Here is a 113,209-nt window from a genome sequence, read left to right on the forward strand (position 1 = left end):
GCCCCGGGTCGGCCAGCCCGGGCGCCAGGATGGAGACGACCCACGGGGCGCCCGCCATCAGCAGCGCCGCACCGGCCGTCAGCAGGAGACAGAGCCGGGGGAGGGTGGCCGCCACCAGTTCCCGTACGGGGTCGGCGCCCGGCTCCCCCTCGGCCGCCGCGCGCCGGGTGAGGGCGAGGCTGAACGCCGGGACCAGGAGCAGCGCCATCCCGTCCTCGATCAGCAGCGTCGCAGCCATCTCCGGCACGGTCCAGGCGATCAGGAACGCGTCGCTGGCGTCGCTCGCGCCGAAGTACCGGGCGATCGCCTGGTCCCGCACCAGGCCGAGTACGGCCCCGAGCACGGTCAGCACCGCCGTGGCCGCCGCCGCACGGGCGAGGAAGGACCCCAGGCCGGGAGCCTCGCCCGTGCCCTCGCCGCCGCCCGCCGGGTCCGGCGCGACCTGCGGGGCGGCACCCCCGGGGCCGGAGCCCGGGGGCTGCCCGGGGCCGGGGAGCAGGGAAGGGGCGGCCCCGTCGTGGGCGGGGGCCGCCGCCTCCGTTCCCGTACCGGTCTCCCTCACGCGGCGCCCGCCTTCAGCGGCCCGGCCGGGACATCCGCCTTCTCTAGCCCGTCCAGCGCCCACCAGGCGGCGAGGCCGAGGATCACACCGCCCAGCACGGTCGTGGGCCCGCCGATGTCGGAGTACAGGAAGTTGACGCACTGCCAGGTCATCAGGGCGACCGCCACCAGACCGCAGTCCAGCGCCGCGTGGCCGCGCGAGCGGGCGAGCCGCAGCCGCCGTACGGCACCGATCAGGATCGCCGCCCAGCTGCCGACGACGGCGGTCAGACCGATGAGGCCCTGCTCGCCGAGGATGAGCAGATACATGTTGTGCGGCGAGAGCAGGGCCTGCTTGCGGTACTCCTGGCCCGCTCCCGCCGTGTCGCTGCCGGAGGAGAGGCCGATCGAGGCGTGGGCGTCGCGGTGCGCGGGGAAGCCCTTGAGACCGACCCCCGTGAGGGGCTGCTCGCGCCACATACCGCCCGCCGCGCTCCACATGGCATACCGGTCGCTCACCGACCGGTCCGGGGACGAGGCCACCCGGGTCACGCTGGCGGCCCGCTCGGCGATCATCTCCGAACCGACGCCGAACCCGCCGACCAGCACCACCCCGGTGGCACCGAGCACCGCCAGCGAGACCAGCGCCTGCCTGCGGCCGGTCAGGGACAGGGCGACGAGGAGGGCGGCGGCGGTCGCGATCCACACGCCCCGGCTGAAGGAGAGCGCGAGCGGCACGGTCAGCGTGACGGCGACGACGGCGGCGCAGGGGCGCAGCCAGGCGGGTGCGTTGCGCGGGGTCCGCAGCGCGCACGCGGCGGCGGCCAGCAGCCCGTACGCGACGACCGTGGCCATGCCCATGATGTCGCTGGGTCCGAAGGTGCCGACCGCCCGGATCTCCTCGCCCATGTAGGAGGCGCCGGTCCCGGTGACGTACTGCTTGACCCCCACGACGCCCTGGACGAGGGCCAGGAGCACCAGCGCCCCGGCGACGATCCGGAAGCCGAGGACGTCCTTGAGCAGGAGGTACACGGCGGCCGGGACCAGCACGAAGACCTGGAGGTAGCGGACCAGGCCCGGCAGCGCCGCGGCCGGGTCCGCCGCCGTCACCGTCGCCACGGCGAACCCGAGGGCGGGCAGCCCCAGCACCAGGGCGGCGGCCCCGCCGAGCGGGCGCTGCCGCAGGTACAGCAGCCGCCCCGCACAGACCAGGACGGCGATGGCGGAGGCGATGTCGGCGGGCCCGATCGCCGGTCCGCCCTCGCCGCCCAGGCCGTACGGCAGGGCGGTCAGCAGGACGGTCGCGATCAGCGGCACCAGCGGCCAGCGGCCGCGCCACCCGCCGGAGCCGGGGCGTGCGGCGGTACGGGACGGGGCCCCGGGGGAGGGGGAGGTGAGGGTGGCGGCCATGTCAGCTGCCTCCGAGCCGGAAGAAGGAGCCCACGGTCCGCGCCAGGACGCACGCGTCCTGCCACAGGGACCAGGTCTCGATGTAGTGGTTGTCGAACCGGGCCCGCTCCTCGATCGAGGTGTCCCCGCGCAGGCCGTTCACCTGCGCCAGCCCCGTGATGCCGACGGGCATCCGGTGACGGGCCTCGTAGCCGGGATGGGCGCGGCTGAACTGCGCGACGAAGAAGGGCCGTTCGGGGCGGGGGCCGACCAGGCTCATATCGCCGCGCAGCACGTTCCACAGCTGCGGCAGCTCGTCCAGCGAGGTGCGGCGCAGCAGCCGGCCGACCCGGCTCATCCGCCCGTCGGACGCCACGTTCCACCGGGTCGCCGACTCCTGGGCGTCGGCGGGCCGCAGCGTACGGAACTTCAGCAGGACGAACGGACGGCCGTGCCGCCCCACGCGCTCCTGCCGGAAGATGACGCCCGGACCGTCCGAGAGCCGCACCGCCAGCGCGCACACCGCCATCAGCGGGGAGACGAGCACCAGCCCGGCACCGGCCAGAAGAGCGTCCATCACCCGCTTCGCCGCATGGCTCACGGGCCGGTGCGTGCCGTCCTGGAGCGGATGGGCGGCGAACCCCCAGAGATGGTCGGGCCGGGTGGCGGCGGGGCGGGTGGCGACGGCGGTGTCACCGGTGACCAGCCACACCCGGCAGCCCTGCCCGGTGAACAGGGCGAAGAGGGCGGCGCCGTCGGGGGTGGCCTCGGGCGGGGCGGTGAACACCGCGTGCCGCACACCGTTCTGCACGACGGCCCGGCCCACCTCCTGCGGGGTGACCAGGACCGGCAGCCGCACACCACCGTCCGGCAGCGCCGGAGCGTCCTCCTCCGGGGCGGCGGGCGTGGCCACCCGGCCCACCGGGCGCAGCCCGTACTCGGGGTGGTCCTGGAGCGCCGCCGTCACCTGCCGGGCCACCGGACCGTGGCCCACGACCAGCGTCGACACGGGGTGGCGGACCGCCGTCCGGTGCCGGACCCGGTGCACCACCGCACGCCCGGACGCGCACAGCACGGTCTGCGCCGCCGCCGCGTACGCCAGGACCGCCCAGCCGAACGCGTGGGCCGGGGCCCAGGCGTCGACGACCTCCATCGTCACGTACCACTGGAGCAGTGCGAGGCCGAGGAGCGCGGGGACCTCGGAGAGCACCGAGGGGGAGAGGCCGAGCCGGTAGAGCCCCCGGTAGGCGTGGAGCAGCACCTGCGCCACCGCCTGCGCGGCGATCACGGCCCAGGGCTGCCCGGCGGGGGCGCACAGGGCGAAGGTGACGGCCAGCGCGGCCGCATCGGCGCCGAGCAGCCACGTGGCCGGGCCGAGGCGCACGGCGGAGCGTCCACCGCCCAGCTCCCGCGTACGGCCGCCGCTTCTTCGCGGCGGATGGACCGTGGGGGCCTGTACGGCTGTGGCCCGGCCGGCGCCGGGTACCGGTGCACTCTCCATCGTCATCGCTCGGTGCGCTTCCTCATCGTGGGGCCGGACAGGGAGACAAGTTCCTGGTAGAGACCGGCAACCGCCCCCGCGGTCCGTCGGACGTCGAACGCCGCCCGGGCATGGCGCAGGGCCCGGCGGGAGACCGCCTCGCGCAGCGCCGGATCGGTCAGCAGCGCGGTGAGCGCGGCGGCCAGCGCCGCCGGGTCCTCGGGCGGTACGAGGAGGTGGTCCTCGTCGCCCGGCGCCACGCTCTCCCGCGCCCCGCTGACATCGCTCATCACGACGGCCCGGCCGCAGGCCATCGCCTCCAGCGGGGCCAGCGCCATGCCCTCCCAGCGGGACGGCAGGACGACGACGTCCGCCGCGAGAATCCACGGCCGCACATCCCCGCTCGCCCCGGTGAACAGGACACCGGCCGGGGCCGTGCCCTCCAGGCTCGCGCGGTCGGGCCCGTCGCCCACCAGGACCAGCCGCGCGCCCGGCACCCGCATCCGCCGCCAGGCCGCCAGCAGGACGTCCTGGCCCTTCTGCCGGGTCAGCCTGCCGACGCAGACGACGAGGGGGGCCTGCGGACCGGTGCCGGCCGGCAGGGGGAGCGAGGCCCGGGCCGCCGTGCGGCCGGTCCGCCCGCCGGGGCGGAAGCGGTCGAGGTCGATGCCATTGGGGATCACCGACCAGCGGGCGGAGATTCCCGCCTCCTGGCCGGTGCGCCGCTCGGACTCGCTGACGCACAGGATCTGATCGGCCCAGCGCGCCCCGAACCGCTCCCAGCCCAGGGCCAGTTCGGCGGTGCGGCCGCGCACCGCCTCGAACGACCAGGCGTGCGGCTGGAACACCGTGGGCACCTTGCCCCGTACGGCGATCCGGCCTGCGAGCCCGGCCTTGGCGCTGTGCGCGTGCACCACGTGCGGACGGCAGTCGCGGACGATCCGCCGCGCGGCGGCGACCTCCCCGGCCAGCCGGGGCCCGGGGGCCCGGGTGGCGGACCAGTCCCGGACCCGGGCCCCCGCGGCGGCGGCCCCGGAGGCCAGCGCGCTCCCGGGCGGACAGGCCACCACGGGCCGCAGCCCGGCGCCGGCCTGGGCCCGGACGAGGTCGGTGACGACCCGGGCCACTCCGCCGTCCACGGGCTGAACCAAATGAAGGACCGTCAATTGTCTTTCTTCGGCACGACGCATGTGCAGCACGTACGGCTCTCTTCGCTCAATCCGGTGAGTAAAGCCGAAGTGCACTTTGGCAGACATGTGGCGAAATCGTGCGCGTGACTCGCTCATACGACCACGTGAGGATTACCCGCACGATGCCGCTGATCAGGTGGTACGCGTGACCCGTCCGTATCCTGGCAAAGGCAGGGGAATACGGCGCCGAAAGGGCGTCCGGGGAGAAGTCGCGGCCGAATTCGGGGGCGGTGCGGAGGAATTGATCCGCCCAGGTGTCACCCTGTTCGCCGTATATCCCGGACGGCCGGATGCCGCAGTGGATGGCATCACCATCCACTGCGGCACCGGTCCGACGGTCACACAGTTCGCTTTTCGGCGGAGAGGGCCGCCCGGGTGGCCGCGAAGGGGCGACGTCCTCGGACTTGCGGATCGCGGCCCCCGCCGGGCCGCCGAGGGCCGGGAGGTACAGCTCCCGGCCGGGGGCGTGCGGTTCGCCGGGCGCCCCGGCCGGACCGTCGTTCCGGAGGTGGACGACAAGCGCCCCGGCCCGGCGGACGGGGCCGCCCACCCGGTCCAGCCGCCGGGACGCGTCGGGCGCGGGGTGGTCACCCGCGACGAAGGCCGCCCGGAGACCGACGACGACCGGTGCCTGTACGGGGGCGGGCAGAGGGGGCATACCGGCCCCGGTTTCCGTGAGCGTCCGTCATGGCGGCCGTCGGTCCGGGGCACTTCGGCCGATGGCGCCGGGCATTTCGGCCGACGGCCCGGGCGCTTCAGCCGATGGCGTCGGGCATTTCAGCTGGTCGCCCCGGAGCCGCCGTCGGCCCGCGTCACCCGGTGCGGTCGACGAGGAAGGGGATCAGGGTGAGCAGGTCCCCGCGTGCGCCCTCGGCGAGCTCCACCCCGTCCAGGCAGGTGCGGGCCGCCCGCAGATGGTCCCGGGCCTCGGTGACCGCCGCCCGGCGCCCGCTCGCCTCGTCGACCAGCCCGGCCGCCCGGCGCAGCGCCGCCCCGTCGAGCGGCCCCGCCCCGGTGAGGAGCGCCTCCAGCCGCCGGGCCGCCGGGTGGCCGGAGGCCAGGGCGGCGAGGACCGGGAAGGTCTTCTTGAGCCGCCGCAGATCGCTGTGGACCGGCTTTCCCGTGAGCTGCGGATCGCCCCAGATGCCCAGCAGGTCGTCCACCGCCTGGAACGCCACGCCCAGATGCCGCCCCGCCCGGTCCAGCGCCTCGGCCGTGGCCGCCGGAGCCCCGGCCAGCACCGCGCCCAGGGCGGCGGCGCAGCCGAGCAGGGAGCCCGTCTTCTCCGTGGCCATCGCGCGGTACTCGTGCGGCAGGACCGCCCTGGGCCCGGTCCACGGCCGGGACTCGAAGAGCAGGTCCTGCGCCTGACCGTGCACCAGATCGCCCAGCGCCGCCGACAGCCGCCGCACCGCCGCGGCGCCGGTGGGCCCGGGGACCTCGGCCAGCGTCCGCACGGCCAGCGCGAACAGGGCGTCCCCCGCCAGGACGGCGGGCCCGGTGCCGTACGCCTTCCACACGGTCGGACGGCGGCGCCGGGTCTCGTCGCCGTCCATGATGTCGTCGTGGATGAGGGAGAAGGTGTGGACCAGTTCGACGGCGACCGCCCCGGTGACCCCGTCCAGGCCGCTGCCCCCGGCGGCCTCCGCCCCCAGCACGGCGAGCGCCTGGCGGACCCCCTTGCCCTGCGAACCGGGGACCGGTTCGCCGTCGGCCCCGCTCCACCCCAGCGAGAAGGCGGCCGTCTCGGCGTGCCAGGGGTGCAGCCGGCGCACCGACTCCACCAGCGCGGGCCGGACCAGCTCGCGGCACCGGTCCAGTATCTGCGGCGCGGCCGCCTGACGGGTCGTGGACAGCGTCATCGGGCCCGGGCCCCCTCGTGCGCGGTGACCGGTCCGGTGCCGGGGGCGACCGCCGACGGGGCCTCCTCGCGGGTGGCGGAGGGAGCGGGGGCGTCGCGCTCCGCGACCGGTGCCACGCCCAGCTCGGCGTACGCCTTCTCCACCATCTCCCGGGCGTTGAGCAGTCCGATCCGGCTCAGCCTGCCCCGCAGTTCGTCCAGCTCGGCGGCGGTGGCCGCGCGGTCCCGGCCGAGCCGGGCCCGTGACTTGACCAGGCCGAGCGCCGCCAGCGCCTCGCCCCGGGGCTCGGCCATCGCGCGGAACTCCGCCAGCGCCTGTTCGTAGACCGCGCGGGCCTCCTCGTACCGCCCGGCGCGGAAGAGCACGTTCGCCCGCATCTTGTGGTTGTAGGCGAGCGCGCTGGAGAGCTTCATCTCCCGGCAGGTGACCTCGGCCTCGGAGAGCAGGGCGAGTGCGCGTTCCGTCCCGCCGTCCCGGAGGGAAACGATGTCAGCGATGCCGCGCAGGGCCCAGGCCCGGCCCCGCCGGTCGTCCGCGTCGCCCGCGAGCGACGCCGCCTCCTCGAACATGGCCAGGGCCGAGTCGAGCTGCCCGGTGTTGCGGTGGATCTGCGCGATCCCCTCCAGCGCCCACACCGTGTGGCGCGCCTCGCCCCGGGCGCGGGCCTCGGCGAGCAGCTGCTCGTGCAGGGTGGCGACGGTCGCGTAATCGCCCTGGATGCGCCCGGTCTCGGCCAGCCCGGCGAGGGAGTAGCCGCGCGCCACCACGTCCCCGCCCCGCTTGCCCAGCTCGGCGGCGAGCCCCAGCAGCCGGAACGCGAGGCGCAGCGACCCCCGTTGGCGCGCCAGCGTCCCCCCGCTCCACAGCGCCCAGGCCATCGCGCCCGTGGCCCCGGCCGAGCGCGCCGCCCGGTAACTCGCCTTCCACGCCCGGTCGGCCTCCTCGACCTGCCCCAGTCGGCGGTGCGCCTCGGCCACGGCGAGCCCGGTCCGTGCCACCTCCTCCTGGGAGCCGGAGAGTTCGGCCTGTTTCAGGTGCCGGATGCCTTCGGCCAGTACGTCGGTGAGGGAGGCGTTCACCGACATCTTGGTGAGCGCGCCCTGGTACTCGGGCGCCAGTGCCTTGGTCTGCATGGGTGCCTTCCGCGCGATGCCGGACTCGCGCCGAACCAACTATACGCCCAATGTATACATGGAGCGTATAGTTGGCCGGTTCTCCGAGCCCGGTACAGGTGGGGGCGGACGCCGCTCGTTCCCGGGCGGCGAACCGTTCTGTCAGTGATCAAGACGGCGGCAGGGCGCCGGGGGTTGCTCGCACCGCGCAGGACGTTCTCCGGAACGTCCCCCGGGCGTAACCGAAGAGAGGTGCGGGTGTGGCCGGACACCCGCGGTGTCAGCCGACGCGCGGCGGTTCGTGCAGGCCGAAGGGGGAGCCCTGGTCGTCGCGGCAGAACCGGAACCGCCCGAACCGGGCGGCCGACCCGTCGTCCTCGCCGGGGCCGGTGTCGGTCACGCTGCCGCCCAGTTCACGCACCTGCTCCACCGCCGCGTCCAGATCGTCGACCCGGAAGAAGAGGTACGGCCCGGCCCTCGGATCGCCGCCGTGGACGCCCCCCTGCCCGCTGGGCGTCCCGATCGCGTAACCGCCCTCGCCCGAGGGGCCCGGCTGGAAGTTCCACCCGAACAGCGCCCCGTAGAACGTCCGGGCCTTCTCGGGATCGTCCACCCCGAGCTCGAAGAAGGAGATCTCACCGGCCATCGTGGACACCTGCCGTCTCTTCCGGGCGCCTGCCGTCCCTGCGGGAGCCGCGTGCACGTTCCTTCTCACCGTACGGCGACGGAACGGCCCGCGCAGCGCCCGCCCGGGCCCGCCGCCGCACGGAGTCAGCCGGTATCGCAGCCGATGCCGTCACCGTCCCGGTCGAGGCGGTGCGGGTCGTCGGGGCCGACCCGCACCGGGCCCGACAGGTCCGAGCAGTCCACGTCGGGGACACCGGCGGGAGGCCCGTCCGGCAGGTCCGGGCGTGCCGGGGTATCGGGGGCGGGGGAGTCGGGCGGGTCCGGGGGAGGGGCGGAGGTCTTCGGCGGCTCGGGGCAGGCGGTCCACAGACCCGCCCCGGCCTGCCGGGCGGCGTCCTCGGCCTTGGAGATCCTGGGCCAGTGCTTGTCGTTGGGCGGGTGGAGGTCCGCCTCGGCGTGACCGCTGCGGACGAGGGACTCGTTGACGAAGGTGCCCTCCTCGTTCCACACGTACAGCAGGTACCGGTCGTAGCGGTCGGTCAGTTCGGTGTCGCGTTCGGCGCGGACACGGCTGCCCGGTGGCAGGAGCTCGGCCGTGCGGTCGGTGGCGTCATCGGCGAAACAGGCGCCGCGCTCCGGGGCGTCGATCTCCAGGAGACGCACCCGGGCCACGGTGCCCTTCGGCAGGACCCCGCCCTCGCCACGCACCTCGAGGGTGTCACCGTCGATGACGCGGAGCACCACCACACCCGGCGGAGCCGCAGCCGTCGAGGGCGGCTTGGGTTTCGTGGTCGGAGTAGTCGGAGTGGCGTCGGAGGGCTCGGCGGGCGGCTTCGCCGTCGTTGTGGGAGCCGCGGGAGCCGTGGGTGAACCGTCACGCGCTTCGTCGGACGGCCGGGCCGTGGAGGTCTCCGACGGCGCGGCCGTACCGGAGGTGCGCTTCTCGCCCCCCTCCAGCAGCGCCCCGAGGCCGCCCAGGCCCAGAAGGAGGCCGAGGATCAACAGGACCGAGATGATCCACGGATGCTTGAAGCGCTCGGGCTTTTCGGGGCAGCCCGCGCCCGGGCGGGACCGCCAGGGCTGGTTGCGCCAGGCATGCGGGTCAGGCGGTGGGGAGGGGCACACGGAGCCCTCCAGGGGTGTGGAACACGCTGTACCACCAGTACACACCCGCCCCTCCGCGACCGCCTTCCGGCGAGTTTGCCGGGGGAGACTCCCGGAAGCGGGCGAGCTGCCGTGCGAACACCCCCGTACGGCCGAACAGGAAGGGCGGCGAACCCCCGGCCACGCTGGAATGGGCGGGTGACGGCACCCCCGGACGACTGCCTCGCACGCAACGAGTGGATCTGCGGCGCCTACCTCTCCAGCCGCCGGGAGATCCTCTGGGACGCTGCCCTCCAGCACCTCCAGCTGACCGCCCTCGCCGTGCTCATCGGGCTCGCGCTCGCCGTCCCGCTCGCCCTCGCCGCCCGCCGCTGGCGCTGGGCGGCCGGTCCCGTGCTGGGGCTGACGACGATCCTCTACACCATCCCGTCGCTCGCGATGTTCTCGCTGCTGCTGCCGGTGTACGGACTCTCCGCCGCGCTCGTCGTCACGGGGCTCGTCCTCTACTCACTGACCCTGCTCGTCCGTAACATCCTCGCCGGGCTCCGGGCCGTCCCCGAGGAGACCCGGCAGGCCGCGCGCGGTATGGGGTACGGGCCGCTGCGCCTGCTGCTCGCCGTGGAACTCCCGCTCGCCCTGCCCGCCGCCATGGCCGGACTGCGGATCGCCACCGTCTCCGCCGTCTCCCTCGTCACCGTGGGGGCGATCGTCGGCTACGGCGGCCTCGGCAACCTCATCTACTCCGGGATGAACACCTACTTCAAGGCCCAGGTGCTGACCGCGTCCGTGCTCTGCGTCGTCATCGCCGTCGCCGCCGACCTGCTCCTCCTGGGAGCACAGCGGCTGCTGACCCCCTGGACGCGGAGGCAGGCATGAGAACGTTCCCCGGGCGGAGGCAGGCATGAACACGCTCTCCGGCACCTGGTCCTGGCTCACCACCGCCACCCACTGGTCCGGCCCCGACGGGATCGGGAACCGGCTCGGCGAACACCTCTTCCTCACCGTCGTCTGCCTGCTCCTCAGCTGTCTGATCGCCCTGCCCGTCGCCCTGGTCCTCGGCCACCTCGGCAAGGGCGGCGCGCTCGCCGTCAACATCTCCAACATCGGCCGGGCCGTGCCCACGTTCGCCGTCCTCGTCCTGCTGCTGCTCACCCCCATCGGCACGTACGGCCAGTGGTCGACGATCATCGCCCTCGTCCTCTTCGCCGTGCCGCCGCTGCTCACCAACGCCTACGTGGGGATGCGCGAGGTGGACCGGGACGTCGTGCGGGCCGCCCGGGGAATGGGGATGACCGGCCGTCAGATGCTCTGGAACGTGGAACTGCCGCTGGCCCTCCCGCTCGTCCTCACGGGCGTCCGGATCGCCGCCGTCCAACTGGTCGCCACCGCCACCCTCGCCGCCCTGGCCGGTGGCGGGGGACTGGGCCGGATCATCACCGCGGGCTTCAACCTCGCCTCCACCCCGCAGGTGGTGGCCGGGGCGATCCTGGTGGCGGTCTTCGCCCTCCTCGTCGAGAGCCTCTTCGAGGCGGGGCAGCGGCTGGCGCCCAACTGGGGCAGGGAGGCCGCATGATCCTCATGGCCTGTGCCCGCCGCGCTCTTGTCGGCCTCCTGCTGCTCGCCGCCACCGCCTGCGCCACGGGCCCCAGCCTGGAGAACCGGGGCGAGGTCACCGCACCGCCCGGCGACAGCAGGGAACTGACCGTCGGATCGGCCGGATTCACCGAGAGCGACCTGCTGGCCCAGCTGTACGCCCTGCTCCTGGAGCGGGCCGGATATTCGGCCGACATCATCTCCGTCACCAACCGGGAGATCTACGAACCCGCCCTGGAGAGCGGCCAGATCGATGTCGTACCGGAGTACGCGGCCACCTTCGCCGACTGGCTGAACGCCAAGGCCAACGGGCCCGACGCCGAGCCCGTCGGATCGCCCGACCTCGACGCCACCATGAAGGCACTGCGCGCCCTGGCCGCCCCGCGCGGGCTCACCGTGCTCGACCCCGGCCGGGCCGTCGACCAGAACGCCTTCGCGGTCGCCGCCTCCTACGCGGAGGAGCACGGCCTGAAGACCCTCAGCGACCTCGGCCGGGCGAAGCTCCCGGTACGTCTCGCGGCGGGCGACGAATGCGTACAACGGCCTTACTGCGCACCCGGGTTGCGCAAGACGTACGGTATCGACATCGTCGCCGTCGACCCGAAGGGCGTCGGCACCACCCAGGCGAAGCAGGCCGTCCAGAACGGTCAGGACCAGATGGTGCTGACCACCACCACCGACGCCACGCTGGACCAGTTCGGGCTCGTCCTGCTGGCGGACGACAAGCAGCTCCAGAACGCCGACTATGTGGTCCCCGTCGTCAACCGCGCCCGCGCCGGGAGCGACGGCGTGCGCGACGCACTCGGCCGGCTCAACACCGTCCTGACCACCGCCGACCTGGCGTCCATGAACCAGCAGGTCGACAGCTGGCGCAGGCTGCCCGAGGACGTCGCGCGCACCTACCTGGAGTCGAAGAAGCTCATCCCGGAGGACTGAGCACTCAAGGCGTCGGCGGCCGGAGAACGTCCACTGGCGGACCGCCGCGCCGGGCCGAACGGAAAACGCGTTGCCCGCCCGTTCGGAGCCTGCGACGCTCGGGCCATGCCTGAACAACAGACCCTTCCGCCGCAGCGGTCCGCTCGCCGAACGCACCAGGTCACCGCCCTCTTCTCGCACGGCCGCCTGGTCACGGTCCCGCGCAAGCAGGCCCGGCTGGAGCAGCTGCTGACGCACCTGGCCGAGACGCTGTTCGAGCGCGACCGTTCGTACACCGAGCGGGAGGTCAACGAGGCGCTGCTCACCGTCCACGAGGACTGCTCGGCCCTGCGCCGCCACCTGGTCGTCGCCGGGCTGCTGGTCCGCCCCCGGGACGGCAGCAGCTACCGCCGGGGCAGGTGACCTCGTACCCCTGCGGGCCGGGATGAGATCCTTCCCGCATGGGGATACTGCGCAAGGCGTGCAAGCGCTGCAAGAAGCGGGGACGGCTGCGGAGCGGCGTGTGCCGCCGGTGCCGGTTGAAGGAGCACGGGGCCGACGCGGCCGAGAGCGGTACCGATGTCGCGGAGGTCGTGGTGGAGACCGGTGTGCTGAGCGCGGTGAGCCGCGTGTTCGGCGCGATCGCCCGCGCGATTCTCAACTGACAGGCCGTACGAGGGACATGCCGGTGGCGGACGTGCCTCTCACGCGTCCGCCACCGAGTCGAAGTCCACCTCCTCGCGCCCCACGCCCTGCGCGTCCGCGTCCACCGACCGGCGCAGCGCCTCATGGAGCTTCGCGGGCGTCAGGACCCCCAGGAACCGGGCCCCGTCCAGCACCGCCACCCACCCCGCGTCGTGCTGGAGCATCTCGCTGAACGCCTGCTTCAACGGGGCGCCCACCGGCACCCACGCCTCCATCCGGCGGGCCAGCGCGCCCACCGTCCCCCGCTCCCCGGCGCCCCGCAGCGCGTCCGCCGACACCCAGCCGTGCAGCTCGCCCGTGCCGTTCAGCACCACCGCCCACCGGGCCCCCGCCGCCCGCAGCCGGTCCGCCGCCACGGCGGCCCGCTCCTCCAGCCGCGCCACCGGCGGCTCCTCCAGGTCCTCCGGCTCGATCGCGGTCACCGACAGCCGCTTCAACCCCCGGTCCGAGCCGACGAACCGGGCCACGTACGGGGTCGCCGGGGTGCCGAGCACGGCGGCCGGGGTGTCCAGCTGCTCGATGCGCCCGTCCCCGTACACCGCGATCCGGTCCCCCATCCGCACCGCCTCCTCGATGTCGTGCGTGACCATCAGGACCGTCTTGCGCACCCGCTCCTGGAGCGCCAGGAACTCGTTCTGGAGCCGCTCCCGCACCACCGGGTCCACCGCCCCGAACGGCTCGTCCATCAGCAGCACCGGCGGATCGGCGGCCAGCGCCCGCGCCACGCCCACCCGCTGGCGCTGGCCGCCCGACAGCTGCGCCGGATAGCGCGAGCCGTACGTCCCCGGGTCCAGGCCCACCAGGTCCAGCAGCTCCGCCGCCCGCTCCCGGGCCCGCGCCCGCTTCCAGCCGACCAGCGCCGGGACGGTCGCCGTGTTGTCCAGGACCGTGCGGTGCGGGAAGAGGCCGACCTGCTGGATCACATAGCCGATCCGGCGGCGCAGCTTCACCGGGTCGGTCCCGGCGATGTCCTCGCCGCCCACCAGGATGCGGCCCGAGGTCGGCTCGATCAGCCGGTTCACCATCATCATCGTGGTCGTCTTGCCGCAGCCGGACGGCCCGACCAGCGTCATGAGCTCGCCCTCCGCCACCTCGAAGGAGAGCCCGTCGACCGCCGTCGTACCGTCCGGATAGACCTTGCCGACCTGCTCGAACCGGATCATCTCCGCACAGTAGGAGCGCCCCGGGCGCGCCGCACACCGACCGGGACCGTCCGGGGCACCCGCCCCTTCGCCCGAGGACCCGGGGCCATGTGCTGAACTGGCCAGGACCCCCGACCCAGGAGAGCCTTCGTGACCAGCTACCGCCAGCCCGGCGTCGTCCTCACCGACCGGCGTTTCACCGTCCCCCTCGACCACGGCGACCCCGGCGGCGAGCAGATCGAGGTGTACGGGCGCGAGGCCGTGGCCGCCGGGCGAGCCGGTGAGACGCTGCCCTGGCTGGTCTACCTGGAGGGCGGCCCCGGCTTCGGCGCCCGCCGCTTCACGGGGGCGGAGGCATGGCTCGGCCGGGCGCTGCGCGAGTACCGGGTGCTCCTGCTCGACCAGCGCGGCACCGGCCTGTCCACCCCCGCCAACCGGCAGACCCTCCCGCTGCGCGGCGGCCCCCGCGAACAGGCCGACTACCTCGCCCACTTCCGCGCCGACGCCATCGTCCGGGACTGCGAGACCATCCGGCAGCGGCTGACCGGCGGCGCGCCCTGGACGCTGCTCGGCCAGTCCTTCGGCGGCTTCTGCGCGGTCCGCTACCTCTCCTCGGCGCCCGAGGGGCTCGCGGCGGTCCTCATCACCGGCGGGCTGCCCTCGCTGGACGCCCACGCGGACGACGTCTACCGGGCCGCGTACCCCCGTATCGAACGGAAGGTCGCCGCGCACTACGCCCGCTACCCGCAGGACGTCGAACGGGCCCGCGCCATCGCCGCGTACCTGGCCGAGCACCGCCCCGAGAGCGCCGGCCACCGGCTGACCCCCGAACTCTTCCAGTCGCTCGGCATCCTGCTCGGCTCCGGCAGCGGAAGCCACCAGCTGCACTACCTCCTGGAGAACGCCTTCGTCACCACCCCGCACGGCACCGAGCTCTCCGACACCTTCCAGGAGGCCCTGCGCTCCGCCACCTCCTTTGCCGGGCACCCGCTCTACGCCCTGGTCCACGAGGCGATCTACGGGCAGGGCGAGGCCCCCACCGGCTGGGCCGCCGAACGCGTACGCGCCGAGTTCCCGCAGTTCGACGCGGCGAAGACCCTGGCGGGCGACGGGCCGCTGCTGTTCACCGGGGAGACGATCCACCCCTGGCACTTCGACGTCGACCCGGCGCTGCGCCCGCTGCGCGAGACCGCCGAACTGCTGGCCCGGCGCACCGGCTGGCCCGTGCTGTACGACCCCGAGCGGCTCGCCGCCAACGAGGTGCCCGTCGCCGCCGCCGTCTATCACGACGACATGTACGTGAACGTCGAGGACTCACTGCGGACGGCGGCGGCGATCCGGGGGCTGCGCACCTGGGTGACCGACGAGTACGAGCACGACGGCCTGCGCGCGAGCGGACCGCGCGTCCTGGACCGGCTGCTGGCCCTGGTCAGGGACGAAGTCTGACCGTGCCGGGCGTCAGCGCTGGAGCGCCTCCAGCGTGGCGTCCAGGTCGGCGCCGGAGCGCGGGGCCCGGTTGTACGGGAGCTTCGACAGGACCGAGGCCATGCCGCAGGTGTTGGTGACGGCCGAGAAGACCAGGCCCGAACCGACCCCGGCGGCGAGCCAGCGCGCGGCCGGGAAGCGGGTGCCCGCCAGCAGACCGGCCACCACCAGCGAACCGGCCGCGAACCGCACCTGCCGCTCCATGGCCCAGGTGGCGGCGGCGCCCTCGGGCCGGTCCAGGCCGCGGCCGTCGCCCTCCCAGGCGGACGTGCCACCGGTCAGGGTGGCCGCGTCGATGTCGGCTCCCGCGAGGATCTCGCAGGCCCGGGTGGAGCGGACCCCGGAGGCGCACACCACCAGCAGCGAGCCCCGGGCGGACGCCGACTTCAGGGCGGGCAGGGCGTCCGGCAGCTTGTCGAGCGGGATGTTCAGGGCGCCGGGCACATGGCCCGCCGCGTACTCGCCGGGAGCCCGCACGTCGATCACGGTGAACTCCTCCAGACGGGCTGCGGCCTGGGCGGGGGAGAGGGCTGCGGGGCTGGACACGGGCGGGGGTCCTTTCGTCGACCGGGGCTGCGCGCGGGAGGGCAGGGACTCTACACGTGTCTCCAGCACCGCCGGGCGGGTTGGCATTCCCCCCCCCCGCGTACCCCCGGATCTCCCCGGCCACCGGCCCTTCGCGGTGATCGTCGGTAGCCTGCGGGTATGACGCCGCAGCGACTCGAACCCCTGCCCGCCGACTGGAGCCGCGCCCTGGCCGTGGTCGCCCACCCCGACGACCTGGAGTACGGCGCCGCCGCTGCCGTGGCCGCCTGGACCGACGGGGGCCGTGAGGTCGTCTATCTCCTCGCCAGCCGGGGCGAGGCCGGGATCGACACCCTGCCGCCCGAGGAGTGCGCCCCGCTGCGCGAGCGGGAACAGCGGGCGAGCGCGGCGGTCGTCGGAGTCCGTACGGTGGAGTTCCTGGACCACCGCGACGGGGTGATCGAGTACGGCACCGGGCTGCGCCGAGACATCGCCGCCGCCATCCGCCGCCACCGCCCGGAGCTGGTGATCACCCTCAACCACCGCGACACCTGGGGCGGGGTCGCCTGGAACACCCCCGACCACCGGGCCGTCGGCCGCGCCACCCTGGACGCCGTGGCCGACGCGGGCAACCGGTGGATCTTCCCGGAGCTGACCGAACAGGGGCTGAAGCCGTGGAACGGGGTGCGCTGGACCGCCGTGGCGGGCAGCGACCGGCCCACGCACGCCGTGGACGCGACGGCCGGATTCGAGCGGTCCGTGCAGTCGCTCCTCGAACACCGCACCTACATCGAGGCGCTGACCGCGGAGGCGCCCGAGAAGTACTGCCGGTCCTTCCTGGAGGGCATGGTGCGCGCCGAGGCCGAGCGGTTCGGCGGCCGTCCCGCCGTCACCTTCGAGGTCTTCGCCCACTGACACCGCCGGGGCGAACCGGGCGGGATTGACAATCCCGCTTGCCGATTCTGCAATGGCCCCATGAAGGAACACGACCGGGACGACCCCGGACTCGACGCCGTGCTCACCGGGGTCGGCCCCCGGCTGCGCCGTCTGCGCAAGGACCGGGGGGTCACCCTCTCCGCGCTCTCCGCCGCCACCGGGATCTCCGTCTCCACGCTCTCCCGGCTGGAGTCCGGCGGCCGTCGCCCCAGCCTGGAGCTGCTGCTCCCGATCGCCCGCGCCCACGAGGTCCCGCTCGACGACCTCGTGGGCGCCCCGTCCGTGGGCGACCCCCGGGTCAGGGCCAGGCCGATCGTGCGGCACGGCCGGACGATGGTGCCGCTGACTGCCCGCCCCGGCGGACTCCAGGCGTACAAGATGGTGCAGGAGGCGGGCAGCGGCGAGGTGCCGGAGCAGCGCACGCACGAGGGGTACGAGTGGCTGTTCGTGCTCTCCGGCAGGCTGCGGCTGCTCCTGGCCGAGCACGATCTGGTGCTGGAGCCGGGGGAGGCCGCCGAGTTCGACACCCGGCTGCCGCACTGGTTCGGGCCGGCCGAGGACCAGCCGGTGGAGTTCCTCAGTCTCTTCGGCCCGCAGGGTGAGCGGATGCATGTGAGGGCGAAGCCGAAGCGGGGCTGAGAGGCCCGGTGCCGGGCCGCCGGGGTGTTCCCAGATGGGCAAGCGACCGCTTAGTATGCGCCGGAGCGGCGCAGACGCGAGCAGTGGCTGCGCGAGCAGTGGAAATGCCGACAGCGGCAGCGGTTGATGCCGACAAGCGCCGACAGTGTTGTGGAGGCCCCCTCATGCAGGCATGGCGAGTGCACCGGAACGGCGAGCCGGGCGAGGTGATGAGCCTGGAGGAGACGGACCGGCCCACCCCCGGCGACGGGCAGGTGCTCGTCCGGGTCGCCGCGGCGAACGTCAACTTCCCCGACGCCCTGCTCTGCCGGGGCCAGTACCAGGTGCGTCCGCCGCTGCCGTTCACCCCGGGCGTCGAGGTGTGCGGCACCACGGAGGACGGGCGGCGGGTCCTCGCCACCCCCGCCCTGCCGTACGGGGGTTTCGCCGAGTACGTCGTCGCGGACGGGGCCGCCCTGCTGCCCGCCCCCGACGCCCTGGACGACGCGGAAGCCGCCGCGCTCCACATCGGCTACCAGACCGGCTGGTTCGGCCTCCACCGCCGCGCCCGCCTCCAGCCCGGCGAGACCCTCCTCGTCCACGCGGCGGCGGGCGGGGTCGGCAGCGCGGCCGTCCAGCTCGGCAAGGCGGCGGGCGCCACCGTCATCGGGGTCGTCGGCGGACCGGAGAAGGCGGCCGTCGCCCGTGAACTGGGCTGCGACCTGGTCATCGACCGGCGGAGCGAGGACATCGTGGCCGCCGTCAAGGAGGCCACCGGCGGGCGCGGCGCCGATGTCGTCTACGACCCGGTCGGCGGCGACGCGTACGCCAAGTCCGTCAAGTGCGTCGCCTTCGAGGGCCGGGTCCTCGTCGTCGGCTTCGCCAGCGGGAACATCCCCGCCCCCGCGCTCAACCACGCCCTGGTGAAGAACTACTCGATCATCGGGCTGCACTGGGGCCTCTACAACACCCACGACCCGGCCGCCATCCGCGCCTGCCACGACGAGCTGACCAAGCTCGCCGCCCAGGGCATTGTGAAGCCCCTGGTCAGCGAGCGTGTCGGGATGGCCGGGGCCGCCGAGGCCGTCCAGCGTGTCGCCGACGGCACCAGCACCGGCCGGATCGTCGTGCTCCCCGGAGGCGCCCGATGAGCCCGGCCGTCGACGCCGCCGAGGTCCGCCGCCGCACCCGCGAGCTGCTCGCCGCGCACCCGCCCGCCACCACCGGCCGCACCGACTTCCTCAAGGCCCGGTTCGACGCGGGCCTCGCCTGGGTCCACTACCCGCAGGGGCTCGGCGGGCTCGACGCGCCCCGCTCCCTCCAGCAGGCCGTCGACGCCGAACTCGCCGCCGCCGACGCCCCCGACAACGACCCGCGCCGCATCGGTATCGGGCTCGGCATGGCCGCCCCCACCATCCTCGGCTACGGCACCGACGAGCAGAAGCGGCGCTTCCTGCGGCCCCTGTGGGTGGGGGAGGAGGTCTGGTGCCAGCTCTTCAGCGAGCCCGGCGCCGGCTCCGACCTCGCCGCCCTCGCCACCCGGGCCGTCCGCGACGGCGACGACTGGGTGGTCGACGGGCAGAAGGTCTGGACGTCCAGCGCCCATGCGGCCCGCTGGGCGATCCTCATCGCCCGCACCGACCCGGACCTCCCCAAGCACCGGGGCATCAGCTACTTCATCTGCGACATGACCGACCCGGGCGTCGACGTCCGGCCGCTGCGCCAGATCACCGGGGAGGCCGAGTTCAACGAGGTCTTCCTCTCCGGCGTCCGCATCCCCGACAGCCACCGGCTCGGCCCCGTCGGGGAGGGCTGGAAGGTCGCGCAGACTACGCTGATGAACGAGCGCGTCTCGATCGGCGGTTCCCGCATCCCCCGCGAGGGCGGCATGATCGGCCCCGTCTCCCGGACCTGGCGCGAACGCCCCGAGCTGCGCACCCACGGCACCCACCAACGCCTGCTCACCCTCTGGGTGGAGGCCGAGGTCGCCCGGCTCACCGGGGAGCGGCTGCGCCAGCAGCTCGTCGCCGGACAGCCCGGGCCCGAGGGCTCGGGCATGAAGCTCGCGTTCGCCCGCCTCAACCAGGAGATCAGCGGACTGGAGGTCGAACTGCTCGGCGACGAGGGCCTGTTGTACGGCGACTGGACCATGGTCCGCCCGGAGCTGGTCGACTTCACCGGCCGGGACGCCGGTTACCGCTACCTCCGCTCCAAGGGGAACTCCATCGAGGGCGGCACCAGCGAGGTCCTGCTGAACATCGTGGCCGAACGCGTCCTCGGGCTGCCCGCCGAACCCCGTAACGACAAGGACGTCGCCTGGAAGGACCTGAGCCGATGACCGCGCCCGCCCAGCCCCCGGCCACCCCCGACCTGCTCTACTCCCAGGACGAGGAGGACCTGCGCTCCGCCGTGCGCGCCCTTCTCGCCGACCGGGCCGACGCGCCGACGGTGATCGTGGCGGCCGAGTCCGCCACGCCGTACGACCAGGGGCTGTGGGAGGCGCTCGCCACCGGCATCGGCGCCGCCGGACTCCTCGTACCGGAGAAGCTCGGCGGCCAGGGCGCGTCCCACCGGGAGGCCGCCGTGGTCCTGGAGGAGCTGGGCCGCACCGTCGCCCCGGCCCCGTACCTGACCAGCTCCGTCGTGGCCACCGAGACCCTGCTCGCGCTGACCGGGACGGGAGGGATCACCCCGGCCGGAGACAGCGGACCCGCCGCCGCGCTCCTGGCCGAGCTGGCCTCCGGGTCCCGTACGGCCGTGCTCGCCGTGCCCTTCGCGACCCCGCCCGGGGGTGCGCAGGCGGCCCTCGCCGCGCTCGACGGCACCGTACAGGGGATCGCGGACGCCGCCGTGGCCGACGTGCTGCTGGTGCCGACCGCCGAAGGGCTGTACGCGGTCGGGGCCACGGCCCCCGGAGTGGCGGTGGAACCCCTCGTGCCGCTCGATCTGACCCGCCCGCTCGCCGCCCTCACCCTCTCCGGCGCGGCCGGGACCCCGCTCGCCGGGCCGGACGCGAGCGCCACCGCCGTACGGCGCGGGCTGCTGGCCGGGGCCGGACTGCTCGCCTCCGAGCAGCTCGGGATCGCGGAATGGTGCCTGGCCGAGACCGTCCGGTACACCCGCGAACGGCACCAGTTCAACCGGCCCGTGGGCTCGTTCCAGGCGCTCAAGCACCGGATGGCCCAGCTCTGGCTGGAGGTCGTCTCGGCCCGCGCCGCCGCCCGCAACGCCGCCGACGCCCTCGCCACCGGCAGCCCCGACGCCCCGCTCGCGGTCGCGGTGGCCCAGGCGTACTGTTCCGGCGTCGCGGTCCACGCCGCCGAGGAGTGCGTCCAGCTCCACGGCGGGATCGGGATGACCTGGGAACACCCGGCGCACCTCTACCTCAAGCGCGCCAAGGCGGACTCGATCGCGTACGGTACGGCGGGCCGCCACCGCGAGGCCGTCGCGGAGCTGGCGGAGCTGCCCGCGCCGTAGGACGTCCGTGAAGCCAAGGCCCTGGTGCACCCGCCTCGACCGGTGAGACGGGGTGTACCAGGGCCTTTTACGTGCTGTTTAATTGCATGTTGTTCGCAATAACAGTCGATCTTGAACAGGGATGTGCAGAGTATGACGGCCCGATCGATACGGGGGGCGGCCGCCGCCGCGCTGGTGACCGCACTGTCCCTGACCGCCGCAGCCTGCTCCAACCCGGACAGCTCCAAGGGCGGCGGCTCCGGCGCCGGTTCCACCTCGGCCGTCGTGGGCATCGCCTACGAGCCCGACAGCCTGAGCCCCCTGCTCGGCTACGGCAAGGACGGCAACTCCAAGATCTTCGACGGACTGCTCGCCCTGGACGAGGAGCTGAAGCTCCAGCCCGCCCTGGCCTCCGCCCTCCCCGACGTCAGCGCCGACGGCCTGACGTACACGTACCGGCTGCGCCAGGGCGTGAAGTTCAGCGACGGCAAGGCGTTCGGCGCCAAGGACGTCGTCTTCACCTACCGCACCATCCTGGACGAGAAGACCAACAACCCCTCCCGCAACGAGCTGGACGCCGTCAAGGACGTCACGGCCCAGGGCGAGGACACCGTCGTCTTCACGCTCAAGTACCCCTACGCGCCCTTCGCCCAGCGCACCGTCCTGCCCATCGCCCCCGAACACATCGCGGGCAAGCAGGACGTCAACACCGGCGCCTTCACCACCAAGCCCGTCGGCACCGGACCGTACGTTCTCACCAACTGGTCCAAGGGCGAGAAGCTCAGCTTCACCGCCAACCCCCGGTACTGGGGCGGCGAGCCCGAGGTGAAGAAGTTCACCATGGCGGTCATCAAGGACGACGACGTGCGCGCCACCCGGCTGCGCTCCGGCGACCTGGACGGCGCGATCCTGCCGCCCAACCTGGCCAAGGGCTTCGCGAACGACAAGAACAAGAAGACCTACGCGGCCAACAGCTACGACTACCGCACGGTGACGCTCCCCACCAACAACAAGGTCGCCGGGGACACCGCCGTGCGCCGCGCCCTGGATGTGGCCGTCGACCGCCAGACCATGGTCGACGCGATCCTCAACGGCAGCGGCAAGCCCGCCTACGGGCCGGTCCCCACCGACAGCGAGTGGTTCACCAAGGGCACCGAGCGCACCCACGACCTCGCCGCCGCGAAGAAGATCCTGGACGAGGCCGGCTGGACCCCGGGCAAGGACGGCATCCGCACCAAGGACGGGGTGCGCGCCGCGTTCCCGCTCTGGTACGTCACCGGCGACAAGCTGCGCCAGGAGCACGCCCTCGCCTACGCCTCCGACGCCAAGAAGGCGGGCATCGACATCACCGTCGAGGCCGGTACCTGGGAGGTCATCGAGCCCCGGATGAAGCACGACGCCGTGCTCGCGGGCGGCGGCTCCCCGGCCGACCCCGACTTCGACCAGTACACCCTGCTGAAGTCCTCCCTCGCGGGCGACGGCTTCAACAACATGGCCTGGTACGACAACAAGGCCGTCGACGAGGCGATCGAGGCGGGCCGCAGGAGCGGGACGAAGGCCGAGCGCAAGAAGGCGTACGACACCGTCCAGCGCGAGCTGGTGAAGAACCCCGGCTACACCTTCCTCACCCACATCGACCACATCTACGTCGTCGAGGACCGCTTCGGCCCCCTCACCACCCAGATCGAGCCGCACGACCACGGGCTGGCCTCCGGCCCCTGGTGGAACGTCGAGAAGTGGTCCACCAAGGACACCGGGGACGCGAAGAAGTGAAGTCCCGCCTCCCCTGGGGGCCGATGGCACGGATGACGGGACGGCGGGCCCTGTTCGCCGTCCCGGTCCTCCTCACCGTCACCTTCGGCGTCTTCGCCGTCGCCGCCGCGTCCCCCTTCGACCCCGTCAAGGCGTACGCGGGGACCGCCGGTCTCACCGCGTCCCAGGAGAACCTGGACCAGCTCCGGGCCAACCTCGGCGTCGACCAGCCGCTGCCCACCCGCTGGTGGAACTGGCTGACCTCGGCCCTCCAGGGCGACTTCGGCGACTCCACCGTGATGCGCCAGCCGGTCGCCGACGTGATCGCCGAACGCATGGGCTGGTCCGTCCTGCTCGCCGCCTCCGCCTTCGTCATCGCGATCCTGCTCGGCACCGCGCTCGGCGTCCTCGCCGCCCGCAGGCCCGGCGGCTGGCTCGACCGGGGCGTCAGCTCCGCCGCGTACACCCTGGAAGCCGCCCCCGCCTTCTGGCTCGGCCTCCTCGCGATCTGGCTCTTCGCCCTGAAGCTGGACCTCCTCCCGGCCGGCGGGCTCACCGACGCAGGCAGCGAGACCATCACCTTCGGCCAGGTCGCCTCCCACCTGGTGCTGCCCGCGGCGGTCCTCGGGATCTCCCAGCTGCCGTGGTTCTTCCTCTACGTACGCCAAGGGGTCATGGACGCCCTCGCGGAAGACCCCGTGCGCGGGGCGCGCGCCCGCGGGCTGAGCGAGCGCACGGTGCTCCTCGGCCACGGCCTGCGCTCCGGAATGCTCCCCATGCTCACCCTGATCGGCTCCCGCGTCCCCGAGCTCATCACCGGGGCGCTCCTCATCGAGACGGTCTTCAGCTGGCCCGGCATCGCCGCCGCCACCGTGCAGGCCGCCACCTCGGTCGACTTCTCCCTGCTCGCCGCGCTCACGGTGCTCGCCACCGCCGCCGTCCTGCTGGGCAACCTCCTCTCCGACCTGCTCTACGGGCTCGCCGACCCCCGGGTGGCCTTCGATGGCTGACACCGCACTCGCCCCGCTGCCGGGCCGCACCACCCGCCGTGTCCGGGTGGTCACCTCCGTGACCGTCGTCGTCGCCGTGGCGCTCGCCGTGCTCATCGTGCCGCCGCTCGCCCAGCTCGACCAGCAGGCCGTCGACCTCTCCAACAAGCTCCACCCGCCGTCCTGGGCCCACCCCTTCGGCACCGACGACGTCGGCCGCGACCTGCTGCTGCGCTGTGTCTACGGGCTCCGCGTCTCGCTGCTCGTCGGACTGGTCGCGGCCCTCACCGCCACCGTCATCGGCACCGCGATCGGCGCGCTCGCCGGGGCGTTCGGCGGCTGGCCGGACCGGATCGTGATGCGGGTCGTCGACACCCTGTCCTCCATCCCGCACCTGCTGCTCGGCATCTTCATCGTCGCGATGTTCCGGCCCGGTGTCTGGCCGGTCGTCATCTCGGTGGCGCTCACCCACTGGATCTCCACCGCCCGGATCGTCCGCTCCGAAGTGCTCTCGCTGCGCTCGCGCCCCTTCATCGACGCGGCCGTCTCCGGCGGCGCGTCCCGGAGCCGGGTCATCGTGCGCCATCTGCTCCCCGGTGTGCTGCCGCAGGCCGGGCTCGCGGCGGTCCTCATGGTCCCGCACGCCATGTGGCACGAGTCCGCGCTCTCCTTCCTCGGGCTCGGACTCCCCACCCACCAGGCGAGCCTCGGCAACCTCGTCCAGTCCGCGCGCGGTTCGCTGCTCGCGGGGGACTGGTGGCCGACGCTCTTCCCCGGCCTCTTCCTGATCATCCCGACCCTCGCCCTGGCGGGGCTCGCGGGCGCCTGGCGCGACCGGATCAACCCGCGCCGGAAATCGGAGCTGATGCTGTGACCGCCGACCGCGCCGCGAACGCCGCTGTCCTCGATGTCCGCGACCTCTCCGTACGCTTCCGGATGCGCGGCGGCCGGGACATCGCGGCGGTCACCGACGCCCGCTTCTCCGTCGCGCCGGGGGAGTGCCTCGCCCTGGTCGGGGAGAGCGGCTGCGGCAAGTCGGTGCTCGCCTCCGCCCTGCTCGGCCTGCTCCCCGCCAACGCGCAGACCACCGGCAGCGCGCTGCTCGGCGGGGACACGGACCTGCTGACGGCGGGGGAGCGGACGCTGGCCCGTACGGTACGGGGACGGCGCATCGGCCTCGTACCGCAGAGCCCCGCCGCCCACCTCACCCCCGTGCGCACCGTCCGCGCCCAGCTGGAGGAGACCCTCCGCGAGCTGACCGGGGTGCGCGGGTCCGCGGCCGTCCGGGAGGCGGCGGAGAAGGCCGCCGCCCGGGCCTCGTTCCCCGCCGACCACCTGGACCGCCACCCGCACCAGCTCTCCGGCGGCCTCGCCCAGCGCGCCGCCACCGCGCTCGCCCTGATCGGCGACGCCCCGCTGCTGCTCGCGGACGAGCCGACCACCGGACTCGACCGGGACCTGGTGGAGCGGACCGTCGACGAACTGCGCCGCCACACCGACGGCGGCCGGGCGCTGCTGATCATCACCCACGACCTGGCGGCGGCCGAGCGGATCGCCGACCGGGTCGCCGTGATGTACGCGGGCCGGATCGTGGAGATCGCCGACGCGGGCCCCTTCTTCGGCGCCCCCGGGCCCCGCCACCCGTACGCCAGGGGCCTGCTCGACGCCCTGCCCGAACGGGACTTCGCCCCGATCCCCGGGATGCCGCCCGAGCTGGGCGCGCTCCCCGACGGCTGCGCCTTCGCCGCCCGCTGCGCCCGCGCCGACGAGCTCTGCACCGCCGAACGCCCCGCCTTCGACGGCGGACTCGCCTGCCACCACGGGCCGACGGGCCGCACCCACTCCCTCACGAAGGAGGCCGCCGATGCTTGAGCTGAACCGGATCACCGCCGGGTACGACCGCCGCGCCCCGGTCGTCCGCGAGGTCTCCCTGAGCGTCGGCCACGGCGAGGCGGTGGGGCTCCTGGGCCCCAGCGGCTGCGGCAAGTCCACCCTGGCCAGGGTCGCCGCCCTCCTGCACCGCCCGGACGCCGGAACCATGACCCTGGACGGCACGGTCGTACGCGGCTGGCGGCACCGCGCCCCGCGCGAGCAGCGCACCTCCGTGGGCGTCGTCTTCCAGCAGCCCCGGCTCTCCGCCGACCCCCGCCTCAGCCTGCGCGAACTGATCGCCCAGCCGCTCCGGTCCACCGGACGCCGCGCCGAGGTCCCGGCGCGGGTGGCGGAACTGGCCCCGCTGGTCGGCCTCTCCGCCGAGCTGCTGGAGCGCCGCCCGCACGCGGTGAGCGACGGGCAGCTCCAGCGGGCCTGCCTGGCGCGCGCCCTCGTGCTGCGGCCGGGGCTGCTGATCTGCGACGAGATGACCGCGATGCTCGACGCCTCGACGACCGCCGCCCTGGTCGCCGTGGTCGAGCGCTACCGGGCCGAGTCCGGGGCGGCCCTGCTGGCCGTCGGCCACGACCGGGTGCTCCTGGAACGCTGGTGCGACCGGACGGTCCGCTGGGGCGAGCAGAGCGCGGAGCGCGTCCCGGTGGGGTGACGGCGGCCGGGAGGACGGTGGATGACGGGACGGAGTCCATCACGCCAACAGTTGGCAGGTACCTGACCATATTTCGGCGTCCGGCTCCATACTCGTCCGCGTCCGGCCCAACCCGGGCCCCCGGCCCGGACGACTGCCCAGGGAGACTCCATGGCCGCCCCGCCCGCTCCGCCCGCCCCGTCCGTCCCTTCGGCCCCGACCCGCCGCCGGGCCCTCACTGTCACGCTCGCCACCGCCGCCGCGGTGATCGCCGCCCCCGCCGTCGCGTCCGCAGCCTCCCCGACCACCACCTCGTGGGCGCCCCGCCCGCTGCGCCACGCCCACGCGCACAACGACTACCTGCACCCGCGTCCCCTGCACGACGCCCTCGCGCACGGGTTCACCAGCGTCGAGGCGGACATCTTCCTCGTCGACGGCGAACTGCTCGTCGCCCACGAGCCCGCCGGGCTCGACCCGGCCCGCACCCTCGCCGCCCTCTACCTCGACCCGTTACGCGCCCTGGTCCGGGCGGGCCACGGCAGCGTGTACCCGCACCACCGCGTCCCCCTCCAGCTGCTCATCGACATCAAGGCCGACGGCGTCGCCGCCTACCGCGAACTCGACCGGCAGCTCGTCCGCCACCGCTCCCTGCTCACCCGCTACCACCACGGCCGGGTCCGCCCCGGAGCGGTCACCGCCGTCATCTCGGGCGACCGCGCCGCCCGGGCGCCGATGGAGGCCCAGCGCACCCGCCTCGCCTTCTACGACGGCCGCCTCGGCGACCTGGGCACCGCGTGGCCCGCCTCGTTCACCCCGCTGATCAGCGCGAACTGGACCCAGACCTTCGGCTGGCGCGGTGCGGGCCCCTTCCCCCGCGCCGAACGCGACCGGCTGCGCTCCCTCGTCGCCGCCGCCCACCGCGAAGGCCGCCGCATCCGTTTCTGGGCCACCCCCGACCTGCCCGGACCCGAGCGCGAGGCGGTCTGGAACGAGCTGCTGGCCGCCGGGGCCGACCACCTCAACACCGACGACCTGGCCGGGCTCGAACGCTTCCTCCGCGACCGGGCCGCCACGGCCCCGTAACTCCGCACGGCGGGGGAGTACCCGTTCGGCGGACACGCCAGTGCGCCGAACGGCCGCCCCGCTGCGCCACACTGGCGGCCGAATGCCGCAAATCCGGCGCGGCGGAGGAGGTTGGCCATGGCCATTTCGATCTCACTGGTGCTGCTTCTGACGGTCCTGGCGGTGATCTTCCTCCGCAACGGCGGGCTGAAGCTCTCGCACGCGATCGTCTGCGCGCTGCTCGGCTTCCTGCTGGCCAGTACGAGCATGGCGCCGACCATCCATGACGGCATCGGCGCCACCGCCAACCTGGTCAGCAGCCTGAACCCCTGACCCCGCCCGCCGGACGGCCCCGGCCGGAGGGTCCGCGCGGCGCCCGGCGATCGAGCACAATGGGCAGATGTCTTTTCCGCCCCCCGGCCGGCACTCGGGCGCCGCCCACCACGAGTACTGCAACACCGGCCTCTGCTGCCGGTGCCAGATGCGGACCTGGACCACCAAGGCGGGCAACGAACGGCTCTGCGGTCCGTGCGCCGCCTGCTGCCGGGAGTGCGGCCGGGCGCCCGCGCCCCATCTGGACGGGCTCGACGGCGGGCTGTGCGCCGAGTGCCGCGGCCTCTGTGACCGGTGCCACCTCCCCAAGCGGCCCGACGGGTCCTGCGGCTGCGACCGCTGGCGGGAGAACGCCAAGGGCAACCCGCGCGGCTATGTCCTCCAGGCGCTGCCGCACCAGCTCCTCCAGGCGCTCGGCGGCCGGGTCCCGAGCACCGTCCACGACCTGATCCACCAGGAGCTCGCCCGCAAGCGCACCGCCGGACTCCTGCGCGAGCGCATCGAACGCCGCTGGCACCTGCGCTGGTCCCACGCCCTCAACGAGCGGGACGAGGACGGCCGCCGCCGCTGGAGCGCCCAGGACATCGCCGAACAGCTGCTGATGCCCGGCTCCTGCGCCGACCCGGACTGCGAGGACGGCTACCTCACCACCACGGACACCCCCTGCACCCGCTGCCGGCAGCCCCTGCACCGCTTCGTCACCTCGGTCGCCGACCACACCGCGACCCCGGAGCACGCCCGCGCGGCGGCGGCCCGCATCCGGCGGGCGATGGTGGAGAACCGCTCGCACCAGAAGCCCCCGCCGCGCGGGTAGGGCGGGGGTGGTCGTCTTGCGGGCCGTTGCCGTGCGTGGCGCGGTGTTGCGGCGGCATGTCGTCCGTGCGAACCCTGTGGCGTCCGTGCGAACCCTCCCGCTTTCCATGGACACTTCAAGGGGTGCGCCCTAACGTCGGGCGGCGGCGCGACCCCCGTCCGTAATCAAGGAGCCCGATGCCCCCGCCGTACCGCCGTGCGCTCACCCGCGTCCTGGCCCTGACGCTCGCCGTCGCCTCCGTCACCCTTCTGGGGCCCGTGACCCCGGCGGCGGCACAGGAGATCCCCAAGGCTCCCGGCCACCGCCTGGTCCCCGGCTACCAGGGCGCGCCCGCCACCGCGTCTCCGGTGCCCGGGCAGGCGCCCCCGCAACACCCGTACCTCGCGCCCAACGGCCGCAGCGGCATGCACGCGGACGCGGCGGGCAGCGGCACCCACCCCTACCCCGGGCCGCTCGGCCGGAGCCCCGAGGTGGTCAGCGAGAAGATCGCCCCGATCGGCGGCGAGTGCGCCACCGCCACCTTCGACACGGCCGGGCGGCTGCTCACCGTCTGCGGCACCTTCACCGGCTTCCTGCTCAAGCTCCTCGACCCGCGCACGCTCGACACGCTCGCCGAGTACAAGCTGCCGCAGCGCTCCTCCACCGTCGAGGCGATCACCCGCCTCGACTTCTCGAAGATCTTCAAGGACACCTCGGGCGGCGCCTACTTCTACCTGGACGACCAGGACCGCGTCGTCCTCGCCGACTCCCGCCAGCACGTCCTGCGCATCGGCCACCGGCAGAATCCGGACGGCCGGTGGGAGTTCGCCGTCGAGGACGACTGGGACCTCACCGGGCACGTCCCGCACGACTGCGTGAGCTGGACCAACCTCTTCCCCAGCGGCACCTGCGACCCCGTCACCTCCGTCATGCCCGACTGGGAGGGCCGGATCTGGTGGGTCACCCGGCTCGGCCGGGTCGGCACGGTCGACCCGGAGACCTCCGTCATCCGCTCGGTTCGGCTGGCCGGTGAGGAGATCCAGAACTCCTTCTCCGTGGCCCGGGACGGCGTCTCCATCGTCTCCGACCACGCCCTGTACGGCTTCACGGCCGACCCCGACGGCACCCCGCGCATCCAGTGGCGCCAGACCTACGACCGGGGCACCGGCACCAAGCCCGGCTCGGTCAACCAGGGCTCGGGCACCACCCCGGACCTCTTCGGCACCGATGAGCAGTACGTGGCGATCACCGACAACGCGGACGACCGGATGAACGTCCTCGTCTACCGCCGGGGCACCGACGTCCCCGACGGGCGCCGACTGGTCTGCTCGGTCCCGGTCTTCCACTCCGGGCAGTCGACCACCGACAACTCCCTGATCAGCTGGGGCAACAGCCTCGTCGTCGAGAACAACTACGGCTACGAGAACCCCACCTCCCTGCTCCTCGGCCGCAGCGTCGTCGGCGGCGTCACCCGTATCGACGTACGGCCCGACGGCAGCGGCTGCGACACCGTGTGGGAGAGCGCCGTCCGCTCGCCCTCCACCGTGCCCAAGCTCTCCACCGCCAACGGGCTGCTCTACTTCTACGAAAAGGAGCCCAACGTCCTCGGCATCGACGCCTGGTACCTCACCGCCGTCGACTTCCGTACCGGTGAACGCCGCTGGCGCAAGCTGACCGGCACCGGACCCGCGTACGACAACAACTGGGCGCCCATCACCATCGGCCCCGACGGAACGGCGTACGTGGGGGTCTTCAACGGCATCGTGGCGGTACGCGACACCCGCTGAGCCGCCGGGGAGCACGCCGGTGGTGTGCGGAAGTGCGCCACCGGCGCACGTGGCGACCGGGCCGTACGCCCTATGCTCGCGGCCATGGAGCAACGGGAAGTCGTGAAGCGCGTCATCGGCATCCTCACAGAGGCGCGTGAAATGCAGCGCCTGCTGGAGGCGGACCTCGAACGGGAAGATCTGGACGCGGGAGCGGGCGCCGTCACCGCCCTGCTGAACGAGACGATGCCCCACATCGCCATCCCCGACGACTACTCCGTCGAGGAGGTGGTGACCGTGGTCGGGCGTGAGGTCGGCGGTGCGGTCGAGCAGCTCGTGAGCGCGTTCACGCTCGCCTTCACGATGCTGGCGCAGGTGCACGACTCCGGACAGACGGACGTCTCGTCGGCCGATGTCCTCCAGGACCTCGCCCTGCGCGTCGAGGCCGGCGGGCCGGAGGACGAGGGCGAGGGCCCGGTGCTGTAGCCGCCCGCGCACCGGTCCCCGCGTTCCGCGGTACGCGTAGGCATAGTGGAGAGGGAGAAGCGTGAATCTCCTCGCGGTACGGAGGCAGCTGTGGGTAAGAGCACCGACCTGGCCCGCGCGAAGGCGCGGCTGCTGAAAGGCATGAAGAAGGAGTCGGACGGCATCGCCCTCGGTGACGAGCGGATGAAGGCCGAAGGAAGGCAGGAGCAGGACGCGGCCCGCCGGGAGGAGGAGCGGGCCCGCGCCCTGCGGGATTCCTCCGCCGACTGAGGGAGGAGGCGCCCGGACCGTCGTCACGCACGGACCGGGCGCCTCCGGCGTTTCCGCGTAGGCGTTTACGCGTGCGGTCTCCGGCTGTCTCCGGTATTTCCGCGTACGGTCGGTCCGGGCGTCTCCGCGTTTCCCGGGGCTCAGCGGGCCCGTGCCGCTTCCATGACCTCGTCCACGATGTCCCGGTCCAGCGCCGCCCGCACGAGCGCCGCCGCGAACACCGCGTCGTCGTGCCCGCGCCCCGCCTCGGCCGGCCTGCCGGGGGAGGTGGGCAGGCCCAGCCGCTCGGCCCCCCGCACCGCCTTCGTCCCGGTCCAGGGGCCGATCTCCGGCCAGAGGGACTGCACCTCGCGTACGAAGATGTCGGCCCCGGCCGGACCGATGCCCGGGACGCGCCGCAGCCCTTCCATCAGCCGGTCGCGGTCGCCGTCGGCCTCCTCTCGGAGCCGCCGCAGATCGCCCCGCCAGATGTCGAGGACGAGCTCCGCGCCCTCCCCGAGCTGGGTGGCGGTGCGCTCGTCGTAACGCCGGTAGTGGCCCTCGCCCAGCGCGTCCACCCGCTGCTGCCAGGTCGCGTCCGCCATCCGGCGCGGGGTGCGCAGGCCGTGGCCGTACAGGGCCCGGGCCGCCGCCACGGCGACCGGGGCGCGGATACGGGCGGAGAGCAGGAGGCTCAGCACCAGCAGCTGGTAGAGGGGCTGCGGGGTGTTCTTCAGCCGGATGCCCGCCTCCTCGGCGTACGTCCGGCCGCAGTTCTCCACCAGCGCGTCGGCGATCCGGCGCGCCGAGGGGGACCGCCGCCCGCTCATGCCAGACCGAAGACCCGGGCCACGAAGAACCCGGCGACCAGCAGCGCCCCGAGCACGATCAGGCCGATCCAGACGGCCGGGTGCTCCCAGACACCTCCGTCCGGGCGCTCCTCATGGGCGTCGCCGATCGAGCCCTCGGCGGGGGGCGTCTCTCCTGGGGGATTCAGCAGAACAGCCATGAACCCAGGGTCCCCCGGTCCGCGCTCCGGTGCACGCCGTACCGGACCCGCCCCCGTCCGGCCACCCGTACAGGGCCGTACGGAGGCACCCCGGCGGCGGAGCGCTGTCCGGCGCGGAATCGGGGCACCGTCATGGAATGCCTGGAGTTTCCGCGCCCGTCATCAAGGCACCCGTCATCAAACTCGTGCAGCGCACCACCGAACCCGCGGGGGTACAGACGCTGCGCTCGACCGCGGCCGCCGTCATCGCCTACTCCGTGGCCGTCTGGGCCCTGCCCGAACCGGCTCCGCTGACCGCGCCCCTCACCGCGCTCCTGGTCGTACAGGTAACGCTCTACGCCACCCTCACCACCGGCATCCGCCGGGTGAACTCCGTCGTCGTCGGCGTCCTCATCGCCATCGCCTTCAGCTCCCTGGTGGGGCTCAGCTGGTGGAGCCTCGGCCTGACCATCTTCACCTCGCTGCTGATCGGGCGGCTGGTGCGGGTCAACGAGTTCGTGCCCGAGGTGGCGATCAGCGCGATGCTCGTGCTCGGTGTCGCCCAGGTCGCCGACACCGCCTGGGACCGGGTTTGGGAGACGCTCATCGGGGCGGTGGTGGGGCTGCTGTTCAACCTGGTCTTCGCCCCGCCCGTCTGGGTCGGGTCGGCGGGCACCGCCATCGGCTCCCTGGCCACCCGGATGGGCACCATGCTGCGCAGCATGGGCGAGGAGGTGGTGGGGAACAACCCCGTTCCCCGGGCGGCGGCCCGGCTCCACGAGGCCCGCAGACTCGACCACGACATCGTCGAGGTCGACGCCTCCCTCCGCCAGGCGGAGGAAAGTCTCACCCTCAACCCGAGGGTGAGACAGGGGCTGCTCCACCGGGTCGTCCTGCGCACCGGACTCGACACCCTGGAGATCTGCGCGGTCGTCCTGCGCGTCCTCTCCCGCACCCTCACCGACCTGGCGAAGGCCCGTACCGAGGAGACGCTCTTCCCGGCCGATGTGGCGGACCTGCTCCAGGAACTCTTCGGCCAGCTCGCCGACGCCGTCGAGAGCTTCGCCGAACTGGTCACGACCCCGCTCGCCGCCGACGGCGAGGCGGCGGAGGACCGGCTCGCCGACGCGCTCGCCCGCAGCCGCGCGACCCGCGACCGGGTGGCGGACCTGCTCCTGGAGGACGTCCAGGAGCACCCGCGCGAATGGCAGCTGCACGGGGCCCTGCTCGCCGAGATCGACCGGGTGCTGGCCGAGCTCGACATCGACGAGCGCACGAAGCGGCTCGGCGAGGAGCTGGACCGGCGCTCGTCCGAGGCCCACGAGCGCCACCCCCGGCTGCGCGGGATGGTCCGGCGGCTGAGCCGGACCACGACGTGAAACCTTCCCGGCGGGGTACGCGGGATGCGGAAGCCCCCGGTCACTGGTTCGCTGGGGGCAGTGTCCCTTTGGTCCGATGCGGCCCCTACGGCCCGAGGAGTGGTGATGAACGGTTCGGACGAACCCGCCGAGCTGGCGCGGCAGATGCGTGAGAAGGCCCAGCAGCTCGCCGAGGCGGCGGAACGCGCGACCGACCCCGAGGAACGGCAGCGGCTGGAGAAGAAGTCCCGGACGATCCGGGACCGGAGCGAGCAGCAGAGCGGGATGGCCGCCGGAGACGTCTATCCCCAGAAGTAGGTACGCGGTTGCCCGCGCCCGCCCCGGAACGCTTCCGGGGCGGGCGCTCCGCGTCCGGGCTCCTCACGTCCGTGCTTCAGGAGTACGGGACGCGGCGCTCCAGGGGTACGGGGCGCGAGGGCCTCACCCCGCCCACTCCAGTACCCGTTCCACCGGCCAGGTCGTCACCACCCGGTCCGCCGGTACGCCGCACTCCTCGGCCCGCGCGCAGCCGTACCGCTGCCAGTCGAGCTGGCCGGGAGCGTGCGCGTCGGTGTCGATCGCGAAGAGGGCGCCCGCCGCCACGGCCCCGCGCAGCAGCCGACGGGGCGGGTCCAGCCGCTCGGGCCGGCAGTTGATCTCCACCGCCGTCCCCGCCTCGGCACACGCGGCGAAGACCCGGTCCGCGTCGAACCGCGACTCCGGCCTGCCGCGCCCCGACAGCAGACGGCCCGTGCAGTGGCCGAGCACATTCGCCTGCGGATGGCGTACGGCCGCCTCCAGGCGGCGGGTCATCGGGGCCGGGTCCATCCGCAGCTTGGAATGGACCGAGACCACCACCACGTCCAGCCGTTCCAGCAGCTCCGGCTCCTGGTCCAGCGAACCGTCCGGCAGGATGTCGCACTCGATCCCGGTCAGCAGACGGAACGGCGCCCACTCCTCGTTCAGCCGCGCCACCACCGCGAGCTGCTCCCGCAGCCGGTCGGGCGACAGGCCGCCCGCCACCGTCAGCCGGGGCGAATGGTCGGTGAGCACCGCCCACGCGTGCCCCAGCCCGGCCGCCGTCCGGCCCATCTCCTCGATCGGGCTGCCGCCGTCCGACCAGTCGGAGTGCAGATGGCAGTCGCCCCGTATCCGGGACAGGAGTTCCCGGCCCTCCTCGGGCGCCGGTGAGGCCGCGGCCTCCTCCTCCAGCCGCTCCAGATAGCCGGGGACCTCGCCCGCGTACGCCTCCCGGATCACCCCGGCCGTACGGGGACCGATCCCCGAGACCTGTTCCAGGGTCCCCGCGGCCACCCGCCCGGCGACCTCCCCGGGGGCCATCGCGGTCACGATCCCGGCGGCCGTCCGGAACGCCTTCACCCGGTAGGTGGCGGCCTGCGAGCGCTCCAGCAGGAACGCGATCCGCCGCAGAGCGGTGACGGGGTCCATCGGCACCTCCCCAGGGGCGTCGGCCGCCGCACGGGCCACCCGTCCGGGCCGCCTGTCACCAGGATGGCCGCAGCCGCGCCCGGACGGCCACCGCACGGCGTCCCGCCCGGGCCGCACGAGGCCACCGGCGTCCCGCCCGGGCCGCACGAGGCCACCGGCTTCCTGTCGACTCCCCACCGGCTTCCGCCGGACGAGGCACCGGTTTCCCCCGGCCCGCTCGCTGGAGGGCCCGAGGGGAACGGCCGCCACCACCGCCCCCAGCCGCACCGGAACCCCGGCCACGGGCCCGCCGGAGCGGCCCCGGCCGGTCCGCCGACGTGCCTGCCCCCTCGGGCTGGAGCATCCTGACTGTGTGACCCGGCACGATGCGACCCGGCCCACCCCGTCCCCCGGAAGCGGGGCCGCGGCCGGGCGAGACGACGGCGGCGGAGTACCGGACGAGCTGTCCCTCGTACTCGCGCAGGGGGTCGTCAGCGCCGTCGAGTCCGCCGGGGGATACGCGGGCGGCGTCTACCTCCGCTCCGGGACACCCGGACTGCTGCGCCTCGCGGTCCTCGCCGGGCTGCCGGGACCGCTGTTCCGCCCCTGGTGGCGGATGCATGTGAACCGGCCGTTCCCCGTCTCCGAGGCGTACCGCACCGGGCGGCCCGTGCTCCTCGCCGACGCGGAGGAGGCCATGCGGCGGTTCCCTCAGCTCATGGCGGGGCTGCCGTTCCCGTTCGGTTCGCTCTGGGTCCCGGTCACCGGCCCCCGGGGCAGCATGGGCGTGCTGGCCGTCCTGCGCTCCGCCACCCCGGGGGAGCAGGTCGCCCCCGCCGACGGGGAGCGGCTGCACCGCCTCGGCCGCCGCCTCGGCGAAGCGCTCACCGATCTGGAGTCCCGGTCCGTCCCCGTCGTCTGGGAGGGCGAGCCGATCCCCGTCCAGCTCCCCGCCGCCCCCGCGCCCCCGGTGCGGGTCGGCAGCTTCGACTGGGACCTGTACTCCGGTGCCCTCAGCGCCGACGACGACCTCTGCGCGATCTTCGGCACCGCGCCCGAGGAGTTCCCCGGCACCGTCGACGCCCTCGCCGGACGCCTCGTACCGGAGGACGTGTACGGGCTGTGGGCGCTGGCCCGGCAGGCGGTCGAGTCCGCCGACCCGGTCGTCCGCCGGATGCGGCTGCGCGGCCCCGACGGCCGCTACCACCTGCTGGAGCTCTCGGGCCGCTGGACGCACCCGGACGGCGACAGCGCCGAGAGCCGGCTCACCGGGTTCGTGGTCGACTTCGGCGCGGGCCCGGTCGTCGCGGAGGCGGCGGACCGGCTGCCCCGGGGGATCGTCTCCCTGGACCGGATCGGGCGCATCACCTACGCCAACGCGCTCGCGGAGGAGCTGCTGGGCCGCCCGCGCTCGGAGCTGGTCGGCCATGTCGTGTGGGAGGTGCTGCCGTGGTTCGGGCACCCGGCGTACGAGGACCACTACCGGGCGGCCCTGATCTCCGACGAACCCGTCCACTTCCTGGCGCGGCGGGCCTCCTCGCTCTGGCTCTCGGTCTCCCTGTACCCGGGCCACGACGGGCTGAGCGCGGTGTTCCAGGCCACCGAACAGCCTGCGTACGCCCCCGGCTCCGTCACCGCGCCCGGTCTGGGCATCGGCTCCACCGCCGACCGCTCCTCCGCGCTCTACCGCCCGGTGGCCCTCGCCATCGCCCTCACCGAAGCGGTCACGGCCCGTCAGGTCTCCGCCGTGGTCACCGAGGAGCTGCTGCCCGCGTTCGGCGGCCGCCAGCTCGCCATCTACCTGCTGAGCGAGCGTCACCTCCACCTCGCCTGGGAGACCGGGTTCCCCAAGGGTTTCCTCGACCGTTTCGACGGGGTCGGGCTCGACGTCTCCATCCCCGGTGTGGAGACCCTGACCACCGGCCGCCCGATCTTCTTCGAGTCCATGCAGCGCCTGGCCGACGCCTACCCGGGCATCCCGATGGAGACCGATGTCGGCGCGCGTGCCTTCCTGCCGCTGATCGCCTCGGGGCGGCCCGTCGGCTCGTGCATCCTCGGCTTCGACCGGCCGCGCGGGTTCAGCCCGGAGGAACGCACCGTCCTGACCGCGCTCGCCGGTCTCATCGCCCAGGCCCTGCAACGTGCCCAGCGGTACGACAGCGAGTCGGCGCTCGCCCGGGGGCTCCAGGACGCCCTGCTCCCGCACCGGCTGCCGGAGGCCGAGGGGGTCGACACCCTGGGGCGCTATCTCTCCGGCACCCAGGACATGGAGGTGGGCGGCGACTGGTACGACGTCATCGAGACCGGCCACGAACTCGCCCTGGTCATCGGCGACGTCCAGGGGCACGGGGTCGCCGCCGCCGCGACCATGGGGCAACTGCGCAGTGCCGTACGGGCGTTCGCCCTCAGCAACCACGATCCGCAGGAGGTGGTGAGCGGCACCAACCGGCTGCTCATCGATCTCGACCCGGGGCAGTTCGCCAGCTGCTGCTACATCGTCCTGGACCCGCTGACGGGCCGGGCCCGTGCCGTCCGCGCGGGCCACCCGCAGCCGGTGCTGCGTCACCCCGACGGCCGGACGGAGGTGCTGGACCTGCCCGGCGGCATCGTGCTCGGCATCGACGGGCAGGCGACCTATCCGGTCACCGAGCTGCGGCTCGATCCGGGCGCCACGCTCGCCCTGTTCACCGACGGCCTGATCGAACGGCCGGGGACCGATATCGACGAGGGCATCGAACGGCTGCGCGCCACCATCGCCGGGGTCGGCTCGGTCCCGCTGGCCGAGCTGGCGAACCGGGTGATCGAGGAGGCGAGGCAGGCCACCGACCGCCCCGACGACATCGCGCTGCTGCTCGCCGCCCGCTGGACCCGCATGCCGGAGAAGCCCGCTACGCCGTCCCGCGCCACCACCCCGCCGGACCTGTGGCGGACGTTCCGCGGCCCGGGCCCCCGGCGGCAGGGAGAGAGCGCCCCGGGCCCGCCCTGAGGGACGGCGAGCCGCCCCGGGCGGGCCTGGAGGACGGCCGTTCCGGTGGTACGGACCTGAGGGACGGAGGTACGGGCCCCGGGCCCGTACCTCCTCGGTCCCTGTGGATCAGGCTTCGGCGGGCCGCTCCGCCGGGACGAAGGCGCCGGAAGCCTCCAGCATGCCCTCGCGCTCCACGACCTTGATCCGCTCGCGGCCCTGCGCGGCACCGAGCGCCTGCTCGTGGGCGTCCAGCTTGTGCCAGCCCTCCCAGGTCGTGTACCGGACGTTGCGGCTCTCCAGGAAGGCTTCGACGGCCTCCGGGGCGGGCGTCGAGGGCTCGGGCAGACGGCCGGCGGCGCGGTCCTCCAGGAGGCAGGCGACCGTCTCGTTGGCGTCGCCCTTGGTGTGGCCGATCAGACCGATCGGGCCGCGCTTGATCCAGCCCGTGACGTAGACCGAGGCCATGTGCTCGTCACCGGCGATGACCCGGCCCGCCTCGTGCGGGACGGTGCCGGAGGCCACGTCGAAGGGGAGCTTGGGCAGCTCCTCCGAGTAGTAGCCGACGGCCCGGTAGACGCTCTGCATGTCCCAGTCGGTGAACTTCCCCGTGCCCCGGACGTTGCCGGTGCCGTCCAGCTCGGTGCGCTCGGTGCGCAGCGCGACGACCTTGCCGTCCTCGCCGAGGATCTCGACGGGGGACTCGAAGAAGTGCAGGAAGAGCTTGTGCGGGCGGTCGCCGATGTCGCGGATCGCCCAGTTCTCCAGGGTCTGCGCGACCATGTTGGCCTGCTTGTTCTCCCGCCGGGTGGCGATCGAGCCCTCGTCGTACTCGATGTCCTCGGGGTTGACGATGACCTCGATGTTGGGGGAGTGGTCCAGCTCCCGCAGCTCCATCGGGCTGAACTTGGCCTGCGCCGGGCCACGCCGCCCGAACACATGCACCTCCAGCGCCTTGTTCGCCTTGAGGCCCTGGTACACGTTGTCCGGGATCTCGGTCGGCAGCAGCTCGTCCGCCGTCTTGGCCAGGACGCGCGCCACGTCCAGCGCCACGTTGCCGACGCCGAGGACGGCGACCTTCTCCGCGGTGAGCGGCCAGGTGCGCGGGACCTCGGGGTGGCCGTCGTACCAGGAGACGAACTCGGCCGCGCCGTAGGAGCCGTCCAGCTCGATGCCCGGGATGTCGAGCGCCCGGTCCGCCTCCGCGCCGGTGGAGAAGATCACCGCGTCGTAGAAGGACCGCAGGTCGTCCAGGCCGATGTCGTGCGGGTAGCTGACGTTGCCGAAGAGGCGGATCTGCGGCTTGTCCAGCACCTGGTGGAGCGCCTTGACGATGCCCTTGATCCGGGGGTGGTCGGGGGCGACGCCGTAACGGATCAGGCCGAAGGGCGCGGGCATGCGCTCGAAGAGGTCGATGGAGACCCCCGGGTCCTGGCAGACCTCGGATTTGAGCAGCGCGTCCGCAGCGTAGATACCGGCGGGGCCGGCTCCGACAATGGCGACGCGGACGGGGCGTGTCATGGCGTGTTGATCCTTAAGGCGGGCGGACGCGGGCAGGTTACAGCGTACGTCGGAGGTAAGGGTGGGCTTACTTCATCTCCACCCACCACGGTAAGCCCTCGACTCGAGGCTCCCTGGACCCGGCCTGCGAGGCTGCCCGATAAGTCCGTTTCCATGGGGTGGTATGGGTGATTTCAGCCTTTTCACCCTCTATTCCATAAAAAGGCTATTGGGGTGGTTGGGTGGTTTTGACCGCGCCCTTTTCGGCCACCTCCGTGCGAAGTGGTGAGCGTCACGTCCGGGGGTGCGGACGGGGATGCGGAGGGTTCGGTTCCCTTCTGCGCGAAGAAAGTTGACACCGTGACGGAACGACCCCGGCCGGGAATTCCCCTTTTCGATCTTCCGGAGAAAGGTGATCCGGAATTCAGGGCTTGTTCTGCCCGGTTCTTTTCGCCTACGGTCACGGTCAATCCGGATGGAACGCCGAATCCTGCCGCCGTCCGGGAATCCGCAACCCACTCACGTACGGCAGGAGCGGGGGAACCAGGTAAGCCGCCGGTCCGGTATCCGGAACGGCTAGGGGTGAAGTCGCATGCCATGCGGCCAGACATCTCCCGTCTGAACCCGACAGCTCACCTCGTAGGCGCCGGAGAGGAAATTCCCCATGCCCGCACAGGGTAAGCACCGCCGTCCCAAGTCCGTCTCGCTGAGCCGCGGCATCGCCGCCGTGACCACGGGTGGAGCCGTTCTGGCCCTCCCCGTGCTCGGCGCCACCACCGCCTCCGCCGCGCCCGCCCACGCCGTTGTCGCGGAAAAGGCGGTGGCTCCGGTCTCCGTGACCGCCCAGGCGAATTCCGTGACGAAGGCCGCATCCGCCAAGCATTCCGTGGTGGCCGGTGAAACGCTTTCCAAGATCGCCCGCGACTATTCCGTCAGCGGCGGCTGGAAGAAGCTGTACGAAGGCAACCGGAAGGCCATCGGCGAGAACCCGAACCTGATTCACCCGGGTATCACGCTGACCGTCGGCGCCAAGGCTGCCGCCCCGTCAGACGCCAAGGCAGGCAAGGCGGGCAAGTCGGCCCCCACCGCCGACCGCGCCGCCTCGGCCGAGCGCGCCGACCGCTCCGCGCGCACCGCCGCCCCCGCCGCCAAGGCCGCTCCGGCCGCCGCGCCCACCACGTACACGAACGACCTCGATGGCTGGATCAAGGAGTCGCTCGCGGTCATGGCCCAGCACGGCATCCCCGGCAGCTACGAGGGCATCCACCGCAACATCATCCGCGAGTCCTCCGGCAACCCGAACGCCATCAACAACTGGGACTCCAACGCCGCCAAGGGCACCCCGTCCAAGGGGCTGCTCCAGGTCATCGACCCCACGTTCCGCGCGTACCACGTGCCCGGCACCTCGACCGACAGCTACGACCCGGTCGCCAACATCACCGCCGCGTGCAACTACGCCGCCGACCGGTACGGCTCGATCGACAACGTCTTCGGCGCCTACTGAGCCCACCCGCGCAGCACCCGGAGGGGCCCCGGACCGCACGGTCCGGGGCCCCTCCGGCATGACGGGAAGTTACCCCCAAGTTTCTAGTGACTTAGCACGCGATCGACAGTAGAACCTGTTTCACTCTGTCGAGAGTGAGGTATGTCACATGAACAACCCTACCCTGCGGGATGGTGCACCCCAAGGTGTCTCCCGCCGAAGATTCATCACAGGAACAGGTTCTCTTCTCGGGGTCGCGGCACTCGCCGGACCCACCGCCCCGGCCTGGGCGACGGTCCGTGCGGCAGCCGCGCCGATCGGGTCCGGCGCCCATGTGCCGGTGCTGGTCATCGGCACCGGATACGGCGGCTCCGTGGCGGCGCTCCGGCTCGCCCAGGCCGGCACGGACGTCCACATGGTCGAGATGGGCATGGCCTGGGACACCCCCGGCGCGGACGGCAAGATCTTCGCCAACACCACCAGGCCCGACGACCGGTCCTTCTGGCTGCGGACCAGGACCAAACAGCCGCTCAGCAACTTCCTCGGCTTCCCGCTGGACAAGAATGTCAACCGCTACACCGGCATCCTGGACGCCGAGGAGTTCGCCGGGATCACCGTCTACCAGGGGCGCGGCGTCGGCGGCGGCTCGCTGGTCAACGGCGGTATGGCCGTCACGCCCCGGCGGGAGAACTTCGCCGCCATCCTCCCGTCCGTGAACGCCGCGGAGATGTACAGCACCTACTACCCGCGGGCCAACGCGGGCCTCGGCGTCACCACCATCGACCCCGCGTGGTTCGACACCGTCGACTGCTACCAGTACTCCCGGGTCGGCCGGAAGCACGCGCAGCGCTCCGGCTTCCCGTTCCTCTTCGTCCCCGCCGTGTACGACTGGGACTACATGAAGCAGGAGGCCGCCGGGACGGTCCCCAGGTCCGCGCTGGACGCCGAGATCCTCTACGGCAACAACTACGGCAAGAAGTCGCTCCAGAAGACCTACATCGACCGGATCAGGGCCACCGGCCGGGTCACCATCAGCCCGCTGCACCGGGTCACCCGTGTCTCCCCGGCGTCCGGCGGCGGCTACACGGTCCTCATCGACCAGCTGGACACCACCGGCCGGACCAGCGTCACCAAGACCGTCACGGCGGACAAGGTCTTCTTCGCGGCGGGCAGCGTCGGCACCAGCAAGCTGCTCGTCGGACTGAAGGCCACCGGCGCGCTGCCCCTCCTCAACAACGAGGTCGGCAAGGGCTGGGGCGAGAACGGCAACGTCATGTGCGGCCGGGCCAACCACCTCTGGGACCCGACGGGGAAGGTGCAGTCCTCCATCCCCACCGGCGGCATCGACAACTGGGACGCGGGCGGAGCCTTCGCCGAAGTCGCCCCGCTGCCCACCGGGATCGAGACCTGGGCCTCGTTCTACCTCTCGATCACCAAGAACCCGCACCGCGCCGAGTTCACCTGGAACGCGGCGGCGGGCAGAGCCGAACTCAACTGGCAGACGGCGTGGAAGCAGCCGTCCATCGACGCCGCGAGGACCATCTTCGACAAGATCAACAAGAAGGAGGGGACGATCTACCGCACGGACCTGTTCGGCGTCCACAAGATCTGGGGCGACCATCTGACCTACCACCCGCTGGGCGGCGCGGTCCTGGACAAGGCCACCGACAACTACGGTCGGCTGCACGGCTATCCGGGCCTGTACGTCATCGACGGCGCGCTGATCCCCGGCAACTGCAGCGTCAACCCGTTCGTGACGATCACCGCGCTCGCCGAACGCAACATCGAACGCATCATCGCCACTGATCTGTAGAGGCGTACGGAGAGCCCGGGGCCGGGAGTGCCAACCCGGCGGCCCCGGACTCCGCCCAGGGGCCCTAATGACCGGGCAGCACGCACACCGCGTCGATCCCCAGCACATGGTTGAGCCGCCCGAACGCCAGCCACGAGCCGATGCTCATGGACAGCTCCACGATCTCCATCTGGCTGTAGTGCGCGGTCATCCGCTTCCAGAAGGCGTCGTCGAGCCCGTGGTGGTCCAGCGCGTACCGCTCCGCGTACTCCGCCGCCAGCCGGGTCCGCGCGTCGAAGGCGTCCGTCGTACGCCACTCGGTCACCGCCCCGGCGAACTCCTCCTCGACCTTCTCCCCGTCCCGCTCGGTCCGCCAGTCCAGGCAGAACAGGCACCCGTTGATCTGCGCGATCCGCAGCCGGGCCGCCTCGAACTCCCGCAGCCCCAGCGTCGTGTGCTCGTACACCGCCATCGAGAACGCGGCGGCGGCCGTGCCGATGCCGGGGACCAGCTCCCCCCACACGTAACCGATGGGCTCCTTGCCCTCCGGGATGTCGATAATCATGCCGTGCTCCTTCCCAGCCTGCCGACGGCGGGCCGCAGCGGGACGTCGAGTGCGTCGTACAGGCCCGGTTCGGCCTCCACCAGCCAGTCGACGGCCGACACGAGCCGCCCGACCGCCGTGGCGTTCCCGCCCGCCGACCGGTTCTCGCCCTCGTCGGACGCCTCGACCGTCACCTCGATACGGGGGCGGCCCTCGATCACCACCCGGTGCGCGCCCACCCCGTCGGGCGGCGAGGGCCAGTCCGGTGCGCACGAGGGGTGGATACGGGTGATGTGCTCGATCACGATGCGGGGCTCCCCGCCCACGACGCCCTGCACCTCGAACCGCACCGCGCCCTGGGTGCCCGCCGCGAACGTGCCCATCGTGCGGGTGGTCACCGTCGTCTCCAGCGCCCGGCGGTCCAGCGTCTCGCGGATCTCGTCCAGCTCGACGCCGAGCGCCCGCGCCATCAGCCGTATCTGACCGCCCCACACCATCGTCGGGACGCTCTCCGCCAGCATCAGCGGCTGGTAGTCCAGGGGGTGGCCCATGCCGATCAGATGGCGTACGGAGTCCTCCTGCTCGTACGTGGAGTAGTCGAAGATCTCCTGGCAGCGGATGACGTCCACCTCGGTGCCCAGCCCGCTCACCAGCAGCGGCAGCACGTCGTTGCCCCAGCCGGGGTCGACCCCGGAGACGAAGAGGGAGCCGCCGCCCTCCGCGACGGCGGCCAGGAGCGGGTCCCGCAGCTCCGGCGGGGCGTTGCGCTGGTCGTAGAGGGGATAGAGGGAGGGGGTGACGACCACCGCCCCTGCCCGGATCGCCCGGCCGATGTCGGCGAGGGCGTCGTCGGGGCGGATGTCGCCGGACGCTGCGTAGACCACCGCGCGGGGCCGGGCGGCGAGGACGGCGGCGATGTCGTCGGTGGCCGCGACGCCGAGCGTGCGGCCGAGACCGCCCAACTCGCCCGCGTCCCGGCCGGTCTTGGCGGGATCGTGGACGAGAACGGCGGTGAGCGTCAGTGCCGGATGGGCCTCGACGGCGCGGATCGCCGCGCGGCCGACGTTGCCGGTACCCCAGACAACCGTGGGAATCATGCGCGGAGGGTAGCGGCCGGACCGTGTACTTCCCAGAGCCGCGGCGGGGTGAATCGGGTCCTTGCGCCAGGGGGTTGCCGGACCGGCGGACGGCCGTCGGCCCGGCAACCGTACACAGGGGACTACCTCCTGGCGCGTGCGCTGTTCGGGGTGCCGGAGATGGTGAACTGCGAGCCGGGCTCGATCAGTACATGGCCGTCACGCGAGTCGGTGATGGTCACGTCCGTCAGCGTCGCGTTGCCGCGTGCGCCGCCCATGGCGAGGATGCCGGACCCGTTGTTGGACTTGTCGATCCGGACGTTCTGGATCTTCACGTCCGGCATCAGGCCGCCACCCGTCTTGAACTGGATGCCGTCGTAGGTGGAGTCGAGGATGTCGGTGTCGCGGATCGTGACGCCGGGGATGGGCAGGTTCTGCGGGAAGAGGGTGATCGCGCCGAACTCCTGGTCCTCGTTCCAGAAGGCCCCGCCCGTGCGGTGCAGGGCGTTGTTGGCGATCAGGGTCTGCCCGGAGAAGGGCAGCGGGTCGTGGTCGGTGGCCAGCATGATGGCCGGGTAGTTCATGGTGTCGGAGATGATGTTGTTCTCGATCCTGTTGCCGTAACCCCCGTAGACCGCGATGCCGTTGGCGCGCCAGGGCAGCTGGATGGTGTTGTTGCGGAAGCTGTTGTCGTGGCCTATGTCGACGGACTGGTCCTTGACGTACTTGCTGGACCAGATCGCGAGCGCGTCGTCCCCGGTGTTGCGGAACGAGGAGTTGTACACGGTCGAATTCCGGGTGCCGTTGGCGAAGTTGATGCCGTCGGCGTAGGTGTTGCGGATACGCATCCCGGTGAACTCGACGCCGTCGCCCGGGTTCCAGAGGGCGGGGATGTTGTCGTAGTCGCGGCCCGCCCAGACGCCCACGTTGGCGTGCTCGATCCAGACGTTGCTGACCTTCGTGCCCTTGCCGAACCGGCCGTTGAGCGCGACGCCGCCCTCGTGGTTGCCGTCACCGCCCCGGATGGTGCCGGAGCCGAAGATGGCGATGTCGGAGATCTGGGTGTTGTCGTCGATGTCGAAACCGAAGTTGCCCTCGTGCGGGTGGTTGATCCCGCCCGCCTCGTGCGGCGGGGTGAGCGTGTGGAGCTGGGAGTGCCACATGCCCGCGCCCCGGATCGTCACGTCACGGATGCCCACCTGGTTCCACTGGCCCCGGTCCAGCGGGTCGTCGGTGAGGATCTTCTGCTCCTGGCGCCACTGGCCCGCCGGAATCCAGACGCAGCCGATCTCACCGTTCTGGTTGGCCGTCACCGCCCGCTGGATCGCCGCCGTGTCGTCGATCCCGTCGTTCGCCACCGCGCCGTACGTGGTGATGGAGACACAGCCCGACGGCCGGGACGACGGCGGGGCCACCTGTTCCAGGTCGATTAGGTCGATGACGTAGAACGCGGCGTCGTCGCCCGTGTCCCGCTGGAGGCGGAACTTCGTGCCCGCCGGGTAGGTCCGGTCGAGCAGCGCGTGCGCCTCGTCGAACAGCCGCCGGGCGTCACCGCCGGGCCGGTTGGTCAGCCCTTCCGGGTCGTCGGTGTTCCCGTACAGCCAGCTGTGCTTGGAGGAGAGGTTCAGCTTGCGGACGAACTGCCCGTCGGCGTAGAGGCTGATGGTCGCCTCGCGGCCGCCACCGCCCGGCGCGTCCGGGACGGAGTTGCGTACGACGATGGAGTTCGAGGCGTTGGTCGAGGTGAACTCCACATACTCACCAGTGGAGTTGAGCCGCACCGACTTGCGGCCCGAGGACTCGGTGGCGAAGTTGGTGTGGCCGAAGGTCCGTTCGGCGTCCGACACCAGCAGCGTGCCCCGGTACGCGGCGTCCTCCGCCTCGTACTCCGTGTACGGTACGGCGGCGCCGCGCCCGACGACGATCGGGCGGGCGAGCACGTTGTTGGTCTCGTCGGTCTCGGCGACCAGGTTCGTCGCGTCGGCCGTGGCGGTCAGGGTGGCCCCGCCGCTCGCCGCCGTCCAGCTGCCGCCGATGGGCACGTTCACCGTGGCGCCCGCCGGGACGGCCGGGGTCGTCCCGTTGAGCGTGGTGGAGCCCACCGTCAGCCGGGTGACCGTGCCCGCGCTCACCGCACTGGTGCCCCGGTTGTGCACGGCCACGGTGAAGGAGACCGCCGCGCCGACGGCCGGGTTGGCGGGGGAAGGGGTGATGGAGCGGACCTCCAGGTCGGGGCCGGGGCTCCGGCCCACCACCAGCGGGGACGCGGTGGTGCGGCTGTTGTTGGTCTCGTCCGACTCGGCGATCGTGTCGGTCGGGTCGACCAGCGCCGAGACGGTGTACGAGCCCTGCGCCCGCTTCCCGGCCGCGACCGAGACCGGGGCCGAGGCGCCCGCCGCGAGCGGGCCGACCGGGGCGCTGCCCACGGCCACACCGCCCAGGCTCACCTGGACGGTGGTCGCGGCCGAGGGAGCCGTACCGATGTTGCGGACGGTCCCCCGCACCGTGATGTCGTCGGTCTCCGAAGGCACCGAGGGGCTCCAGGACAGGGCGCTGACGGTCAGGTCCGGGTTGGGCGCGGGTGTCCCGAACACCTGGATCTCGGCGATCTGGGCCCCGGGCGCCCCGGTGTTGGAGAAGAACTGGAGCTGGACGTCGGCGGCTCGGCCGCTGACGGGGACGGTCACCGTGTTCGCGTTGGCGGCCGGGTTGAACACATGGCCGGCGCGGGCCTTGAGCGAGGTGAAGCCGGTGCCGCTCCGCGTCCGGCCGAGCACCTGGAACTCCTGGGTCCTGGTGGCCCAGACCGGATCGGGGTTGAGCTTGATCACCACGGAGCGGAGGTCCGCGTCGGCGCCCAGCTTCACGGTGAGGGTGGCGGGGTGGCCGTTGGACTCCCAGTAGGTGTTCACCTGGCCGTCGTTGGCGTTGGCGGCCGGGTAGCCCCCGTGCGATCCGCTGGCGGTGACGCTCTTGCCCCGGGCCAGGTCGGTCGGTTCAGCGGCCCCCGCCTGGACGGGGAGGAGGCCGACGGTGACCAGCCCGGCTATGAGCAGGCCGGTGATCGATCTTTCGCTGAGCCGTTTCCATCTCATGCTGCCCTCTTCTTCCACGGTATTTGAGTCGTTCAGTCAATGTTTTGCAAACAGCAGTTGATAGATTTCTGGCCCGTTTCTGATTTGTCAACGGTTCCCGCATGCTCACGTCATGAAGCCGCAGTGAGTGACGCTCCGTCAGTAGGCTGTGTGCGGTGCCCGGTTCAGGACAGCGCCGTGCCGCGCCCCAGGAGCAGCACCAGGTCCGCCGCCGCCACGGCCACCGCCCCCGCCAGTGCGGCCTTGCGCCACCACCGGCCGAGCGCCGGCCCCAGCAGCGCCGCCGCACCGGCCAGGACGAGGACGGCCACCGACCGGGCGTCCACCGGACCGGGCGGGCCGAGCACCAGGACGGCCGTGGCCGCCAGGAGCGGCACCGGCAGCAGCAGCCGGGTCCCCGTGGCGCCCAGCCGGTGCGGCAGCCCCCGGATGCCGGCGGCCCGGTCCTCCTCGATGTCCGGGAGGGTGTCGCCCAGATGGGCCGCCACCCCGAGCAGCGCCCCCGCGGCGACCGTCCACCACCGGGGCCAGGACGCCTCGGGCAGACTGAGCGTCACCAGCGAGGGGAGCGCCGCGAACCCCACCGCGTACGGCAGCCAGGAGAGCGCCGTCGCCTTCAGCCTCAGGTTGTAGAGCCAGGCGGCGGCGACCGCCGCCAGGTGCACCGTACCGGCGAGAGGACCGCAGGCCAGCGAGAGCGGTACGCACAGGACGAGCGCGACCGCCGCCGCACCCCACACCGCGCGGACCGGCACCGCCCCCTCGGCGGCCGGTTTCCCCCGGCGCCCGGCCCGGGCGTCGCGCCCCGCGTCGAACGCGTCGTTGCACCACCCCACCGAGAGCTGCCCGGCCAGCACCGCCGACCCCACCAGCGCGAGCCGCGCCGGGGGCAGCCCCGCGCCGACGCCCAGGGCGCAGGCCAACGCGGTCACCGCGGCCACCGGCCCCGGATGGCAGGACAGCGCCAGCCCCGCCGCGCGGCCCGGCCACCGGGTCGCCGCCGTGGATGTCCTCGCCCCGCCCATGGCGCCCATCGGGCGATCGTAGAGACCCGAGGGCCCGTCAACACGGTGGCCACGCGGTTCTTTTGCCAGGTTTCGCCCGCTTTTGTGGGCAGGATGGGGCGATGACGTCCCCGACGCAGGAGCCGCAATGACCCGGATCGCCGCGGTCCATGGGGCCCTGCCGCCCCACCGCCACACCCAGCGCGAGGTCACCGACATGGTGGCCGCCACCTGTCTGCCGCCCGGCGCCGACCGCCGCGTCCTGGACCGGCTCCACGAGAACGCCCGCGTCCGCACCCGGCACACCGTGCTGCCGCTGGCGGACTACCGCGACCTGGACGGCTTCGGCGCCGCCAACGACGTGTTCATCCGCTCGGCCGTCGACCTCGGCTCCCAGGCCGTACGCGGCGCCCTGCGCGCCGCCGGGCTGCGCCCCACCGATGTGGACCTGCTGATGTTCACCTCCGTCACCGGTATCGCCGCCCCCTCCGTGGACGCCCGGCTGGTGGCCCGCCTCGGCCTGCGCTCCGATGTGAAACGGCTGCCCGTCTTCGGTCTCGGCTGTGTCGCCGGAGCGGCCGGGGTGGCGCGCGTCCACGACTACCTGCTCGGCCGCCCCGACGACGTCGCCGTACTCCTCTCCGTCGAGCTGTGCTCCCTCACCTTCCAGCGCCGGGACGTGACCCCCGCCAACCTGGTGGCGACCGCCCTGTTCGGCGACGGGGCAGCGGCGGTGGTCGCCCTCGGCGGACGCCGGGCCGTCGCCGGGCCCGAGATCGTGGCCACCCGCAGCCGGATGTACCCGGAGACCGAGCATGTGATGGGCTGGGACATCGGCTCCACCGGATTCAGCGTGGTCCTCGATCCGGGCGTGCCCGACGTCGTACGCCGGTACCTCGCCGACGACGTACGGGAGTTCCTCGACGAACACGGTCTCAAGCCGAAGGACATCGCCCGCTGGGTCTGCCACCCCGGCGGCCCCAAGGTCCTGGAGACCGTCACCGAGGTCCTCGACCTGCCCGAAGGAGCGCTCGACGTCACCTGGCGCTCCCTGGCCGACGTCGGCAACCTCTCCTCCGCCTCGGTCCTGCACGTCCTGCGGGACACCCTCGGACACCGCCGCCCCGAACCGGGCACCCCCGGGCTCCTGCTGGCCATGGGCCCCGGCTTCTGCTGCGAACTGGTGCTGCTGCGCTGGTAGGTAAGGACAAGGACCGTGATCTGGTACACCGCACTGGTGCTCGCCGTCGCCGCCGAACGCCTCGCCGAACTCGCCGTCGCCCGGCGCAACACCCGCTGGAGCCTGGCCCGGGGCGGCACCGAGGCGGGGAGCGGCCACTACCCGGCGATGGTCGTGCTGCACACCGCCCTGCTGGCGGGCTGCCTGGCCGAGGCCCACCTCGCCGACCGCCCCTTCCTGCCCGCCCTCGGCTGGACCATGGCGGCCGTCACCGTCGCGGCCCAGCTGCTGCGCTGGTGGTGCATCACCACGCTCGGCCCCCGCTGGAACACCCGCGTGATCGTCGTCCCGGGCCTGCCCCTGGTCACCGGCGGCCCCTACCGCTTCCTGCGCCACCCGAACTACGTCGCCGTCGCCGCCGAGGGCATCGCACTGCCCCTCGTCCACGGGGCCTGGGTCACCGCCGTCGCCTTCACCGTCCTCAACGCCGCCCTCATGGCCGTCCGCGTCCGGTGCGAGGACGAGGCGCTGGCCCGCCTCCCGGTGGCGGCGGCGCGGGCGTGATCGACATCCTGGTCGCGGGCGGCGGCCCCGCCGGACTGGCCGCCGCCATCCGGGCCGCCGGGGCGGGCCTGGAGGCGGTGGTGGTCGAACCCCGCACCGCCCCCGTCGACAAAGCCTGCGGGGAGGGCATCATGCCCGGCGGCCTCGCCGCCCTGCACGGCCTCGGCGTGCGCCCCGCCGGACACCCCCTGCGCGGCATCCGGTACACCGACGGGCGGCGCGGCGCGGAGGCGGCCTTCCACGGTGCGTACGGGCTCGGCGTCCGGCGCACCGCCCTGCACGCCGCCCTCCACGAACGGGCCGAAGCCCTCGGCGTACGCATCGTGGAAGGCCGGGTCCGGGAGGTCCGCCAGGACGCGGACTCCGTCACCGCCGCCGGGCTCACCGCCCGCTGGCTCATCGCCGCCGACGGGCTCCACTCACCCCTGCGCCGCTCCCTCGGCCTCGACCGCCCCGTCCCCGGCCCCGGCCGCTACGGGCTGCGCCGCCACTACCGCACCGCCCCCTGGAGCGACCTGGTCGAGGTGCACTGGTCGCCGTACGGCGAGGCGTACGTGACCCCCGTCGGCGCGGACCTGGTGGGCGTGGCCGTGCTCAGTCGCGACCGCCGCCCCTACCAGGAGCACCTGGCCGCCTTCCCGGCCCTCGCCGCCCGGCTGACCGGACCCGGTGCCACCCCCGTACGCGGGGCCGGACCGCTGCGGCAGCGGGCGCGCGGACCACGGGCCGGGCGGGTCCTGCTGGTCGGGGACGCGGCGGGCTACACCGACGCGCTGACCGGGGAGGGCATCGCCCTGGCCGTGGCCACCGCGACGGCCGCCGTCGGCTGTCTGGCCGCCGGGCGCCCCGAGGCGTACCCCGCGCGGTGGGCGCGGGCGACGCGCCGCTACCGGCTGCTCACCCAGGCCCTGCTGGCCGCCGCCGGCCACCCCGTGTCGCGCCGGCTGATCGTCGCGGCGGCCCACCGCTCACCCGCCCTCTTCCGCACGGCGGTCCGGGCGCTCCAGTGACCGGCCACGCCCCCGCCGGGGCCGTCGGCTGATCGAATGGCGGGGCTCCGGGTTCCGGCATAACGTCGGTCGGGTGAACGCCCGCGTTCATCCGGCCGACGGAGAGACCGACCGCCCCCGCGGGGGCGGCGCCCCCGGAACGAGAGACGGACCGATCCATGACGGGCTCCCACGCGACACCCGGGAAGACGGCCCGGCCCGATCAGCGGGGCCGGGGCAGCGGACTGGCACTTCTCGTCATCGCCTCGTGCCAGCTGATGGTGGTCCTCGACATCACCATCGTCAACATCGCGCTTCCCCATATGCAGAAGTCCCTGGGCTTCTCCACCGAGAACCTGTCCTGGGTCGTCAACGCCTACACGCTGACCTTCGGCGGACTGCTGCTGCTCGGCGGGCGGCTCGGTGACATCCTCGGCCGCCGCCGCGTCTTCATCTCCGGCGTGCTGCTCTTCGTCCTGGCCTCGCTGCTCGGCGGACTCTCCCAGGAGTCCTGGCAGCTGCTGGCCGCCCGCGCGCTCCAGGGCGTCGGCGGCGCCATCGCCTCGCCGACCGCCCTGTCGCTGATCACCACGACCTTCCGCGAGGGTCCCGAACGGAACAGGGCCTTCGGGGTGTTCGCCGCGGTCTCGGCGGGCGGCAGCGCGATCGGGCTGCTGGCGGGCGGGCTGCTCGTCGAATGGCTCGACTGGCGCTGGGTCCTTTTCGTGAACGTCCCCATCGGCCTGCTCATCGCGTTCGCCACCCCGCGGTACATCCCCGAGTCCGAACGCCACCCCGGCCATTTCGACGTCCTCGGCGCCCTCACCTCCACGGCCGGCATGGTGCTGCTGGTCTACGGCTTCATCCGCGCCTCCGAGGACGGCTGGAGCGACCCGGTCACCCTCGGCTCCTTCGCCGCCGCCGTCGTGCTCCTGGCGGTGTTCATCCTCATCGAACGCCGCTCCCGGCAGCCGATCACCCCGCTGTGGATGTTCCGCGACCGCAACCGCGCCGGAACCTACGCCATGATGCTCAGCCTCGCCGCGGCCATGTTCGGAATGTTCTTCTTCCTGACGCTCTTCGTCCAGAACGTGCTGGACTTCAGCCCGCTGCGGGCCGGACTCGCCTTCCTGCCGGTCAGCGCCATCATCGCGGTCGGCGCGGGCCTGGCCTCCCAGCTGCTCCCCAAGTGGGGCCCCAAACCCTTCATGGTGACGGGCGCGCTGCTGGCCGCCATCGGGCTCGGCTGGCTGACGCTGACCGATGTCCACAGCACCTACCTCGGCTCGATCCTCGGCCCGATGCTCGTCTTCGGCTTCGGCATGGGCATGCAGTTCGTCTCGCTGACCCTGATGGCGGTCTCCGGCGTCGCCCGGCACGAGGCGGGCGCCGCCTCCGGCATCCTCAACGCCACCCAGCAGGTCGGCGGGTCCCTCGGGCTGTCGATCCTGGTGACCATGTTCGGCACGGCCAGCCGCCACGAGGCCACCGACCAGGTGCCCAGGTTCCTGGAACAGGCCACCCCGCCCCAGCTGCTGGAGTTCCGCAGGACCGGCGAGCTGCCCCCGCCCTGGGGCGACGAGGTGCTCACCGCGGGCGTCTCCAGCGCCTTCGTCGTCGCGGCCTGTTTCGCCGTGTTCGCCGCCCTGGTCGCCCTGGTGGTCATCCAGGTGCGCCCCTCCGACCTGGCCCGGCTCCAGGGCGGCCCGCCGCCCGGACCCGCCGACGCCACCGGCACCCCGTCCGACCCACCTTCCGACGAAGTGAAAGGACCGCACCGCCATGGACTGGACGCTCGAAGTGATCGTGCTCCCGGTGACCGACCTGGACCGGGCCCGTGACTTCTACCGCGACAAGCTCGGCTTCCACGTCGACATCGACGGCGAGGTGATGCCCGGGGCCCGCGTCGTCCAGCTCACCCCGCCCGGATCGGGCTGCTCCATCGCCCTGACCGACGGCGTGCCCAACCCGACGGGGGAACCGCAGCCGGGCACGTACCACGGCCTCCAGCTCTGCGTCACCGACATCGACGCCGCCCACGCGGAGCTCGTCGCCCGCGGGGTCGAGGTCTCCGAGCCTCAGCGGTACGCCCCCGAGGACGGCGCCACCTTCATGCACTTCACCGACCCGGACGGCAACGGCTGGGCCGTGCAGGAGTACCGCCGCAGGCTGACCGAACCCCTGCACCAGGTCCTCGCCGACCAGGCCGCGAAGGGGAGCGGGGAGACCGCGGACTGACCCCGCCCGGCCCCGTACCGCTCGCACACCCGCCCACCGCCGTACACACCGCCCGCCGCGGTGGATCGCGCCGCCCCGGTCCACCACAATGCTCCCCGTATCACCGCAGTGATCCATGAACCCGAGGGAGCAGCATCCAATGGCCGGCAACGCAGACATGGTGGCCTTCGTCCGGGCGCGTCTCGCCGATGAGGAACAGGTCGCCCTGGGTGCCGGCGGGGACCGGTGGCGGTGCCCGGCGGATGTCCCCGGCGAGGTCCACGACCGCCGGGGCGGGGTCGCGTTCACGGTGCGCGACCAGGGCTTCGACCACCACATCGCCCTCCAGGACCCCGCCCGCACCCTGGAGCGCATCGAGACGCACCGGGTGCTGCTGGGCGAGTACGTGGAGGTCGCCGAGCTGGACACGGACCGCCCGGCGCAGGACTTCCGCTCAGGCCGGGCGGTGGGCCTCGGCTTCGCCGTACGCCAGCTGGCCGCCGAGTACGCCGGACACCCGGACTACCAGGCGCGGTGGCTGCCCCGGTTCATCCAGTAGCGGCGCCCCGGTGCTGCGGGGCGCGCGGTGTCGCGCGGGGTCGATACGCCCTGAACAGGGCGTAGTCGGTACGGTTCGAGCCACCCGCTGTGAGAGTGATCGTCGACCAAATGGCGTTGCTCTCTGGTGAGGAGTGATCCCGCCGTGTAGCGTCGCCGACAGATGTCGTGGTTCGCAGTACCTGCCCGCGCCTGGCGCGGGCGTTTTGCTGTGCAGTGCCTGAGAACCAGGGCGATCACCTCCGGGTCCGCGCGGTGCGGGTCCGTTTACTGCTGAGAGGTACAGGCATGGCCAGCGGAACCGTCAAGTGGTTCAACTCGGAAAAGGGCTTCGGCTTCATCGCGCAGGACGGCGGCGGCCCCGACGTCTTCGCGCACTACTCCAACATCAACTCCACCGGCTTCCGTGAGCTCCAGGAAGGCCAGGCGGTGACCTTCGACATCACCCAGGGCCAGAAGGGCCCGCAGGCGGAGAACATCACCGCCGCCTGATCCGGGTTGAACGACCCCTCGGCCCCCGGGACGCACCGCGTCCCGGGGGCCGAGGGCGTTCGCGCGCCCGGCGGCTATCCCGGTGACTCGTCCGGGGCCGGGTGCTCGTCGGGGTGCGCGCCTGCGTTGCGCGGCTCGTCCCGGCCGGAGCCCGCCTCGTCCGGGTCGGGCCCGTCGCCGCTCTCGCGGGCGACGCGCTCCGGCACCGGTATGTCGAGAGGGTCCTCGCCCTCCTGGGCCTGCTGGTCCGGCAGATCCGCCCCGACAGGGGGCGGACTGGGGGAAGCCCCGTCGTAGGCGGTGCCTTCCGGCCTGCGGTCGGTCATGGGAACGTCCTTCCGTGGTGCCCCGGAGCGCCCGGGGAGGGATGGTCCGCCCTGCTGGGTACCCCTTGCGGAGGGAACGATTCACACAGGTGTGGCCCGGGCCGGCGTGGGTACCCGGGGCTGTGCCCGAGCACACCAGGCGGGCACAGGACACGCACACGACGAACCGCCCGGAAGGACCCCCGCATGCTGATGGCCCACCCCACCGTGCTGCGCAATCTCGTCGAGCAGTACGAGACCCTGCGTCTGCTGCACGCGGAGAGCGGCTCCACCGAGGCACGGCAGCGCATGGACGACGTCGCCTACACCCTGTGCGTCTCGACCGGCACGGGCGATGTCGACAGCGCCCTGGTCGCCGCCCGGCACCGGCTGCCGGGCGCCCGCCCCGAGGACGACTCCATCCTCTCGGCCTGACCCACAGGCGGCCGAGGGATGATCACCGAAGGGGTGGGCGCAGTGGTACGGACCGTGGGCGTCGAGGAAGAACTGCTGCTGGTCGACCCGGAGAGCGGGGAGGCACGTGCCCTCTCCACCGCCGTGCTGGCCCGCGCCGAGCAGGACGCGGAGGGGGAGTCGGCCTTCGAGCCGGAACTGCACCGCCAGCAGCTGGAGTTCGCCACGCACCCCTGCCGCGACATGGCCGAGATCGCCGACGCGGTGCACCGGTGGCGCGCCGAGGCGAGCCGCCACGCCGCCGACGTGGGCGCCTCGGTGGCGGCCCTGGCGACCTCACCGCTGCCGGTCAGCCCCACGATCGGGGCGGGGGAGCGCTACCGCTGGATGGCCGAGCGCTACGGGCTGACCGCCCAGGAGCAGCTGACCTGCGGATGCCACGTCCATGTGTCGGTCGAGTCCGACGAGGAAGGGGTCGCGGTCCTCGACCGGGTGCGCTGCTGGCTGCCGGTCCTGCTCGCCCTGACCGCCAACTCCCCCTTCTGGCAGGGGCAGGACACCCGGTACGCCAGCTACCGCAGCCGGGTGTGGGGCCGGTGGCCCTCGGCCGGGCCCGTGGAACTCCACGGCTCCGCCGAGCGCTACCACGAGCAGGTCGCGGCCCTCGTCTCCACCGGAGTCCTCAAGGACGAGGGGATGGTCTACTTCGACGCGCGCCTCTCGCGCAGCTACCCCACAGTGGAAGTCAGGATCGCGGACGTCTGCCTGGACCCGGCGGACACCGTCCTGCTGGCCGCACTGACCCGGGCGCTGGTGGAGACGGCCGCGCGGGAGTGGCGGGCCGGGGAACCGCCCCAGGACACCGAGGTGGCCCTGGTGCGGGTGGCGTCCTGGCAGGCGGCCCGCTCCGGCATCGACGACCGGCTCATCCACCCCCGCACCCTGCGGCCCGAGCCCGCCGCCGACGTGCTCCGGGCGCTGCTGGCACATGTGCGGGACGCCCTGGAGGACAGCGGCGACCTCAAGGCGGCGCAGAAGGCGCTGACCGCCCTGGAGCGGCGCGGCAGCGGGGCCCGGGTCCAGCGCGAACTGCTGGAGCGGACCGGCAGCCTCCGCGACACCGTCGCGGAGTGCGTCCGCATCACCGGCGGATGAGCGGAAAGCAGCACCGTACGGACACGACCGCATGAGCGAGGAAAGGAGCGGCACATGGCCACCACCGATCTCGGCGACCGCCGGATTCTGGCGATCGTCACCAACTACGGGGTCGAGCAGGACGAACTCGTCGTCCCCGTGAAGCACCTGCGCGACCACGGGGCACAGGTGAGGGTGGCGGCGGTCTCCGACGAGGAGATCCGCACCCTCGTGGGCGACCGCGACCCCGGTGAGACCGTACGGCCCGACCTCACCCTGGCCGACGTCGACCCCGCCGCGTACGACCTCCTGCTCGTCCCGGGCGGCACGCTCAACGCCGACACCTTGCGCCTCCAGGACGCCACCACCCGGATCGTCAGCTCGTTCGCGGCCTCGGGCAGGCCCGTCGCGGCGATCTGCCACGGCCCGTGGGCGCTGGTCGAGGGAGGCTATGTGCGGGGCAAGACCCTGACCTCGTACGCCTCGCTGAAGACCGACATCACCAACGCGGGCGGCTCCTGGGTCGACAAGCCGGTGGTCCGCGACGACGAGGGCGGCTGGCCGCTGATCACCTCCCGGGACCCCGGCGACCTGGAGGACTTCCTCGGCGAGATCGACGCGGTGCTCACCGGGGCCTGAATCCGTGCCCGACGGCCCCCGCCCGCGTACCGCGGCGGGGGCCGTCGGCGTGTTCCCGTACGGCCGTGTCGGCACGGGTGCGCGGAGGCGATAGGGCCACCGCGCACTTACCGGCCGGGACGCGCGCGCGGTATCCAGGAAGGAGGCTGCCGGCGAACAAGCTCCTGAAGCGGGCCGACCCGAGGAGGGCTCATGGACGCCCCGACCGCCACTACGGCCGACACGGACGTACTGGACACACCTCAGGAAGACCCGACCGTTCACATTCTGTGGATCAACGCGGGGCTGAGCTGCGACGGGGACTCCGTCTCCCTGACCGCCGCCACCCAGCCGAGCATCGAGGAGCTCGCGCTCGGCGCCCTGCCAGGACTGCCCAAGGTCGCCGTCCACTGGCCCCTCATCGACTACGAGTGCGGGCCCGTCGAAGGCGCCGACAACTTCGTGGAATGGTTCTTCAAGGCCGACCGGGGCGAGCTGGAACCCTTCGTCCTGGTGGTCGAGGGCTCCATACCGAACGAGCGCATCAAGCCCGAGGGCTACTGGTGCGGCTTCGGCGACGACCCCGACACCGGCCAGCCGATCACCACCAGCGAATGGCTCGACCGGCTCACCCCCAAGGCCCTCGCGGTCGTCGCGATCGGCACCTGCGCCACCTACGGCGGCATCCACGCGATGGAGGGCAACCCGACCGGGGCGATGGGCGTACCGGACTATCTGGGCTGGGAGTGGAAGTCCAAGGCGGGCATCCCGATCGTCTGCATCCCCGGCTGCCCCGTCCACCCCGACAACGCCTCCGAGACCCTGCTCTACCTGCTCTACCAGGCCGCGGGCGCCGCGCCCATGATCCCGCTGGACGAGGAGCTGCGGCCCACCTGGCTGTTCGGCGCCACCGTCCACGAGGGCTGCGACCGGGCCGGCTACTACGAACAGGGCCAGTTCGCCGACGAGTACGGCTCCCCGCAGTGCCTGGTCAAGCTCGGCTGCTGGGGCCCGGTCGTCAAGTGCAACGTCCCCAAGCGCGGCTGGATCAACGGCGTCGGCGGCTGCCCGAACGTCGGCGGGATCTGCATCGGCTGCACCATGCCGGGCTTCCCCGACAAGTTCATGCCGTTCATGGACGAGCCGCCCGGCGGCCATGTCTCGGCGGCGGCCAGCGGTGTCTACGGCTCCGTCATCCGGCGGCTGCGGCACTTCACGGAGAAGACGGCCGACAAGGAACCGAAGTGGCGGACGAAGACCGAGACCATCAAGACCGGCTACCGGCCGCCCTGGTGACCCGCGCCCCCGGACACCCCGGAGAGCGGTGAAGGCCAGGACGGGCGGCACGACCTATCAGGAAGGCGGCGCGGGACCATGGCGACTGCGACCGGCAAACCCGCCGTCGACGCTGACGGCCTCATGGAGATGTCGTGGGACCCGATCACGCGCATCGTCGGCAGCCTCGGCATCCACACCAAGATCGACTTCGCCGCGAAGCGGGTCGCCGAGTGCTACAGCACCTCGTCGATCTTCCGCGGGTACAGCATCTTCATGAAGGGCAAGGACCCGCGCGACGCCCACTTCATCACCAGCCGTATCTGCGGCATCTGCGGCGACAACCACGCCACCTGTTCCGTCTACGCGCAGAACATGGCGTACGGGGTCGCGCCCCCGCACCTCGGTGAGTGGATCATCAACCTCGGCGAGGCCGCCGAGTACATGTTCGACCACAACATCTTCCAGGAGAACCTGGTCGGCGTGGACTACTGCGAACGCATGGTCCGCGAGACCAACCCCGGCGTCCTCGAACTCGCGACACGCACCGAGGCCCCGCACGCCGCCGACCACGGCTACCGCACCATCGCCGACATCATGCGCTCCCTGAACCCGCTGGAGGGCGAGTTCTACCGCGAGGCGCTCCAGGTCAGCCGCTACACCCGGGAGATGTTCTGCCTGATGGAGGGCCGCCACGTGCACCCCTCCACGCTCTACCCCGGTGGCGTCGGCACGGTGGCGACCATCCAGCTCTTCACCGACTACCTCACCCGCCTCACCCGCTACGTGGAGTTCATGAAGCGGGTCGTCCCGCTCCACGACGACCTCTTCGACTTCTTCTACGAGGCGCTGCCCGGGTACGAGGAGGTCGGCCGCAGGCGCGTCCTGCTCGGCTGCTGGGGCGCCCTCAACGACCCCGCGTACTGCGACTTCACGTACGCCAACATGGCCGACTGGGGCCGCAGGATGTTCGTCACCCCCGGCGTCGTGGTGGACGGCGAGCTCGTCACCAACAGCCTCGTCGACATCAACCTCGGCCTGCGCATCCTGCTCGGCTCCTCGTACTACGAGGACTGGGCGGGCATGGGCAAGTTCGTGGAGCGCGACCCGCTCGGCAACGAGCTGGACGAACGCCACCCCTGGAACCAGCACACCATTCCGGCCCCGCAGAAACGGGACTTCGACGACAAGTACAGCTGGGTCATGTCCCCGCGCTGGTTCGACGGCACCGACCACCTCGCCCTGGACACCGGCGGCGGCCCCATCGCCCGCCTCTGGTCCACGGCCCTGTCCGGACTTGTCGACATCGGCTACATCAAGGCCACCGGCCACAGCGTCGAGATCAACCTCCCGCGCACCATGACCAAGCCGGAAATGGCCCTGGAGTGGAAGATCCCCCAGTGGTCCAACGCCCTCGAACGCAACCGGGCCCGCACCTACTTCCAGGCGTACGCGGCCGCCGCCGCCCTCCACTTCGCCGAACAGGCGATGGAGGAGGTCCGCGCCGGACGCACCCAGACCTGGGAGCAGTTCGACGTCCCCGACGAGTCGATCGGCTGCGGCTTCACCGAGGCCGTACGCGGCGTCCTCTCCCACCACATGGTCATCCGGGACGGGAAGATCGCCAACTACCACCCCTACCCGCCGACCCCCTGGAACGGCAGCGTCCGCGACAGCTACGGCACCCCCGGACCGTACGAGGACGCCGTCCAGAACACCCCCATCTTCGAGGAGAACCCGCCCGAGAACTTCAAGGGCATCGACATCATGCGGGCCGTCCGCAGCTTCGACCCGTGCCTGCCCTGCGGCGTCCACATGTACGTCGGCGGCGGCCGGACCGTCGAGGAGACCCATATGCCGACCGGGCTCAGCGGACTGGCGGGCGGCTGACCCCGCACTGCGGGCGCGCGCACTTCGGAAAGGGGCCCACGATGGCGGGAGCCGACCCCGGAACACGCATCAACGAGCTGCTGGACCGGCTGGGACGCGAGGCCGGACCGCAGGCCCGCGAGACCGCCGACGAACTCGTGCGCAGCGTCGTGGAGTTCTACGGGGAGGGCCTCGCCCGCACCGTACGGCTGCTGCGCTCCGCCCCGGCCGGGGCCGACCCGCTCGCCGTGCTCACCGCCGACGAACTCGTCGGGGACCTGCTGATCCTGCACGACCTGCACCCCGAGGACACCCTGACCCGGGTCGGCCGCGCGCTCGACAAGGTCCGCCCCTACCTCGGCTCGCACGCCGGGGACGTCGAGGTCGCCGGACTCGATCCGGACACCGCCGAAGGGCCCACCCTGCGGCTGAGGCTGCGCGGCAGCTGCGACGGGTGTCCCTCCTCCACCCAGACCGTGCGCTGGACCATCGAGGAGGCCGTCGCCCGCCTCGCCCCGGAGATCGCGCACATCGAGGTCGAAGGGGTCGCCGAGGCCCCCGCCCAGCAGCCGCTGCTCCAGATCCAGCCCCGCCCGCCCGCCGACGCCCCGGGCGCACCGCCGCCCCCGGCCGCCGCGCCCGAACCGCCCCACTGGCACACCCTCGCCGCCCCCGCCCTGCCCGCCCACGACCACGCCACCCGTGTCGCCGACGTCGAGGGCAACGCCCTCCTGCTCGTCCGCCTCCCCGGCAACTTGTACGCCTACCGCGACCGCTGCCCCGGCTGCGGGGCCGACCTGCGCACCGCCCCCCTCGACGGGGAGTTCCTCAGCTGCGCCGGGTGCGGTGCCCGGTTCGACGTACGGCACGCTGGGCGCGGCGAGCGGACGCATCTGGAGCCCCTGCCGCTGCTGGAGGAGGAGGGAGCCGTCCGGGTCGCGCTGCCCGAGCTGCTGGGGGCCGGGCCGTGAGCGCCAACGTGCTGGCCCAGTTCACCCGGCGGCCCCCGCCGCCGGGGGAGCGATGCGAGCTGTGCGGGGAGCCGCTGCCGGGCGAGCACCGGCACCTCGTCGACACCGCCCGGCGCTCCCTCAAGTGCTCCTGCCCGCCCTGCCACCTCCTCTTCACCCGGCCCGGCGCGGGGCAGGGCCGCTTCCGGGCCGTCCCGGACCGCTACCTCACCGACCCCGCCTTCACCCTCGACGGCGAGGGCCGGAACCGGCTCCAGATCCCGGTCGGCCTCGCCTTCTTCTTCCGCAACTCCGCCCTCGGCCGGTTCGCCGCCTTCTACCCGGGCCCCGCCGGAGCCACCGAGAGCGAACTCGACCCCGCCACCTGGGACGCGGTCCTCGGCCGCACCCGCCTTGCCGGACTGCTCCAGGACGACGTGGAGGCGCTGCTGCTGCGCGACGAGCGGGGCCTGCCCGCGAGCTGCACCCTCGTCCCCATCGACGTCTGCTACGAGCTCGTCGGCCGGATGCGGCTCCACTGGAAAGGGTTCGACGGCGGAGCCGAGGCCCGCGCGGACCTCGAGGAGTTCTTCACGCGCGTCGCGGCCCGCTCCCGCCCCCTGCGCGCGGAGGCCGAGGGCGCCGGGACCCCCGGGGGTGCCCCGTGACCGACCTCGACTTCCGCTGCACCGGCGTACGGCCCGAGCCGTTCGGCGCGAGCCCCACGCTCCTGTTCGGCCTGCGCATCGAGGAGCTCGACCACCAGCCCGTGCACGCGCTCGCCCTGCGCTGCCAGATCCGCATCGAGCCCGCCCGGCGCACCTACGACCCGGACGAGGTCGACATGCTGGGCGACCTGTTCGGCGAGCCCAGCCGCTGGAGCAGCACCCTCAAACCGCTCCAGTTCGCCCACGCCTCCCTCACCGTGCCCGCCTTCACCGGCACCACCCACGTCGACCTCCCGGTGCCCTGCACGTACGACACCGAGGTCGCCTCCGCCTCGTACTTCCGGGCCCTCGCACGCGGTGAGATACCGCTGCTGATGCTCTTCTCCGGCACGGTCTTCACCGGCCGGGGCGGTTTCCGCGCCGAACCGGTCCCCTGGCACAAGGAGGCGTCCTGTCTGATGCCCGTGGACGTCTGGCGGGAGCTGATCGAGTCCTACTTCCCGGGCACGGGCTGGCTGCGGCTGCGCAAGGACTGCCTGGAATCCCTGCGCCGCTACCGCTCGGAGCGCGCCCTGCCGTCGTGGGAGCAGGTCTTCGAGGAGCTGCTCGCGTCGGCCGGTGCGAAGCAGGCGGAGGAAGCGAAGGGGGTGGAGTGAGATGGCCCGTCCAGAGCCGCTGCCCCCGCCCGGGAGCGTCGACGAGGCCCTCGGCCAGGTCCGTACGGTCGCCGACCCCGTCCTCTTCGAGGGGTACGTCCTCTACCCGTACCGCGCCTCGTCCGCGAAGAACCGAATGCGCTGGCAGTTCGGCGTGCTCGTGCCGCCCGCCTGCACGGCACAGGGTGGCGAGTACGCGCAGCAGCGCACCGATGTCCTCCTGGAACCCCGCACCGCCGACCGGCTCCACGCCGAACTGCGCTTCCTGCATGTGCGGCGGCGGACCGTGGAGCGCCTCGGCCCCGACGGCACGTACACCGAGGTCCCCGAACTGGAACTGCCCGACCGGGTCCTGGTCCCCTGGGACGAGGGCCACGAGGAGCGCGTCCGGCTCCACGCACCCCTCGCCGAACTCACGGGGGAGCAGGCCCACACCCGTACCGTCACCTTCGACCTGCCGCCCGCCGTCGAGTACGAACCCGTGCGCGACGAGGAGGGCGGGGTCCTGGGGCGGCTCGTACGGCGACGGGCGCGGCTGACCGGCGAGATCCGGCCGTACGCCGAACAACTGCCCGGCCCCTACCGGGTCTCACGCCTCACCGTCACCGTCCACAACACCACCGACGCCCCGCCCGGCGATCGGACGGCGGCCCTCCCGCACAGCATGATCGGCGCCCACCTGCTGCTCGCCGCCGAGGGTGGCCGGTTCCTCTCCATGACGGACCCGCCCGAGTGGGCCCGCCCCGCCGTCGCGGAGCTGCGCAACGACCACACCTGGCCCGTCCTCGCGGGCCCGGCCGGCCGCGAGGACCTCATGCTCTCCTCGCCGATCATCCTGGCGGACCACCCGGCCCTCGCCGAGGAGAGCCCCGGCCCGCTGTACGACGCCACCGAGATCGACGAGATCCTCTCGCTGCGCACCGCCGCCCTCACCGAGCGCGAGAAACGCGAGGCGCGCGGCACCGACGACCGGGCCGCCGGGGTCATCGACCTGGTCGACTCCCTGCCCGGAGCAGTACGCGAGCGGCTGCACGGAGCGATCCGGGGGCTGCGCGAGGTGACGGAGCCCTCCGGCCCGCCGGACCCCGGCCTCACCCTCCCCGACGGCTCCGGGCACCCCTGGTGGGACCCGCAGCAGGACCCCGAGGCGGCCGACGCCCCCTCCACCGTCTCCGTCGACGGCCAGGCCGTCGGCGAGGGCAGCCGGGTCCTCCTCACCCCGGGCGCCCGCCGCACGGACGCCCAGGACACGTTCCTGCGGGGCTGCCGGGCCACCGTCGAGGCCGTGGTCACGGACCTGGACGGGGAACTGCACCTCGCCGTGGTCCTGGACGACGACCCGGGCGGCGACATCCGCCGTCAGCAGGGCCGCTTCCTCTACTTCAAGCCGGACGAGGTGGCGCCGCTGCGGGAGGAGGGGCAGCCATGACCGGTACGGAGAGCCCCGGGCGCACGCTCGTCGCCGGGGTCGGCAACATCTTCCTCCAGGACGACGGCTTCGGGGTGGAGACCGTCCGGCGGCTCGGCCGTCTCGACCCCTCCCGTCTGCCGCCCGGGACCGAGCTGATGGACGCCGGTATCCGCGGGGTGCACCTCGCCTACCGGCTCCTGGAGGGCTACCGCACCCTCGTCCTGGTCGACCTGGTGAGCCGGGGCTCCCCGCCCGGCACGCTGTACACGATCGACGTCGGGCCGCACCCCCCGGACAGCGGACACTGCCCCGGCCCGCTCGACACCCACGCGATGGACCCCGCCACCGTGCTCGGCCTGCTGCACGACCTGCACGCCGGAGCGGGCGGCACCCTCCCCGATGAGGTGTACGTCGTCGGCTGCGAGCCCCGGGACACGGGGGAGGGGATCGGGCTCAGCCCGCCCGTCGCGGAGGCGGTGGGCCCCGCGGTGGACCTGGTGCTCGGCCTGGTGGACCGGCACGCCACCCCCGTACCGCAGAAGAACTGACACCACGACGTTGGAGGCAGAGGATGCACTGGATGTGGATCGGCGTCGCCGCGGGCCTCGCGGCCCTCTACGGAGTCGCCAGGAACCTGCCCGACGCCCGGCGCTATCTGCGCATGCGCCGGATGTAGTCACCGTGCCCGGAGCTGAGCTCCCCGTGCCCGGAGTGGAGCGGGGGCTCGTCCCCGACATCCTCCAGCTGCACATAGCGCTCGAGGAAGAGATGGAGGGTGCTGTGCAGTTCTCCCAGCCGGACGAACCACAGGGCGAGATTCATGGCGCCCTGCGGAGTGATGGCGTACACGCGGCGGGCGGGACCGGAGGCGGAGGTGCACCACCGCGAGGTGACCTCGCCGCACTTCTCCATGGACCGCAACAGCCGGTAGACATGGGCCGATTCGGCCTCCTCCCAGCCGAACGCCCCCAGCCGCCGCACCAGCTCGTAGCCGTGACCCCGGCGCTCGGCCAGGAGCAGGAGCAGGACCGGGGTGAGCAGCGCTCGCCGTTCGACCTCGTGACCAGGCATGGTCCTTTCAGGGTAGCGAGGGGGTGAGGGCCGTGCATGAGCTGTCGATCGCGATGGCCGTCGTCGAGCAGGTCGACGACGCGCTGCGGGAGCGCGGCGCGGAACGGGTCCCGGTCCGGTCGCTGACCCTGCGGGTCGGGGAGCTGTCCGGGGTGGTGCCCGAGGCGCTGGACTTCTCCTTCGGCGTGGCGGCCGAGGGCACTGTGCTGGCGGACGCCCGGCTGCTGATCGAGACTGTTGAGGGAAGGGCCCGCTGCGGGAGCTGCGGCCGGGACACCGCGACCGGGATGCCCCCGGACCTGTGGTGCGGCCCCTGCTCACGGGCGATGAACCTGACCGGCGGGCGCGAACTGGAGATCGCCCGGGTCGTCCTGGACGACGTCCGCCCGGATGACGCCGGGGAACGGCACGGGGACGACGACGCACCGGGCGTGACCGGCGCGCAGGCCGACGCCGCCGCCGACGCCCCCGCCCGGGACAAGGAGGCGAGCCATGTGCCGCACCGTTGACCTGCACCAGGCCGTGCTGGCGAAGAACGACACCAACGCGGTGGAGCTGCGCCGCACCCTGGACGACCGCGGCACCACGGCCGTCAACCTCATGTCCAGCCCCGGCAGCGGCAAGACGGCCCTGCTGGAGGCGCTGCTGTCCCGGGCCGCCGCCGGGGGCACCCCGGCCGCCGCCGTCACCGCCGACCTCGCCACCGAGAACGACGCGACCCGGCTCGCCCGCTCCGGAGCCCCCGTACGGCAGATCCTCACCGACGGGCTCTGCCACCTGGAGGCCGGAATGCTCCGGGGCGAGCTGGAGGGGTGGCTGCCCGAGGAGACCCGGCTGCTGTTCGTCGAGAACGTCGGCAACCTCGTCTGCCCCGCCTCCTACGACCTCGGCGAGACCGTGCGCATCGCGCTCGCCTCGGTGACCGAGGGCGAGGACAAACCGGTGAAGTACCCGGCGGCCTTCGGGCTCGCCCACCTGGTCGTGATCACCAAGACGGACCTCGCGGAAGCGGTGGAGTTCCGGCGCGAGGACTTCCTGAGGGGCGTCCAGCAGGTCAACCCGGGCGTCCCCGTCATCGAGACCTCAGCCAGGACCGGCGAGGGCGTCGACGCGCTCCTCGCCCATGTGCTGCGGGCGGCGGACGGCCGGGAGACACATACGCCGGTGCTCGCCCGGCAGCACGAGAAACACCTGCACCACCACCACGACGACGATCCTGTCGCCGACCACACGCACGCACCCGCCGGAGCCGCCGACCACTCCCACGCACCCGCCGGAGTTCCCGACCACTCCCACGCACCCGCCGGAGTTCCCGACCACTCCCACGCACCCGCCGGAACCCCACGATGACCACGCCGACCCCGCAGGACCGCACCCGCCGCCACCTCACCGTGCGCGGCGCGGTCCAAGGGGTCGGCTTCCGCCCGTTCGTCTACACCCTGGCCGAGGAGTACGGGCTCACCGGCTGGGTCACCAACGACGCCGACGGCGTCCGTACGGAGGTCGAGGGCCCGGCCGCCGCCGTGGACGCCTTCACCGACGCCATCGGCACCCGAGCGCCCCCGCTCGCCGTCGTGGAATCGGTCGAACCGCGCCCGGTGCCCGCCCTCAACGACGGCTCGGGCTTCACCATCCGCCCCTCCGCCTCGGGCACCGGCCGCACCCTGATCCCGCCGGACACCGCGACCTGCGACGCCTGCTTCACCGAGCTCGCGGACCCGGCCGGCCGGCGCCACCGCCACCCGTTCATCACGTGCACCCACTGCGGCCCCCGGTTCACCGTCGTCACCGGCCTCCCCTACGACCGGCCCCGCACCACCATGGCGGGCTTCCCCATGTGCCCGGACTGCGCCCGTGAGTACGCCGACCCCGCCGACCGCCGCTTCCACGCCCAGCCGATCGCCTGCCCGGCCTGCGGCCCCCGCCTCACCCTGTGCCGCCAGGACGGCTCGGAAGCGCTCCACGACGGTGACGCGCTCACGGCGGCGCGGCGGCTGCTGGCGGAGGGCGCGGTCCTCGCGGTGAAGGGGATCGGCGGCTACCACCTGGCCTGCGACGCGGGCGACCCCGCCGCCGTACGCACCCTGCGCAAGCGCAAGAACCGGGGCGGCAAGCCCTTCGCCGTCCTCGCGGACTCCCTGGAGACCGTCCACCGCCTCGCCCACGTGGACGACGCCGAACGCGCGCTCCTCACCGGCCCCCGTAAACCGGTCGTCCTCCTGCGGCGCCGTACACCGTCCGCGGGCGTGGCTCCAGGTGTCGCGCCCGGCAGCCCGGACCTGGGCGTGATGCTCCCGTACACCCCGTTGCACCGCCTGCTCCTCGGCCTGCCCGGCGACCCGCCCGGACCGCCCGTCCTCGTGATGACCAGCGGGAACCGCTCCGGCGAGCCGATCGTCACCGACGACGCGGAGGCCCTGACCCGGCTCGACGGCCTGGCCGACGCCTGGCTCCGGCACGACCGGCCCATCCACGTGCCGTGCGACGACTCGGTGGTCCGGATCTGCGCGGGGGCCGAGCTGCCGGTACGCCGCTCGCGCGGATACGCCCCGCTGCCGCTCGCCCTCCCGCTGCCCGTGGTCCCGGCCCTCGCGGTGGGCGGCGACCTGAAGAACACCTTCTGCGCCGCCGACGACCGCTACGCCTGGCTCTCCGCCCACGTCGGGGACATGGACGACCTCGCCACCCTCACCGCCTTCGCGAAGGCCACCGACCACCTCACCGGTCTCACCACCGTCACCCCGCGCCTCCTCATCGCCGACCGCCACCCCGGCTACCGCTCCACCCAGTGGGCCCGCCGCACCGCCGAGGCCCGCGGCCTTCCCCTGCGCCAGGTCCAGCACCACCACGCCCACGTCGCCTCCACCATGGCCGAGCACGGGCTCGACGGCACCGCCCCCGTCATCGGGATCGCCTTCGACGGCACCGGGTACGGCGACGACGGGGCGGTCTGGGGCGGCGAGGTGCTCATCGCGGACTACGACGGCTTCCAGCGGTTCGCCCACCTCCGCTACGTCCCCCTGCCCGGCGGTGACGCGGCCGTCCGCAACCCGTACCGGATGGCGCTCTCCCATCTGCGCGCCGCCGGAGTGCCGTGGGCCGACGGACTGCCGTGCGCCGCCATCGCCCCGCCCGGCGAACGGAAGCTCCTGGAGAGGCAGTTGGAGTGCGGACTGAACTGCGTCCCCACCTCCAGCATGGGCCGCCTCTTCGACGCGGTCTCCTCGCTCGCGGGCGTCTGCCACCGGGTGGAGTACGAGGCCGAGGCCGCCATGCGCCTGGAGAATGCGGCGCTGGACGACGGGGCCCCCGGCTCCGGCGACGACGGGCGCGAACGCGCGTACGGGTTCATCCTGGGAGCAGAGCCGGGCGGGCCGGAACTCCCCCTGACCGCCGACCCGGCCCCGGTCCTGGCCGCCGCAGCCGAGGACGTCCTCGGCGGGGTCCCGGCCCCGGCCGTGGCCCGCCGCTTCCACCGGGCGGTGACCGGCCTCGTCCGTGACGTGTGCGCGGCGGCCCGGCGGCGCACGGGCATCGCCACCGTGGCCCTGACCGGAGGTGTGTTCTGCAACGCCCTGCTGACGGAGGGCTGTTCGGCCGGCCTGGAGGAGGACGGCTTCACCGTACTGCGACACCGCAAGGTGCCCCCCAACGACGGCGGGCTCGCGCTCGGACAGCTGATGGTCGCCGCCCGGACGAAGGAGTGAGGGAGGAGAGCGCCATGTGTCTGGCCGTACCCGGCCGAGTGCTGGAGATCGAGGAACGCGACGCCACGCGGATGGCCAAGGTCGACTTCGGCGGTGTCGTCAAGGACGTCTGCCTGGAGTACGTCCCCGATATGCAGGTGGGGGACTACGCCATCGTCCACGTCGGATTCGCCCTGCAACGGCTCGACGAGGAGTCGGCGCGCCAGACCCTGGAACTCTTCGAGAACCTCGGCGTCCTGGAGGAGGAGTTCGGCGACCACTGGGGCAGGGCGGCGAAGGACGCGGGCGCCGAACGCCCGGCCGGAACCGAACTCCCCGCCGACCGCAGTGAGAAGGAGGCGCGGTCATGAAGTATCTCGATGAATTCAGCGACCCGGTCCTCGCGGAGCGGCTCTTCGACGACATCCGGGCGCTCACCACCCGGCCCTGGTCCCTGATGGAGGTCTGCGGCGGACAGACGCACTCGATCATCCGCCACGGCATCGACCAGCTGCTCCCCGACGAGATCCGGCTGATCCACGGCCCCGGCTGTCCCGTCTGCGTCACCCCGCTGGAGATCATCGACAAGGCCCTGGAGATCGCCTCCCGCCCCGATGTGATCTTCTGCTCCTTCGGTGACATGCTCCGGGTCCCGGGCAGCGGCCGCGACCTGTTCCAGGTCAAGAGCGAGGGCGCGGACGTCCGGGTGGTCTACTCGCCGCTCGACGCCCTGCGCATCGCCCAGGAGAACCCGGAGAAGCAGGTCGTCTTCTTCGGCATCGGCTTCGAGACCACCGCCCCGCCCAACGCGATGACGGTCTACCAGGCGAAGAAGCTCTCCATCCCCAACTTCAGCCTGCTGGTCTCCCACGTACGGGTGCCTCCGGCGATCGACGCGATCATGAACTCGCCGGACTGCCAGGTACAGGCGTTCCTCGCCGCCGGTCACGTCTGCACGGTCATGGGCACCCGGGAGTACCCGGACCTCGCCGCCCGGCACGAGGTGCCCATCGTGGTCACCGGCTTCGAGCCGCTGGACATCCTCGAAGGCATCCGGCGCGCGGTGCGGCAGCTGGAGACCGGCGAGCACACCGTCGAGAACGCCTATCCGCGCGCGGTCAACGAACAGGGCTCCCCGGCCGCGCAGAAGATGCTGGCCGATGTCTTCGAGGTCACCGACCGCTCCTGGCGCGGTATCGGGATGATCCCGCGGAGCGGCTGGCGGCTGTCGCCGAAGTACCGGGAGTACGACGCCGAGTACCGGTTCTCCGTCACCGGCATCGAGACCGAGGAGTCCACGGTCTGCCGCAGCGGCGAAGTCCTCCAGGGGCTGATCAAGCCGCACGAGTGCGCCGTGTTCGGCAAGGAGTGCACCCCGCGCAACCCGCTGGGCGCCACGATGGTCTCCAGCGAGGGCGCGTGCGCAGCGTACTACCTGTACCGGCGGCTCGAAGCCCCGACGGTGAACGCCCCGGCGGCCAACACCCCGGCCAAGGAGGCGAGTTCCGTTGGCTGACACCGCCCCCGCCTCCGCATCCGCCCCGGCCGCCCCGGACTTCTCCGGCTGGACCTGCCCCGCGCCCCTGCGCGACCACGAGCGCATCGTCATGGGCCACGGGGGCGGCGGAACGCTCTCCGCCGAGCTGGTGGAGCACCTCTTCGCGCCCGCCTTCGGCAGCGACGTCCTCGCCGAGCTGGGTGACTCCGCGCATCTGACGATGGGCGGCGCCCGGCTCGCCTTCTCCACCGACTCCTTCGTCGTCCGGCCGCTGTTCTTCCCCGGCGGGTCCATCGGCGACCTCGCCGTCAACGGGACGGTCAACGACCTCGCCATGGCCGGAGCCGTCCCGGCCTACCTCTCCTGCGGCTTCATCCTGGAGGAGGGCATCGAACTCTCCGTCGTCGGCCGGGTCGCCCAGGCGCTGGGCGACGCCGCCCGTACCGCCGGGGTGACCGTCGCGACCGGCGACACCAAGGTCGTCGACGCCGGTCACGGCGACGGGATCTTCATCAACACCGCCGGGATCGGCCTGGTCCCCGACGGCGTCGACATCCGCCCGCAGCGCGCCGCCCCCGGGGACGCGGTCCTGGTCAGCGGCCAGATCGGGGTCCACGGCGTGGCCATCATGAGCGTGCGCGAGGGGCTGGAGTTCGGTGTCGAGATCCAGAGCGACACCGCATCCCTGGCCGGTCTGGTGGCGGACATGCTCGCGGTCTGCCGGGACCTCCACGTCCTGCGCGACCCCACCCGGGGCGGCCTCGCCACCTCGCTCAACGAGATCGCCGGAGCCGCGGGCGTCGGCATCACGCTCGACGAGCGGTCGCTCCCGGTGCCCGACACCGTCGCCAACGCCTGCTCCTTCCTCGGCCTCGATCCGCTGTACGTCGCCAACGAGGGCAAGCTCGTCGCGTTCGTCCCGCCCGACCACGCGGACGCCGTCCTGGAGGCGATGCGCGCCCACCCGCTCGGCAAGGAGTCGGTGCGGATCGGCACCTGCGTGGCGGACCACCCCGGCATGGTCGTGGCCGCCACCGGCCTCGGCGGCACCCGGGTGGTGGACATGCCGCTCGGCGAGCAACTGCCGCGCATCTGCTGACACCTGCCCCGCCGTACGGTCTCCTCGGCACAGGCCGACCACCGGGCGGTATCGAACAAGGGGCCATGGAAGGTTAGGCTGGCCTAAGTCGATCGGAGCTGCCCCTGGGGCGAGCGCTCCGGGCCGGACGGCCGCCTCCGTGTGCGCCGAAGCCCGTCCCGGGGGCGCACCCGTCACCGGTGGCCGTTCCCGATGGGCGTATCCGCGTCCTGTCGCCCCCGCGACCAGGCCGACCACGCGTACGAAGGGGCAGTGTCCATGACGATCCACCGAGCCGTCGTCGCCCGAGTCCAGCCGCTCACCGCGACCATGACCCGAGTGACGCTGCACGGCGAAGGGCTCGCCGGCTTCGAGTCCACCGGGGTCGGCGACGAATACGTACGTCTCTTCTTTCCGCACGGCCCGGACCGCGGCGACGTCTCGCTGCCCGTCACGACGGAGAAGGGCTGGGAGACCCCCGAGGGCCGTCCCGTCGCCCCCATGCGGACGTACACCGTGCGGGCGGCGCGCCCGGAGGCCGGTGAGATCGACATCGACTTCGTCCTGCACGACCACGGTGTGGCCTCGACCTGGGTGGCCGGGGCGCAGCCCGGGGACGTGATCGGGGTCAACGACCCCACCGGCCTCTACAGCCCCCCGGACGACCTCGCCTGGCAGGTGCTGATCGCCGACCAGACCGGCCTGCCCGCCGTGGCGCGCCTGCTGGAGAACACCCCGGACACGGTCGCCACCCGCGTGGTCGTCGAACTGCCCGGCCCCGAGGCCGTCCAGCCGCTCCCCGGCACCAAGGTCACCTGGACCTACGGCGGCAACGGCCACGGGGCCAGCCGGCTGGCCGAGCTGGTCAAGGCCGCCATCCCGGCCGGCACGGATATGGCCGGCGGCTACGTCTGGGTCGCGGGCGAGACCAACGCGCTGCGTACCGTACGCCGTTACCTCCGCAAGGAGCTGGGGCTGCCCGCCACCCGGTTCAAGGTCGTCGGCTACTGGATACCGGACGCCGACAGCTGGAACGAGCGGTACGAGGCCCTGCCGGACGCCGTGCGCGCCGAGCTGATGGCCCTGTGGGACGCCCCGGCCGACGACGAGGAGGACGTCACCATCCGGTACGAGGCGCGCCTCAGCGACCTCGGGCTGTGACGGGCGTGATGACCGTGCCGCGTCGGGGAAGCGCGGGAGGCCGTGTGCCGGGGGCGTTAGCCGCGCCCGGCCGCCTCCGGACGGGCGGGTGAGAGACCGACGTGCCCGGTACGTCCACCCTCGGCCGCCCTGTCGCGGCGGCCCGTGAACACCAGCGACCCGCCCCCGCCCGTACCGCCCTGCGCGGCGGCGGACTGCTCGTCCTCGCGGCGCTGCTCCTGCTCCTCGTCGCCCTCAGCACCTGGATCGGCACCAAGGACACCTCGCTCGGCCAGGTGTGGTCGGCGCTCTGGAACGACGACGGCTCCTACACCACCGATGTGGTACGGCAGTTGAGGCTGCCGCGCACCCTCGTCGGCCTGATGGCCGGTGCCGCGCTCGGCGTGGCGGGAGCGGTGATGCAGGCCGTCACCCGCAACCCCCTGGCCGACCCCGGGCTCCTCGGCGTCAACGCGGGCGCCTCCGCCGCCGTGGTGTTCGGCATCGGGGTCGTCGGGCTCGCGGGCTTCGGTTCGCTGGTGTGGTTCTCCTTCGCGGGCGCGGCGCTCACGACCGTCGTCGTGTACGTCCTCGGCGCCTCCGGGAGGGCCGGGCCCACCCCCGTACGCCTCGCCCTGGCCGGGGCCGCCGTCAGCGCCAGTCTGAGCGGGGTCATCGCCGGGCTCACCGTCTTCGACTCCGCCACCTACGACTACCTGCGCTTCTGGATGGTCGGCTCCCTCGCCGGACGGGAACCCCAACTCGTCGTGCAGCTCCTGCCGTTCATCGTGGCCGGTCTGGTGATCGCCCTGCTGCTGGCCCGCTCGCTCAACTCCCTCGCCCTGGGGGAGGAGCTGGGCCGGGCGCTCGGGGCGCGGATCGCCCGGACCCGGATCGCCGCCGTGGTCGTGGTGACCCTGCTCTGCGGGGCGTCGACCGCGGCCGCGGGGCCGATCGCCTTCGTGGGCCTGGTCGTTCCCCTGGTGGCACGCTGGCTGACCGGGCCCGATCTGCGCTGGGTGCTGCCGTACTCGATGCTGCTCGCCCCCGTGCTCCTGCTGGTCTCGGACATCATCGGCCGGGTGGCGCTGCCCGGTGACGAACTGGAGGTCGGCGCGGTGACCGCGCTCATCGGGGCGCCGGTCTTCATCGCCATGGTGTGCCGCCGCAAGGGGGCGTCGCTGTGACGGCCACCGAAGTGCGGCCCGCCTGGAAGGCGCCCGGCGGTACGGCGGACGCGGCCCGGCCGGTGCGGCTGTGGGCCGGGCGGGTCAGCTTCCGGATGCACCGGCGGACCGGGGCGGTGAGCGTCGGGGCGCTGCTGCTGGCCGGGGCGCTGCTGCTGGTCGGCCTCTGCCTCGGCGCGTACCCGGTGACGGTGGGCGAGGTGGCCCGCGCCCTGTTCCACGGGACGGGGGACCGGCTCGCCGTCCACTTCGTCAACCAGGAACGGCTTCCGCAGGCGCTGCTGGCGATCCTCGTCGGCTGCGCGCTCGGTGTCAGCGGCGCGATCTTCCAGAGCGTCTCCCGCAACGCCCTGGCCAGCCCCGATGTCATCGGCTTCAACAGCGGTGCGGCGACCGGCGCGATCCTGGTCATCGTGACGTTCGGCGGCGCGGCGGCCTCGGTGGCGGCCGGGGCGATCGCCGGGGGACTGGTCACCGCCCTGGTGGTCTCCGTACTGGCGAGCCGGGGCGGGCTGCACGGCATCCGGCTGGTGCTCATCGGGCTCGGGGTGACCGCCATGCTCGGCTCGGTCAACTCCTATCTGCTCACCCGGTCCTCGCTCAACGACGCCCAGAACGCGCACATCTGGCTGGTCGGCACGCTGAACGGGCGGGGCTGGAGCTCGGTGCAGACCATGGCCGTGGCACTGGCGGTGCTGCTGCCCCTGACGCTGCTGTTCGGCCGACGGCTGCGGATGATGGAGCTGGGCGACGACCTGGCGACCGGACTGGGCGTCCGGGTGAACCGTTCGCGGCTCGCCCTGACCGTCCTGGGCATCGGGCTGTGCGGGGTCGCGGTGGCGAGCGCCGGGCCCATCCCGTTCATCGCGCTGGCCGCACCCCAGATCGCCGTCATGATCACCCGCAGCCCCGGGGCCAGCCTGGTCTCGGCGGGGGCGGTGGGCGCCGGACTGCTGTCGGCCGCGCACCTGGCCTCCGGCCAGTTCTTCACCGTACTGGTCTGGGCCGACCGGCAGATCGGCTGGATTCAGGTGGCCGAGGAATCCCAGCGCAACAACCTGCTTCCCGTCGGCGTCACCACGGCCGTGCTGGGCGGTGTCTATCTGGCGTGGGTCCTGTTCAGACGGCGTGGTACCGGCAGCGCGTGAGCCGCCAAGTTGCTTGGCGGGAAAGGAGGTTCGCGGAAGGACGCGGAAGATACGCTTGCCCGGGCATGTGCTTCATCCAGACCGAGGAGGACCGGTGACCAACCCCTTCGAGGACGAGAACGGCACCTACCTGGTGCTTGTCAACGACGAGGGCCAGCACTCCCTGTGGCCCGCCTTCGCCGAGGTGCCGGGCGGCTGGACCGTGGCCCGCACGGAGGGCAGCCGTCAGGACTGCCTGGACTACGTGGAGCGGAACTGGACGGACCTGCGGCCCAAGAGCCTGCTGGAGAGCGCGGCGGCCGATCCGGCGTGAGCCGCGCCCCGCAGGGGGACGTTCCCGGCTGCCCGCCGGTGCCGCACGGCACCGGCGGGCAGCCCTCGTCCACCGCCGCTACAGCTGCTTGAGCATGGCCTCGATCTCGTCGACCGCGCCGATGGCGAAGGTGTAGTTGGCCATCACGAAGTGCTTCGAGGGGAAGGCGCGCCCGGCCTTGACGGCGGGCACGCCCTTCCACAGTTTGTGGTCCAGCAGCTGCTGGGTCGTGGGCGTCGCCTTCCCGTCGTACTGCACCGAGTAGATCAGCGCGTCGCAGTCCTTGAGGACATCCATCTCCTCGTAGCTCCTGGCCACGAAGCCCGCCTCCTTCTCCGGCAGTCCGGCGCCGATGCGGAGCCCGACATCACGCATCACCGTCACCAGCGGCGTACCGAGGAAGAACTTCCCGTTCGGTCCGCCGCTCAGCGGCGCCCAGGTCGTCGTGCTGATCTGCTTGCTGTAGGCCGTCCGCACCTCCGACAGCCGACGCTCGTACTCCTTTTCCCTCTCCGCGAGCCGGCTCTCCCTGTTGACCGCCTTGGCGACCTTCGCTATCTGCTGGTGCCAGAGCGATCCGCTGGTGTGCCAGTCGAAGTACGCGACGGGGGCGATGGTCTTGAGCGGAGCCGACTTCTCCTTGTAGAACTGATCAATGATCAGATCCGGCTTCAGCGCCGCGATGGCCTGGGAGTTGGGCGTTCCCGAGGCCCCGATGGTATCGACGTCCTTGAGCTGTGCGTACACATCCGGAGGCAGCAGCTGCGCGTTGGCCGCCCCGTCGGGGACCCCGACGGGCACCAGGCCGAGATCGAGGAGCATCAGGGCGTCGTAGTTCTCCAGCACCACCACCCGCTCCGGCTTCTCCGGCACCCGTACGGTCCCGTTGTCCGTGTCCAGGCTGCGCGTGGCCGCGCCGGACGGGGCCGTGGACCCGCCGTCCGGGCCCTCCGAGCCGGACTCGCCCACGCCGCAGGCGCTCAGCCCTAAGGCCGCCGCCGCACCCGTGAGTCCGCCGAGGAACCGCCTGCGCTCCACCTGGCCGGACAGGACGCGTGAACGTGTCATGGTCGCTCCTTGATCGAGAAACAGAGGATCTTCCGAGCGCGCCGGAGCGGTCGGAAGTAAGGTATGCCTAACCTACCGTCTCCGTGCGGGATGCACGGAACCGGCCACCCCAACCAGCAGCGAGGAGCGGGGACATGAGCAGGGCCACGACCGAAGGACACGGCGTCCGGAGGCCGTTCACGACCGACAGCCACCCCACCGCCCACCGGACCGGGGGCGCATCCCAGGACAGCGAGGTCTGATCCCGCCATGCCTTCCGCACCCCTCAACGGCATCACCCTGACCTACGACGACACGGGCGAGGGGGAACCCGTCGTGCTCGTCAACGGCACCGCCGCCGCCCGCACCACCTGGCGCGCCCGCCAGACCCCCGCCCTCACCGCGGCCGGCTACCGGGTCGTGGCCCCGGACAACCGGGGCCTCCCGCCCAACGTGTCACCGCCCGGCGGCATCACCCTGGACACCATGGCGGCCGACGTGGCCGCCCTGATCGAGCACCTCGGCCTCGGGCCCTGCCGGGTCGTCGGCTTCTCCATGGGCGCCGCCGTCGTCGGCGAACTCCTCATCGCCCGCCCCGAACTCGTCAGCCAGGCCGTGCTGATGGCGGGATGGGCCCGCCCCCACACGTTCGGCGTCGCCCTCCACCGGGCCCGCCGCGAACTGTACGACCGCGGGATCGAGGTGCCCGCCTCCCACCGGGCCGTCTTCGCCGCCCTGTGCTACCTCTCGCCCCACACCCTGCGCGATCCGCAGGCGGCGCAGGACTGGCTCGACGTCTTCACCTACGCACCGGCGGAGAACGGACCGGGCGTCCGCGCCCAGTACGACACCCTGGACGGCCCCGACCGGCGGCCCCGGTACGCCACGATCGACGTCCCGCTCCTGTGCGTCGGATTCGCCGACGACGCCCTGGTGCCGCCGGAGATCACCCGGGAGATCGCCGAGACCGTTCCGGGCGCCCGCTACGTCCAGATCGAACGCGCCGGTCACTTCGGCCATCTGGAACGCCCGGCGGAGGTCAACGCCGCCCTGCTCGGCTTCTTCGCGGAGCGCCCGCAGCGCCCCGAGTGCCCCGAGCGGTCCGTCCCCTCCGCCGAGCCCGGCCGCCCCGACCGGTCCGCGCGCCCGGAAGACCCCTCCGGCGCCGGACGGGGGTCCATATGAACCGCCGCACCACCACCACCGAGCAGCCGCCCACCGGCCCGGACGCACCCGCCGCCCCCACCACCGGGGACGGCCTCCGGCTCCTGGCATCCTGCCTCCGGGACCGCCCCGCCCTCGCCGCCCTCGCCGTACTCGGCGGCCTCGTCTACCAGCTCGCGCTCATCGCCCTGCCCTGGATCGTCGAACGCGCCGTCGACCAGGGCATCGTGGACGGCGACACCTCCGCCCTGCGCTCCTGGGCCCTCGCCGTCGTCGGGGCCGGTGTCCTCGCCGCCCTCGCCGAGATGGCCCTCGGCTGGTACTCCACCCTGCTCGCCACCACCCAGGGCAACCGCCTCTACATCGCCCTCGCCGACCGGGTCGCCCGCCTCGACACCCGTACGCTCACCCGCTTCGGCGAAGGCGACCTCGCCCTGCGCGGCACCCGTGACGTGGACCTGGTGCGCACCTGGCTCTCCGGCTTCGCCTCGTTCGTCACCGGGGTCGCCGGATTCGCCGTCATCATCGCGGCCATCATGCGGCTCGACCCGCTGCTCGCCGCCCTCTGCGTCCTGTGCGTCCCGCCCCTGGTGTGGATCAACACCTACCGGTTCCCCCGGCGGTTCGGCGCCGCCAACGCCCGGCTCTCCGCCGCTCACGGGAGCCGCGCCGACGCGGTGGAGGAGCTGCTCTCGGCCAGTGCCGCCGTACGCGGACTCGGCGGCGAACCCGCCCTCGTACGACGGCACCACGAGCGCAGCGCCACCGTCACCGAGCACACCCTCGCCACCGGCCGGATCTCCGCCGACTGGGCCGCGCTCTCACCGTTCGTACCGGCCCTCGCCATCGGCGCCGGACTCGGCCTCGGCGGCGTCGCGGTCCTGCGCGGCCCCCTGTCCGTCGGTGGCATCGTCGCCTTCACCGGCTGGATGAGCATGCTCGTCCTGTGGGTCGGCGTCATCACCCTGCGGATCAGCCAGCTCAGCCAGGCCACCACCGCCGCCCGCCGCCTCCAGGACGTCCTGCTGCCCCGGCCCACCGACCGCCCCGAGGGCACGGAAGCCTTACCCGCGACCGGCGACCTCACCGCCGAGGGCGTCAGCCACCGCTCCGGCGGCCACCTCACCCTCGCCCCCGTCGACCTCACCGTCCGCCCCGGCGAACTCATCGCCGTCACCGGCCCCACCGGCTCCGGCAAGACCACCCTGCTCAGAATCCTCGCCGGACTCCTGCCGCCCACCACCGGCACCGTACGCTTCGGCGGCCTCCCGCTGGAGGCGGCCGGCACCGCCGAACTCCACGCCAGGATCGGCTACGTGCCCCAGCGCCCCGTCACCCTCAGCGGCACCCTCGCCGACAACCTCCGCCTGGGCGCCCCCTACACGGACGACGAACTGCGCGAGGCATGCCGCACCGCCGCACTCGACGACACCCTCGCCTCCGCCCCCGACGGTCTGGACACCCCCGTCGGCGAACGCGGGAACACCCTCTCCGGCGGCCAGCTCCAACGCCTCGCCCTCGCCCGGGCCCTCCTGCGCCGACCGGCCGTCCTGCTGCTCGACGACATCACCTCGGCCATCGACACCACCACCGAACGCGCCCTGCTGGAACGGCTCCGCGCCCGGCCGGGGACGACCACGATCGTCTGCGCCACCCACCGCCCCACCGTCATCGAAGCGGCCGACCGCACCCTCGCCCTGACACCGGCCCGGACGCCCGGCGCCGACCACGTAACGGAGGAGCAGGTGAGCACCGGTGGCTGAACCCCGGCTCCTGACCGCCAACCCCGACCAGCGCCGCGTCCTGCGCCGCGCCTGGCCCCACCTGCGCCCCGAGAGGCGGGGCATCGCCCTCGCCCTGGCCACGAGCGCCGCCGCGACCGCCACCGCCGTCGCCGTCCCCGCCGTCGTCGGCGCGGGCGTCGACCAGCTCCTGGAACGCGACCGCGCGGGCCTGTTCACCGCCGTCGCCGCGCTCACCGTACTGGCGCTGCTCAGACTCGTCCTGTTCCGCCAGTCGGAACTCCTGCTCATCACCGTCGGCGAACGCGTCGTCCGCGCCCTGCGCGAACTGGCCGTCACCCGGCTCTCCCGCGCACCCCTCCGCTTCCTCGAAGCCCACCCCTCCGGTGACCTGCTGCGCCGGACCACCACCGAGATCGCCGACCTCGCCACCTTCGTCCGCAGCCAGCTCCCCGACGTCCTCACCGTCGCCGGGTACCTCGTCCTCACCACCGTGCTGCTGCTCACCTACTCGCCGCTGCTCACGCTGGCCCTGGCCCTCGTGTTCGTGCCCGCCGTCGTCTGCGTGCTGCGGCTCTTCAAGAAGGCCGCCGACCCGGCCTTCGCCGCCGAGGCCGCCGCGGCCGGGAGGGTGGCGACCACCTACCGCGAGCTGGTCCAGTCCCGCGAGATGCTCGTGACCGGCGGCGGCACCGGCTTCTGGCGCACGCGCTTCCTCGCCGACAACGAGCGCCGCTACCGCGCGGCCCGGCGCAGCCAGCGCAGCCTCTTCCTCATCAGCCTCTCCCGCATCGTCCAGAGCGTGACGACCGCCGTGCTCCTCCTCGCCGGAGGCTGGCTCACCGCCCGGGGCTCCATCAGCGTCGGTACGGTCGTGGTCTTCATCCTCGCCACCCGCCAGCTCTTCGACTCCGCCACCCAGGCATCGAACCTGGTCGGCCAGGTGCAGAGCTCCCTCGTCGGCCTCGCGCGCCTGCTCGACCTGCTCACCACCACCGCGCCCCGGCCCGCGTCCGACGGCACCCCGCCCCACCCGGTGTCCGAGGTCACCGCCGAACGCGGCCCGCTCGACATCGAGGACGTCCACTACGCGTACGTGGCCGGGACCGAGGTCCTGCGCGGTCTCTCCGTACGGGTCGAACCGGGCGAACGCGTCGGGCTCGTCGGCCCCACCGGCTCCGGCAAGACCACCCTCGCCAAGCTCATGACCGGCCTGTACGCCCCCGACAGCGGCACCGTCCGCTACGACGGCCACGACCTGAGGAGCCTCCCGCCCGGCGAACTGCGCCGCCGGATCGTCCTCATCCCGCAGCGCGTCCACATGATCGAGGGCACCCTGCTGGACAACCTCCGGCTCGTCCCGGGCGACCCCGGTGAGCAGGCCATCGCCCGGGCGGCCGGACAGCTCGGCCTCAGCGGCTGGATCGACTCGCTCGACGAGGGACTCCACACCCGCCTCGGCCGGGACAGCGGCAGGCTCTCGGCCGGTGAACTCCAGCTGGTCGGCCTGGTGCGCGCCGCCCTCCTCGACCCGGCCGTCCTCGTCCTCGACGAGGCCACCGCCGACATCGACCCCGGGACCGCCCGGACCCTGGAATCGGCGCTCGACACCCTGCGGGCCGACCGCACCCTCATCGTCATCGCCCACCGGGAGGCCACCATCGAACGGCTCCCGCGCGTCATCCGCCTGGAGAACGGCTCCCGTACGCGCCTGGGGAACGGCTCCCGTACGCCCTCCGTCCGGAGGGGAACGCGCTGCTGACGCACGGCCGACCCGCTGCCGGTCACGGCTGATCCCCGGGGCGAGGCGATGCGCCTAGGCTGCCACCCGGCACGAGAACCGGCAGCGACCCAGGAGCACACCCCATGTCCGACCCCGCCCCGCAGCACCCTTTCCCCGATGCCTTCCGCCCCGGCGAGGCGCCCGCGCCGCACCCGCTCCTGGAGCCGGTGCTCGGGCTCCTGGGGAGCTGGAGAGGCCGGGGGCGGGGCGGGTACCCGACGCTGGAGGAGGAGTTCAGCTACGCGCAGGAGGTCACCTTCAGCCACGACGGACGGCCGTTCCTCCACTACGCGGCGCGCGCCTGGCTGATCGACGCGGACGGTGCCCCGCTGCGGCCCTCGGCGCGGGAGAGCGGCTGGTGGCGGCTTCAGCCGGAGGGGCGCGTGGAGGCGCTGATCACCCAGCCCACCGGAGTCGCCGAGATCGCGGTCGGGCGGGCCGACGGGGGCACGGTCGACCTCGCCACGCACGAGGTGGCTCTCGCGCCCACGGCCAAGCAGGTCGATGCCAGCCGCCGCCACTACACCCTGACCGACGGGGACACGCTCACCTTCGTCCACCAACTCGCCGCGGTCGGGCAGCCGTTGCAGCACCACCTGTCGGCGGAGCTGCGGCGGGACGGCAGGAAATAGCCGTTCGGCCCGAGGAGGAGGACCTGGCCGGATTTGCATCTCGGAGGTCTTCCAAGGCATATGGACAGCACAACTTTTGGTAAAGGAGTTCGAATCCGATGTCCATGCCCAGCTATCCTCAGCAGCCGAACGCGGGTCAGGCGCCCCAGGGAGCACCGTACGGCGCTCCGGAACCCGCCAGGAGCAACGGGTTCGCCGTCACCGCTCTCATCCTCGGTCTGCTCGCCTGCATCTTCTTCTGGACGGTCGTCGGAGGGCTGATCCTCGGCCTGCTCGCCGTGGTGTTCGGCATACTCGGGGCGCTCCGCGCCCGTCAGGGGCGGGCTCCGCGCCGGGTGATGGCGATCATCGGCGCCGTCCTGGGCGCGCTCGGCCTGATCGGCTCCGTCATCATCCTCATCGTCGGCGTCTCCTTCCTGAACTCCGACGGCTTCAAGAACCTCGAGGAGTGCGTGCAGAAGGCGAACAGCCAGGCGGAGCAGGACAAGTGTGCCGAGGACTTCGGCAAGAGCCTGAGCAACTGACCCCGAACGGCGGGTCGGCGGTTTGCCGACGCGCCGCGAGTTTGTGACGGTGGGCGTGGGGAGTACTCTCCCTCACCGCGGGGTCCTGTGACTCTGCGGATCACGTGTCCGTAACGAAGCAGAGGGAAGAGGGGTTCGATGTCCTCGAAGCGACGTCGTAAGAAGAAGGCCCGCCGCAAGAACGGCGCCAACCACGGCAAGCGCCCCCAGAGCTGACGCCGGTCCGTGGACGCGAGGGGCAGCACCGTCCGGTGCTGCCCCTCGCAGCTGTTCCGACGCGTACCGCACCGCCGCCCGGTCCGCCACCCCGTACGGATGCGGGAGCGGGGGCCGCACCCCTCATAGGGTGACCCCATGTCTGCCACGTTGAGCTCCGAAAAGACCGCGGCCGCGCTCCGTAGATCGGCACGCGTCTCGCTCGAACTGCTGCTGGTCCTGTTGATGGCCGCCGTCGTCCTGTGGCTGCTGGGCCGCACCTGGCCGGTGGTGTGGCCCCTCATAGTGGGTCTGCTCCTCACCACCCTGACCTGGCCGCCCGCGCGTTTCCTGCGCCGCCGGGGATGGCGGCCCGCCCCGGCGGCGGCGCTGGTGACCGTGCTGTTCCTCCTCGTCGGCACCGGCATCGTGGCGCTGATCGCGATCCCGGTCGCCTCCCAGTCCGGCCAGTTGGCCGACGGTGTCATCGAGGGCATCGGGAGGCTGCGCGAGTGGGCCGCGGGACCGCCGCTGAACATCAGCGACGCCCAGATCACGGGCGCCTTCGACGCCGCCGTCGACCGCATCGAGAACAGCGTCGGCAGCGTGGTCACCACGGCGGTCACCGGGGTGAGCACCGTCTTCAGCGGTCTGGTCACCGCTGTGCTGGCCCTCTTCCTGATGTTCTTCTTTCTCAAGGACGGCCCGCGCTTCCTTCCCTGGCTCGCGCGTCAGCTGCCCGGCCGCCTCTCCACCGACGTCCCGGTCGTGGCCGAGCGCTGCTGGAACACGCTCGGTTCGTTCGTGCGGTCCCAGGCGTTCGTGGGCCTGCTCGACGCCGTCTTCATCGGTATCGGCCTGTGGATTCTGGACGTTCCGCTGGTGCTTCCGCTGGCGGTGCTGACCTTCGTGTCCGCGTTCGTGCCGATCGTGGGCGCGGTCTTCGCCGGTCTCGTCGCGGTGCTCATCGCGCTGGTCTCGAACGGTCTGACGGACGCGCTGATCGTGCTGGCGATCATCATCGTGGTGCAGCAGCTGGAGGGCAACGTCTTCCAGCCCATGATCCAGAGCCGTGGACTGGGCCTGCACGCGGCGGTGGTCCTGCTGGCGGTGACGCTCGGCGGCAGCCTGGCCGGCATCGTGGGCAGCCTGCTCGCGGTCCCGGTGGCGGCGCTGATCGCGGTGATCTGGAACTACCTGCGCGAGCAGCTCAGCGACCCGGGGGAGGCGTCGGAACAGCGGGACCAGGAGCCGGGGCCGGACCCCGACCCCGAGCAGGGGCCGGGCGGGTCCCACGTCGATACCCCTGTTCCCGCGTGACGGCGTACGGCGTTCCCGCGTGACGGCGTACGGCCGGATGCGACGGCGTGCGGCCGGGCGTGCGGCGTAACCGCCCTCACCGCCCTCACCGTCCTCCCGGCGCAGCCGCCCCTCCAGGCCCGGCCCGCCTCGGCACCACCGAGGCGGGCCGGGCCTTCTGTCTGCCCGTCACCGGCTTCCGCGCGCCGGATCGTGGAGAGCTCGTACAGATTCCCCGCACGGGTCTAGGCCCGCGCGCCCTCTTGCTATACCTTGCGTCTAATAAGCTTGCTAGACACAGCGTCTAACAAGCGGGCGGCGCTCGGCGGCCATCGATCTCATCGGGCGGGAACGCGATGGGAGGCGGGGCGGGCGGCGCCGGGCCGATCTCTCGAGTCAAGGAGCCGCACCATGTCCAGCAGCACCGTTCGGCCGGAGGACCAGGACCGGCTCGCCGAGCAGGACGTCGCCCGGCGACTGCTCGACTCCTCCGCCAAACTCTCGTACGACCCGGCCACCCAGGTCGACTGGGAGACCCCGCTCGACCCCGACCACCACGGCGCCAGCCCCGAGTGGTCCACGCTCTACGGCACCGCCTACTGGGCCGAGCTGACCGAGGCCCAGCGCAAGGCGCTCACCCGCCAGGAGGCGGCGTCCGTCGCCAGCACCGGCATCTGGTTCGAGATGATCCTCCAGCAGATGGTGCTCCGCGACATGTACGCGAAGGACCCGACCGACCCCCGCTTCCAGTGGGCGCTCACCGAGGTCGCCGACGAGTGCCGCCACTCCATCATGTTCGCCCGGGGCGCCGCGAAACTGGGCGCGCCCGCCTACCGGCCGCGCCGCCCCGTGGTGGAGCTGGGGCGCGCCTTCAAGACCCTGGCCTTCGGCGAGGCGGCCTACGCGGCGATACTCGTGGCCGAGGAAGTCCTCGACGTGATGCAGCGCGACTGGATGCGCGACGAGCGGGTGGCGCCCTTCGTCCGCACGATCAACAACATCCATGTCGTGGAGGAGTCGCGGCACATGAAGTTCGCCCGCGACGAGACCCGCAAGCGGCTGCGCGGCGCGGGCGCGGTACGGCGGCAGCTCAACGCCGTCGTGGTGGCGATCGCCTCGTACTACATCGTCACCAGCATGGTGAACCGGGACGTCTACGCCAACGCGGGCCTGGACTCCGCGCGGGCCCGCGCCGAGGCGAAGACCAACGAGCACCACAAGTCGCTGATGCGGTCGAGCTGTTCGGGGCTGATGGAGTTCCTGGCCTCGGCCCGGCTGCTGACGAAACCGGCGATGTTCTTCTACAAGCGCGCCTCGCTGATCTGACCGCGGCCGCGGGCCGGCGCCCGGCCGACCCGCCCGCTCCCGCACCGGTACGGCCCCGCGGCCGGTCCGATCCCTCACCACGACCCGAGACGACGAGATGACCTACGCCATCACCCAGACCTGCTGCTCCGACGCCACCTGCGTCGCCGTCTGCCCCGTCAACTGCATCCACCCGACCCCCGAGGAGCGGGCGTTCGGCAGTACGGAGATGCTCTACGTCGACCCGCGGACCTGCATCGACTGCGGAGCCTGCGCCGACGCCTGCCCGGTCGACGCGATCTTCCCGGTGGACAGCCTCTTCGGGGCGCAGAAGGAGTACGCCGCCATCAACGCGGCCTACTTCACCGACCGGAAGCCCGAACCCGCCCCCGACGGGCCGAACTTCCACGTCTGGGGCGAGCCCACCTTCGAGCGCAGCCTGCCCGCCGACTTCGCCCCGATCCGGGTGGCCGTCGTCGGCACCGGGCCCGCCGGCATGTACGCCGCCGAGGACCTGCTGCTGCACACCAACGCCGAGGTCACCCTGGTCGACCGGCTGCCGGTGGCGGGCGGCCTCGTCCGCTACGGCGTAGCGCCCGACCACCCCGCCACGAAGAAGGCGGGCGAGACCTTCGCCCGCTTCCACTCCCACCCCCGGGTACGGATGCACCTGGGTGTCGAGGTCGGCAAGGACATCACGGCCCAGGAGCTCGCCGCGCACCATGACGCGGTGATCTACGCGGTCGGCGCCTCCGCCGACCGCAGGCTCGGCATCCAGGGTGAGGAGCTGCCCGGCAGCGGCTCGGCCACCTCGTTCGTCTCCTGGTACAACGCCCACCCGGAAGTGGCACCCGAATCCGTGCGCCTGACCGCGGAACGCGTGGTCGTCGTCGGCAACGGCAACGTCGCCCTCGACGTCGCGCGCATCCTCGTCATGGACCCGGACACGCTGGCGGGCACCGACATCGCCGACCACGCGCTCGCGGCGCTGCGGGAGTCCCGGGTGCGCGAGGTCGTCCTGCTGGGGCGGCGCGGCCCCGAGGACGCGGCCTGCACCGCCTCCGAGCTGCTCGCCCTGAAGCACCTGCCCGGTGTCGGCCTGCTCGTCGACGACCACGACCCCAGGACCGGCGCCGCGATCGACGGGGCGGCCCCGGGGTCGAAAGCGGCCCTCCTCGGGGACGTGGAGCGCCGGGCCGTGGACTGGGCGCGGCCGCCCGGACCCGGGCGGCGCATCGTCTTCCGCTTCCACTCCGCCCCGGTGGCGGCGCTCGGCGAGGACGCCGTCACCGCCGTACGTGTCACGGAGGGGCCGGGGGAGCGGGACATCCCGGCGGGCCTGCTGCTGCGGGCGATCGGCTACCGGGGCGTGGCCGTGCCGGGCCTGCCCTTCGACGAGGCGTCCGGGACCGTACCGCACGAGGGGGGCAGGGTGAGCGGCATGACGGGAACGTACGTCGTCGGCTGGATCAAGCGCGGCCCCTCGGGCGGCATCGGCGCCAACCGCACCTGCGCGGCCGAGACCGTCGGAACGTTGCTGGCCGACGCCGTGGCGGGCGCCCTGACCGCCCCGGCCCACCCGCCCGCCGCGTTCCGCCGCCTCACCCGCGGCCGGGGCCGCGATGTCGTCGACGCCCGGGGGCTGGCCGCCATCGACCGGGCGGAGGTGGCCCGGGGCCGCGAGCACGGCCGCCCGCGCGTCAAGCTCGGCACGGTGCCCGCCCTGGTCGCGGCGGCGAAGGGGCGGCGTCGCTGGAGGGCCCGGGGCTGAGACGGGCCCGAACGGAGCCGAGGCCCACCGGTCGGTGAACCGGTGGGCCTCGGCGGTTCGCGCAGGCGGGAGGGGAGAGCCTGCGTGAACTCGGGTCAGGGGGTCTCGTACCCGCTGAGCGCCGGATTGCACCTGGAAGCTTCTGTGGGGCGCGGCACAGGAACCCGGCCCCCGCGCCCGGCAGCGAGGAACCCGGCAGGAGGAGCCCGGTGGCGCGGCGCGCGGCGGTGGTCAGTGGATTTCGGGATTTCCGCCGGACGCCGTCACCTCGGCCAGCTTCTGGAATTCGCCGAGATCATAGTTGGCGAGCACCGAATCGAGGTTGGTCAGGGCACCGAGGTGTTCCACAAAGCCCTGGGGGTCGTATTCGATCTGGAGCGCCACACGGCTGGAACGGTCGTCGAGCCGGTGGAACGTGACCACGCCCGCGTGATGGACCCCTTCGACCGTCTTCCACGCGATGCGGTTCTCGGGCACGACCTCCGTCAGCTCCGCGACGAACCCCTTGCCCGCCCCGGGCAGCGACAGCTGCCAGGCGAAACGCCGCTCGTCCAGCGGATCGACCCGCTGGACATGGCTCAGGAACCTCGGCCACTGGGTGACATCGCTCCACAGCGCCCAGGTGACGGCGACGGGGGCCTGGATGTCGACGGTCTCGACGATGGAGGAGGACATGCGCTACCACCTTGCTTTCCCTCGGATACGGCTTGCGCTGCCTTCTACCCGCATCCCCCGGGCCCACGCGGAGCCGACCGACGGAAACCTTTATGCCGACGGAAAACCTTTATGAGGCGCATACTCGAAGGTAGTCGGCATTGTTTGGAGGGCTCCATGATTGTCCTCGGTGTCATTCTGCTGGTGATCGGCCTGGTGGCCGGAATTTCCGTCCTCTGGACCATCGGCATCATTCTCGTGGCCATCGGCCTGGTGCTCTGGGCCCTGGGGGCGACGGGCCGCGCGGTGGGCGGCAGGCGCCACTACTGGTAGCCCGCCGGGGAAGGAGCCCGTACACCCTCATGACCGCCGCCGCCGTTCCCGTACGGGGAGGGCGGCGGCGCGTTGTCAGTGGCACCTCCTACGGTGTGAGCAGTGAGACCCGCCGGAACGGCCGCGGGTCCGCCCTGGGGAGGGGTCTGCCATGCCTGCCGCGTCCACCGTGTCGACGACGTATCTGGAGCTGTCACAGGAAGGCGCCGGAGCGCACAAGTTCTACGAGGTGACCGTCGACGACCTGGTGGTCACCGTGCGGTACGGGCGGATTGGCGCCGCCGGGCAGACCCAGACCTCGACGTTCCCCACGCTCGCGAAGGCACAGGCCGCAGCCGCGAAGAAGGTGGGGGAGAAGGTCCGCAAGGGGTACGCCCCGGCCGTCCCCGGACAGCGCGCGCCGCGCGCCGTGACCCGGCGCCAGGTGACGTCCGCCCCGTCCACGGCGCGCGCCGTGGCGCCCGTCCTGTGGCGGTTCCGTACGGGCTCCTCGGCGTTCGGCATCCACGTGGACGACGAGCGGTGCTGGGTCGGCAACCAGGCGGGCGATGTCTACACCCTGGACCACGACGGTGGCGTCCTCGCCCGGTTCAGCCTGCCCGACGGGGTGAAGTGCCTGGTCGCCGACGACTTCTGGATCTACGCGGGCTGCGACGACGGCCGGGTCTACGACCTCTCCTCCAAGCTGCCGTTCGCCGCGTACGACATCGCGGCGGACGTCGACATCTTCTGGCTCGACATCCACGAGGGCCTGCTCAACGTCTCGGACCGGGCCGGCCGGCTGACCGTCATCGACCACGAGGACGAGCACCAGTGGGCGCGCCGCAGCCAGGGCGAGCACGCCTGGATGGTCCGCGCCGACGACCGGGCGGTCTACCACGGCCACCACCGCGGCGTCACCGCCTACGCCCCGGACGGCGGCGGCGAGCTGTGGCACACGCCCACCCGGGGCGGCGTCCTGTTCGGCTGGCAGGAGGACGACGCGGTGTACGCGGGGACCGCCCACCGCGTGGTCCAGCGGCTGTCGAAGGCGACCGGCGCGATCGACGCCACGTACGCCTGCGACAGCGCGGTGTACTCCTGCGCCACCTCGCCCGGCGGCCGGTTCGTCTTCGCGGGCGACGCGTCGTCCTCCGTGTACTGCTTCGACCAGGACGGCACCCGCCTGTGGAAGCTCGGCACGGGCGGCGGTTCGGCGCTGTCCATGCAGTACCGCGACGGGCGGCTGTATCTGGTGACGACGGACGGTTCGCTGGTCTGCGTGGACGCGAGCGAGGCGGCCATCTCCGCCGCCCAGCAGGGCACGGTCCCGGCGCCCCGTGACGTCAAGCTGGCCGCCGCGCTGCCGACCTACGCCCCCGCCACGGCCCCGGCCGCCGTCACCACCGTGACCCACGCCCCCGCCGGGTCGGTCGTCGTCGAGTGCGTCCAGGACACCGGCGGCCGCCTCCGCGTCCACGTGGTGTCCGGGGGCTACGACACGTCCTGGAACGTCCAGTTCCCCCGCGCGATACGGCAGCCCGGCGCGCGGTACGTCGTGGACGCCCTGCACGCGGCGGCCGGCGGCTTCTACCGGGTCCGGGGTGACATCCGGCGGCTCCAGTAGGGGAGGGCGGGGGACGGCGGGCCCGGCGTTCTGTTCACGTGAGTGCAACGCCGTACGCCTGTCCGGAACCGGGGGCGCCCGCCTACCGTGGACGGGTGACCCCCACTGTGCTCCACCGCCGACTGCACGTGGACCTGGCGCGCACCTGCGCGTCCCTCTGTTGACGGGCCCGACTCCGCCCCCGTACGACAACAGCCGCGAGCAGAGGGAGAGATGGGCATGACCACCGTCACCACCTACGAAATACGCCGCGTCGGACCGAGGATCGGCGCCGAGGTCATCGGCGTCGACCTCGCCCGGCCCCTCGACGAGGCGACCGCCGACGCGCTGCGCCGGGCCTTCGAGGAGCACAAGGTGCTGGTCTTCCGGAACCAGCACCTCACACCTGATCAGCACGTCGAGGCCGTACGTGTCTTCGCGGAGCCGTTCGACCACCCCACCGCCGTGAAGGACGCCGCCAACCCGCTGGTCTACCCGTACAACGTCCGGCAGACGGGCAAGGCGAGCACCTGGCACATCGGCGGACTGTGGCGCAGCCCCGTCTTCGCCGTCGAGTCGCTCACCTACGAGGAGGTGCCCGAGCTCGGCGGGCACACCCTGTGGGCCGATCTCCAGGCGGCGTACGACGATCTGTCGGAGCCGTTCAAGGCGCTGCTCGCCTCGGTGGGCGCCACCTACGACGCCGACCCGAAGAACTACGCCCAGGGCACGGCGCGGACCGCCGTCGCGGAGACCGTCGAGCACCCGGTCGTCCTGGAACACCCGGTCACCGGACGGAAGGGGCTGTTCATCAGCACCTCGGCGCTCGGGCTCACCGGGGTCACCCCGCAGGAGGGCAAGGTCCTGCTGGACCACCTGCTCCGGCACGCCTCGTCGCCCGACTACACCATCCGCTTCGGCTGGAACCCCGGCGACTTCGTGCTCTGGGACAACCGGGCGACCTGGCACTACGCCGTGGACGACTACGGCGACGGCGCCCGCGTGTACCGCAAGGTGATCGGCGTGGAACGCCCCGGGGACACGACGGCCACGGCCTGAGGGACGGATCGCTGTCTGATCGACGCCCGCCGCGCCTGACCGACGGTTGCCCAACCTGACCGATGGCCGTCGTCTGGTTGACGGTCGCCGTGTCTGACCGACGGCCGCCCTGCATGACCGACGGTCGTCGCCTGCGGATGACCGTCTCCCGTCACCGCCGCGCCTCCCGCCACCACCCGCGACCCGCCCACCCCTCCGCCGCCCCGACGCGCCGGACGGGTGGGCGGGTCGCTTGTACGGCTGTACGGGGAGGGCTGTACGGCCCCCGGACCGTTCAGCGGCCCGGCGCCCCCGCCCGCAGCCCGTCCATCACGAGGTCCAGCAGCCGGGCGGCCCTCGGCTGCCAGTCCTCCCGCGGATCGATCTGCCAGAGACCGGCGATGGCGAGGAAGAAGTCGTCCGCCGTCACCCCCGGACGGATGGTGCCGGCCTCCTCATTGGCCCGGAGCAGGGTCTCGGCGGCGGCCAGCACCGGCGCCGGGCCGGGTTTGGCCGGGCCGCCCGGCGCGCTCGTGACCAGCCGGATCGCGTCCGCCAGGCCCGCCTTGGCCAGGGCGAACCGGGCGAGGCGGTCCATCCACTCGCGCAGGGCCTGTTCGGGTGCGCGCGCGGCCAGCAGCTCGGCCGCCGCGTCGGCCACCTGCTGCGTCTCGAAGCGGTAGACCTCCAGGACGAGCGCCTCCCGGTGGGGGAAGTTCCGGTAGAACGTGCCCTGCCCGACCCCCGCCTTCCTGGCGATCCCGCTCAGCGGGGCGTCCGGGCGCAGGGTCAGTTCGGTCATGGCCACGCGCAGGATGCGTTCGCGGTTGCGCAGCGCGTCCGAACGCAGGGGAGCGTCCTTCTCCGGCTGGTGCACACGTTCTCCTCGCGGGGCGTGGCCGAATCCCGTCCTTGTTGACCGGACACCCGTCCGTTACGTTTTCGGGTGATGCGGACAGCTGTCCGCTTAGGGTCACCTTAGCGCGAGCCGTCACCCCGCAGGGGCCGGATCGAGCCACGCTCCGTCCGCGCACCGCGGAACCGCTGCCGCAGCCCCCGATCTCCCGTCACCGGACACCGAAGAAGGCTGATCATGGCCCCAGAGCCCTCGTCGACCACCAGTGCGATCACCTTGAACATCAACGGCGAGAAGCGCCATCTGTCCGTCGACCACCGCACCACTCTGCTCGACGCCCTGCGCGAGCGCCTCGACCTCACCGGCACCAAGAAGGGCTGCGACCAGGGGCAGTGCGGTGCCTGTACGGTCCTGCTCGACCGGCGCCGCGTCGTCTCCTGCCTCAGCCTCGCGGTCGCGGCCGAGGGGCGCGAGATCACCACCATCGAAGGCGTGGCCGAGGGCGACGAACTGCACCCCGTCCAGCAGGCGTTCCTCGATCTCGACGGCTACCAGTGCGGCTACTGCACACCCGGCCAGATCTGCTCGGCCATCGCCGTCATCGAGGAGCACGCGGCGGGCTGGCCGAGCGCCGCCACCGACGACGTGCGCCCCGGGGCGGCGCCACCGCCGCTGACACCCGACGAGATCCGCGAACGGATGAGCGGCAACCTCTGCCGCTGCGGCGCCTATGTCTCGATCGTCCGGGCCGTCGCCCGTGGCGCGGAGGCCCACGCGGAAGCCCACGCGGCGGGGCGGTCGGCCAACGGCCCGGCGAGCCGGTCGGCAGCGGTGAAGGAGGCCGCCGTATGAGGGAGTTCGGCTACCAGCGTGCCCACGACGTCACCGGCGCGGTCGCCCTGCTCGCGGCCGACCCGGACGCGCGGTTCCTCGGCGGCGGCACCAACCTCGTCGACCTGATGAAGACCGGCGTCGAACGGCCCGCCCGGCTCGTCGACGTCCGCGAACTCCCGCTGGACCGCATCGAACCCACCGCCGACGGGGGCCTGCGCATCGGCGCGACCGTCACCAACAGCGACCTCGCCGCCCACCCCGAGGTCCGCCGCCGCTACCCGGCGCTGGCCCAGGCCGTCCTGGCCGGGGCCTCCGGACAGCTGCGCAACATGGCCACCGTCGGGGGCAACCTGCTGCAACGCACCCGCTGCGGCTACTTCGCCGACGTCAGCGGGCCCTGCAACAAGCGCGTTCCGGGCAGCGGCTGCCCCGCCGTCGCCGGTGAGCACCACAACCACGCCGTCCTCGGCGCCTCCGGCCACTGCGTGGCCGTGCACCCCTCCGACATGGGCGTGGCCCTGACGGCGTTCGACGCGGTGGTCGCGTACGAGACCCTCGACGGCCCGGGCGAGGTGCCGGTCACCGACCTCTACCTCCCCGTGGGCGACACCCCGCACCGGGAGACCGCCCTGCCGCCCGGCGCGCTGATCACCCATGTCGGCCTGCCCGCCGCCCCGGTCGCCGCCCGCTCCCGCTACCGCAAGGTGCGCGAACGCGCCTCGTACGCCTTCGCCATCGGCTCCGTCGCCGCCGCGCTCGACATCGAGGACGGCCGCATCCGCGCGGCACGGCTCGCGCTGGGGGCCGTCGCCTCCCGGCCCTGGCGGGCGCGCGCGGCCGAAGCCGTCCTCACCGGCGCGGCGGCCGACGGCACGGCCTTCGCCGCCGCCGCGGACGCCGAGCTCGCGGCCGCCAGGCCGCTGCCCGACAACGCATACAAGGTGACCCTCATGCGGAACCTCGTGGTCTCCGTCCTGACCGAACTCGCCGAGAGGGACCCCCGATGACGACCACCACGCCGGGACCCACGGCGCTGCGCGGCGCCGTCGGCACCGCCCACACCCGCGTGGAGGGCCGCGACAAGGTCACCGGCGCCGCCCGGTACGCGGGCGAGATCCCCTTCACCGGCCTGGCCCACGGCTGGCTGGTGCTCTCCACGGTCACGCGCGGCCGCGTCCGTGACGTCGGCACCGCCCCGGTCCTCGGCATGCCGGGCGTTCTCGCCGTGCTGCACCACGGCAACGCCCCGCGCCTGCGTACCGATTACGTCGGCATGCTCGGCACCCGGCCCGACCCGACCGCCGCCGTCTTCCAGGACGCCCGCGTGCCGTTCGCCGGCTGGCCGGTCGCGCTGGTTGTCGCCGAGACCCCGGAGCAGGCCCGGGAGGCGGCCGAGGCGCTCGTGGTGACGTACGACGAGGAGCCGCACACCACCGCGCTGGCCGCGGACGACCCCGGCGCCTACTCCGCCGCCGGTCATCCGCCCGCGGAGGTCGGCAAGGATCTGGAGGCCGAACTCGCCGCCTCCGCCGTCGTGCTGGACGAGGAGTACACCACCCCCGAGGAACAGCACAGCATGATGGAGCCGCACGCGGCGACCGCCCGGTGGGACGGCGGCCGGCTGGAGGTCGTCGACTCCAACCAGGGCACCACCTGGGTCCGGGCCGAACTGGCCGCGATGTTCTCGCTCGACCCCGCCTCGGTGCGGGTGCGCTCCGAACACATCGGCGGCGGCTTCGGCAGCAAGGGCCTGCGCGCCCACCAGGTGTCCGCCGTGATGGCCGCCACCGAACTGCGACGGCCGGTACGGGTGGTGATGACCCGGCGCCAGATGTTCTCCCTGGCCGGCCACCGCAGCCCCACCGTCCAGCGGGTCAGGCTCGGCGCCGACCCCGACGGCAGGCTCCGCGTCCTGGACCACCGCTCGCTCAACCGGACGTCGACCGTGTTCGAGTTCGTCGAACCGAGCGCGAGCGTCGGCCAGGTCCTGTACGCCGCCGACGCCCACCGCACGGCCAGCCACGTCGTACGGCTCGACGTGCCGTCCCCCACCTGGATGCGGGCCCCGGGGGAGGCGCCGGGGTCCTTCGCGCTGGAGACGGCCCTCGACGAACTCGCCGTACGCTGCGGAGCCGACCCGATCGAGCTGCGCCTGCGCAACGAGCCGGAGACCGGCCCGGTCTCCGGGCTCCCGTTCAGCAGCCGCAACCTGGCGGCCTGCTTCCGCGAGGGCGCCCGCCGGTTCGGCTGGGCGGACCGCGACCCGCGCCCTGGCGTACGCCGCGAAGGGCACCTGCTGCTCGGCACCGGGACGGCGGCGGCGACCTACGGAGCCGGAGCGGCTCCCTCCACGGCCCTGGTGACGGCCGAGGCGGACGGTTCCTTCACCGTCCGGATCGCCGCCGCCGACCTCGGCACCGGCGCCCGCACCGCGCTCACCCAGATCGCCGCCGACGCGCTGGAGACCGTGCCCGGACGTGTCCGGGTCAGGATCGGCGACAGCGACTTCGGCCCCGCGATGATCGCCGGGGGATCGATGGGCACCCGCTCCTGGGCCTGGGCGATCACGGCAGCCGCCGCCGAACTGCGGGAGCGGCTCGCGGTGGCCCCGGACATCCCGCCGGAGGGGATCACCGTGCGCTCCGACACCACCGAGGCCATCGGCGCCCTCGCCCGGAAGGAACGCCACACCTTCGGGGCCCAGTTCGCGGAGGTCGCCGTCGATACCGCCACCGGTGAGGTCCGGGTCCGCCGCATGCTGGGCATCTTCGCGGCGGGCCGGATCGTCAACCCCCTCACTGCCCGCAACCAGCTCGTCGGCGGGATGACCTGGGGCATCTCCATGGCCCTGCACGAGGAGGCGGTCCGCGACCGGAACACCGGCCGCCACTACGCCCCCGACCTCGCCGGTTACCACGTGGCCACCCACGCCGACGTCCCGGACATCGAGGCGGACTGGGTGGACGACCCCGACCCGGACGACCCGGTCGGGATCAAGGGCATCGGTGAGGTCGGCATCGTGGGCGCGGCGGCGGCCGTCGCCAACGCGGTCTGGCACGCCACCGGCGTACGCCAACGGCACCTGCCGATCCGCCCGGACAGGGTCCTCGCCGCGCCGGCACCGGACGGGGCGGGCCGGGCGGCCGACGGGGCGGACGAGGCGGATGGGGGAGCGGTGGATTGACAGCGCGCCCCGGGCGATTCCCCGGGGTGCGCCGGGGTGAGCCGAAGTGCTTCAGCGGGCGCGGCGCACCCGGATGGGACCGCGCGCTTCCGCCGGATCGACGGGGCGCCCTCCCTGGGTGATCTCGACCTCGCCCGCCGCCACGAGCCGCCGGGCGGCGCGGCGGGCCGGTTCCATGAGCGCGCGCCAGCCGTCGCCGTCGCCTCCGTGGACCGCCCGCGCGGCGTCGGAAGGGCAGATGGTGGCGGTCGGCCCGCGACGGTCCAGCAGCTCCAGGATGGCTTGTTCCAGCTGCTGGTCCGTCTGCTTCCCGGTGTCCGTCACCCCATCAGTGTGGCGGAGGGCGGGGCGGGCCGCCGTGGCGTACGCCCGCACGGCCGTACGCGGCGGCGGCCCGCACCCCCCGGCCCCGGCCCCCGGCTCAGACGAAGGCGCCCAGCCCCGTCACCGCGCGCCCCGTGATCAGGGTGTTGATCTCGCGGGTCCCCTCGTAGGAGTACAGGGCCTCCGCGTCGGCGACGAACCGGCCGATGCTGTAGTCGAGCACGATGCCGTTGCCCGCGAGCAGCTCGCGGCCCCAGCCCACGACCTCCCGCATCCGGGTGGTGCAGTGGGCCTTCGCCATTGCCGAGTGCTCGTCGCGGAAGGTGCCCGCGTCCTCCAGCTGCGCCAGCCTGACGACCATGCCGAGGCAGGACGTGGCATCGCTCAGCATGCGGACGAGAAGGTCCTGGACCAGCTGGAAACGCGCCACCGGCCCGCCGAACTGCTCCCGCTCACGCGTGTAGTCCAGGGCGATGCGGTACGCCGCCAGCATCACCCCCACCGCCTCCCAGGCCACGCCGCTGCGGGTACGGCGCAGGACGTCAGCGGTGTCACGGAAGCCATTGGCCTTCTGGAGCCGGTTCTCCTCCGGCACCCGGCAGTTCTCCAGCACGATGTCGGCGTTCTCGACCGTCCGCAGGGCGATCTTGTTCTCGATGACGGTGGCCGAGAAGCCGGGCGTCGAACTGTCGACCACGAACCCCCGGACGCCGCCCTCGTCCCCCTCCTCCCGGGCCCAGACGATCACGAGGTCGGCGAAGGTGGCGTTGCCGATCCACCGCTTCTCCCCGTTGAGCACCCAGGTGTCGCCCTCGCGCCGCGCGGTGGTCCGCAGTCCGGCCGCCACGTCCGACCCGCCCTGCGGCTCGGTGAGCGCGAACGCCCCGATCTGCTCCATCCGCCCCATGGCGGGCAGCCACCGGCGGCGCTGCTCCTCGGAACCGCAGCGGGCGATACTCCCCATGGCGAGCCCCGAGTGGACCCCGTAGAACGTGGCCATCGACGCGTCGACCCGTGCCATCTCCAAGGCGATGAACCCGCTCAGCAGGCTGCTCACCGCAGGCCCGCCGCACTCCTCGTACGGCATACCCGCGATGCCCAGCTCGCCGTACCGGGGGATCAGGTGGTGGGGGAAGGACGCCTTCCCCCACCAGGCGTCGGCGTTCGGGGCCACTTCCTCGCGCAGGAACGCGCGGACGCGGTGGAGCGTCTTGCGCTCGCTGTCGTCCAGCAGCTCCTCGAAGCGGTACAGGTCCTCGTCCAGAATGTCGTCAGTCATCGGTCCGCCCTCATGCCGCAGATCAGGTCCCGCTCGTTCGGTGGCGATCGCCTACCCGGTGATCGACTCGGCCGAACGCGGTACCTGCCTCCGGCCCGCCGAACGGGGCGCCGCGCTCACCCGGCTGCGGGCGTCAGGGGAGGCCGACGAGGCGGAGGTAGCGCTCCCAGTCCCAGAGGTCGCCGGGGTCGGTGTGGTCGCTGCCCGGCACCTCGTGATGGCCGATGATGTGCGCCCGGTCCCTGGGTATGCCGTGCCGCGCGCAGATGTCCGCAGTGAGGAGCGCCGAGCGCCGGTACATGGCGTCGGTGAAGTACTCCGGGCGGTCCACCCACCCCTCGTGCTCGATGCCGATGCTGCGCGTGTTGACGTCCCAGTTGCCCGCGTGCCAGGCGATGTCCCGCTCCCGTACGCACTGCGCGACATGGCCGTCACCGGAACGCACCACGTAATGGGCCGACACCCGCTTGGCCGGATCGCGGAAGATGCCGATCGTCGGGGTGAACAGCTGCTGGGCGACGTGGATGACGACGCGGTCGGCCCGGCGTTCGGACGGCTGCGCGGGGACGGTGTAGTTCGCCGTGTGGGCCGGTGCCCACAGGGCCGTCGGGTAGTCCGCGACGGCGTCCGGAGCCGCCACGGACCGGACCGACGCGGGCACCAGCGCCGCCGTCGCGGTGACGGCGGCGCCCTGAAGGAGCCGTCGGCGGTGCATCACCCTCCTGGGGGGCTCGGGGCCGCCGTACGGCGGACGCGTGAGGGGAAAGAAGAGGCCGGGAGCCGTCAACCAGCCGTCTCCCGCTGATGACGTACGGAAGAAGGCACCGGTTCCCGCACCCGCCGCCGAACCTCAGCCCCCGGCCGTGGCCCCCGCGTCCGCTCCTGCCAGTGCCCCCGCCGGGTCGTCGTCCGCCGGTCCCGCAGGCACCCAGCGGCCGCGCTCCTTGCGGTACGGCCACCACCGGCCGTCACGGTCGTAGCGGAGCTGGACATCGGAGTCCGCCACCGTCCACCGGGCCCCGGACGCCCGGAATCTCGGCTGCTCGCCCTCCTCCCAGGCCGCCGCGATCCGGGCGCGCGCCCGCGCGAGGGAGTCCGGGTCCGGGGCCCACTCCTCGTCCAGCACCGCCAGCGCGGCGGCCCCTCCGTACCGCCAGGCGCGCACCGCCGCCTCCAGTCCGTCGCGCGTCCGGCCGGTCCCCCTGGCCAGCCGCGTCGCGATCCCCGCCTCCGGCCGGGCGTCGGCGGCCAGCCGTACCGCGTCCTGCTCCGGCGTCAGCTCCGCCGGAAGCGGCTGCCGCCCGTGCTCCGGGGCCAGCGCCTCCAGCAGCATCCGGTGGGCCCGTACGGCGCTGTCGGCGGCCAGGACCTCCAGCGCCGCCGGGTCGAGACCGGGCGGCGGGCCCGCCTCCGTGTCCAGCGACGGCGGCGGCCCCGGCTCGGCGGGCACCGGCGGCGGGCCGGGGAGCGGCGGCAGGACGGCGCCCATGGCGAACGCCTCACCGGCCGGAACCCCGTACGCGTCCCGCTCCGCCTCCTCCGGCGCGTCGCCGTCCGCGGCCCGCACCGCACGGGCGGTGCTGCGGACCTGGAGCTCGTCCAGCAGCCGCCGCTCGTCGCGCCCCCGCATCAGCAGCAGGACGAACGGGTCCTCGTCCAGCAGCCGCGCCACCTGGTAGCACAGGGCGCCCGAGTGGGGGCAGTGGTCCCAGGTCCCACAGGTGCACTCCGGCTCCAGATCGCCGATGCCGGGCAGCAGCTCCACCCCGGCGCCCGCCGCGTCCTCCACCAGATGCGGCGGCATCTCCCGGTCCAGCAGGGCCGCGATGTGCCCGGCCCGCTCCACCGCCATGTCCAGGAAGCGGTCCCACGCCTCGTCCCCCAGCTCCTGGAGCAGCACATCGCTCCGATGGCCTGTGCCGTCCCGGTCCCGTACGACAGCCGTGATCCGGCCGGGGCGCACGGCGACCGCCCCGACACAGCCCTCCCTGGCCAGCCGCCGCCCCTTCTTGAGCTGCTGACCGTCCAGGGCCGTGTCCTCCAGCGCCTTCAGCCACGCCCGGCCCCACCACGACGTGGCGAAGCCCCGGCCCGGCGGGGGAGGCAGCGGCGCGAACGTACGCTCCGCCCGGCCCGCTCCACCCTCGGCGTCCACCGCGTCCGTCCCGTACACGTCGTCGTTCATCGTGCGCCCCCTCGCAGCTCGACCAGATCGGCCAGTTCCGCATCGGTCAGTTCGGTCAGCGCCGCCTCCCCGGAGCCGAGCACCGCGTCCGCGAGCCCCTGTTTCCGCGCGAGCATCTCCGCGATCCGGTCCTCGATCGTGCCCTCGGCGATCAGCCGGTGCACCTGGACGGGCTGCGTCTGCCCGATCCGGTACGCCCGGTCCGTGGCCTGCGCCTCGACCGCCGGGTTCCACCAGCGGTCGAAGTGCACGACATGACCGGCCCGGGTGAGGTTGAGCCCGGTCCCCGCCGCCTTCAGGGAGAGCAGGAACACCGGGGCCTCGCCCGCCTGGAAGCGGTTCACCATCTCCTCGCGCCGCGCCACCGGCGTACCGCCGTGCAGGAACTGCGTGGGCACCCCGCGTCCCGCGAGATGCTCCTCCAGCAGCCGCGCCATCTGTACGTACTGCGTGAACACCAGTACGGAACCCTGTTCGGCCAGGATCGTGTCCAGGAGCTCGTCCAGCAGCTCGACCTTCCCCGAGCGGTCGGCGATCCGGGGCCGCTCCTCCTTGAGGTACTGCGCGGGGTGGTTGCAGATCTGCTTCAGCGCCGTCAGCAGCTTCATCACGAGCCCCCGCCGTTCGAACCCGTCGGCCGCCGAGATCTCGGCCAGGGTCTCGCGGACCACCGCCTCGTACAGCCCGGTCTGTTCGGCCGTCAGCGACACCGCCCGGTCGGTCTCCGTCTTCGGGGGCAGCTCCGGGGCGATCCCCGGATCGGACTTGCGGCGGCGCAGCAGGAACGGCCGCACCAGGGCCGCGAGCCGCTCGGCGGCCTCCGGGTCGCTCCCGCCCTCGACGGCGGCGGCGTACCGGGTGCGGAAGGCGCCGAGCCGGCCCAGCAGCCCGGGCGTCGTCCAGTCCAGGATCGCCCACAGCTCGGAGAGGTTGTTCTCCACCGGGGTGCCGGTGAGGGCGACACGGGCCCGGCCGCCGATGGTGCGCAGCTGCTTGGCCGTCGCCGAGTGCGGGTTCTTGACGTGCTGCGCCTCGTCGGTGACGACCAGGCCCCAGGACACGGCGGTCAGCCGGGGCGCGTCCAGCCGCATGGTCCCGTACGTCGTCAGGACGAACTCCCCGTCCGCCAGGCCCTCCAGGGAGCGCGACGCGCCGTGGAAGCGGCGTACGGGGGTGCCCGGGGCGAACTTCTCGATCTCCCGCTGCCAGTTCCCCATCAGCGAGGTCGGGCACACCACCAGCGTCGGACCGGCCGCCCCGCGGTCGCTCTGGCGGTGCAGATGCAGCGCGATGAGCGTGATCGTCTTGCCCAGGCCCATGTCGTCGGCGAGACAGGTGCCGAGGCCGAGCGAGGTCATGGTGTTCAGCCAGTTCAGACCGCGCAGCTGATAGTCGCGCAGCGTCGCGGTCAGCGCCTCGGGCTGCCCGATCGACTGCTGCGCGGCGGACTCCGGATCGGCCACCCGCTCCCGCAGCCGCTCCAGCCAGCCCGTGGCCGCCACTTCCACCCGGCGCCCGTCCATCTCGGCGGAGCCGGTCAGCGCCGCGCCCAGCGCGTCGATGGGCGTGATCTTGCGGTCCTGGGTCTCCCGGGCCCGGCGCGCCTCCTCCGGGTCGATGAGGACCCACTGGCCGCGCAGCCGCACGATCGGCCGACCTGCCTCGGCGAGCCGGTCCAGCTCCTCGCGGCTCAGCTTCCGGTCGCCCAGCGCGAACCGCCAGTCGAACGAGAGCAGGGCGTCGGCGGACAGGAACGAGGGGGTGTCCGCGACGGTACGTCCCCGCCGCCCGTCGCCGCCCCCGTCCCTGTCAGAGCTGTCACCCTCCGAGCCGGCCGGGCCGATCACCGCCCGTGCGGTCAGCTTCCTCGCCAGCTCCTTGGGCCAGTGCACCTGCACACCCGTGGCGGCCAGCGCGCGCGAGGCGGGCCCCAGCAGCTCGGCGATCTCCTCGTCGGCCGGCTCCACCGCGTCCGGCACGGCGGCGGACAGCAGGGGAGCCAGCGGCGGCCAGGCACGGGCGGCCCGGCGCAGGGCCAGGAGGGCGTCCATCCGGGCCCGGGGCCCGAACGCCGCCGCACTCCGCGTGCCGCCCGCCCAGACCTCGGCCGCATCGGCGACCAGGGAGGGATCGCTGACGCTGTGGATCTGGAGTACGGCACGGAACGAAGGTGCCGCGTCGTCATAAGAAGAGGCTTCGTGAGGAGATGCCTCATAAGAAAGGGCATCGGCGCCGGAGGGGGCGGTCGTGGCCCCGGTGACCTCGATGCGCAACGAGAGCCGTACGCCCGCGTCGTGACCGGCCGCCACATCCGCCGCCCAGGCCCGCCCCTCGGGCAGGTGCTGCGGCTCCCGGGCGGCGAACGCCGGGCCCCCTGCGGCGAATCCGGCGGCGGGCGTCCGGGGCAGCCCGTCCGCCACTGCGTCCAGGAACGCCCGCAGCAGCCGCTCCGGCTCGGGCAGCAGCAGTGGCCCGTCCGCCGCCGCGCCGGTCTCCAGCGGGGTGGCGTGCGCGGTGGGCGGCATCGATGCCGCGAGCACCCGGATGCGCTCCAGGTCCTCGGCGCCGAGCGGCCCGACCCGCCAGGCGTCCCGGTCGGCGGGGCTCAGCCCCGGCAGCAGAAGCCCCCGGGCGACGAACTGCAGCCCCAGCAGCGCCGCCGCGCCCCAGAAGGCGGTGGCGGGGGAGGCATGCCGGTCGGTCCGCGCCCGTGTCAGTACCGGCAGGGCGTCCCGTACGGGAAGCCGCAGCGCGGCCACGGAGGTGCGGCGGAGGTCGGCCCCGGCCACCGTCAGCTCCGACGGGGGGACCCCGGGAGCGTCGGGAGGGGTGCTGCCGTCCGGGTTCCAGAAGGCGATCAGGCCGGTGCGGGCCGGGTCCGCGGGGATGAAGACAGCGGAGCAGCGGGACAGTTCGGAGAGCTCGGACGGCGTTGCCGCAGAGTGCTGGTGCACAGCGATGTCAGATTCCTCAAATTTGACTAGTGAGTCGGGGTCGCCGAGGGTACTCCATCGAGATCTGCGATGTGCGATTCCTTGATGTGACTCACATCACTCTCCGTAGTGCCCGGTCTCGATGGTGGAGCCAGCACCACCCCGGGCGCGGGGCCTGCCCCAGCAGGGATCGGGGTGGTGACGCCATGGCTGCCGCGGGGCTCCGATCCGTACGTTCTGTCAGGTCAGCGCATATGTTCCAGAGACCGGAGACGTCATGCCCCAGGCGACAGCCACCGTCGCGGCCCCCGCCGACGACAGCAGACCGGACCGTACCGGACTCCCGGCCACCGGCAGCGATTTCGCCCCGCTGCTGCGTGCCGTCAAAGGGCAGGGACTCCTCGAACGGCGCACCGGCCGGTATGCCGCCGACATCGCGGCAAACCTGGTGGCCCTGGGCGGGGTGGTGACCGCGTTGGTCCTGCTGGGCGACACCTGGTGGAGCCTGCTCCTGGCCCCTCCGCTGGCGGTCCTGTGGGCCCGGACCGCCTTTGTCGCCCATGACGCGGGCCATGCCCAGATATCCGGCGACCGCAGGACGAGCCGGCTGATCGGCCTGGTCCACGCCAATCTGCTCCTCGGCATGAACGAGGCGTGGTGGAACGACAAGCACGTACGGCACCACGCCAACCCCAACCACGTCGACAAGGACCCCGATGTCGGTGTTGGAGCCCTTGTCTGGACCCAGAAGCAGGCGGCAGGACGTGAAGGGTTCGCCCGCTGGCTGGCCCGCAACCAGGCACGGCTGTTCTTCCCCATGCTGTTGCTGGAAGGCATCGCGCTGAAGGTGTACGGGTTCCAGTTCCTGCGCCACCAGCCGGCCCGGGAGCGGGCCGTGTCCGCCGTGCTGATGACCGCGCACCTCGCGCTGTACACGACCCTGCTGCTGACCACGCTTTCGCCGGGCAGGGCCGTCGTCTTCGCGCTGCTGCTGCACGCGGTGTTCGGCCTCCATCTGGGGATGGCCTTCGCTCCGAACCACAAGGGCATGGAGATGCCCGACCCGGACGGGGACCGCTGGAGCCATCTCCAGCGCCAGGTCCTGACCTCGCGCAATGTGCGCGGCACGATCCTCACCGACTGGTTCCTCGGCGGCCTGAACTACCAGATCGAGCACCATCTGTTCCCCAGCATGCCCCGGCCCCATCTGCGGCTGGCACAGCCCCTGGTCAAGGAGCACTGCAGGAGCATCGGCATGCCGTACACGGAAACCGGACTCGTGGAGTCCTACCGGCAGGCCCTGGCCCATATGCACGAGGTCGGCGAGCCGCTGCGATGACGGGTGCCACAGGGGACGGCACGGAGGACGGTGTGGGGGCGGCATGGGGAACGTAAAGACGCACGGACGCGTTGACAGGACAGGAGCGGCGTCGGCCGCGAAGGAGGCGTGGACCATGTCGAACGGTGCGAAGGTCGCTGTCGTGGGGGTGGTGGCTGCGGCCGTCCTGTGGCCCCTGATCGGATTCTGGTGGGCGCTCCTGGTGGTGATCGGCGTCCCCGTCGCGGGCTATCTGCTGCTGGACCCGTCCCAGCGGCGCAGGCTCCGCAGGATCAACCGCAGGGAGATCGGCCGCTGAGGCTGAGGCAGGGCACTCCGGGGCTTCGAGTCCGGCCTCGCTCACGGGCGGCTCAGGCCGGATGTGAGGCCAGCGCTTCCAGGGCCTCCAGGAGGCCGGGAAGCGCCGGGCCACGGCCCACGGGCAGGATCTCGCCCGGCTCCTCGTCCAGCAGGATCAGCGCGATGTCATCGGTCCTGGCGACCATCGACCACCCGGGACCGTCGACGCGCAGGGTGCGTGTATCGGCGGAGGCGAAGACGGAGCGGATACGTCCGGGCGGCGGCGGATTCCGCGTATAGGCGAGCGCCTCGGACAACGCCCGCCGCACACCGGGATGCCGCCCGCTCACGGCGGAACCGGGCACAGCACCCCCACCACCGTCCCCTTCCCCTTCTCTCCCTTCCCCGCCCTCCGGCTCATCGCCCTCCAGCTCATCGGCTCCCTCCCCGCCCGGCCTCAGGAACTCCGCGTCGTCGATCTGCTCACGCCACAGCGCCCACCGCTCCGCGACCTCGTCGGCCCCGAGCCGTCGCTGTGCCGGGCCCCAGGTGCTCGTGTCCGGAGGAGCCAGCGGCGCGGGGCCCACCCCGTCCGTCTCCGGATCGTGCGGAGCGGGCACCCCGGGCGCGGCGACCGCCAGGGCCAGCGGCCAGCCCGGCAGCGCGCACACCACGGAGCGGCCGTCGGGGGAGAGGTCGTACTCCATACCGCAGTCCCACGCGGCGATCGCCACCGCCACCAGGGAGACATCCTCCACGACCACGGTCCAGCGGGCCCCGTCGGCGTCCTGCCCGAGGACGAGGCCGTACCCCTCCTCGTACGGTTCGAGGGCGAGCGCACCGCACGCGGCCACATAGTCGTCGCCCAGCACACTCGGGAACCGCGCGGGAGTCAGCAGCACCGCGGTCAGCACCAGCAGCGCGTCGTCGTCGGCGTCCGCACCGGCCACAGTGTCCCTCCCCGTCCCCGATCCGTCAGCGCCCGGCCACCCGTCACCCGGGCCCCGGCCCCGCTCCGTCCGTCGGCGCACCTTAACTACCCGGTAACCCCGCCGTCGAGGCCCCGGACACACAACGACGGGCCCGGGCCGCCACCGTTTGCGCCGGGTCACCGGGGCCGGGAAGGGCCGGAGCGTACGGGGCGGTCCGCGTAAGGTTGGAGCTCCGGACGAACGAGGGGAAGAGCATGGTTCAGCGGTACGACCGGCTGAAAGAGATTCAGCGACTGGACCCGGATCGGGACTTCCTGGAGATCTACCGCCTCACCGTCACCTACGAGTTCCCGTGGGACATCACCCGCGCCCTCGAACTGGCCCTCTACCGCACCTATGCCGTGCCCGGCATCGGCCGACTCCTCGATGAGACGGCGGAGCTGACGGAGCGTTCGCAGAAGCGGTACGACGACACCGCGCTGCTCCTCGACACCGTGGTGGAGCACGGATTCGACACCGAGGAGGGCCGTACGGCCATCCGCCGGATCAACCAGATGCACCGCAGCTACGCCATCAGCAACGACGACATGCGCTATGTCCTGTGCACCTTCGTCGTCACCCCCAAGCGCTGGCTGGACGACTTCGGCTGGCGTCGGCTCTCCGACCACGAGCTGCGGGCCTTCGCCGCCTACTACCGCACGCTGGGCACCCGGATGGGCATCAAGGACGTCCCGCAGAGCTACGAGGACTTCGAGCGCACCCTCGACACCTACGAGCACGAGCACTTCGGCTGGGACGAGGGGGCCCGCCGGGTCTCCGACGCCACCCTGGCGCTCATGGCCTCCTGGTACCCGGCACCGCTGGCCCCCGTGGTGCGCGGGGCGAGCCTCGCGCTCCTGGACGACTCGCTGCTGCGGGCGTTCCGCTACGAGCGTCCGGGACCCGTGGCCCGCGGGCTGACCCGGGGCGCGCTGCGTCTGAGGGCCCGCGCCGTCCGGCTCCTGCCGCCCCGGCGGAAACCGCACTACGCGCGCCAGAACCCCGAGATCAAGGGATATCCGGACGGTTACGAGATTGCCGCCCTCGGCACGTTCCCCACCCCGGGCGTGCGAGGCTGCCCGGTTCCCGGCCACCGGCGCCCGTCGGAGGTGTCCGCCGAGTGATTCCGGGCGGGCCGCCGCCCCGTTCCCGTACGACGGCGAGACCTCGGGTACGGGGCGGGGCCGGTCGTCAGGGTTCGCGTACGGCGAGGGCGAGGAAGCGGTCGTCCTCGTCGGTGTAGGAGTCCAGCCGCCATCCGGAACCGGCCAGCAGTGCCCGCAGCCGGGGCTCGGCCCGCAGGTCGTCCCCGGTGACGGCGCGCCCGTGCCGCGCGGCCAGGGCGGCACGGCCGATCGGGTGGAACAGGGCCAGCACCCCGCCCGACCGCACCACCCGGGCGAGCTCCGCCGTATCGGCCTCGGGGCGGGCCAGGTGCGAGATCAGCCCCGCCCCGAACACCGCGTCCAGCACCCCGTCGCGCAGCGGCAGCCGTGCGACATCGGCGCGGAGCAGGGTGCCGCACTTCCCCCGCCCCGCCCGGGCCGCTTCTTCCAGCATCGCGGGCGTGAGGTCGGCGCCCAGCACCGTGCCCTGCGGCCCGACGGCCGCGCGCAGGGCCGGAAGGGCACGGCCGGTACCGCAGCCCGCGTCGAGCACGGCGTCCCCCGGCCGCAGTCCGAGCCGGCCGACCGCGGCCCCATAGGCCGGGCCGTCATCGGGAAACCGGCTGTCCCAGCCGGCCGCGCGCGGGGTGAAGAAGTCCAGGACACGGGTGTGGTCATCGGCCATGCGGACATGATCGCGCAGTCGGCGCCCGGACGGAACGGAACGAGGCGGAAGAGAGGCGGAAGGGGAGCGGAACGGAGACGGACACCCGGCTGCCCGGGCCTCCGGGGCGAGTCCGGCGCCGGACTCTCAGGGACGGGCCCGGCTGCCCGGACACACGGGGACGGGCCCGGCGCCCGGACGGAACGGACGTGCCGAGCTGTTCCGTCCGGGCACCGGGAAGAGGTCTCCCGCTCAGACGTTGACGCCGTAGTCGGACGCGATGCCGGCGAGCCCCGAGGCGTACCCCTGGCCGACGGCCCGGAACTTCCACTCCACGCCGTGCCGGTACAGCTCGCCGAAGACCATCGCGGTCTCGGTCGACGCGTCCTCGCTCAGGTCGTAGCGGGCCAGCTCGACGCCGTTCGCCCGGTTCACCACGCGGATGAACGCGTTGCGCACCTGGCCGAAGCTCTGGCCCCGGCTCTGCGCGTCATGGATGGAGACCGGGAACACGATCTTCGCGATCTCGGCCGGGACCGAGGCCAGGTCCACCTCGACCGACTCGTCGTCGCCCTCGCCCTCACCCGTCAGGTTGTCACCGGTGTGGCGGACGGAACCGTCCGGGCTGGTGAGGTTGTTGTAGAAGACGAAGTGGGCGTCGGAGAGGACCTTGCCCGCCTCGGAGCACAGCAGCGCACTGGCGTCCAGGTCGTGATCGGCCCCGGTCGTGGTCCGTACGTCCCAGCCGAGACCGACCGTCACGGCCGTCAGGCCGGGGGCCTCCTTCGACAGGGAGACGTTGCCGCCCTTCGCCAGGCTCACACCCATGAATATCCTCCAGTGTTCCGTCGGTCCGCACGTCCGATCGGCCGGTCCCTGTGACCGGTCGATCCCTTGATCCTGCGATCCGTGCTGCGTTGCTGTCACTACATGTGGCCGCTACTGGTACGAACGCCCCGCGCGGCCTTCAAGGTTCCCGGATTGCGCAAGCCGTGAAATGAACGGCGGCCGGATGCCCGGCCCGGGATGCCGGACATCCGGGGGAATCAGCGGGCTTCCTCGTCCTTCATGGCCTTCGCCTCGCTCCTGAGGATGCGCATCGACTTCCCCAGGGCGCGGGCGGTGTCCGGCAGCTTCTTCGAGCCGAAGAGCACGACCACCACGATGGCCAGGATCAACAGGTGCCAGGGCTCCAGGCCGTTGCGCAACATTCTGGTCCCGCCCTTCTCTCTGCTCGCGTCCCTCTGACTGCGCGGCAATAGTTGCCGCATTGCGCAACTGTACAACTGTGCTGCGGAAGCGGAACGGCCGCCCCCTCAGTGCTCCGTGCCGCCCTCCCGTACGCCCCGCTCCGGCTCGACGCCGGACGCATGGCGACGCTCGTAACGCCTCCGCGCCGCCGTGAGCCCCACCGCGTACAGGCCCAGCACCGAGCCGAGCAGCAGGTAGTAGAGGGGAGGCAGGGCGCTCATGCCGAGCAGCGGACCCAGCGGGGTCAGGGGGAGCAGGACGCCGACCACCGCGAGCCCCGCCGCCGCTGCCCGCAGCGGTCCGCCCGCCCGGCGCTCGGCGGCGCTGCGGCCGGTCCGCAGCAGGACCATCACGAGCGCCTGGGTCAGCAGGTTCTCGGTGAACCACCCGGCGTGGAACGCCGCCTCGCCGTCCGTCCCGGCCGCGTTGTGCAGGGCGAGCGCGAGCACACCGAAGGTGGCGAGGTCGGCGGCGGCGTTGAGCAGCCCGAAGCCGGTGATGAAGCGCAGGAAGTCACGTGACCGCAGCACGCTGGGCCGACGCAGGGCGGCCGCCGCCGGGCGGTCGAACGCGAAGGCGAGCTGCGCCGCGTCGAAGCACAGGTTCTGCACCAGCACCTGCGCCGGGAGCATGGGAAGGAAGGGCAGCATCAGCCCGGCCGTCAGCATCGCGATGACGTTGCCCAGGTTGGAGGAGAGGGTGATGCGGAGATAGGTGGCGATGTTCCCGCTGCTGTGCCGCCCCGCCAGCACCGCACGGTCGATCGCGGTGAGGTCCTTCTCCGCCAGCACGACGTCGGCGGCCTCGCGCGCCACGTCGACCGCGTTGCGCGGACAGATGCCGACATCGGCGGCGTGCAGCGCGGGCAGGTCGTTGACCCCGTCGCCGAGAAAGCCGGTCGTGCGCCCGGCGGACCGCAGCGCCGAGACGATCCGGGCCTTGTGCGCGGGGGTGCAGCGCGCGAACACGGTCGCCCGGTCGGCGACCCGCGCCAGCTCCGCGTCCGACAGGGTGTCCACCAGCTCGGCCGTCACCACATCGCCGTACCCGCCCGCCGTATCCGTGCCCGCGCCCGTGCGCAGGCCCAGGTCCTCGCACGCGCGGGCCGCCGTGCCCGGGTGGTCACCGGTCAGGACCTTGACGGTGATGCCCCGCAGGGCCAGCACACCGAGGGCGTCGGCGGCGCTCGGTGCGGGGACGTCCCGCAGCGCGACCAGGCCCACGAAGGTCAGCCCGCGTTCGTCCGCGGGGGTGTACGCCCCCGCCCGCGCGGGCCGGTCGGCCCGCGCCACGGCCAGCAGACGCAGCCCCGACTCCGCCTTGCGGTCGGCGAGGGCGAGCAGCCGCTCCCGCTCGTCCCCGTCCATCGCGCACCGTTCGAGCACCGCCTCCACGGCCCCCTTGGTCACCAGGGTGTGCACGCCGAGCCGGCCGGGCCGCCGGAGCACCGCCGTCGCGACCCGGCGCACCGGATCGAACGGCAGCGCCGCCACACCCTCGTACGCGACGGCGGTCTCCCCGGGACCGGCCTCCTCCGCGGCGTCCAGCACCGCTTCGTCGAGGGCGTCCGGCGCGGGCAGCTCCGCCAGCTGGAGGGTCCACAGCGCACTGAGCGCCGCCCACCGCAGCACCTCGGGATCGGGCGCGTCCGAACCGTCGGTCGCCTCCTCGACGACGGGCCGGTCCTCGGTCAGCGTGCCCGTCTTGTCCAGGCACAGCACATCGACGGCGCCCAGGTCGTGCAGGGCGGGCAGCCGTTTGACGATGACTCCGCTGGTACGGGCGAGCCGGGCCGCACCCCGCGCCAGCGCCGTCGTGACGATGACGGGCAGCATCTCCGGGGTGAGCCCCACCGCCACGGCGACGGCGAACGGCAGTGTCTCCAGGCCCCGGCCGCGCAGCGCCGCGTTGGCCATCAGCACCAGCGGCGGGGTCAGCAGCATGAACCGGATCAGCGTCCAGGAGATCCCCTGCACCGAACGGTCGAAGGCGCTGGCACCCCGCTGCCGGGCCCGGCCGTCGTGCGCTGCGGCGAACCGGGTCCGCCCTCCGGTGGCCACGATCACCGCCGTACCGCTGCCGGAGGTCACGCTGCTGCCCTGGAAGCACAGCTGCGGCTGAGCGAAGGGCCCGGCCCGGGCGAGCGTGGGATCGGGGGCGTCGAGCGGATGCTTCGCCACCGGCGCCGACTCCCCGGTCAGGGCCGACTGGTGCACCGTGAGCCCTCCGGCACGCAGGACCTGCACATCGGCCGGTACGAGGTCGCCCGGACCCAGCCGGATCACATCGCCCGGCACCAGATCGGCCACCGGCACGTCCCGCTCCCTGGGCGGAGCATCGGCCGAGGAGCGGCGCACGACGGTCGCCGTGGTCGCCACCAGTTCCCTGAGCGCCGCCGTCGAACGGTCGGCCCGGTGCTCCTCGGTCGAGCGCAGCAGACAGCTGACCGCGACGAGGGCGAGGATCACACAGGCCGTGCCCCACGCGGAGACGGCGGCGGAGACCAGCCCCAGGCAGAGCAGTACGGAAGTGAACGGGTCCCGGAGGCTGCGGACGAAGCGCCGGGGCCAGGGCACCGGCCGCCAGGCGGGCAGCACGTTCTCGCCGTACCGGGCGAGCCGCTCCTCGGCCCGTGCCTCCACCAGCCCGCGCGGTCCGCTGTCCAGCGAGCGCAGTATCTGCAGGGAGGTCTTCACCCGGGGGGATTCCGGTCCGGTGCCGGAGGAGGGGGCGTGGGCACCGGCGACCGGCGAGGCGGCCGGGAACGGTGTCACGGAGGCCGAAGTGCCGGGGGCGGTACGGCCGGGTCCCGCGGCTGCGCTGCCCTCAGGCACCGAGTTCACGCAGGCGGACGGGCTCCTGGGGCGGGTGCCCGGCGCGCTCGGCGAGCTGGCCGACCATGAGCCGGACGACCGTGACCACGCCGGGGTCGTCGACCAGGTAGACCTGCCTGCGGCCCTCGCGGCGGGAGCGCACGAGACCGGCCAGCTTGAGCTTCGTCAGATGCTGGCTGACCGACGGGAGCGTGCCCCCGACCCGCTCGGCGAGGCCCGTCACATCGCTCTCGCCCTGCGCCAGCGCCCACACGATGTGCAGCCTCGCGGGTGTTGCCAGGAGCCCGAACGCGGCCGCGGCCTCGGCCAGCACCTCGGCGGGCGGGTCCTGGAAGCCGCCGCCGGTCCCTGTTGGCACTCTTGTCTCTCCCGTCCGTGGGCCGCCCGCGCGGACCCGCCGCCGCATCCGTCGCCGCGGCCGAAAGGAACCAGTGTAGAGGCCGTGCCGAGCCCACCCGGAGCCGTGCCGGGCGCACACCGACTGCCGTACAGGCCACAAGAGTCCACAAGCCGGGCGGCAGAGGGGCGGGAAACGGCAGGAGTGAGCGAGCGGAATCCGCATCGGTCAACAACGATCAACCCGCTCGGACCGGGCCGCCGGTTGCCATGCTGGGCCCGTAGCGATGTCCGAACGGCTGAACCGAGCTTCGCCAGAGGTGTGCGGCTCACTCGCGGGAGAAGTGGTCGATGTCCTCCGAGCACGTCGAAAGCACGCACGGCACGCACGGCACGCACGACACCCACAGCGCTCACAGCGCTCACGGGGACGGCGACGACACCGCGATGGCCCTGAAGATTCTGGTGGCGGGCGGGTTCGGAGCCGGGAAGACGACGCTCGTCGGCGCGGTCAGTGATATCCGGCCGCTGCGGACGGAGGAGCCGCTGAGCGAGGCCGGGCGGGGACTGGACGACACGGAAGGGGTGGCGCGGAAGACCGCCTCGACCGTAGCGATGGATTTCGGCCGTATTACCATCCACGCCGGTCTGTCGCTGTACCTGTTCGGCACACCGGGGCAGGACCGCTTCTGGTTCCTGTGGGACGAGCTGTCCGAAGGCGCGCTGGCAGCGGTCGTCCTCGCCGACACCCGGCGCCTGGAGGACTGCTTCGCGGCCGTCGACTACTTCGAGCGTCGGCGCATACCGTTCGTCGTCGCCGTCAACCGCTTCCCCGGGGCGCGCGCCTACGCGGCGCAGGATGTGTCCCACGCCCTTGACCTGGACCGGGGCACCCCCGTCGTGCTCTGCGACGCCCGTGACCGCGACTCCGGGAAGGACGTCCTGATCCGTACGGTCGAGTACGCCGGGCGCATGCACACCGCCCGGCTCCTCGACGCCGTCGGCTGACCGGCCGACGGCGGACCGCAGCCGGTCAGTCCGCCATGTCGGCCAGGGCGATGACCTTGTCGATCCGCACCCGCACCACCAGTTCACCGGGTACGCCGTTGCGCCGGCCGAACTCCTCGGCGGCCTCCGGCCCGACATAGCGCCCGGCGATCCGCGTCGCCCACCGCAGCAGCTCCTCGGGGTCCTCGCTCAGCTCCGCCCGCCCCTGCACCACGGCGAACGCGTACGGCGGCCGGTCGTCGTCGACGCACAGGGAGACCCGCCCGTCGCGCTCCAGATTGCGGCCTTTCACACTCTTTTTGCCGGTGTTGAAGACCAGGGAGTCACCGTCGAGGAGGAACCAGACGGGCGCGATGTGCGGACTGCCGTCGGCCCGTACGGTTGACACCTTCGCGGTGCGGGTCCCCTCGGAGAGGAAGGCCCGCCATTCTTCGTCGGTCATGTGGTGTGCCATGCGTCCATCCTGGGGCCGATGCGGGCATGGCGCGAAGCGGCACCCCGGGCCGCGAGGGGCGCTTGCCCCTGCGGAAGCGGTGCGCAAGGCTTACGCGCGTAGCGGGGGGCACGGGGAACGAAGGTACGGGGAGGACGAGCAGATGACGCTTGACCGGGGACTCGACTGGCTCCTGGACGACCTCACCAGCAGGGTGCGGTTCATACGGCACGCCCTGGTGCTGTCGAACGACGGCCTGGTCACCGGGGCCAGCACCGGACTGGCCCGCGAGGATGCCGAACACCTGGCCGCGGTCTCCTCCGGCCTGCACAGCCTGGCCCGGGGGTCGGGGCGCCACTTCCGGGCCGGACGGGCCCGCCAGACCATGGTCGAGTTCGACGAGGCCCTGCTCTTCGTGACCGCGGCGGGCGACGGCAGCTGCCTGTGCGTGCTGACCGAGGCCGAGGCCGACGTGGGCCAGGTGGCGTACGAGATGACCCTGCTCGTCAACCGGGTCGGCGAGCACCTCGGCGTATCCGTCCGCCAGAGCGGCCCCGGGGAGCTGGACCCCTTCTGACCCCTCCCACCTCTCTGACCTGCTTCTTTCCTGGATCTGAAGAGGTTATCCACAGGCTCGGGCGGAAGTGACCCGGCCGGGCTACCGTGATCACGGAGAGTATTCGAGGTTCACGGGGAGGACGATCATGACGGTCGAGGAAGCGGTCCGCGCGCATGCCGGAGATGCCGCCGCGGGGGACGGGCCGGAGGGCCGGGACACCGGGGTCGGCCGGGACGACGGGCGGGTGCGCGCGTCGCCCGGCGGTGCGGCGGCCACCGTGGCCTCCGGCCGTGCGGCACAGGAACTGGGGCTGCGGCGCGGTGAGTTCGAGCTCGCGGTGCATCTCGGGCTGATCACCGTGGTCGCCGCACCCGGCGCCGGGCGGCCACGGGTGCACGAGCGGGAGATCGCGCGCCTGCGGGAGCGGCCGGGGTTCCCCGACGATCTGGCGGAGCGGGTGCGCACCGTCGGTACGGCGGACGGCGCGGCGCTGCTCGGCATCGCTCCCGCGCGCTTCACCCGGCTGGCCCGGGCGGGCTGCGTCTCACCGGTCACGTTCTATCTGAACCGGTATCGCGCGGTCGTCTGGCTCTATCTCGCGGACGAACTGGCCGCGTTCGCGGCGCGGGAGCCCGATCTGCTCGCCGGGCGGACGCCTCCCGGCATGCGCACGATGCTGGAGGCGGGGGACGACCGGAGGGCGCGGAACTGGCGGTCCCAGCGGATCGACCGGCTGCTGAACCGCACCCGCGACCCCTGGGCGCGCGCGGCGGTGGAGGCATCGGCGCTGGACTCCGCGCATCTGGCGGAAGTGGTGGAGGACCCCTACGAACGGGCCTATCTCGTACGGGTGCGGCCGGAGCCCGTCTTCGGACGGCCGGGCTCCGTGGCGGCCAGGGAGACCCTGGGGGAGCTGATGCTGGCGGACGACCCCGACGAGATCCTGTGGCGGCGGATCAACCTCACTCTGGAGCTGGACCGCGCCCGTGAGGACCGGCCCGCACCGCACCCGGGCGACGATCCCGGGCCCGGGAGGACGCCCGCCCCGGCCCCCACCCCACGCGCGACGCCACCGCAGCCCCCACCCGCCGCCGGGCCGACACCGGCTTCACCGACCTCATCGGCCCCGCAGCCCCCGCCGCTCCCGTCGTCTCCTGCCGGGGACGTGCCCTCCCGCGTACCGGAGGTGAGCGCAAAGGGACTGCTGGCCCGGCTGCGACGGCGTCGGCGGGGCGACCGGTAGGGCGACGGGCGGGCGGCGAACATACCGATCGCGGACAGGCGTTCGAGTCGGGCATCATGTCCGCATGCTGATCAGGGAAGCCACCACCGAGGACTGGGCCGCCATCTGGCCGTTCTTCCGTACCGTCGTCGCCGCGGGCGAGACCCTCACCTATCCGCTCGACCTCGGGAAGGAGGAGGCACGGGGATGGTGGTACGTCGCCGCGCCGAACCGCGTCGTCGTGGCCGTCGACGAAGCG

The 113,209-nt window shown here is 73.0% G+C and carries 110 protein-coding genes and 1 pseudogene (2 of these 111 running past the window's edge); 75 read left to right on the forward strand and 36 right to left on the reverse strand.

Going from position 1 to position 113,209, the window contains the following annotated elements:
• The 9 genes and pseudogenes from B7C62_34130 to B7C62_34170 form a co-directional block, all read right to left on the reverse strand.
• A protein-coding gene (locus B7C62_34130) for a virulence factor MviN (protein ID ARF76767.1) crosses the window boundary here: on the reverse strand, positions 1–562 show its beginning. It extends 1,178 nt beyond the left edge of the window; the window shows 562 of its 1,740 coding nt (coding positions 1–562); the start codon lies at positions 560–562; its stop codon lies beyond the left edge, outside the window.
• Positions 559–1,950, reverse strand: a complete 1,392-nt coding sequence (locus tag B7C62_34135) for a hypothetical protein (protein ID ARF76768.1) — start codon at positions 1,948–1,950, stop codon at positions 559–561. Before B7C62_34135 ends, B7C62_34130 begins: the two co-directional genes overlap by 4 nt.
• A gap of 1 nt (position 1,951) precedes the next feature.
• Positions 1,952–3,436, reverse strand: coding sequence for a sugar transferase (locus B7C62_34140; protein ID ARF76769.1), 1,485 nt, complete (start codon positions 3,434–3,436; stop codon positions 1,952–1,954).
• A complete protein-coding gene (locus B7C62_34145) occupies positions 3,433–4,536 on the reverse strand; it encodes a glycosyl transferase family 1 (protein ARF77508.1) in 1,104 nt (367 codons plus the stop codon). The genes B7C62_34140 and B7C62_34145 overlap by 4 nt, the downstream gene beginning before the upstream one ends.
• Before the next feature lie 457 nt (positions 4,537–4,993).
• Positions 4,994–5,257: pseudogene (locus B7C62_34150) on the reverse strand (cysteine hydrolase).
• A 154-nt stretch (positions 5,258–5,411) separates the two neighbouring features.
• Positions 5,412–6,461: a polyprenyl diphosphate synthase gene (locus B7C62_34155; GenBank protein ID ARF76770.1), complete on the reverse strand. Its 1,050-nt coding sequence runs from the start codon at positions 6,459–6,461 to the stop codon at positions 5,412–5,414.
• Positions 6,458–7,594: a hypothetical protein gene (locus B7C62_34160; GenBank protein ID ARF76771.1), complete on the reverse strand. Its 1,137-nt coding sequence runs from the start codon at positions 7,592–7,594 to the stop codon at positions 6,458–6,460. The genes B7C62_34155 and B7C62_34160 overlap by 4 nt, the downstream gene beginning before the upstream one ends.
• A gap of 259 nt (positions 7,595–7,853) precedes the next feature.
• The gene (locus B7C62_34165; protein ARF77509.1) at positions 7,854–8,219 is read right to left on the reverse strand and encodes a glyoxalase; all 366 of its coding nucleotides are present in this window, start codon (positions 8,217–8,219) and stop codon (positions 7,854–7,856) included.
• Positions 8,220–8,344: 125 nt separating this feature from the next.
• A complete protein-coding gene (locus tag B7C62_34170) occupies positions 8,345–8,947 on the reverse strand; it encodes a nuclease (GenBank protein ARF77510.1) in 603 nt (200 codons plus the stop codon).
• Positions 8,948–9,502: 555 nt separating this feature from the next.
• On the opposite strand from B7C62_34170, the gene B7C62_34175 reads away from it, so the two are divergent.
• The 5 genes from B7C62_34175 (at position 9,503) to B7C62_34195 (ending at position 12,477) form a co-directional block, all read left to right on the forward strand.
• Positions 9,503–10,180, forward strand: a complete 678-nt coding sequence (locus B7C62_34175; protein ARF76772.1) for an ABC transporter permease — start codon at positions 9,503–9,505, stop codon at positions 10,178–10,180.
• Between the two features lie 25 nt (positions 10,181–10,205).
• Positions 10,206–10,877: an ABC transporter permease gene (locus tag B7C62_34180; protein ID ARF76773.1), complete on the forward strand. Its 672-nt coding sequence runs from the start codon at positions 10,206–10,208 to the stop codon at positions 10,875–10,877.
• Positions 10,878–10,882: 5 nt separating this feature from the next.
• Positions 10,883–11,833 carry an ABC transporter substrate-binding protein gene (locus B7C62_34185; GenBank protein ID ARF77511.1) on the forward strand — a complete coding sequence of 317 codons (951 nt, stop codon included), beginning with the start codon at positions 10,883–10,885 and terminating at the stop codon, positions 11,831–11,833.
• A 105-nt stretch (positions 11,834–11,938) separates the two neighbouring features.
• The gene (locus B7C62_34190; GenBank protein ARF76774.1) at positions 11,939–12,235 is read left to right on the forward strand and encodes a hypothetical protein; all 297 of its coding nucleotides are present in this window, start codon (positions 11,939–11,941) and stop codon (positions 12,233–12,235) included.
• A 38-nt stretch (positions 12,236–12,273) separates the two neighbouring features.
• On the forward strand, positions 12,274–12,477 hold the full coding sequence (locus B7C62_34195) for a hypothetical protein (protein ARF76775.1): 204 nt from the start codon (positions 12,274–12,276) through the stop codon (positions 12,475–12,477).
• Between the two features lie 39 nt (positions 12,478–12,516).
• Here the strand turns inward: B7C62_34195 and B7C62_34200 are convergent, their stop codons facing one another.
• Positions 12,517–13,680, reverse strand: a complete 1,164-nt coding sequence (locus B7C62_34200; GenBank protein ID ARF76776.1) for an ABC transporter ATP-binding protein — start codon at positions 13,678–13,680, stop codon at positions 12,517–12,519.
• A 129-nt stretch (positions 13,681–13,809) separates the two neighbouring features.
• Between B7C62_34200 and B7C62_34205 the strand changes: the two genes are divergently transcribed.
• On the forward strand, positions 13,810–15,105 hold the full coding sequence (locus B7C62_34205) for an alpha/beta hydrolase (GenBank protein ARF76777.1): 1,296 nt from the start codon (positions 13,810–13,812) through the stop codon (positions 15,103–15,105).
• 12 nt (positions 15,106–15,117) lie between these two features.
• On the opposite strand, the gene B7C62_34210 is transcribed toward B7C62_34205, so the two are convergent.
• The gene (locus tag B7C62_34210; protein ID ARF76778.1) at positions 15,118–15,690 is read right to left on the reverse strand and encodes a transporter; all 573 of its coding nucleotides are present in this window, start codon (positions 15,688–15,690) and stop codon (positions 15,118–15,120) included.
• A gap of 159 nt (positions 15,691–15,849) precedes the next feature.
• On the opposite strand from B7C62_34210, the gene B7C62_34215 reads away from it, so the two are divergent.
• The 16 genes from B7C62_34215 to B7C62_34290 all read left to right on the forward strand — a co-directional run bounded on the left by B7C62_34215 (position 15,850) and on the right by B7C62_34290 (position 30,648).
• Positions 15,850–16,584, forward strand: coding sequence for a PIG-L domain-containing protein (locus B7C62_34215; GenBank protein ID ARF76779.1), 735 nt, complete (start codon positions 15,850–15,852; stop codon positions 16,582–16,584).
• 60 nt (positions 16,585–16,644) lie between these two features.
• Positions 16,645–17,244 (forward strand): XRE family transcriptional regulator, encoded by a 600-nt coding sequence (locus tag B7C62_34220; GenBank protein ID ARF76780.1) that lies wholly within the window; start codon positions 16,645–16,647, stop codon positions 17,242–17,244.
• 164 nt (positions 17,245–17,408) lie between these two features.
• Positions 17,409–18,374, forward strand: a complete 966-nt coding sequence (locus B7C62_34225) for an alcohol dehydrogenase (GenBank protein ARF76781.1) — start codon at positions 17,409–17,411, stop codon at positions 18,372–18,374.
• Positions 18,371–19,561, forward strand: coding sequence for an acyl-CoA dehydrogenase (locus B7C62_34230; protein ARF76782.1), 1,191 nt, complete (start codon positions 18,371–18,373; stop codon positions 19,559–19,561). The genes B7C62_34225 and B7C62_34230 overlap by 4 nt, the downstream gene beginning before the upstream one ends.
• A complete protein-coding gene (locus B7C62_34235; GenBank protein ID ARF76783.1) occupies positions 19,558–20,700 on the forward strand; it encodes an acyl-CoA dehydrogenase in 1,143 nt (380 codons plus the stop codon). The genes B7C62_34230 and B7C62_34235 overlap by 4 nt, the downstream gene beginning before the upstream one ends.
• Before the next feature lie 132 nt (positions 20,701–20,832).
• Complete coding sequence (locus tag B7C62_34240) at positions 20,833–22,452, forward strand: hypothetical protein (protein ARF76784.1); 1,620 nt, start codon at positions 20,833–20,835, stop codon at positions 22,450–22,452.
• A 23-nt stretch (positions 22,453–22,475) separates the two neighbouring features.
• A complete protein-coding gene (locus B7C62_34245; GenBank protein ID ARF77512.1) occupies positions 22,476–23,441 on the forward strand; it encodes an ABC transporter permease in 966 nt (321 codons plus the stop codon).
• On the forward strand, positions 23,434–24,294 hold the full coding sequence (locus B7C62_34250; protein ARF76785.1) for an ABC transporter permease: 861 nt from the start codon (positions 23,434–23,436) through the stop codon (positions 24,292–24,294). Before B7C62_34245 ends, B7C62_34250 begins: the two co-directional genes overlap by 8 nt.
• Entirely contained in the window at positions 24,291–25,292 is a 1,002-nt protein-coding gene (locus B7C62_34255) for an ABC transporter ATP-binding protein (protein ARF76786.1), read from the forward strand. Before B7C62_34250 ends, B7C62_34255 begins: the two co-directional genes overlap by 4 nt.
• Positions 25,285–25,959, forward strand: coding sequence for an ABC transporter ATP-binding protein (locus B7C62_34260; GenBank protein ID ARF76787.1), 675 nt, complete (start codon positions 25,285–25,287; stop codon positions 25,957–25,959). Before B7C62_34255 ends, B7C62_34260 begins: the two co-directional genes overlap by 8 nt.
• Positions 25,960–26,109: 150 nt before the next feature.
• The gene (locus tag B7C62_34265; protein ARF76788.1) at positions 26,110–27,021 is read left to right on the forward strand and encodes a hypothetical protein; all 912 of its coding nucleotides are present in this window, start codon (positions 26,110–26,112) and stop codon (positions 27,019–27,021) included.
• Positions 27,022–27,138: 117 nt separating this feature from the next.
• Positions 27,139–27,333 (forward strand): hypothetical protein, encoded by a 195-nt coding sequence (locus B7C62_34270; protein ID ARF76789.1) that lies wholly within the window; start codon positions 27,139–27,141, stop codon positions 27,331–27,333.
• A gap of 67 nt (positions 27,334–27,400) precedes the next feature.
• Positions 27,401–28,147 carry a hypothetical protein gene (locus tag B7C62_34275; GenBank protein ARF76790.1) on the forward strand — a complete coding sequence of 249 codons (747 nt, stop codon included), beginning with the start codon at positions 27,401–27,403 and terminating at the stop codon, positions 28,145–28,147.
• Between the two features lie 176 nt (positions 28,148–28,323).
• Entirely contained in the window at positions 28,324–29,913 is a 1,590-nt protein-coding gene (locus B7C62_34280) for a hypothetical protein (GenBank protein ARF76791.1), read from the forward strand.
• Positions 29,914–29,985: 72 nt separating this feature from the next.
• Positions 29,986–30,378 (forward strand): hypothetical protein, encoded by a 393-nt coding sequence (locus B7C62_34285; GenBank protein ARF76792.1) that lies wholly within the window; start codon positions 29,986–29,988, stop codon positions 30,376–30,378.
• 90 nt (positions 30,379–30,468) lie between these two features.
• Positions 30,469–30,648, forward strand: a complete 180-nt coding sequence (locus B7C62_34290) for a hypothetical protein (protein ID ARF76793.1) — start codon at positions 30,469–30,471, stop codon at positions 30,646–30,648.
• 140 nt (positions 30,649–30,788) lie between these two features.
• Here B7C62_34290 and B7C62_34295 read toward each other — a convergent pair whose 3' ends face one another.
• Positions 30,789–31,457: an endonuclease gene (locus B7C62_34295; GenBank protein ID ARF76794.1), complete on the reverse strand. Its 669-nt coding sequence runs from the start codon at positions 31,455–31,457 to the stop codon at positions 30,789–30,791.
• A complete protein-coding gene (locus B7C62_34300) occupies positions 31,454–31,636 on the reverse strand; it encodes a hypothetical protein (protein ID ARF76795.1) in 183 nt (60 codons plus the stop codon). Before B7C62_34300 ends, B7C62_34295 begins: the two co-directional genes overlap by 4 nt.
• Before the next feature lie 137 nt (positions 31,637–31,773).
• Between B7C62_34300 and B7C62_34305 the strand changes: the two genes are divergently transcribed.
• Both B7C62_34305 and B7C62_34310 read left to right on the forward strand, forming a co-directional pair.
• Entirely contained in the window at positions 31,774–32,994 is a 1,221-nt protein-coding gene (locus B7C62_34305) for a hypothetical protein (protein ARF76796.1), read from the forward strand.
• A gap of 105 nt (positions 32,995–33,099) precedes the next feature.
• A complete protein-coding gene (locus B7C62_34310; GenBank protein ARF76797.1) occupies positions 33,100–33,291 on the forward strand; it encodes a small hydrophilic protein in 192 nt (63 codons plus the stop codon).
• A 123-nt stretch (positions 33,292–33,414) separates the two neighbouring features.
• Here B7C62_34310 and B7C62_34315 read toward each other — a convergent pair whose 3' ends face one another.
• A complete protein-coding gene (locus B7C62_34315) occupies positions 33,415–34,422 on the reverse strand; it encodes a histidinol phosphatase (protein ID ARF76798.1) in 1,008 nt (335 codons plus the stop codon).
• Between the two features lie 352 nt (positions 34,423–34,774).
• Between B7C62_34315 and B7C62_34320 the strand changes: the two genes are divergently transcribed.
• Entirely contained in the window at positions 34,775–37,387 is a 2,613-nt protein-coding gene (locus B7C62_34320; GenBank protein ID ARF77513.1) for a diguanylate cyclase, read from the forward strand.
• Between the two features lie 108 nt (positions 37,388–37,495).
• Here B7C62_34320 and B7C62_34325 read toward each other — a convergent pair whose 3' ends face one another.
• A complete protein-coding gene (locus B7C62_34325; protein ARF76799.1) occupies positions 37,496–38,887 on the reverse strand; it encodes a pyridine nucleotide-disulfide oxidoreductase in 1,392 nt (463 codons plus the stop codon).
• A 643-nt stretch (positions 38,888–39,530) separates the two neighbouring features.
• Between B7C62_34325 and B7C62_34330 the strand changes: the two genes are divergently transcribed.
• Complete coding sequence (locus tag B7C62_34330) at positions 39,531–40,370, forward strand: peptidoglycan-binding protein (GenBank protein ID ARF76800.1); 840 nt, start codon at positions 39,531–39,533, stop codon at positions 40,368–40,370.
• A gap of 313 nt (positions 40,371–40,683) precedes the next feature.
• Positions 40,684–42,162, forward strand: a complete 1,479-nt coding sequence (locus tag B7C62_34335; protein ID ARF76801.1) for a cholesterol oxidase — start codon at positions 40,684–40,686, stop codon at positions 42,160–42,162.
• Positions 42,163–42,226: 64 nt separating this feature from the next.
• Here the strand turns inward: B7C62_34335 and B7C62_34340 are convergent, their stop codons facing one another.
• The 4 genes from B7C62_34340 to B7C62_34355 all read right to left on the reverse strand — a co-directional run bounded on the left by B7C62_34340 (position 42,227) and on the right by B7C62_34355 (position 47,881).
• Positions 42,227–42,706 (reverse strand): carboxymuconolactone decarboxylase, encoded by a 480-nt coding sequence (locus B7C62_34340; protein ID ARF76802.1) that lies wholly within the window; start codon positions 42,704–42,706, stop codon positions 42,227–42,229.
• Entirely contained in the window at positions 42,703–43,782 is a 1,080-nt protein-coding gene (locus tag B7C62_34345) for a dihydrodipicolinate reductase (protein ARF76803.1), read from the reverse strand. Before B7C62_34345 ends, B7C62_34340 begins: the two co-directional genes overlap by 4 nt.
• A gap of 122 nt (positions 43,783–43,904) precedes the next feature.
• Positions 43,905–46,856 (reverse strand): APHP domain-containing protein, encoded by a 2,952-nt coding sequence (locus tag B7C62_34350; GenBank protein ARF76804.1) that lies wholly within the window; start codon positions 46,854–46,856, stop codon positions 43,905–43,907.
• A gap of 164 nt (positions 46,857–47,020) precedes the next feature.
• Complete coding sequence (locus B7C62_34355) at positions 47,021–47,881, reverse strand: hypothetical protein (protein ID ARF77514.1); 861 nt, start codon at positions 47,879–47,881, stop codon at positions 47,021–47,023.
• A gap of 127 nt (positions 47,882–48,008) precedes the next feature.
• Here B7C62_34355 and B7C62_34360 point away from each other — a divergent pair, with 127 nt between their 5' ends.
• From B7C62_34360 to B7C62_34390, 7 genes are all read left to right on the forward strand, one after another.
• Positions 48,009–49,061: a type III polyketide synthase gene (locus B7C62_34360; GenBank protein ID ARF76805.1), complete on the forward strand. Its 1,053-nt coding sequence runs from the start codon at positions 48,009–48,011 to the stop codon at positions 49,059–49,061.
• Between the two features lie 15 nt (positions 49,062–49,076).
• Complete coding sequence (locus B7C62_34365; GenBank protein ID ARF76806.1) at positions 49,077–49,604, forward strand: hypothetical protein; 528 nt, start codon at positions 49,077–49,079, stop codon at positions 49,602–49,604.
• On the forward strand, positions 49,601–50,614 hold the full coding sequence (locus B7C62_34370) for a monooxygenase (protein ARF76807.1): 1,014 nt from the start codon (positions 49,601–49,603) through the stop codon (positions 50,612–50,614). The genes B7C62_34365 and B7C62_34370 overlap by 4 nt, the downstream gene beginning before the upstream one ends.
• 158 nt (positions 50,615–50,772) lie before the next feature.
• A complete protein-coding gene (locus tag B7C62_34375; protein ARF76808.1) occupies positions 50,773–52,434 on the forward strand; it encodes an MFS transporter in 1,662 nt (553 codons plus the stop codon).
• Positions 52,376–52,831 (forward strand): glyoxalase, encoded by a 456-nt coding sequence (locus tag B7C62_34380; protein ARF77515.1) that lies wholly within the window; start codon positions 52,376–52,378, stop codon positions 52,829–52,831. The genes B7C62_34375 and B7C62_34380 overlap by 59 nt, the downstream gene beginning before the upstream one ends.
• Before the next feature lie 139 nt (positions 52,832–52,970).
• Positions 52,971–53,369, forward strand: a complete 399-nt coding sequence (locus B7C62_34385) for a hypothetical protein (GenBank protein ID ARF76809.1) — start codon at positions 52,971–52,973, stop codon at positions 53,367–53,369.
• A gap of 287 nt (positions 53,370–53,656) precedes the next feature.
• Positions 53,657–53,860: a cold shock domain protein CspD gene (locus B7C62_34390; protein ARF76810.1), complete on the forward strand. Its 204-nt coding sequence runs from the start codon at positions 53,657–53,659 to the stop codon at positions 53,858–53,860.
• Between the two features lie 74 nt (positions 53,861–53,934).
• Here the strand turns inward: B7C62_34390 and B7C62_34395 are convergent, their stop codons facing one another.
• The gene (locus B7C62_34395; protein ARF76811.1) at positions 53,935–54,186 is read right to left on the reverse strand and encodes a hypothetical protein; all 252 of its coding nucleotides are present in this window, start codon (positions 54,184–54,186) and stop codon (positions 53,935–53,937) included.
• 186 nt (positions 54,187–54,372) lie between these two features.
• Between B7C62_34395 and B7C62_34400 the strand changes: the two genes are divergently transcribed.
• The 10 genes from B7C62_34400 (at position 54,373) to B7C62_34445 (ending at position 63,708) form a co-directional block, all read left to right on the forward strand.
• Positions 54,373–54,600, forward strand: a complete 228-nt coding sequence (locus B7C62_34400) for a DUF5133 domain-containing protein (protein ID ARF76812.1) — start codon at positions 54,373–54,375, stop codon at positions 54,598–54,600.
• Positions 54,601–54,618: 18 nt separating this feature from the next.
• Positions 54,619–55,734 (forward strand): carboxylate--amine ligase, encoded by a 1,116-nt coding sequence (locus tag B7C62_34405; GenBank protein ID ARF76813.1) that lies wholly within the window; start codon positions 54,619–54,621, stop codon positions 55,732–55,734.
• A gap of 54 nt (positions 55,735–55,788) precedes the next feature.
• The gene (locus tag B7C62_34410) at positions 55,789–56,352 is read left to right on the forward strand and encodes a protease (GenBank protein ARF76814.1); all 564 of its coding nucleotides are present in this window, start codon (positions 55,789–55,791) and stop codon (positions 56,350–56,352) included.
• A 192-nt stretch (positions 56,353–56,544) separates the two neighbouring features.
• Positions 56,545–57,627, forward strand: a complete 1,083-nt coding sequence (locus tag B7C62_34415) for a hydrogenase expression protein HypE (protein ID ARF76815.1) — start codon at positions 56,545–56,547, stop codon at positions 57,625–57,627.
• Between the two features lie 78 nt (positions 57,628–57,705).
• Positions 57,706–59,496, forward strand: coding sequence for a hydrogenase (locus B7C62_34420; GenBank protein ID ARF76816.1), 1,791 nt, complete (start codon positions 57,706–57,708; stop codon positions 59,494–59,496).
• A 41-nt stretch (positions 59,497–59,537) separates the two neighbouring features.
• Positions 59,538–60,446 carry a hypothetical protein gene (locus B7C62_34425; GenBank protein ARF76817.1) on the forward strand — a complete coding sequence of 303 codons (909 nt, stop codon included), beginning with the start codon at positions 59,538–59,540 and terminating at the stop codon, positions 60,444–60,446.
• Positions 60,443–61,093, forward strand: a complete 651-nt coding sequence (locus B7C62_34430; protein ARF76818.1) for a hypothetical protein — start codon at positions 60,443–60,445, stop codon at positions 61,091–61,093. The genes B7C62_34425 and B7C62_34430 overlap by 4 nt, the downstream gene beginning before the upstream one ends.
• Positions 61,090–61,749, forward strand: coding sequence for a hypothetical protein (locus B7C62_34435; protein ARF76819.1), 660 nt, complete (start codon positions 61,090–61,092; stop codon positions 61,747–61,749). Before B7C62_34430 ends, B7C62_34435 begins: the two co-directional genes overlap by 4 nt.
• 1 nt (position 61,750) lies before the next feature.
• Positions 61,751–63,178 (forward strand): hypothetical protein, encoded by a 1,428-nt coding sequence (locus tag B7C62_34440; protein ID ARF76820.1) that lies wholly within the window; start codon positions 61,751–61,753, stop codon positions 63,176–63,178.
• The gene (locus tag B7C62_34445) at positions 63,175–63,708 is read left to right on the forward strand and encodes a protease (GenBank protein ARF76821.1); all 534 of its coding nucleotides are present in this window, start codon (positions 63,175–63,177) and stop codon (positions 63,706–63,708) included. The genes B7C62_34440 and B7C62_34445 overlap by 4 nt, the downstream gene beginning before the upstream one ends.
• Before the next feature lie 103 nt (positions 63,709–63,811).
• Here the strand turns inward: B7C62_34445 and B7C62_34450 are convergent, their stop codons facing one another.
• Positions 63,812–64,231: a hypothetical protein gene (locus tag B7C62_34450; GenBank protein ARF76822.1), complete on the reverse strand. Its 420-nt coding sequence runs from the start codon at positions 64,229–64,231 to the stop codon at positions 63,812–63,814.
• A gap of 32 nt (positions 64,232–64,263) precedes the next feature.
• Between B7C62_34450 and B7C62_34455 the strand changes: the two genes are divergently transcribed.
• The 10 genes from B7C62_34455 to B7C62_34500 all read left to right on the forward strand — a co-directional run bounded on the left by B7C62_34455 (position 64,264) and on the right by B7C62_34500 (position 74,281).
• The gene (locus B7C62_34455; protein ARF76823.1) at positions 64,264–64,740 is read left to right on the forward strand and encodes a hydrogenase maturation nickel metallochaperone HypA; all 477 of its coding nucleotides are present in this window, start codon (positions 64,264–64,266) and stop codon (positions 64,738–64,740) included.
• Positions 64,724–65,581 carry a hydrogenase accessory protein HypB gene (locus B7C62_34460; protein ID ARF76824.1) on the forward strand — a complete coding sequence of 286 codons (858 nt, stop codon included), beginning with the start codon at positions 64,724–64,726 and terminating at the stop codon, positions 65,579–65,581. Before B7C62_34455 ends, B7C62_34460 begins: the two co-directional genes overlap by 17 nt.
• Entirely contained in the window at positions 65,578–67,938 is a 2,361-nt protein-coding gene (locus B7C62_34465; GenBank protein ARF76825.1) for a carbamoyltransferase HypF, read from the forward strand. The genes B7C62_34460 and B7C62_34465 overlap by 4 nt, the downstream gene beginning before the upstream one ends.
• A 14-nt stretch (positions 67,939–67,952) precedes the next feature.
• Positions 67,953–68,288, forward strand: coding sequence for a hypothetical protein (locus B7C62_34470; protein ARF76826.1), 336 nt, complete (start codon positions 67,953–67,955; stop codon positions 68,286–68,288).
• Positions 68,285–69,433 (forward strand): hydrogenase formation protein HypD, encoded by a 1,149-nt coding sequence (locus B7C62_34475; protein ARF76827.1) that lies wholly within the window; start codon positions 68,285–68,287, stop codon positions 69,431–69,433. The genes B7C62_34470 and B7C62_34475 overlap by 4 nt, the downstream gene beginning before the upstream one ends.
• Entirely contained in the window at positions 69,426–70,514 is a 1,089-nt protein-coding gene (locus B7C62_34480; protein ARF76828.1) for a hydrogenase expression/formation protein HypE, read from the forward strand. Before B7C62_34475 ends, B7C62_34480 begins: the two co-directional genes overlap by 8 nt.
• A 258-nt stretch (positions 70,515–70,772) precedes the next feature.
• A complete protein-coding gene (locus B7C62_34485; protein ID ARF77516.1) occupies positions 70,773–71,654 on the forward strand; it encodes an NADPH-dependent ferric siderophore reductase in 882 nt (293 codons plus the stop codon).
• Positions 71,655–71,755: 101 nt separating this feature from the next.
• On the forward strand, positions 71,756–72,820 hold the full coding sequence (locus tag B7C62_34490; GenBank protein ID ARF76829.1) for an ABC transporter permease: 1,065 nt from the start codon (positions 71,756–71,758) through the stop codon (positions 72,818–72,820).
• Positions 72,817–73,968, forward strand: coding sequence for a hypothetical protein (locus B7C62_34495; GenBank protein ID ARF76830.1), 1,152 nt, complete (start codon positions 72,817–72,819; stop codon positions 73,966–73,968). The genes B7C62_34490 and B7C62_34495 overlap by 4 nt, the downstream gene beginning before the upstream one ends.
• A gap of 94 nt (positions 73,969–74,062) precedes the next feature.
• Positions 74,063–74,281 carry an MbtH family protein gene (locus tag B7C62_34500; GenBank protein ARF76831.1) on the forward strand — a complete coding sequence of 73 codons (219 nt, stop codon included), beginning with the start codon at positions 74,063–74,065 and terminating at the stop codon, positions 74,279–74,281.
• 78 nt (positions 74,282–74,359) lie between these two features.
• On the opposite strand, the gene B7C62_34505 is transcribed toward B7C62_34500, so the two are convergent.
• The gene (locus B7C62_34505; GenBank protein ARF77517.1) at positions 74,360–75,250 is read right to left on the reverse strand and encodes an iron ABC transporter substrate-binding protein; all 891 of its coding nucleotides are present in this window, start codon (positions 75,248–75,250) and stop codon (positions 74,360–74,362) included.
• Between the two features lie 348 nt (positions 75,251–75,598).
• Between B7C62_34505 and B7C62_34510 the strand changes: the two genes are divergently transcribed.
• The 8 genes from B7C62_34510 (at position 75,599) to B7C62_34545 (ending at position 85,743) form a co-directional block, all read left to right on the forward strand.
• A complete protein-coding gene (locus B7C62_34510) occupies positions 75,599–76,513 on the forward strand; it encodes an alpha/beta hydrolase (GenBank protein ARF76832.1) in 915 nt (304 codons plus the stop codon).
• Entirely contained in the window at positions 76,510–78,255 is a 1,746-nt protein-coding gene (locus tag B7C62_34515) for a multidrug ABC transporter ATP-binding protein (protein ARF76833.1), read from the forward strand. The genes B7C62_34510 and B7C62_34515 overlap by 4 nt, the downstream gene beginning before the upstream one ends.
• Positions 78,248–79,996: an ABC transporter gene (locus B7C62_34520; protein ID ARF76834.1), complete on the forward strand. Its 1,749-nt coding sequence runs from the start codon at positions 78,248–78,250 to the stop codon at positions 79,994–79,996. Before B7C62_34515 ends, B7C62_34520 begins: the two co-directional genes overlap by 8 nt.
• Positions 79,997–80,100: 104 nt before the next feature.
• Complete coding sequence (locus B7C62_34525) at positions 80,101–80,649, forward strand: FABP family protein (protein ARF76835.1); 549 nt, start codon at positions 80,101–80,103, stop codon at positions 80,647–80,649.
• A 98-nt stretch (positions 80,650–80,747) separates the two neighbouring features.
• Complete coding sequence (locus B7C62_34530; GenBank protein ARF76836.1) at positions 80,748–81,173, forward strand: hypothetical protein; 426 nt, start codon at positions 80,748–80,750, stop codon at positions 81,171–81,173.
• A gap of 354 nt (positions 81,174–81,527) precedes the next feature.
• Positions 81,528–82,688: an AI-2E family transporter gene (locus tag B7C62_34535; protein ID ARF76837.1), complete on the forward strand. Its 1,161-nt coding sequence runs from the start codon at positions 81,528–81,530 to the stop codon at positions 82,686–82,688.
• Positions 82,689–83,078: 390 nt separating this feature from the next.
• On the forward strand, positions 83,079–83,993 hold the full coding sequence (locus B7C62_34540) for a hypothetical protein (protein ARF76838.1): 915 nt from the start codon (positions 83,079–83,081) through the stop codon (positions 83,991–83,993).
• A gap of 97 nt (positions 83,994–84,090) precedes the next feature.
• Positions 84,091–85,743, forward strand: coding sequence for a ferredoxin-NADP reductase (locus B7C62_34545; GenBank protein ID ARF76839.1), 1,653 nt, complete (start codon positions 84,091–84,093; stop codon positions 85,741–85,743).
• Positions 85,744–85,974: 231 nt separating this feature from the next.
• On the opposite strand, the gene B7C62_34550 is transcribed toward B7C62_34545, so the two are convergent.
• A complete protein-coding gene (locus B7C62_34550; GenBank protein ARF76840.1) occupies positions 85,975–86,418 on the reverse strand; it encodes a cyclase in 444 nt (147 codons plus the stop codon).
• Between the two features lie 111 nt (positions 86,419–86,529).
• Between B7C62_34550 and B7C62_34555 the strand changes: the two genes are divergently transcribed.
• The 3 genes from B7C62_34555 to B7C62_34565 all read left to right on the forward strand — a co-directional run bounded on the left by B7C62_34555 (position 86,530) and on the right by B7C62_34565 (position 89,374).
• A complete protein-coding gene (locus B7C62_34555; GenBank protein ID ARF76841.1) occupies positions 86,530–86,730 on the forward strand; it encodes a hypothetical protein in 201 nt (66 codons plus the stop codon).
• Between the two features lie 151 nt (positions 86,731–86,881).
• On the forward strand, positions 86,882–88,336 hold the full coding sequence (locus B7C62_34560; protein ID ARF76842.1) for a molybdenum metabolism regulator: 1,455 nt from the start codon (positions 86,882–86,884) through the stop codon (positions 88,334–88,336).
• Between the two features lie 219 nt (positions 88,337–88,555).
• Complete coding sequence (locus B7C62_34565; protein ARF76843.1) at positions 88,556–89,374, forward strand: taurine dioxygenase; 819 nt, start codon at positions 88,556–88,558, stop codon at positions 89,372–89,374.
• A gap of 274 nt (positions 89,375–89,648) precedes the next feature.
• On the opposite strand, the gene B7C62_34570 is transcribed toward B7C62_34565, so the two are convergent.
• The gene (locus B7C62_34570; GenBank protein ID ARF76844.1) at positions 89,649–90,230 is read right to left on the reverse strand and encodes a TetR family transcriptional regulator; all 582 of its coding nucleotides are present in this window, start codon (positions 90,228–90,230) and stop codon (positions 89,649–89,651) included.
• 216 nt (positions 90,231–90,446) lie between these two features.
• On the opposite strand from B7C62_34570, the gene B7C62_34575 reads away from it, so the two are divergent.
• The 3 genes from B7C62_34575 to B7C62_34585 are packed head-to-tail and all read left to right on the forward strand — an operon-like array spanning position 90,447 to position 94,227.
• A complete protein-coding gene (locus B7C62_34575; protein ARF76845.1) occupies positions 90,447–91,061 on the forward strand; it encodes a (2Fe-2S)-binding protein in 615 nt (204 codons plus the stop codon).
• Positions 91,058–92,050, forward strand: coding sequence for a molybdopterin dehydrogenase (locus tag B7C62_34580; GenBank protein ARF76846.1), 993 nt, complete (start codon positions 91,058–91,060; stop codon positions 92,048–92,050). Before B7C62_34575 ends, B7C62_34580 begins: the two co-directional genes overlap by 4 nt.
• Complete coding sequence (locus B7C62_34585; GenBank protein ID ARF76847.1) at positions 92,047–94,227, forward strand: oxidoreductase; 2,181 nt, start codon at positions 92,047–92,049, stop codon at positions 94,225–94,227. The genes B7C62_34580 and B7C62_34585 overlap by 4 nt, the downstream gene beginning before the upstream one ends.
• A gap of 51 nt (positions 94,228–94,278) precedes the next feature.
• On the opposite strand, the gene B7C62_34590 is transcribed toward B7C62_34585, so the two are convergent.
• The 5 genes from B7C62_34590 to B7C62_34610 form a co-directional block, all read right to left on the reverse strand.
• Positions 94,279–94,551 carry an S-adenosylmethionine tRNA ribosyltransferase gene (locus tag B7C62_34590; protein ID ARF76848.1) on the reverse strand — a complete coding sequence of 91 codons (273 nt, stop codon included), beginning with the start codon at positions 94,549–94,551 and terminating at the stop codon, positions 94,279–94,281.
• A gap of 97 nt (positions 94,552–94,648) precedes the next feature.
• Entirely contained in the window at positions 94,649–95,830 is a 1,182-nt protein-coding gene (locus B7C62_34595; protein ARF76849.1) for an acyl-CoA dehydrogenase, read from the reverse strand.
• A 133-nt stretch (positions 95,831–95,963) separates the two neighbouring features.
• Positions 95,964–96,545 (reverse strand): N-acetylmuramoyl-L-alanine amidase, encoded by a 582-nt coding sequence (locus B7C62_34600; GenBank protein ID ARF76850.1) that lies wholly within the window; start codon positions 96,543–96,545, stop codon positions 95,964–95,966.
• Positions 96,546–96,680: 135 nt separating this feature from the next.
• Positions 96,681–98,015 (reverse strand): SWF or SNF family helicase, encoded by a 1,335-nt coding sequence (locus B7C62_34605; protein ARF76851.1) that lies wholly within the window; start codon positions 98,013–98,015, stop codon positions 96,681–96,683.
• Positions 98,012–100,969, reverse strand: coding sequence for an ATP-dependent helicase (locus B7C62_34610; protein ID ARF76852.1), 2,958 nt, complete (start codon positions 100,967–100,969; stop codon positions 98,012–98,014). The genes B7C62_34605 and B7C62_34610 overlap by 4 nt, the downstream gene beginning before the upstream one ends.
• A 256-nt stretch (positions 100,970–101,225) precedes the next feature.
• On the opposite strand from B7C62_34610, the gene B7C62_34615 reads away from it, so the two are divergent.
• Together B7C62_34615 and B7C62_34620 are read left to right on the forward strand one after the other, a co-directional pair.
• On the forward strand, positions 101,226–102,287 hold the full coding sequence (locus tag B7C62_34615; protein ARF76853.1) for an acyl-CoA desaturase: 1,062 nt from the start codon (positions 101,226–101,228) through the stop codon (positions 102,285–102,287).
• 115 nt (positions 102,288–102,402) lie between these two features.
• Entirely contained in the window at positions 102,403–102,585 is a 183-nt protein-coding gene (locus B7C62_34620; protein ARF76854.1) for a hypothetical protein, read from the forward strand.
• A 52-nt stretch (positions 102,586–102,637) separates the two neighbouring features.
• Here B7C62_34620 and B7C62_34625 read toward each other — a convergent pair whose 3' ends face one another.
• Positions 102,638–103,516: a hypothetical protein gene (locus B7C62_34625; GenBank protein ARF76855.1), complete on the reverse strand. Its 879-nt coding sequence runs from the start codon at positions 103,514–103,516 to the stop codon at positions 102,638–102,640.
• Positions 103,517–103,752: 236 nt separating this feature from the next.
• On the opposite strand from B7C62_34625, the gene B7C62_34630 reads away from it, so the two are divergent.
• Positions 103,753–104,661: a peptidase gene (locus tag B7C62_34630; protein ID ARF77518.1), complete on the forward strand. Its 909-nt coding sequence runs from the start codon at positions 103,753–103,755 to the stop codon at positions 104,659–104,661.
• Between the two features lie 67 nt (positions 104,662–104,728).
• Here B7C62_34630 and B7C62_34635 read toward each other — a convergent pair whose 3' ends face one another.
• From B7C62_34635 to B7C62_34655, 5 genes are all read right to left on the reverse strand, one after another.
• Positions 104,729–105,328 carry an SAM-dependent methyltransferase gene (locus B7C62_34635; protein ID ARF76856.1) on the reverse strand — a complete coding sequence of 200 codons (600 nt, stop codon included), beginning with the start codon at positions 105,326–105,328 and terminating at the stop codon, positions 104,729–104,731.
• A 231-nt stretch (positions 105,329–105,559) separates the two neighbouring features.
• A complete protein-coding gene (locus B7C62_34640; GenBank protein ARF76857.1) occupies positions 105,560–106,135 on the reverse strand; it encodes a chemical-damaging agent resistance protein C in 576 nt (191 codons plus the stop codon).
• 218 nt (positions 106,136–106,353) lie between these two features.
• Positions 106,354–106,518, reverse strand: coding sequence for a Sec-independent protein translocase TatA (locus tag B7C62_34645; GenBank protein ARF76858.1), 165 nt, complete (start codon positions 106,516–106,518; stop codon positions 106,354–106,356).
• A 105-nt stretch (positions 106,519–106,623) separates the two neighbouring features.
• Positions 106,624–109,401: a magnesium-translocating P-type ATPase gene (locus tag B7C62_34650; GenBank protein ARF76859.1), complete on the reverse strand. Its 2,778-nt coding sequence runs from the start codon at positions 109,399–109,401 to the stop codon at positions 106,624–106,626.
• Complete coding sequence (locus B7C62_34655) at positions 109,385–109,750, reverse strand: transcriptional regulator (protein ID ARF76860.1); 366 nt, start codon at positions 109,748–109,750, stop codon at positions 109,385–109,387. Before B7C62_34655 ends, B7C62_34650 begins: the two co-directional genes overlap by 17 nt.
• A 329-nt stretch (positions 109,751–110,079) precedes the next feature.
• On the opposite strand from B7C62_34655, the gene B7C62_34660 reads away from it, so the two are divergent.
• Positions 110,080–110,736, forward strand: coding sequence for an ATP-binding protein (locus B7C62_34660; protein ARF76861.1), 657 nt, complete (start codon positions 110,080–110,082; stop codon positions 110,734–110,736).
• A gap of 25 nt (positions 110,737–110,761) precedes the next feature.
• Here the strand turns inward: B7C62_34660 and B7C62_34665 are convergent, their stop codons facing one another.
• Complete coding sequence (locus tag B7C62_34665) at positions 110,762–111,190, reverse strand: PPOX class F420-dependent enzyme (GenBank protein ID ARF76862.1); 429 nt, start codon at positions 111,188–111,190, stop codon at positions 110,762–110,764.
• Positions 111,191–111,332: 142 nt separating this feature from the next.
• Between B7C62_34665 and B7C62_34670 the strand changes: the two genes are divergently transcribed.
• From B7C62_34670 to B7C62_34680, 3 genes are all read left to right on the forward strand, one after another.
• Positions 111,333–111,746 (forward strand): dynein regulation protein LC7, encoded by a 414-nt coding sequence (locus B7C62_34670; protein ARF76863.1) that lies wholly within the window; start codon positions 111,333–111,335, stop codon positions 111,744–111,746.
• A gap of 127 nt (positions 111,747–111,873) precedes the next feature.
• Positions 111,874–112,971: a hypothetical protein gene (locus B7C62_34675; protein ID ARF76864.1), complete on the forward strand. Its 1,098-nt coding sequence runs from the start codon at positions 111,874–111,876 to the stop codon at positions 112,969–112,971.
• Between the two features lie 64 nt (positions 112,972–113,035).
• Positions 113,036–113,209: the start of a GNAT family N-acetyltransferase gene (locus B7C62_34680; protein ID ARF76865.1), read on the forward strand. 315 nt of this gene lie beyond the right edge of the window; 174 of the gene's 489 nt are visible here — the first part of the coding sequence; the start codon lies at positions 113,036–113,038; its stop codon lies off the right edge, out of view.

This window comes from Kitasatospora albolonga (assembly GCA_002082585.1).
GTDB classification, from domain to species: Bacteria; Actinomycetota; Actinomycetes; order Streptomycetales; family Streptomycetaceae; genus Streptomyces; species Streptomyces stephensoniae.

What these genes read in the sequence shown, in the direction of transcription:
- B7C62_34355 (ARF77514.1), bottom strand. Translation starts at nt 47,881, where the DNA reads ATGGGCGGGGCGAGGACATCCACGGCGGCGACCCGGTGGCCGGGCCGC.
- B7C62_34615 (ARF76853.1), top strand. Translation starts at nt 101,226, where the DNA reads ATGCCCCAGGCGACAGCCACCGTCGCGGCCCCCGCCGACGACAGCAGA.
- B7C62_34345 (ARF76803.1), bottom strand. Translation starts at nt 43,782, where the DNA reads ATGATTCCCACGGTTGTCTGGGGTACCGGCAACGTCGGCCGCGCGGCG.
- B7C62_34315 (ARF76798.1), bottom strand. Translation starts at nt 34,422, where the DNA reads ATGGACCCCGTCACCGCTCTGCGGCGGATCGCGTTCCTGCTGGAGCGC.
- B7C62_34155 (ARF76770.1), bottom strand. Translation starts at nt 6,461, where the DNA reads ATGACGCTGTCCACGACCCGTCAGGCGGCCGCGCCGCAGATACTGGAC.
- B7C62_34465 (ARF76825.1), top strand. Translation starts at nt 65,578, where the DNA reads ATGACCACGCCGACCCCGCAGGACCGCACCCGCCGCCACCTCACCGTG.
- B7C62_34635 (ARF76856.1), bottom strand. Translation starts at nt 105,328, where the DNA reads ATGGCCGATGACCACACCCGTGTCCTGGACTTCTTCACCCCGCGCGCG.
- B7C62_34280 (ARF76791.1), top strand. Translation starts at nt 28,324, where the DNA reads ATGCCCCCGCCGTACCGCCGTGCGCTCACCCGCGTCCTGGCCCTGACG.
- B7C62_34675 (ARF76864.1), top strand. Translation starts at nt 111,874, where the DNA reads ATGACGGTCGAGGAAGCGGTCCGCGCGCATGCCGGAGATGCCGCCGCG.
- B7C62_34475 (ARF76827.1), top strand. Translation starts at nt 68,285, where the DNA reads ATGAAGTATCTCGATGAATTCAGCGACCCGGTCCTCGCGGAGCGGCTC.
- B7C62_34135 (ARF76768.1), bottom strand. Translation starts at nt 1,950, where the DNA reads ATGGCCGCCACCCTCACCTCCCCCTCCCCCGGGGCCCCGTCCCGTACC.
- B7C62_34665 (ARF76862.1), bottom strand. Translation starts at nt 111,190, where the DNA reads ATGGCACACCACATGACCGACGAAGAATGGCGGGCCTTCCTCTCCGAG.
- B7C62_34470 (ARF76826.1), top strand. Translation starts at nt 67,953, where the DNA reads ATGTGTCTGGCCGTACCCGGCCGAGTGCTGGAGATCGAGGAACGCGAC.
- B7C62_34545 (ARF76839.1), top strand. Translation starts at nt 84,091, where the DNA reads ATGACCTACGCCATCACCCAGACCTGCTGCTCCGACGCCACCTGCGTC.
- B7C62_34515 (ARF76833.1), top strand. Translation starts at nt 76,510, where the DNA reads ATGAACCGCCGCACCACCACCACCGAGCAGCCGCCCACCGGCCCGGAC.
- B7C62_34585 (ARF76847.1), top strand. Translation starts at nt 92,047, where the DNA reads ATGACGACCACCACGCCGGGACCCACGGCGCTGCGCGGCGCCGTCGGC.
- B7C62_34400 (ARF76812.1), top strand. Translation starts at nt 54,373, where the DNA reads ATGCTGATGGCCCACCCCACCGTGCTGCGCAATCTCGTCGAGCAGTAC.
- B7C62_34250 (ARF76785.1), top strand. Translation starts at nt 23,434, where the DNA reads ATGGCTGACACCGCACTCGCCCCGCTGCCGGGCCGCACCACCCGCCGT.
- B7C62_34350 (ARF76804.1), bottom strand. Translation starts at nt 46,856, where the DNA reads ATGAGATGGAAACGGCTCAGCGAAAGATCGATCACCGGCCTGCTCATA.
- B7C62_34330 (ARF76800.1), top strand. Translation starts at nt 39,531, where the DNA reads ATGCCCGCACAGGGTAAGCACCGCCGTCCCAAGTCCGTCTCGCTGAGC.
- B7C62_34220 (ARF76780.1), top strand. Translation starts at nt 16,645, where the DNA reads ATGAAGGAACACGACCGGGACGACCCCGGACTCGACGCCGTGCTCACC.
- B7C62_34230 (ARF76782.1), top strand. Translation starts at nt 18,371, where the DNA reads ATGAGCCCGGCCGTCGACGCCGCCGAGGTCCGCCGCCGCACCCGCGAG.
- B7C62_34670 (ARF76863.1), top strand. Translation starts at nt 111,333, where the DNA reads ATGACGCTTGACCGGGGACTCGACTGGCTCCTGGACGACCTCACCAGC.
- B7C62_34420 (ARF76816.1), top strand. Translation starts at nt 57,706, where the DNA reads ATGGCGACTGCGACCGGCAAACCCGCCGTCGACGCTGACGGCCTCATG.
- B7C62_34235 (ARF76783.1), top strand. Translation starts at nt 19,558, where the DNA reads ATGACCGCGCCCGCCCAGCCCCCGGCCACCCCCGACCTGCTCTACTCC.
- B7C62_34395 (ARF76811.1), bottom strand. Translation starts at nt 54,186, where the DNA reads ATGACCGACCGCAGGCCGGAAGGCACCGCCTACGACGGGGCTTCCCCC.
- B7C62_34305 (ARF76796.1), top strand. Translation starts at nt 31,774, where the DNA reads ATGCCTGGAGTTTCCGCGCCCGTCATCAAGGCACCCGTCATCAAACTC.
- B7C62_34600 (ARF76850.1), bottom strand. Translation starts at nt 96,545, where the DNA reads ATGCACCGCCGACGGCTCCTTCAGGGCGCCGCCGTCACCGCGACGGCG.
- B7C62_34325 (ARF76799.1), bottom strand. Translation starts at nt 38,887, where the DNA reads ATGACACGCCCCGTCCGCGTCGCCATTGTCGGAGCCGGCCCCGCCGGT.
- B7C62_34295 (ARF76794.1), bottom strand. Translation starts at nt 31,457, where the DNA reads ATGAGCGGGCGGCGGTCCCCCTCGGCGCGCCGGATCGCCGACGCGCTG.
- B7C62_34645 (ARF76858.1), bottom strand. Translation starts at nt 106,518, where the DNA reads ATGTTGCGCAACGGCCTGGAGCCCTGGCACCTGTTGATCCTGGCCATC.
- B7C62_34285 (ARF76792.1), top strand. Translation starts at nt 29,986, where the DNA reads ATGCTCGCGGCCATGGAGCAACGGGAAGTCGTGAAGCGCGTCATCGGC.
- B7C62_34535 (ARF76837.1), top strand. Translation starts at nt 81,528, where the DNA reads ATGTCTGCCACGTTGAGCTCCGAAAAGACCGCGGCCGCGCTCCGTAGA.
- B7C62_34575 (ARF76845.1), top strand. Translation starts at nt 90,447, where the DNA reads ATGGCCCCAGAGCCCTCGTCGACCACCAGTGCGATCACCTTGAACATC.
- B7C62_34310 (ARF76797.1), top strand. Translation starts at nt 33,100, where the DNA reads ATGAACGGTTCGGACGAACCCGCCGAGCTGGCGCGGCAGATGCGTGAG.
- B7C62_34340 (ARF76802.1), bottom strand. Translation starts at nt 42,706, where the DNA reads ATGATTATCGACATCCCGGAGGGCAAGGAGCCCATCGGTTACGTGTGG.
- B7C62_34620 (ARF76854.1), top strand. Translation starts at nt 102,403, where the DNA reads ATGTCGAACGGTGCGAAGGTCGCTGTCGTGGGGGTGGTGGCTGCGGCC.
- B7C62_34445 (ARF76821.1), top strand. Translation starts at nt 63,175, where the DNA reads ATGACCGGTACGGAGAGCCCCGGGCGCACGCTCGTCGCCGGGGTCGGC.
- B7C62_34270 (ARF76789.1), top strand. Translation starts at nt 27,139, where the DNA reads ATGGCCATTTCGATCTCACTGGTGCTGCTTCTGACGGTCCTGGCGGTG.
- B7C62_34160 (ARF76771.1), bottom strand. Translation starts at nt 7,594, where the DNA reads ATGCAGACCAAGGCACTGGCGCCCGAGTACCAGGGCGCGCTCACCAAG.
- B7C62_34560 (ARF76842.1), top strand. Translation starts at nt 86,882, where the DNA reads ATGCCTGCCGCGTCCACCGTGTCGACGACGTATCTGGAGCTGTCACAG.
- B7C62_34450 (ARF76822.1), bottom strand. Translation starts at nt 64,231, where the DNA reads ATGCCTGGTCACGAGGTCGAACGGCGAGCGCTGCTCACCCCGGTCCTG.
- B7C62_34190 (ARF76774.1), top strand. Translation starts at nt 11,939, where the DNA reads ATGCCTGAACAACAGACCCTTCCGCCGCAGCGGTCCGCTCGCCGAACG.
- B7C62_34180 (ARF76773.1), top strand. Translation starts at nt 10,206, where the DNA reads ATGAACACGCTCTCCGGCACCTGGTCCTGGCTCACCACCGCCACCCAC.
- B7C62_34405 (ARF76813.1), top strand. Translation starts at nt 54,619, where the DNA reads ATGATCACCGAAGGGGTGGGCGCAGTGGTACGGACCGTGGGCGTCGAG.
- B7C62_34225 (ARF76781.1), top strand. Translation starts at nt 17,409, where the DNA reads ATGCAGGCATGGCGAGTGCACCGGAACGGCGAGCCGGGCGAGGTGATG.
- B7C62_34245 (ARF77512.1), top strand. Translation starts at nt 22,476, where the DNA reads ATGGCACGGATGACGGGACGGCGGGCCCTGTTCGCCGTCCCGGTCCTC.
- B7C62_34385 (ARF76809.1), top strand. Translation starts at nt 52,971, where the DNA reads ATGGCCGGCAACGCAGACATGGTGGCCTTCGTCCGGGCGCGTCTCGCC.
- B7C62_34185 (ARF77511.1), top strand. Translation starts at nt 10,883, where the DNA reads ATGGCCTGTGCCCGCCGCGCTCTTGTCGGCCTCCTGCTGCTCGCCGCC.
- B7C62_34440 (ARF76820.1), top strand. Translation starts at nt 61,751, where the DNA reads ATGGCCCGTCCAGAGCCGCTGCCCCCGCCCGGGAGCGTCGACGAGGCC.
- B7C62_34525 (ARF76835.1), top strand. Translation starts at nt 80,101, where the DNA reads ATGTCCGACCCCGCCCCGCAGCACCCTTTCCCCGATGCCTTCCGCCCC.
- B7C62_34195 (ARF76775.1), top strand. Translation starts at nt 12,274, where the DNA reads ATGGGGATACTGCGCAAGGCGTGCAAGCGCTGCAAGAAGCGGGGACGG.
- B7C62_34640 (ARF76857.1), bottom strand. Translation starts at nt 106,135, where the DNA reads ATGGGTGTGAGCCTGGCGAAGGGCGGCAACGTCTCCCTGTCGAAGGAG.
- B7C62_34215 (ARF76779.1), top strand. Translation starts at nt 15,850, where the DNA reads ATGACGCCGCAGCGACTCGAACCCCTGCCCGCCGACTGGAGCCGCGCC.
- B7C62_34265 (ARF76788.1), top strand. Translation starts at nt 26,110, where the DNA reads ATGGCCGCCCCGCCCGCTCCGCCCGCCCCGTCCGTCCCTTCGGCCCCG.
- B7C62_34275 (ARF76790.1), top strand. Translation starts at nt 27,401, where the DNA reads ATGTCTTTTCCGCCCCCCGGCCGGCACTCGGGCGCCGCCCACCACGAG.
- B7C62_34380 (ARF77515.1), top strand. Translation starts at nt 52,376, where the DNA reads ATGGACTGGACGCTCGAAGTGATCGTGCTCCCGGTGACCGACCTGGAC.
- B7C62_34595 (ARF76849.1), bottom strand. Translation starts at nt 95,830, where the DNA reads ATGACTGACGACATTCTGGACGAGGACCTGTACCGCTTCGAGGAGCTG.
- B7C62_34410 (ARF76814.1), top strand. Translation starts at nt 55,789, where the DNA reads ATGGCCACCACCGATCTCGGCGACCGCCGGATTCTGGCGATCGTCACC.
- B7C62_34530 (ARF76836.1), top strand. Translation starts at nt 80,748, where the DNA reads ATGTCCATGCCCAGCTATCCTCAGCAGCCGAACGCGGGTCAGGCGCCC.
- B7C62_34165 (ARF77509.1), bottom strand. Translation starts at nt 8,219, where the DNA reads ATGGCCGGTGAGATCTCCTTCTTCGAGCTCGGGGTGGACGATCCCGAG.
- B7C62_34540 (ARF76838.1), top strand. Translation starts at nt 83,079, where the DNA reads ATGTCCAGCAGCACCGTTCGGCCGGAGGACCAGGACCGGCTCGCCGAG.
- B7C62_34580 (ARF76846.1), top strand. Translation starts at nt 91,058, where the DNA reads ATGAGGGAGTTCGGCTACCAGCGTGCCCACGACGTCACCGGCGCGGTC.
- B7C62_34140 (ARF76769.1), bottom strand. Translation starts at nt 3,436, where the DNA reads ATGACGATGGAGAGTGCACCGGTACCCGGCGCCGGCCGGGCCACAGCC.
- B7C62_34300 (ARF76795.1), bottom strand. Translation starts at nt 31,636, where the DNA reads ATGGCTGTTCTGCTGAATCCCCCAGGAGAGACGCCCCCCGCCGAGGGC.
- B7C62_34390 (ARF76810.1), top strand. Translation starts at nt 53,657, where the DNA reads ATGGCCAGCGGAACCGTCAAGTGGTTCAACTCGGAAAAGGGCTTCGGC.
- B7C62_34510 (ARF76832.1), top strand. Translation starts at nt 75,599, where the DNA reads ATGCCTTCCGCACCCCTCAACGGCATCACCCTGACCTACGACGACACG.
- B7C62_34415 (ARF76815.1), top strand. Translation starts at nt 56,545, where the DNA reads ATGGACGCCCCGACCGCCACTACGGCCGACACGGACGTACTGGACACA.
- B7C62_34375 (ARF76808.1), top strand. Translation starts at nt 50,773, where the DNA reads ATGACGGGCTCCCACGCGACACCCGGGAAGACGGCCCGGCCCGATCAG.
- B7C62_34425 (ARF76817.1), top strand. Translation starts at nt 59,538, where the DNA reads ATGGCGGGAGCCGACCCCGGAACACGCATCAACGAGCTGCTGGACCGG.
- B7C62_34485 (ARF77516.1), top strand. Translation starts at nt 70,773, where the DNA reads ATGACGATCCACCGAGCCGTCGTCGCCCGAGTCCAGCCGCTCACCGCG.
- B7C62_34460 (ARF76824.1), top strand. Translation starts at nt 64,724, where the DNA reads ATGTGCCGCACCGTTGACCTGCACCAGGCCGTGCTGGCGAAGAACGAC.
- B7C62_34550 (ARF76840.1), bottom strand. Translation starts at nt 86,418, where the DNA reads ATGTCCTCCTCCATCGTCGAGACCGTCGACATCCAGGCCCCCGTCGCC.
- B7C62_34240 (ARF76784.1), top strand. Translation starts at nt 20,833, where the DNA reads ATGACGGCCCGATCGATACGGGGGGCGGCCGCCGCCGCGCTGGTGACC.
- B7C62_34260 (ARF76787.1), top strand. Translation starts at nt 25,285, where the DNA reads ATGCTTGAGCTGAACCGGATCACCGCCGGGTACGACCGCCGCGCCCCG.
- B7C62_34200 (ARF76776.1), bottom strand. Translation starts at nt 13,680, where the DNA reads ATGATCCGGTTCGAGCAGGTCGGCAAGGTCTATCCGGACGGTACGACG.
- B7C62_34360 (ARF76805.1), top strand. Translation starts at nt 48,009, where the DNA reads ATGACCCGGATCGCCGCGGTCCATGGGGCCCTGCCGCCCCACCGCCAC.
- B7C62_34605 (ARF76851.1), bottom strand. Translation starts at nt 98,015, where the DNA reads ATGAACGACGACGTGTACGGGACGGACGCGGTGGACGCCGAGGGTGGA.
- B7C62_34565 (ARF76843.1), top strand. Translation starts at nt 88,556, where the DNA reads ATGACCACCGTCACCACCTACGAAATACGCCGCGTCGGACCGAGGATC.
- B7C62_34660 (ARF76861.1), top strand. Translation starts at nt 110,080, where the DNA reads ATGTCCTCCGAGCACGTCGAAAGCACGCACGGCACGCACGGCACGCAC.
- B7C62_34630 (ARF77518.1), top strand. Translation starts at nt 103,753, where the DNA reads ATGGTTCAGCGGTACGACCGGCTGAAAGAGATTCAGCGACTGGACCCG.
- B7C62_34555 (ARF76841.1), top strand. Translation starts at nt 86,530, where the DNA reads ATGAGGCGCATACTCGAAGGTAGTCGGCATTGTTTGGAGGGCTCCATG.